Source organism: Actinomycetospora flava (genome assembly GCF_037400335.1).
In the GTDB taxonomy this organism is placed as follows: Bacteria; Actinomycetota; Actinomycetes; order Mycobacteriales; family Pseudonocardiaceae; genus Actinomycetospora; species Actinomycetospora flava.
Map to the genome: position 1 here is coordinate 113308 of NZ_JBBEGM010000008.1, position 113451 is coordinate 226758.

Sequence of the window (113451 nt, forward strand, 5' to 3'; positions counted from 1 at the left end):
CAGCGCCGCGATGATCACCACGATGAGCGCGGACTTGAGCGGCGTCGGCGTGTGGTCGAAGGCGTCGTCGAGCCGGAGCCGCACCGAGAGGTCGTCGGGGGTCGCGTCCGGCGAGGCGGGTGCCGAGGTCCGCAGCGCGTCCACCTCGGGCATGGGGCTGATCGGCTCGTGCTCGGGCTCGGAGTCGGGGAGCTCGTCCGGGTCGACCCGGTCCGGGCGGGGCTCCGCGGTGCCCACCACGGCGCCGTCGACCGCGGCGCTCACGGTCGCGCCGTCGCCGGAGACGAGGAACCCGCAGTCACCCGGGGGCAGCGGCCCGGAGAACACCTCGGCCCCGCCGCTGCGGACGGTCACCCCGTCGTCGCGCGCGACGACGGTCAGCGCCTCCGCCGCGACGTCCGGCGAGTCCGGGCCCATGGTGGAGAGCACGAGACCGTCCGGCGTGCCGGCGGCGGCGCGGGCGGTGGCGCAGCTGAACCGCGCCTCGAACGCGGCGGGCTCGTAGGCCGTCAGCATCAGCATGGTCGGCGCCGGGTCCCGGGGATCGGGCGGCCAGGAGACCTCGGGGGTGCTCACGGCGACGGGCGCGAAGGGCAGCAGCAGCGCACCGACGAGGGCGATCAGGCCGGCGACGACCGCGGTCAGCGCGGCCGCGGACCGCAGGGGCAGCACGCGACGACGGGGCGCTTCTCCTGCAGCCGCTCGGTCCTCGGGCCGGGCGTCGGTGCTCAAACCGTCCGTTCTCCTTGTCGCCGCGAGGGGAGATCACGCTAGTCGTCCCGCCCGCAGGACGTTCCGGGCGGTGCCCGGTTCCCTCCGCGGTGCAGCCTCCTCGGTCGTTTCGGGTAATCCACTCGCCACCGCTGCACGGGAGGTTCCATGCCGCACGGCGTCGCGCACCAGCTCATCGCCTCGCACCTGGTCGACGGGGAGATGACCCCGGGCGAGGAGATCGCCCTGCGGATCGACCAGACACTCACCCAGGACGCCACGGGCACCCTGGTCATGCAGGAGCTCGAAGCGCTCGGGCTCGACCGGGTGCAGACCGAGGTGTCGGTGCAGTACGTCGACCACAACCTCCTGCAGGCCGACGAGAAGAACGCCGAGGACCACGCCTACCTGCGCTCGGCGGCGCGCCGCTTCGGGCTCTGGTACTCGCAGCCGGGCAACGGCGTCTCCCACCCGACGCACATGCAGCGCTTCGGCGCGCCGGGCAGGACGATGATCGGCTCGGACTCGCACACGCCCGCCTGCGGGTCGCTGGGCATGCTCGCGATCGGCGTCGGCGGCCTCGAGGTGGCGATGGCGATCGCGGGGCAGCCGCTGAGCATCCGGATGCCCGAGATCTGGGGCGTCGAGCTCACCGGCGAGCTGCCGCCGTGGTGCTCGGCCAAGGACGTCGTGCTCGAGATGCTGCGCCGCCACGGCACCAAGGGCGGCACCAACCGCATCATCGAGTACCACGGTGCCGGCCTCGCGGGCCTGACCGCGATGGACCGCCACGTCGTCGCCAACATGGGCGCGGAGCTCGGGGCGACGACCACGGTCTTCCCCGCCGACGAGGAGGTCCGCCGCTTCCTCGCCGCCGAGGGCCGCGAGGACGACTACACCGAGCTCCTCGCCGAGGACGGCACGGAGTACGACGTCACCGAGCACATCGAGCTCTCCGAACTCGAGCCGCTGATCGCGCAGCCGGGCTCGCCGGCCGACGTGGTGCCGGTCCGCGAGGTCGCCGGCACCCCGGTCGGCCAGGTGGTCATCGGGTCGTCGGCGAACCCGGGCCTGCGCGACTTCGCGATCGCCGCGCGGATGGTCGACGGCCGCCAGACCCATCCGGGCGTCAGCTTCGACGTCAACCCGACCTCGCGGCCGATCCTCGTCGACCTCACGCGGTGGGGCGGGACGACCTCGCTCATCGCGGCCGGCGCCCGCATCCACCAGTCCGGCTGCCTCGGCTGCATCGGTATGGGCCAGGCGCCCGCCCCCGGCACCAACTCGCTGCGCACGATGCCCCGCAACTTCCCGGGGCGCTCCGGGGCCGGCAAGGACGACCGGGTCTGGCTGTGCTCGCCCGAGACCGCCGCGGCGAGCGCGCTGCGCGGCGAGATCACCGACCCGCGGGCGCTCGCCGACGAGCTGGACCTCACGTGGGGCGACCTCGACCTGCCCGCACCGACGGTGATCCCGGGGATGATCGAGGAACCGCCGCCGCCCGAGGAGGCGCAGCGCGAGGAGCTGGTGAAGGGCCCGAACATCTCCGGGCTGCCCGAGCTCGACCCGTTCCCCGACGCGTTCGAGGTGCCCGTCCTGCTCGCCGTCGGCGACGACATCTCCACCGACGACATCTCGCCCGCGGGCGCCGACGCCCTGCCCTACCGCTCGAACATCCCGGCGCTCGCCCGCTTCGCCTTCACGCGGATCGACCCGGACTACCCGGAGAACGCCGAGAAGATCAAGGACTCGACGGGCCACGCGATCGTCGGCGGCGAGAACTACGGCCAGGGCTCGTCGCGCGAGCACGCGGCGATCTGCCCGCGCTACCTCGGCCTGCGCGTCGTCGTCGCGGCGTCGTTCGCCCGCATCCACTGGCAGAACCTGGCGAACTTCGGGATCCTCGCCCTCGAGTTCACCGGGGAGTCCGACCGCGACGCGGTGGGGCAGGGCTCGACGCTGTCCTTCGCGGACCTGCACGACCAGCTGACCGGTGGCGACGAGGTGGTCGGCCGGGTCGACGGCACCGAGTTCACGTTCCGCCACCGGCTCTCCGAGCGGCAGGTGCGGATGGTCCTCGACGGCGGGCTGATCCGGCAGCTGGCCGAGGGGAACGCCTGAGACCCTGCCGCCGCCGGGCGGGTGCGGCGGGGCGTCGCGAGGACCGGCCGCCACCCCGATACCCTGGACCCCATCGCAGCACCGAGTGAGGAGTCGCTCGCCGTGGGCGACCGGGCTCCCGGTCAGGTCGGGGCCAGGAGGCTGGTCGGCGCTGCCGGCCTCGGCGTCCTGGTCTCGGGCCTGATCGTCAACGTCTACCTGGCCGTCGTGGCGCGGGCCCTGCCGCCCGCCGAGTACGCCACGTTCGGTTCGTTCTGGGCGATCGCCCTCGTCCTCGGGTTCGGCGCGTTCCTCCCGCTCGAGCAGGAGCTCGCGCGGCGCCTCCCGTCCCCCGGAGACCGGCGCGCCCTGCTGCGGGCGGCGACCGGCGCGTCGGCGGTGCTCGCCGGCATCGCCCTCGCCGTGCTCGCGCTCGCGCTGCCGATCGTGTCCCGGTCCCTCGACGGCAACCTCTCGGCGATGCTGGCGCTCGTCGCGCTCTGCCTGGTCTCCGGCGGGCAGTTCCTGGTCCGCGGCACGCTGATCGGCACCGATCGCCTCGTGCGGCACGCGGCCGTGATGGTGCTCGACGCCGTGCTCCGGCTGGGCCTCGCCGTGATCGTGTTCTTCGTGGGCGGCGCGGACGCCGCCGCCTTCTGCTGGGCCCTGGTCGTCGCGATCGCGCTCGCCCACCTCCCCCAGCTGCCGGCCGCCTGGCGGCGCGCGGTGGCGTGGGGCCGGCCCGCCCCGGCGGACGCGCCGACGGTGTCGGTCCGCGGCCTCACCCGGGACGCGATGCCGCTGCTGGTCGGCTCGGTGTGCGCCCAGCTGCTGCTCAACGGCCTGCCCGTGCTGGTCGTGGCGCAGGCCTCCGACGCCGACGAGGCCGCCGCGGGCGTGTTCGTCGCGGCGTTCACGCTGGCGAAGGCGCCGCTGTCGATGGTGGTCCCCCTGCAGTCGGCGGTGGTGCCGACGCTCACCCGGCTCATCGCGGCGGACCGGCGGCGCGAGGTGCTGGTCCTGCTGCTCAAGGGCGTCGCCGCGCTCGGGGCCGTGGCCGCGATCGGGGTGCCGCTCGCGCTGCTGATCGGCCCGCCGCTGGTCTCGCTCGTCTTCGGCGCCGAGTACACGATCGGCGGCCTGGATCTCGCGATCATCCTGTGCGGCGTCCTCGCCCACATCGGCCTGGTCGTCGTCACCCAGGTCCACGTGGCCCGGGCCCGGCACCGGGACGTCGCGCTGAGCTGGACCGCCGGGCTCGTCACCGCCGGCGTGACCTTCTGGCTCGTGCCCGGTGTCGTGCTGTCGGGTGAGGTCGCCTTCGCCGTGGGCAGCGCGGTCGGCGCCCTGGTCAGTGGCCTGATCCTGGCGGTCTCGCGCCGCCGTCCGAACGAGGGGAACGACGCGTGACCAGCGAGGGCACCGAGTACGACGAGCAGTACTACCTGGCCAACGGGCAGGCCGACGACCGGCCCGCGCTGCGGTGGTACACCCAGCTGGTCGGCCGGTACACCGACGGCGGCCCCTACCTGGACTTCGGGTGCGGCACCGGGCACCTCGTGCGGCGGCTCTTCGCCCTCGGGCCCGCCGCGGGCCTCGAGATCTCCGAGTACTCGGCACGGACGGCGCGGCGCAACGCCCCGGGCGCGACGATCGCGACCGACCCCGCCGACCTCCCGGACGCGGGCTTCGGCGCGCTGACCGCGATCCACGTGCTCGAGCACCTCGACGACGCGGTGGCGACCGAGACGCTGGCGACCTGGCGGCGCATCCTGCGACCCGGGGGCCAGGCGCTGGTCGTCATGCCCGACCCGGCCGGCCGCGGGCGCCGTCTCGCGGGCGACGCCTGGATGGGCTTCGCCGACGAGACCCACATCAACCTCAAACCGCACGCGCAGTGGCGGGAGTTCCTCGTCGACCACGGTTTCCGGGTCGAGCGCGAGGGCACCGACGGCCTGTGGGACGTGCCGTACGGCCGGCTGCCGAAGCTGGTCGACGCCGCCCGGTACGCCGTGCCGGCGTTCGCGCAGTTCCTGTCCGGACGCCTCGTCCTGAAGCCGGGGACCGGCGAGTCGTCGGTCTTCCTGCTCCGGCGGGCCGAGGACCGGAGCGACTAGGGCTGCTCCACCGGCACCGACATCGTGGTGTTCGGCGCCGGCGACCAGCCGGCCACGACGACGCGGCGCGGGTCGACCGCGTAGGCCGGGATCAGGGGCACGAGCGGCGCGAGCCGGTAGACCTGGCCCGCCGTCGCGTCGGGGGCGACCTCCAGGCGGGTGACCAGCGAGGTGACCTCCGAGTCCCGCAGGCTCTGGACGAACAGCCCGCCGCGCCCGGTCTGCCAGATGTCCGCGGTGCGGAACGCCAGCGGCTCCTGGCCCCACACGAGGGCGAGGGTGGAGGGCTCGTTGATGCCCAGGGCCTGGACCGGCTTGCGCTGGCACGGGAACAGGAACGCGTACTGCCAGCTGACCGCGGTGGCCTCGCCCGGGTCGCTGTAGTCCGGCAGCGAGGTCCAGCGCTGCACGCTCGGGGCCGTCAGCGCGAGCCAGCCGCCGCGGTCCACCGAGGTGTCGGTAGCGGTGAGCCGCATGATCGTCGCGCCCGGGGGCGGCCCGTCCGGTCCCTCGAGCAGCACCGAGCGCCAGGTCGTGGAGTCGACGGGGCCGTCCTCCTCGGTGAGGCCGAGCTCCTGCTCACCGACCGGCACGACACCGCCGCCCACCACCCGGGCGTACTCGACCCGGAAGGTGTTGCCGTCCCCGGTCCGGCCGGACACCGACGTGGTCATCGCGGCGCCGGGGCGGTCGGCCGGGATCGCGTACCAGGGGGTGGAGAAGCCGCCCACGGTGCCGTCGGAGCCGTACGCGGCCCCCGGCCCGCCGGGGGGCGGGACGAAGCTGCCCCACGCCTCGGAGCCGGTGGGGGGCGGCGGGTGGGACGGGAACCATCCGCCCGGCACGAACGCGGCCGAGCCGCCGGCGCCGCCGGGCGGCGGGGCGGGCAGGTCCGGGCGGGGCGCCAGGGCGGTCGCCGTGGCCGGGTCGAGGACCTCGATCCAGGGGGCCGCCCCGCAGTCGCGGGCGAGCGGGTCGCGGAGGGAGTCGGCCCACGGGGAGTAGCCGTCGATCGTGCGGCCGGTGGCCAGCACGAAGCCGCCGACGAGGTAGGTGGTCGAGACCAGCAGCACCGCGGCCGCGGTGAGCGACACCGCGATCACCGGGACCTGGGGCCGCCAGGACGGCGCCCACCGGCGCACGGCCACGGCGGCCAGCCCGAACAGGACCAGCCCGCCGACGAGCCACCACACGGGCTGGTCGAACGAGAAGAAGGCGACCCGGGGCACCTCGTAGGCGTCCGGGAGGCTCAGCATCCAGGAGTACGGCCAGGCGTTCTTCCCGTGGCCGGCGAGGGCGGCGAGCACGACCACCGCGAGCCCCGCGCCCAGCGTCACCGCGAGGCGGGGCCGCGGCCGCCCGGGCTCGGCCGGCCAGAGCTCCCGGAGCAGGACCGGGATCCCGACCGCGGCGAGCGCGACGACCGCCGGGCCGACGGTCGCGAGCGTGCCGAAGTGGTGGGTCCACTTGCTCGGCGTGAGCCAGAGCAGGGCGAACGCCAGCAGCAGCGTCCAGCCGGCCGCGGTGAGCCGCGGCGGGAGGCGCAGGTCCCGCCCGCGGGCGGCGGCGACGAACGCGAGCAGGCAGACCAGCGCGAGGACGCCGAGCAGGACCGGGTAGCGCTTGGCGTACGTGCCCATGGCGCTGCCGTCCTCGAAGAGGAAGGTCCACCGGACGATCTCGGAGTACCAGGTCTCCTGGCTCTGCATCCCGAGGAAGATCTGCTGGGCGCGGGTGAAGTCGCGCAGTGACCCGTCGGCGAAGGCCCAGACACCCACGAGCGCGCCCGGCGAGGCCAGGGCGACGACGGTCGCGACCCGGCGCGGCAGGCCGAACCCACCGAGCCGGCGCCACACCGCGGGGAGCGACGCCAGCAGCGGGGCGAGCGCCACGAACCCGGTCGGCGCGGCGGTGGCGCCGAGGGTCGCGACCGCGACCGCCAGCCCGACGAGGAACCACCGGTCGCGCTCCAGGGCCACCCGCAGGCACAGCAGGCTGGCGATGACGCTCGTGGCGACCACGGCCTCGGCGCGCACGCCGACGTCGTAGGCCAGCCACCACCCGGTGAAGGCGATGGCCAGGACGGTGTGCAGGGCGACGGCCCGGAGGCGTCCCGGCCCGGCCGGGAGGGCGCGGGCGACGTACGCGCGCAGGAGTCCCCAGCTGAGCAGCCCCAGCAGCAGGGCGGGGATCCGCTGGGCCACCGGGCTGAACCCGAAGACGCCCTGCCACCAGGACAGCGCGTAGTACATCCACGTGAACGGGGTGAAGCCCTGGTTGTAGAGCTGGTAGTAGTTCGCGACGTAGCCGGTGTACGGGACGTTCGCGGCCATGGCGGCGTAGTAGCCGTCGTCGTCGGTCATCGGCCCGATGAACGTCCACAGCACGAGCAGCGCGGGCACCACGACGTCGGCGACGCGCAGGCGCGGCCAGCGCCGGTCGCGGTCCTCGACGTCCCACCGGGCCGCCCGTGCCGCGCGGTCGCGCGCCCCCAGCGCGACGAGGACCACGGCGACGGCGAGCAGCAGGAGCACCGTGACCGCGGTCTTGACCGGTGTCGGCGAGGTGGAGAACTGGTCGTCGACCGTGACGCGCACGCCGATGCCGGCGCCTCCCGCGGCCGGCGGCACCGAGGACACCAGCGCGTCGACGTCGGGCAGCGACTCCGGCCCGGCCCGGCCCACGACCCGGCCGTCCAGGGTCACCGCGGTGCCGGTGAGGTCGCCGGCGATCCCGATCGTGCAGGGTCCGGCAGGCAGCGCGACGTCGGCGAGGGGAACGCCCCGGGAGACCACCGTCAGGCGGTCGCCGCGCACGGTGGCCTGCAGGCCGACCCCGGCCGCCGAGGACAGCGGCGGCAGGGTGGCGAGCAGCAACCCGTCCCCCCGGGCGCCGAGCGCCGGGCCGCTGCCGTCGCCGCCCGCCCCGCGCGCCGCGCGGCAGTCGGCGCGGACGTCGAGGGCGAGCGGGCGCTGGGTGGTCAGCTGCAGCGCCGTCGGCCGCGGGTCGGCGGGATCGAGCGGCCAGCTCACCTCGGGCTGCGACACGCTGACCGGCAGCAACGGCAGCAGGACCGCGCACAGGAGCGCGATCACGCCGGCGACGGTGGCCACCGTGGGCCACGACGGTCTCCAGGCCGTGCCACGTCTGATCACGCCGCCCGCGGGCTGCGAGGTCGCGGTCACCGGTGCTCCGGGGTGGGGGAGGGGATGGGAGGCACGCTAGCAACCACGGTGCGTGAGCGATTGCTCCGGTGGGTCAGCGGCGGAAGACCCACACGCCGTCGCGGACCTCGCCGGGCACGCCCGTGACCTGTCGCGTCCACCGCACGGCGGCGGGGACGTCGACGTCGGGCTGGGGCACCACGAGCACGACGGTGACGCCGAGCCGGTCGAGGTCGCGACGGGCGGCGGCGGGATCGCCTCCGAGGGTGTCGAACGCCGAGGCCTCGGCCTCGAGCAGGACGGGCCGTCCCGGCGCCGAGCCGATGAAATAGCCGCCGACCTGCCGATACGCCATGCCGGCGTCCGCCTGCCACAGCATCGGGCGCGCGCCGCCGACCCACGCGACCGTGGCCCGCGGCACCGTGGCGACGACGTCGGCGGTCGACAGCCCGGGCGCGCCGGCGGCGAAGAACGCCGGCGAGCTCGCGTCCGTGGCCTCCAGTGCGTCCGCCGGGATCCAGGTGGCCGCGGCGGCCAGGAGGCCCATGACGAGGGGGATGCGCACGCGAGGCGGTGCGCGCAGGGCGCGGTCGACCGCCACCGCCACCAGCACGGCCACCGCGAGGGCCACGAACACCCCGTAGCGGACCGGTTCGGCCTGCCCGACCAGCGGCACGGCGTGGAGCCACGTGCCGGGCAGGGGGACCCCGGTGTCGGTCCCCGCGAGGCGCAGACGCGGTCCCAGGGAGACGACGAGGGCGACGAGGCCGCCGACGGCGACGACGCGGACCGGGGGCGACCGGACGAGCAGGACCGTCGCGACGCACACCACGAGGAGCGGGATCCCGAGGTACGCCGACGCCTCGGACGGCAGCACGGCCGCGAGCCGGGCGCCGAGGTCCTCCCACCCGAGGGGGAGCGCGAGCGACGGGGGCGGGGCGACGAGGGCCGCCAGGTCGGTGCTCGCCGTCTCGGGGGCCCGGATCTGTCCCTGGGGGCGCGACGGCCCGGCGAGCAGGAGCCAGAGGGGGTAGGCGCAGATCGCGCCAACCATCGCGAGGGTGGCCAGCAGCGACCGGCCCAGCGCCGGCAGCCGCGGCAGGACCTGACCGGGCCACCGCACCGCCAGCACGACCGCGACGACCAGGACGACCACGGCGCCGAGGGCGACGGTCTGCGTGTAGAGCCCCATCTGCAGCGCGATCGCCAGGCCGAGCAGGGCCCCGTCGCGCCAGGGGTGGCGCTGCTCGACGAGGATCGCCCGCACCGCCCAGAGCAGGACGGGCGGCAGCACGGCCCAGACGAGGTTCAGGTGGCCGACGGCGCCGTGGGCCACCACGAACGGCCCGAACCCGTACAGGGCGCCGCCGAGCGTGCGGGCCGGCCGGCTGCGCACCCACGCGCCCAGGGCGAGGTAGCAGGCCAGGGCGGACGCGACCGGGCCCAGCATCATCCCGACGTTGAACGCCGCCGTCGGCCCCGCCGTGAGCGTGATCGGGGCCAGCAGCGCGCCGAGCACCGGGACGCTGGTGTTCCACAGGGCGTTGACGCCCGCCGGGGCGCCGATCCACGTGGTGAGCAGCGGGTCCTGGCCGTGGCCCACGGCGAAGGGCGTCCAGCGCAGCCACCACGTGAACAGGCTGCTGTCGGCGGACACCCACCCGGTCGCGCGGTGGTCGAGGTCCGCCAGCACCCGGTGGTGGAGCGCCACGGACGCCACCGCGTAGAGCGCGGCGGCGAACGGCCACCCCGGGAGGCGGACGCGCGCCCGGCGGGGACCGTCGTCGGCCGTGGGCCGGGCGACGGGTTCCGCCAGGGTCATGGACGAAGCGTGCCGCATCGGCACCCTTCGGAACGACGGAACGCGCCCGATTCCCGGGCCGTGTCCGGTCCGCCGGTCACGCGACACGGCGACGGCCCGTGATCGGTGGTCCGCGTCGTCCCCTCTACAGTGACGTCGATGCCGAGGGACGGGACGGAGGGGGCGATGGACGACAGACGGCATCACGACCTCTGCATCGTCCTGACCTACTACAGCCCCTACGTCTCGGGCCTGACCAACGTGGCGCGCGACCTCGCGGAGGGCTTCGCCGCCCGCGGCAAGCGGGTCTGCGTGGTGGCGTCCAAGCACGATCCCGACCTGCCGACCTACGAGACGGTCAACGGGGTGCAGGTCGTGCGTGCCCCGGTGCTCGCGAAGGTGGGCAAGGGGACGATCGGGCTCAACCTGACCCGCCTCGCCCTGCGCGAGATGGCGCGGTCGACCGTGGTGAACCTGCACCTGCCGCTCGTGGAGGGCGGCCTCCTGGCGCGGCTCTCGCCCGCGCCCGTGGTGTCGACCTACCACTGCGACGTCTCGCTGCCCACGGGCGACGGCCCCCTCGCGCTGCGGCTCGTCAACGCCGCCCAGCACCGGGCGATCGACTTCTCCAGCCGGGTCGCGCTGCGCCGGTCGGCGGCGGCGGTCGTGTCCAGCGAGGACTACGCCCGGCACAGCCGCATGTGGCCGTCGATCCGCGGCGGCATGGTGGCGATCCCGCCGCCGTGCCCGCCCCGCGGCGCGGGCCGGCCGACCTATCGCCGGACCGACGGCCTGCACGTCGGGTTCCTCGGGCGGATCGTCGAGGAGAAGGGCGTCGAGCACCTCGTCGACGCGTTCCTCGCCCTGGACGACCCGGACGCGCGCCTGCTCATCGGCGGCGACTACGTCGACGTCGCGGGCGGCAGCGTCGTCCAGCGGGTCCGCCGGCACATCGGCGACGACCCGCGGGTCGAGATGCTCGGCTTCATCCCCGAGGACGACCTCGACGACTTCTACGCCTCGCTCGACGTCTTCGCGCTGCCCTCGGTGAACGCCTTCGAGGCGTTCGGCATCGTGCAGGTGGTCGCGATGATGGCCGGGGTGCCCGCGCTGGTCAGCGACCTGCCGGGGGTGCGCACGGTCGTCGAGAACACCGGGTTCGGCGCCGTCGTGACGCCCCGCGACGTCCCCGGGCTCACCGCCGCTCTCGCGCGCCTGCGCGACGAGCCCGAGGACCCGGCGGCCGGCGCGGCCGCCGCGTCCTCGCTCTACAGCGTCGACGCCGTGCTCGACGCCTACGACGCCGTTTTCACGAAGGCCACCGGGCGCTGAGCCCCGCCGACCCTCCGGAGGATCCGTTGAGCACCGAACCCGACGCCGGGATCGACGAGGTCTCGCGGACCTGGACCCGGCTGGGCCGCGAGGACCCGCTCTGGGCGGTCCTCACCGACAAGGACAAGGAGGGCGGGGGCTGGGCGCCCGCCGACTTCCTCGCCACCGGTGCCACGGAGATCGCGACGCTGCTCGCCCGCCTCGGCGAGCTCGGCGCCGACCCGGCCCGCGGGCGCGCGGTGGACTTCGGCTGCGGCGCCGGGCGGCTCTCGCACGGCCTGGCGACGGCCGGGTTCGGCGAGGTGATCGGCCTCGACATCTCGCCGACCATGCTGGAGAAGGCCCGCGAGATCGTCGAGGCGCCCGCCTGCGACTTCCGGCTCGCGACCGGGCCCGACCTCGCCGTCGTCGAGCCCGGCTCGGCCGACCTCGTCTACACCTGCCGGGTGCTCCAGCACATGCCGAGCGAGCTGGCCCACCGCTACGTCCGCGCGTTCTACCGGATCGCCAAGCCGGGCGGGCTGGTCGTGTTCCAGTTGCCCACGGCGCCCCGATGGAACGCCGCGGGCGTCGCCCTGCGGGTCCTGCCGCGCCCGGTCCTGCGGCGCCTGCGCCGCGGGATGGAGATGCACGGGACCACCGAGGCCGACGTGCGGGCGCTCGTGCGCTCCGCCGGCGGCGAGGTCCTCGCCGCCGACCCGGACACCAGCGCCGGCGACCGCTGGGACTCCCGGCTGTACGTCACGCGGGCCGCGGCCCAGTAGTAGCCGCGCGGCCCGGCGCCGGGTCAGCGGCCGATCAGCGCCGCGATCCGGTTGCCGACGACCGGCGCCAGCGAGGCCGTGAACGTCCCGGTCAGGTGGTTGTCGTCGAGGTACACCATGACCCGGCCGATCTCGGGCGGGCAGGTCGTCGACAGGCAGATCGAGTCGCTGAGGTCGAGGAACGACACCGTCGAGGGCGTCCCGGCCGGCAGCGAGGAGACCCTCGGGTAGAGGTCCGAGCGCGGGACGTCGCACTCCGGCGCCGACCGCCCGTAGGTGTCCACGCAGCTCGGGGGCGCGTGGTCGAACCGGGGGTTGTCGCGGACGCCCAGCACGGGCACGCCGGCGTCGGCGAGACGGTTCCAGGCCTCGACCATCCCGGGCGGGGTGGCCTCGGTGCGCCCCGCCCGGACGTTGTGGGTGGCCTGCGCGACGACGAGCGCGGGGCTCAGCCGGCTCAGCGCGTCCAGGGTCTGCTGGTTCCAGGTGATGCAGTCGACCTCGCCGATGTTGGACTCGGACGTGGTCGAGAGCGGGCAGCCGGGCCGGATGAGCGTCTGCACCCGCCAGCCGCGCTCCTGGGCGATCGGACCGACGGCCGGGAGGAACTGCGCCATGTGGGAGTCGCCGACGACGACGACGGTCGGCGCGGCCGGGTCCGGTGCCGGCACGTAGGTGCAGAGCTGGAGCGCCGCGTGCTCGGGGAGGTCGTGGCAGCCGTTCTCGGGCTCCTCGTACTTCACCCAGTCCTCGTTGGCGGAGACCGCCGGGGGGATCGGCTCGGCGTCCGGCGAGCCGCGGTCGACGAATCCCGGCTGCAGGGCCATCGCGCCCGGGTGGTTCGCGTCCCCGGCGACACCGGACGGTGCTGCGCGCGCCGTGGTCACCGCGTGCCAGGCGAGGGCGAGCACCAGCACGGGGACGAGCGCGAGCACGGCCACGCGGTGGTCGCGCAGCGGGCCGGACCGGCGGCGCGCGCGGCGCAGCAGCGGGTCCTCGACGAAGTGGCGGGTGGCGGCGGCCAGGAGCAGCGACGTGCCGATGATCGCCAGACCGAGGCGGAGGCCGGGCTCCTCGGTGTGGAAGGTGACCAGGGCGAGGGTGAGGACCGGCCAGTGCCAGAGGTAGAGCGGGAAGCTGATGCTGCCCAGGTACTGCATCGGTCGCGACGAGAGGAACCGCGCGCTGCCGAGGTGGTGCGTCGTGTCGCCCGCGACGATGACCGCCGCGGCGCACAGGACCGGCCACAGGGCGAGGTAGCCGGGGAAGCCGGCCTCGACGTCCAGCATCATCCCGCAGGCCGCCAGCCCCGCGAGCCCGCCCCAGCCGAGGACGAGCCCGGCCCAGGACGGGAGGCGCAGGCGGTGGATCCCGAGGGCGAGGAGCCCGCCGAGCGTGAACTCCCAGACGCGGGTGAGCGAGTCGAAGTAGGCGTAGGTCTGGTCCGTCGCCGTGCTGACGACCGACCACACCAGCGAGATCGCGGTGGCCGACACGAGGAGCGCGACGACGGCGGGGCGCCCCGCGATCCCGGCCCGGCGGGCGGCCAGGGTCGCGACGATGACGACCACGGGGAAGACGATGGCGAACTGGCCCTGGATCGACAGCGACCAGAAGTGCTGGACCACGCTCGCGGTGTTGTGGGCCGCGTAATAGTCGACCGAGTCGGCGGCCAGCTGCCAGTTCTCGACGAAGAACGCCGACGTCACGACCTCGCGGACCGTCTGCGGCCACCGCGACTCGGGCAGGAGGAGCAGGCTCGCGACGATCGTGCCGATCAGCACCACCGCGGCCGGCGGGACCAGGCGGCGCAGGGTCCGGCCCCACTGCCGGAAGAGATCGATGCCGCCCCGCTCGGCGGCGCGGACGAGCTGGCCCGCCGCGAGGAACCCCGTGAGCGCGAAGAACACGTCGACGCCGCCGGAGACCCGGCCGATCCAGACGTGGTAGACGACCACGAGGAGCGACGCCACGGCCCGCAGGCCCTCGATCTCGGGGCGGAACCGCGAGCCGTCACTGGGCTGGCGGGTGGTCCCCGACTCCGCGGCGACGGGCCGTCGGCCGGCCACGAGGCGGTCCGTCGGGACGTCGCCCCCTGCCCGCGCCGACCCGTGAGCCGTGGAAGTCATCGCGTTCGACTGTGCCCTTCCCGTTCGATGCACCGCACACCGGGGTCCACTCGGAGCAACGACGCGGACACGGTCTGCGTCGACGGACGGGGCGGACATCGCCGTCCACGGCGCGCGGACCAGCACCAACGGTCGTGTCGATCTCCTACCCGGGCGATGGTCGATCTACGCCGGGAAGAGGCCCACACCACCCCGTCCGGGGGTCAACCCTCCGGGACGAGCCGGGCCACCTGGTGCACGCCGGGGGCCCGGGTGATCGGCCAGTCCCCGGGGCGGGGCTCGGCCGGGCCCATCTCGAGGCGCCACCGCGCCGGGATCGGTGCCGGCGGCCGGTAGTGGCGGTAGTTCAGCGCGGTCCACGGCCGCTCGGCCCGCCAGGGCGCCACCCACCGCTGATCGACCCGGCCAGGATCAGCCAGGACCCCGTCGACCACCGTGCACCCCCGGTCCTGGCAGTAGAACGCCAGCGCCCCGATCTCGGTGCTCGAGTAGACGACGCCGTCGGTGGGCAGGTCGCGGGCGATCGCCTCGTACTCGGGGTTCGTGGCCCAGTTCTGCCGCACCGGGGCGAGCCCGTCGGCCCAGCCGGGGCCGTGGAGCACCGACACCGCCACCCCGGCCGCGACCAGCCCCGCGGGCACGATCCACCCCCAGCGCACGGTGTCGGCGGCCAGCACCAGCGCCACCGCCAGCGCGCCGATCGGGGGGCCCGCGTAGTACATCATCGGCGGCGCATGGCTCAGACCGAGCGCGGCGAAGTGCACGACGGCGCCCGCGGCCAGCGCCACCGGCACCCACCGGCGGGTCCACAGCGACCACGCCGCGCCGGCGAGCCCGCCGGCGGCCGTCGCCAGCGCCACCACCGTGACCCCGGTGAACGAGACGAGGAAGAAGTCCGGCCACGAGTTCCAGAGATAGAAGGAGCCGTCGAACCACCCGCGGCCGTTGCCCTTGATCGGGACGGTGTGGGGCCAGGCCGAGCCGAAGCGCCACCACGCGAACAGGTGCCAGGGAAGGGCGACGGCGAGCCCCACCGGCAGCGCCCGCCACAGCCGCGGTGCCCCGGGGAGCAGCACCAGGAGGGCGACCAGCGCCGCCGCCAGCAGGTCCGGTCGGGTCAGGACCGCGGCGCCGAGGAGCACCCCGGCCGGGAGCCAGCGGCCGTCGGCGGCGTAGCGGACCAGGCCGACGAGCACGGCGACAGCCAGGTAGGTCTCCAGCCCGACCGCGGACCCGAGCAACGGGGAGCTCGCCAGCAGCGCGGTGCCGAGCAGCGCGACCCGGTCACCGCCGAGGTCCCGCAGCCACAGGGCGGTCGCGGCGAGGGTGATCGCCAGCAGGGCCCCGGCCGCGAGGAAGGCGTGCCCGCCGGTGAGGAGGTGGAGCGCGGCGAGCAGCCAGATGTTGAGCGGCGACGTCGCGGTGTGGACCTCGATGCCGGTCGTCAGCGCCCACTGCCCGTGCTCGGCGAGGTTGCGGGCGAACGAGAGCGAGATCAGCGCGTCGTCGGGCATCGCGCGGTGCGCGACGGCGAACAGCACGGCCCCGAGCACCGCGCCCCACGCGGCCGGCCACCACCGGCGGGCCCGCGCCCGCCAGGCGCCGCCGTCCACCGCGCCCCGTCGGTCCGGAGTGCGCCGTTCGTCCGCCGTCCGCGGTTCCCCCAGCACGGTCACACCCGAAGGATGCCGCACCGTGACCGGATCACTGCGCGGGGTGACGTCAGCGGCTGTCGGCGTCGTCGAGCCCGAAGAACCGGCCCCAGCTCTCCGCCGTGGTCAGGGCGGGCCGTGCCGCGCGCCACCGCTCGGCGGCGGCGGAGCCCTCGCGAGCGAACCGCCACAGCACCCGGGCGCTCTCGCGGGTCAGGTCCCGGAGGTGCTCGGCGTCGCGGCGGCGGAGCCGTACGCCGTTCTCCCCGGCGTCCACCACGGCCACGCGGTCGAAGAGGGAGACGTGCCACCAGTGGGCCTCGCCGGCGCCGATGAGGCCGCCGTGCCGGGGCACGCGCCCGGTCGCCTGCTGCACGGCGCGCTTGAGCTTCACCAGCCCCGGGCGGGACGGCTCGAAGCCGGCGCGGGCGATCGGCATCTCGACGCTCGCGAGGCCGGGCACGTCGTGCACGCCGTGGAGCGTGGTCTCGGTGTAGCGCCGGCGCTCCTCCTGGATGCTGAACGCGGCGCTGACCCCGCCGTCGGCGAGGACGTCGGGGCCGGCGAGGAAGTCGTCCACGGCCTTGATCAGGGTGGCGGCGAGGCCGTAGTTCATGGCGAGGACGTACCGGACGAGGTGGTCGTACAGGGTGCGGCCGATCGCGCGCACGGGGAAGTCCGAGTGCAGGGCCGCCGTGATCATGGCGTTGCGGTGGTTGAAGTACCGGCGCCAGTCGTCCCAGTCCTTCCACTGGAAGTCGGCGTGCCAGAGGCCGGCGCCCGGCAGCGTGACGGTCGGGTAGCCGTGGGCGCGGGCACGGTAGCCGTACTCGACGTCGTCCCACTGGAAGAAGAAGGGCAGCGGGTAGCCGATCGCGCGAGTGACCTCGGCGGGGATGAGGCAGGCCCACCAGCCGTTGTAGTCGGCGTCGACGCGGCGGTCCTGGACGTTCTTGGTGCCGTCCGGGAAGTAGCCGGTGACGTCCGACTCGCCCACGGCCCCCTCGGGCCGGCGCCCGCACGCGAGCTCGATGAAGTCCGCGCACTCCGCCCCGGCGATGACCTGGGTCGGGTGCAGCAGGTTGAGCATCTGCGCCCCGACGATGGTCGGTACCGCCGTGTGCCGGGCGAACGCGGTGAGCCGCACGACGACCTCGGGCTCGCACCGCACGTCGTCGTCCATGAGCAGCACGTCGGTGTCCGGGTCCGTGCCCCGCTCGACGAGCTCGTAGAGACCGCGGGTGAAGCCGCCGGCGCCGCCGAGGTTGCTCTGGGTGATGTAGCGGAGCCGGTCGCCCAGCTCCTCGGCGACGGCCGCGTACCCGGGCTGGTCCTCGACCCGGTCGGAGCCCTGGTCGACGACGAGGACGCGGTCGAGGACCGCGAGGGCGTCCTGGTCCTCGACGACCGTGCGCAGGGTGGTCAGGCAGTCGACGGGGCGGTTGTGCGTGCAGATCACCATCGAGGCGTGCCGGTGCGTCGCCGGGGCCGCGACCGTCCAGCGGGCGTCGGAGAGCTCGACCTCGGCGTCGTCGGTCGTGATCTCGATCCAGAGCCCGCCGCCGTCGAGGAACCGGTCGAGGGTCGCCGACAGGGCGAGGTCCTCGGCCTCGGTGTCGTGCACGGCCAGGGTGCGCGGGACGCCGTTCGTGTCGGAGGCGCGCAGCATGACCCGGCCACGACCGCGGAACCGGCCCTCGAACCGCACCTCCGTGGCGGTGGCCCAGCGCTGCCAGTAGCTCGCGGGGAAGCGCCCGAAGTAGGTGTTGGTGCTGACGTGGCTGAACTCGCCGACGCGCATCCGGTCCCGGCGACGCTCGGCGCGACCGCGCACGATCTCCACGTACATGTCGTCCGGGGTGTCGGCGGTCGGCCCGGCGTACAGCCCGCGCGCGACCACGGCGCGTCCGGAGCGCGTCGTGCCCTCGGCGGTGCGGGCGGTCTCGACGTCGGTCATCGGTGCGTGCTCCCCGGCGGTGCGTGGTCGGGCGGTCACCCGTCGGCCACGTCTCAGCGTAGGAGACGCCTCCCGCGCTGCTCCGGGTGCGCCGGGGCGACGCGCCGGGGTCAGCTGTGGACGCCCGGCGACGCCGACCGCTGGGTGGGCGTCACCGGCGACGGCGTCGAGGTGATGACCACGACGACCTGCTCGTTGTCGTGGGTGAACGCCTCGTACCGGAAGTCGAGTCCGGTGGCGGCGACGTACTCCGTCCACGCCCGGTGCTCGCCGTCCTCCCACCCCGCGTGGTTGAGGTACTCGTCGAAGACCACGACCGAGCCCGGACGCAGGCGCGGGCCGACCTGCTCGAGCACGGTGGCCGTCGACGAGTAGAGGTCGGCGTCGAGGTGCAGGAGGTCGACCGGGTCCGGGTGCTCGGCGAGGAACCCGGGCAGCGTGTCGGTGAACCAGCCGACGACGAGCTCGGCGCCGGGGACCTCCGGCGGCTCGGCGACGGCGAACGTGCCGGCCCCGAACCCGGCGCGCCAGTCCTCGGGCAGGCCCTGGAACGAGTCGAAGCCGTAGACGCGGCCGTCGCCGCGCGCCGCGGCGATCGCCCGCAGGGTGGTCCCGGAGTAGACGCCGAACTCCAGCGCCAGCCCGCCGCGCCGGGGCGCGAGCTCGAGGGCGTGCGCGAGCGTCGCGAGCGGGTTCGGCAGGGTGCGGGCGCCGGGCATGGCCTCGCGGACGAAGCGGGCGCTGCTGTCGACGGCCTCGCGCTCGCCGGCGGCGATCATGTCGCGGCGGTCGCGGATCTCGCGCTGCACCAGGTCGTGGCGCAGCGCCCCGATCTCGCCGCGGGCGGCGTCGAGCTCGGCGCGCTGCTGGGCCACCCGGGCCTCGAGTGCCTCCAGCCGCGGCAGCACACGGTGCTCGACGACGGTCGTGACGCCGCGCTCGACGGCACCGACCAGTCGGACGTTGAGGGCGTGGCGCAGGCGGGCGAGGCGGGGGAGCACCCCGCCATGGAATCGGACACGGAGGGACCGCGTCGAGGTGAGGTCGGGGACCGGTCGGCCGGGGCCGACGAGGGGTCACCCGATCCAGCTACTGCTGCGTAGCGGGAGTCCGGTCCGGCTCGCCGTGCGGCGCACGGCGAGCGGTCGGGCGGGTGCGCCGGGTCGCCGCGAGCGCCATGGCCGTGTGCCCGATCGCGAGCATGACCATCGTCGCGACGCCGTAGGGCCAGTAGATGTGGCTGGTCAGGAACGACCAGGCGCCGACGACGGCGAACAGCGCGCCGGCCCCGGCGAGCACGCGCCACGCCCCGGGCGCGGCGACGAGCGCGAGCATCGCGGCGAGCACGGTGGCCGCGAGGTAGGCGTACGCGCCCTGGATGCCGAGCGCGTCGGCGATCTCGAACAGCGCCGCCACCCAGGGGCCCGGGCCGACGCGCATCGTCTCGTGGCCGCCGCCGATGCCGGCGAGGGCGTCGAGCGCACCGTAGAAGGCCGCGTAGACGAGGCCGAGCACGACGGCGAGACCTTCGAGCACCCAGCCGACCGGGCCGGCGGGCCGCGCGGCGCGCACGACCGCCCACGGTCCGAGCGCGAGCAGCGGGAAGAGCACGAGCCCGATGACGTGGAGGTCGCGCCACCACGGCGCCGACTCCGGGGTGAGCACCGCGGGGTGGGAGCTGCCGAGGACCGCGAGGGCCAGGGCCGGAAGGGCGGTGGCCAGGACAGCGGTGGTCGGGCGCATCGGGCACATCCTCGCAAACACGGCACGGCCCGCTCGCTGATCCACGTCGTGTCACCCGCGCGACAGACGCGCCGTCCCATGATCGACCAATAGGGTGACGACGCGAAGATCCTGTCGCTTTGCGTGCCCGACCGGTGCTCCACTAGGCGGGTGACAGGGGTCGATCGGGAGGCGAGGTGACGCTCCTCGCGGGCGCGCTCGCGGTCCTGGCCGCCCTGCTCTTCGCGATCGCCTCCGTGGCCCAGCGCGGCGCCGCCGCGGACGTCCCCGACGACGAGGCCCGCGGCGGGCGGCTGATCCTGCGTCTCGTGCGCTCCCCGCGCTGGTGGGCGGGCACGGTCGGCGACACCGGCGGCTTCGTCGTCCAGGCCGCGGCGCTCGGCGTGGGGTCGTTGCTGCTGGTCCAGCCGCTGCTCGTCACCACCGTGCTGTTCGCGCTCCCGCTCGAGGCGCGCCTGACCGGGCGGCGCATCGGGCGCAGCGAGGTGCGGTGGGCGCTCGTACTCGTCGCGGCGCTGGCGCTGTTCGTCGTCGTCGGGGAGCCGACGGCGGGCCGCGACCGCGCGCCGCTGCACCACTGGCTGCCCGCGCTGGTGGTCCTGCTCGCCGTGCTCGCCGGGTGCGTGCTGCTGGCCGGGCGCAAGCGTGGTCCGCGCCGCGCCGCGCTGCTCGCGGTGGCCACGGGGCTGGCCTACGGCCTGGTCGCGGCGCTGACCAAGTCCGTCGTGGACGCCCTCGGCGACGGCCCCGTCGAGCTGCTGACGTCCTGGGAGACCTGGGCGCTGGTCGCCGCCGTGCTCGGCGGCACGCTGCTGCAGCAGGCGGCGTTCGGTGCCGGCCCGCTCGCGGCGTCGCTGCCTGCGGTGACCGTCGGGGAGCCGATCGTCGCCGCGGTGCTCGGCGTCGTCGTGCTCTTCGAGCAGGTCCGCGCCGACGGGCCCGAGTGGTTCCTCATCGGCCTGCTGGTGGTGCTCATGGTCGTGGCCACCGCGGCCCTCTCGCGCTCGTCGGCCGCGGCCGCGGCGACGCCGGAACCCGCCGATCGTGAGGTGGCGACCCCGTGACCCTTGACCTGTCGCTCGACATCGAGGCCCGGGCCGGCGCGGCCTGGATGCTCGGCTCCTTCGTCGTCGTCTTCCTCGCCACGCGCGTGATCGTCCGGATGATCCGCGCCGGGAAGGGGCCGTTCCGCAACCAGGCGGTGGGCGGTGTCCACCTGCACCACCTGGTGCACGGCATCTTCCTCATGCTGCTCGCGGGCATCGGCGAGTTCACCTACCAGCCCGATCCGCCGTGGCTCTACGTCCTCGCCGCCGCGTTCGGGGCGGGCGCCGCGCTGACCCTCGACGAGTTCGCGCTCTGGCTGCACCTCTCCGACGTCTACTGGGAGCGCGAGGGGCGCATCTCCGTCGACGCCGTCCTCGTCGTCGGCGCGCTGATGGCCCTCCTGGTGGTCGGCGCCAACCCGTTCGACTCCAGCACCGCCGACGGGGTCGAGGCCCTCGTCACGACGATCGTGGTCAACGGCCTGCTCGCCGTCATCGCCCTGTTCAAGGGCCGCCCGCTGCTCGGCCTGCTCGGGGTGCTCGTGCCCGTCGTCGCGCTGGTCGGTGCGGTGCGCCTGGCCCGCCCGACCTCTCCCTGGGCGCGCTGGCGCTACCCCGAGGGATCGAAGAAGGCCGCGCGCAGCCGCAAGCGCTTCCCCGAGCGCGAGCGGCGGCGCTGGAACGCCCTGGTGGAGGCGGTGGCCGGCAAGCCGAACCCCGACGAGCCGCACCAGGACGAGCCGAACCCCGACGCTCCGGAGGGCCCGACGCCGGAAGTCGACACGAGGGAGCAGGAGGGGGCTCGCTGAGATGGACGGGCACACCGACACCGAGGCGCCGGCCGAGCACACCGACGACGACGGTGCCGACCACGGCGTGCACCTCGGCCAGCAGGACATCCGGTCGGCCAAGCTCGCCGCCCGCCGCGCCGCGGGGGAGACCGAGCCGTACCGCTGGCCGGTCGACCACGCGCTCGCCGATCTCCGTGCCGCCCACGCCGACCTCGCGCCGGACACGGTCACCGACGAGGAGGTGTGGGTCGCCGGGCGCCTCACCGGCCTGCGGCGCCAGGGCGGCCTGAGCTTCGGCACGCTGCGCGACCGCACCGGCAGCATGCAGCTGTTCGTCGACACCGCGGTGGTCGGGCACGACGCCCACGTCGCGATCGACGACCTCGACCGCGGCGACTGGGTCGGCGTCCGGGGCCGGGTCATGACCACGAAGCGCGGCGAGCTCTCGATCCGCGTCGAGCAGTGCGCCCTGCTGGCGAAGGCCCTGCGCCCGCCCGCCGGCGGGCACCACGGCCTCGCCGACGTCGAGACGCGCTACCGCCAGCGCTACGCCGACCTGCAGGTCAACGAGCGCACCCGCGAGATCTTCCGCATCCGCCACGCCGCCGTGCGCGCCATCCGCAACCACCTCGCCGAGCAGGGCTTCACCGAGGTCGAGGGCCCGGTGCTGCAGAGCATCCAGGGCGGGGCGTCGGCGCGGCCGTTCGTGACCCACCACAACGCGCTCGACCTCGACATGTATCTGCGCATCGCGCTCGAGCTGCACCTCAAGCGCCTGATCGTCGGCGGGATGGAGCGCGTCTTCGAGCTCGGGCGGGTGTTCCGCAACGAGGGCGTCGACACCCGGCACAACCCCGAGTTCACGATGCTCGAGGCCTACCAGGCGTTCGCCGACTACCACGACATGATGGACCTGACCGAGGGCATGGTCGTCGCCGCCGCGCACGCCGCCCTCGGCGACGACCTCACCGTCCGGTACCAGGGCCAGGAGATCGACGTCCGGCCGCCGTGGCCGCGCAGGCGCTTCGCCGACATGATCAGCGAGAAGACCGGCGAGACCATGCACCCGACGATGCCGGTCGAGGACGCGCGGGCCGCGCTCGACCGCCTCGGCATCGCCTGGGAGCAGGGCTGGGGCGCGGGCCGGATGATGAAGGAGGTCTACGACGAGCGCGTCCAGCACGACGTCGTCGGCCCCGTCTTCTGCATCGACTACCCGCGCGAGGTCTCCCCGCTGGCGCGCGCCCACCGCGAGGACCCGGCGTACAGCGAGCGCTTCGAGCTGATCGTCGCCGGCTTCGAGCTGTGCAACGCCTACTCCGAGCAGAACGACCCGGTCGAGCAGATGGCGGCCTTCTCCGACGAGGCGCAGGCCAAGCGCAACGGCGACCCCGAGGCCGGCGACATCGACCTCGACTACGTCCGCGCCCTCGAGTACGGCATGCCGCCCACCGGCGGGCTCGGCATCGGCATCGACCGGCTGGTGATGCTGCTGGCCAGCGTCGACTCGATCCGCGAGGTCATCCTCTTCCCGACCCTGCGCCCCGAGTTCGCCCCGCCGCCCGGCGGCGGTCCCGGCGGCGCCCACCGCCCGGTGCTGCCGCCGACGCCCCTGCCGGCCGCGGCGCTCGCACCCCCGGCCCCGTCGAGCCCGGTGGCGGTCGCCTCGGCGACGCCCGACGAGGGCCCGCCGAAGCGGCCGTGGACGGTCACCCTCATCGCCGGGCTCACCGCGCTCGCCGGACTGCTGCACCTGCTGGTGCACATGCCGATCGTCCACGAGCGCCTCGGCGACCGGGTGAACCTCGACCTCGTCCCGCCGTGGTTCGCGGTCACCGGCCACGTGCTCTCCGCCGCGATCGGGCTGCTGCTGATCCTGCTCGCCGACCAGCTCGCCAAGCGCAAGCGGGCCGCCTGGCGGGTGGCCGTCGCGCTCTCCGCGCTGGCGGTGCTCGCCCACGTGCTCAAGGGGCCGCACCAGGTCGGCCTCGCGATCAGCGTCGCGCTGCTGGTGCTGCTCGTGGTCGCGCGCGGGCAGTTCCGGGCGCCGGGCGACCCGCCGTCGCTGCTGCGGCTGGTGCGGTTCGTGCCGATCTACCTCGCCTGCGTGCTGGCGTTCGGCTTCGTCTCGCTCGGCCTGCAGAGCGGGCGGATGACGCCGTCGCTGACCCTCGGCGGCGGCCTGGAGACGATCGTCGGCGGGCTGGTCGGGGTCGACGGGCCCTACACGTTCGACCGCCGGGTGTTCGCCGAGACGTTCCCCGCCGCGCTGCTCGCGCTCGGCGTCGTCGGGCTCGTCGTGTTCCTGGTGCTGGTGTTCCGCCCGCTGACGGCGCGCGACCCGCACACCCGCGACGACTGGACCCGCGCCGAGACGCTGGTGCACACCTACGGCTGGGACACCCTCGCCGCCTTCGCCCTGCGCGACGACAAGAGCTTCTTCTTCGGCTCCGACGGCCGCGCCATGATCGCCTACACCTACCTCGGCGGGTACGCGCTCGCGGCCGGCGACCCGATCGGCGACGAGGCCTCGCTGCCCGCCGTCGTCGACGAGTTCCTCGCCATGTGCGCCCAGCGCGCCTGGACCCCGGCGTTCCTGGCCGCCCGCGAGGAGGACACCCGCGAGGGCGGCCTGCTCGCCTCGCGGGGGTTCCGGTCGTTCTACCTGGGCGACGAGGCGATCATCGACTGCCCGTCGTTCACGCTGGAGGGCCGCGAGCGCAAGAGTGTCCGCGCCGCGGTGCGCCGGGTCGAGCGCACGCACCGGTTCCAGCTGATCGCCGAGTCGGCGGCGTCGCCGAAGCTGGTGGAGGCCCTGAACGCGATCTCGGAGAAGTGGCGCGGGAAGAACCCCGAGCGCGGGTTCACGATGTCGCTGTCGCAGGACATCACCGGCTCCGCGGCCAACAGCGACTTCCTGCTCTGCGTCGCGCTCGACGCCGACGGGGTGCCGGGCGGCTTCCTGCGGCTCGTGCCGGCCTACGGCGGGCCCGCCACCGGCACGACGTTCGGCTACACGCTCGACCTCATGCGCCACGACCCGGGCGCACCCAACGGCATGACCGAGTTCCTCATCGCGAAGAGCGCCCTGGCGCTGGCCGAGCGGGGCGTGACGCGGCTGTCGATGAACTTCGCGATGTGGGGACGGCTGTTCGCCGAGGACGTGCCGTTCACCGCGACGCAGAAGCTCGCGCGGCGCGCGGTGGGCGTGCTGAACCCGTTCTTCCAGGTCCGCTCGCTGCACGACTTCAACGAGAAGTTCGGCCCTCAGTGGCTGCCCCGGGTGCTCGCCTATCGCAGCCCGGCCGACCTGCCGCGCGTCGGCCTGCTCTACGCGGGCGCCGAGGGCTTCCTCGCCGTGCCGGGACTCGGCCCGATGTTCGTGCCGGCCGCCGTCGGGGGCGCGCCCTCGCCGTCGGGTGAGACACCCGCAGCGACCGCGGCATGAAGCGCAGCGGAACTGCCGCCATGTGGACCGCGGCATGAAGCGCAGCGGAACTGCCGCCATGTGGGCCGCGGCATGAAGCGCAGCGGAACTGTCGCCATGTGGACCGCGGCATGAAGCGCAGCGGAACTGCCGCCATGTGGACAGCGGCATGAGCGTCATCGAGCGCCACCCCCGGCGCACGCGGGGCAACGGGTTCGGCGACGTCGTGCTCGTCGTGGTGCTCGTCGCGATGGCGCTGGCGGTGGTCGTGACCGTCGTGGTCCTCGCCGACGCGAGCGGGAAGAGGACGCCGGCCGGGCCGCGCGGGGCGGGCGCGCTCGACGCGCTGCAGGCCGACATCACCGCCGCCGGGCTCGTCGTCTGCTCCCGCACCGACCTGCCCGACCCCCTCGCGACCGACGCCGTCGCCGCGCGCACCCTGGTCGTCGCGGTGCAGTGCCGCGACGGCGAGACCGCGACCGTGCAGGCCGACGCCTTCGCCGACGACGGCGACCGCGACGCGGCGGCGCGCAGCATCTCCGGGGTCGGGCGCCCGCGGGCGTCGTCCACGGTGCGCACCTACGGCGACCTGGTCGTGGTGGTGCAGGGCGGCGCGGAGGACGTGGTCGCCGACCGGATCGACGCGATGCTGCTCGCGAAAGGCGCTGCGTGAACGTCAAGCTCGGCGTGCTGGCCCTGGCGATGATCAACATCGCGGCGATCGTCAGCGTGCGCAACCTGCCCGTCATGGCCGAGTACGGCTGGTCGATGCTGGCGCTGTTCGCGCTCTCGATCGTCGTGTTCCTCGTGCCGATCGCGATGGTCGCCGCCGAGCTCGGCACCGGGTGGCCGCGCGACGGCGGGGTCTACGCCTGGGTCAAGGAGGCCTTCGGCGAGCGCGCGGGCTTCCTCGCGGTCTGGTGCGACTACGCCGAGAACGTCGCCTGGTTCCCCACGGTCCTGTCGTTCATGGCCGCGAGCCTCGCCTACGCCCTCGACCCGTCGCTGGCCACCGACAAGGTGTTCCTCGTCGTGGTGATGCTCGCCTTCTTCTGGGCCACGACGATCGTGAGCCTGCGCGGGGTGGGCACGTCGTCCTGGATCGGCTCGGTGGGCACGGTGGCGGGCTCGATCGTGCCGGCGATCGGCGTCGTGGTGCTCGCCGCGGCGTACCTGGCGCAGGGCAACCCCAGCGAGATCCCGTTCTCGGCCGGCGCACTCGTGCCCGACGTGGAGCTGAACAACCTCGCGTTCCTCGGCGGGATCATCCTGCTGTTCACCGGCATGGAGATGGCAGGCTTCCACGCGCGCGACACCCGCGACCCGGGACGCACGGTGCCGCGGGCGATCGCCCTGTGCGTCGGGGTGGTCGTGGTGTTCTCGGTGCTGGGCTCGCTCTTCCTCGCGATGGTCGTGCCCGCGAGCGAGATCAGCCTGGTCAGCGGGACCATGGAGCTGTTCTCCCGTGTGCTCGACCGCCTCGGGCTCGGGTGGGCCGTCGCGCCGCTCGCGCTGGTCGTCGCCTTCGGGGGCATCGCCCACCTCGCGCCGTGGATCCTCGGGCCCGCCAACGGCGTCGCCGCCGTCGCCGCGCAGGGCTCGGTCCCGCCGCGGCTGGGCCGGCTCAACGCCCACGGGGTGCCGGTCGCGCTGCTGCTCATCCAGGGCGCGGCGGGCACCGTGTTCACGCTGCTGTTCCTCCTGGTGCCGAGCGTCAGCACCTCGTACTGGATGCTCTCCGCGGTGACCGCGCAGATCGTGATCATCATGTACGCGCTGATGTTCGCGGCCGTCGTGCGCCTGCGGCACGTCCAGCCCGACACGCCCCGGCCGTACCGGATCCCCGGCGGCCTGCCCGGCGTCTACGCCGTCGGCGGCATCGGACTGGTCGGCTGCCTGGTCGCGTTCGTGCTCGGGTTCGTGCCGCCCGGCCAGCTCGCCACGGGCAGCACGGTCACCTACGTCGGCCTGCTCGCCGTCGCGGTCGTGGTGCTGTCCGCGCCGCCGTTCGTGTTCGCGGCGATGGCCCGCCGGCGGGCGCGGCGCGACTCCGGCTCCGGCTCCGGCTCCGGCTCCGGCGACGAGGTCTCGGTGCCGGCGTGACCGTCGACAGCATCGGCGAGATCGACATCACGACCGACTCGTTCCTCGGCGCGGGCGCGATCATCGCGCTGTTCGTGGTCGTCGGGCTGGTGCTGGTCATGCGCAACCGGCTGGGCCGGATCAGCCGGTTCGGCAAGGTCGCGCTCGTGTCGGTGACGACGGTGCTGGTGCTGCTCGGGTCCGGCGCGGGGATCAACGCGCACTTCGACTACTTCCGCACGCTCGGCGACGTGATCGGCCTGCCGCCGTCCGACGAGGTGGAGCTCGCGGCGCTGCTGGCACGGACCTCGCGGCCCGACCGCGGGGTCGTCACGTCGATGGAGATCCCCGGCAAGGTGTCGGGCTTCACCGGCCGGCCGGCGACGGTGTGGGTGCCGCCGGCGTGGTTCGCGCGCCCGCGCCCGACGCTGCCGGTGGTGATGCTGCTGCACGGCACCCCCGGCACGCCGCAGGACTGGCTGGACGGTGGCCAGGCCGGGGCGACCGCCGACGAGTACGCGGCCGCGCACGGCGGCACCGCGCCGATCCTCGTCATGCCCGACGTCAACGGCACCATCGACGGCGACAGCGAGTGCGTCGACGGCCCCGGCGGGCGGGTCGAGACCTACCTGACCGCCGACGTCCCGCGCTTCGTCCAGGACGTCTTCCACGCCGCGGCGCCCGGGCGGACCTGGGCGGTGGCGGGCCTGTCCGAGGGCGGGTCGTGCTCGCTGATGCTCGCCCTGCGCCACCCGGACCTGTTCGCGACGTTCGGCGACTACGCCGGTCTGGCCGGCCCCCGGGCCGGCGACACGAACGCCGACACCGCCTCGGCGGTCGCCCAGCTCTTCGGGGGCTCGCAGCAGGCCTTCCTCGCCCACGAGCCCGCGGCGCTGCTCGCCGGGCGCCGGTACGACGGGCTCGGCGGCTGGTTCGAGGTGGGCGACGCCGACCCCGAGCCGTCCGCGGCGCTCGACACGGTCGTGCCCGCGGCGCGGCGGGCGGGGATCGCGACGTGCGAGGTGGTCGTCCCCGGCGGCGGGCACACGTTCGCGCTGTTCTCCCAGGCGTTCTCCGATTCCCTGCCGTGGATGGCCGGGCGCCTCGGCGTGGGGCCCGCGGTGCCGAGCTGCCCCTAGCCGGTCACCAGGCCCCAGCGCGCGGCGCACCGGGCCGCGGCCGCCCGGTTGCGCGCGCCGGTCTTGGCCAGCACGTGCTCGACGTGGGTGGCGACGGTGCGCGGCCGGATCCCGAGCCGGGCGCCGATCTCCGGGTTGCTCAGGCCGTGGCCGACGCCGTCGAGCACCTCGAGCTCGCGCACGGTCAGGCCGGCGGGCGGGGCGGCGGCGCGGTGCAGGACGAGGACCCCGCGGGCCGTGGCGTGCAGCTCCACGCCGACGACCTCGCCCGAGCCCGTGACGAGCAGGAGGGGGCCGGGGGCGGGCGCACCGGCGCGGAGCGCGTCGACGAGACCCGCGAGCCGCGCCCGGACCAGCTCCGGGCGCGCCCCCGCCGAGAGCGCGACCACGCGGCCGCCGGGCTCGACGAGCAGCCCGTCCGTGCCGTCGGCGCCGAGGGTCCCGGTCCGCGCGCGGGGCGCCGGCACGGGGTCGAGGGCGGCGGCGAGGTCGGGGGCCAGCAGCTCGAGCAGCGCGACCGTGTCGTCGTCGGGGTGCCGCGCGTCGAGGGTGCTGGCGTTGAGCATGCCGACGTAGCGGTCGTCGGCGGCGAAGAGGCAGAGCGTCAGGCCGTCGCGGAAGCCGTGCGGGAGGATGATCCGCTCGAAGATCTCGCCGCGGCGCCGGGACGGGGCGAGGTCGCGGACCCGCACGGCCTGCCCGCCGTCCCGCACGACCGTGAAGAGGCGGTCGGTGTGCATCCGCGTGTCGATGACGTCGGTGATCGTGGCCGGGTAGGACGAGGCGAGCGTGCGGTGGCCGCCGGTCACCGGGTCGGCGACGGACAGGGCGGCGCAGTCGGCGGGCACGACGTCGGCGAGCCCGTCGAGCACGGCGCGGGCGGCGCCCGGCGAACGGCTCCCGTGGCGCCGGAGGAACGCCCGCAGCTCGCGGGCGGCCGCGACCGCGGACATGCTTCGGAAGCTACGCGGACCGGGGCCCGCGTGACCAGCGGATCCGTCAATCGACCGATGCGCGCGGGCCCCCTACGACGCAGCATCTGCGGCCATGACACCCGAGGAGTACGCCGAGCTGGACGCCACCGGCCTGGCCGAGCTGCTGAGCAAGGGCGAGGTCGGCGCCGACGAGGCGCGCGACGCCGCGACCGCCGCGATCGACGCCGTGAACCCCCACCTCAACGCGCTGGTCGGCGAGCGCTTCGAGGCGCCGCTGGAGCACGCCGCGGACGGGCCGTTCGCCGGGGTGCCGTTCGTGATCAAGGACCTGATCGTCCACGCGGCCGGCGTGCCGCAGCGGGCCGGGACGCGCCTGCTCGGCGACGGGGTGCCGATGCCGGCGGACACCCACCTCATGGCCCGCTTCCGCCGCGCCGGCCTCGCGACCCTCGGGCTCACCGCCACCCCGGAGCTGGGCTTCAACGCGACCACCGAGTCGGTCGCGAACGGTCCGACCCGCAACCCCTGGGACACCACCCGCAGCCCCGGCGGGTCGTCGGGCGGCTCCGCGGCGCTCGTGGCCGCGCGGGCGCTGCCGGTCGGGCACGCCAACGACGGCGGCGGCTCCATCCGCATCCCCGCGGCGGCCTGCGGGCTGGTCGGCCTGAAGCCCAGCCAGGGCCGCACCTCGCCGGGTCCCGACTACTCCGACCCCCTCCTCGGCATGGGCGTCGAGTTCGCCGTGACCCGCACCGTCCGCGACACCGCCGGCCTCCTCGACGCCGTCCACGGCGCCGAGCCCGGCGACCGCTACCTGCTGCCCGACCCGGCACGCCCCTACGCCGACGAGGTGGGCGCGGGGAGCCGTCCGCTGCGCGTGGCGTTGTGGACCACGCCGTTCTCCGGCCACGGGTCGGTCGACCCGCGCTGCGTCGAGGCGACGGAGGCGGCCGCGCGCACGCTCGAGGGCCTGGGCCACACCGTCGAGATCGCCGGCCCGGAGCTGGACGCGGCGGCCTTCGACGACGCCAACCTGGTCGGCTGGACGAGCTTCCTCGCCGACGGCGTCGACGTGCTCGCCGGCGCGCTCGGCGTCACCCCGGGGCCCGACACCCTCGAGGCGGCGACGCTCGCGTGCGCCGAGCACGGCCGCACCCTGCGGGCCGGCGACCTGTACGCCGCCGACCGCGTCTTCAACGCGACCCGCCGCGCCGTCGCCGCCTTCCACCAGCGCTACGACGTGATCCTCACGCCGACGATGAACGTGCCGAACACGCCGCTGGGGTACCTCGACCAGAACGACCCCTCGCGGGACGCGCGCGGCTGGTACGACCACATCTTCTCGACGGCCGGCTTCACGGCGCTGTCGAACGTCACCGGCAATCCGGCGATCTCGCTGCCGCTGGGACGGACCGAGGAGGGCTGGCCGATCGGGGTCCAGATCGTGGCCCCGTACGCCGGGGAGTCGAGGCTGATCGCGCTGGCCGCCGACCTCGAGCGCGCGACGCCGTGGGCGGGGCACCGCCCGACGATCCCTTCCTGACCGAGGCGCCGGTGCCGGTCCGGTCCGCGAGTTCGTCGATCCCGGTCCTCAGAAGGGCGGCGGGTCGTCGGGGTCGTGGGTGACGGGCGGCGGGGTGCTCGCGGTCGTGGTGTCGCGGGGGCCGCCGAATTTGGCGGCGAAGCGTCGGCGCCAGTCGTCGAGGTGCTCGGTGTCCTGGTCCGGGCAGCCGTCGTCGGGGAGTGGTCGCGGGCGCTGCGCCGGGTTGGGTGTTGGGAGTGGTCGCAGGATGCGTGGTGGTCGGGTGGTGTGGGTGATCCCGGCGCGGGTGCGGATGATGAACCAGCCGGGTAGGGGTTGGCGGACGTGCCAGCCGGCGTGGTGTTTGGCGCGGTGGTCGTGGCTGCACCAGGCGCCGAGGTTCCAGGTGACGGTGGGGCCGCTGTGGGCGTGGTCGCGGGTGTGGTCGATCTCGGCGCGGTGCGCGGGGCGGCGGCACCAGGGGACGATGCAGTGCCGGTCGCGGGCGCGGGTCCAGCGTTCGGCTTCGGCCCCGGGCCGGCGGCGCCGCCACTGGTCGGGCCCTGAGTCGGCGTCGGGGGGTAGCCCGAGCCGCCCGGTGTGCTGGAGGTCGGTGAGCCGGGCGTGGAGCTCGGCGAGTAGCCCGGCCCATTCGGGGTGATCGTCGGGGTCCAGGGCGGCGACGAGTGTCGTCGGAACGTGGAGTTCGACGATGGCGCCGGTCCGGGTCGCGCCCGGTGCCCGCCCCCGCACCCGAGTCTGGTTGCGGGGGCGGGTGGGTCGGCTGCGGGCGAGCAGGACGTGCTGGAGGTGCCCGTCGTCGTCGACGAGCACGACCCGCCACTCCCCGCGGTGGCGGTGGGCGATCAGGTCGCGGGCGACGGGGGCGGTGACCGCCCCGAAACCAGGCACGGTGGCGGGGTGTTGGTCGAGTCCGAGCGCGGTCGTGAGCCGCAGGCGGACTTCGACGGTGCCGTGGCGCACCCGCCCGGACCGCCGCTCCACCGGCTCGGGCTCGACCACCGGCTCGGACTCGCCCAGCGGGCAGGGCCGGCCGGGCCGGCCGGACTGATGGGGGAGGTCGGGGAGGTCCAGGACGCCCTGGCCGGAGGACCGCGGCGCCACGACGAGGGCGAGGGCGTGGCGACCACTGGCCGGCCCGTCGCCGGGGCCCTCGTCCACCGGCCCGCCGTCGGGCTCGCTATCCGGTCCGCCGTCACGGCCCTCGGGCTCGCCGCCCGGCCCGCCGTCGCCGCTATCCGGTCCGCTGTCCGGCGCGCTGTCCTCGGGCCCGCCCTCGTCGGGCCCGCCCTCGTCGGGCCCGCCCTCGTCGGGCCCGCCCTCGTCGGGCCCGCCCTCGTCGGGCCCGCCCTCGTCGGGGCCGTCGTCGTCGGGGCCGTCGTCGTCGGGGTCGGGATCGGCGGGGCCGCCGGTCCCGTCACCGTCGGGCCCATCGTCGGGGTCGTCGGGGTCGTTCGCGGCGTGGTACTCCGCGGTCAGCAGGGCGACCACTTCCGGGTCGGTCATCCCGGCGGTGGACCCGTTGAGCAACCGCATCCCGACCTGCATGCGCAGCCGGTTGATCGGGGTCAGCACCCCCGCCGCCCGAAGCTGCGCCGCCACCGCCTCGACCCGCGAGGTCGACGCGATCCCCTCCGGGGACGGGGCGTCGACGAACGACAGCGTCGCCGTCCCCGACGGGTTCGCCCGCAGCTCCAACCGCCCGCGCGCCTCCGCCCGTCGGCGGCGGCGCTCGGCCCAGTCCGGGTCGAGCGCCAGCGCGATCTCGGTGACCCGTTCGCGCAGCGCCATCACCGGCAGTTCGGCGGCCTCGTCGAGGACCTCGGCCACCGCCAGCCGGGCGTGGTCGGCGGACAGGTCGGCGACACACTCGCTGATCGCCCGGACCTTGGACTCGTCCAACACGCCGCGCCACAACGCCGCGCCCAGCGCCGGCAACCGCGAGAACAGGTCCTCGGCCAGGGCCAGGCGACGGGCCGCCATGGTGCGTGAGCAGCCCAGCACGCCGGCGACCTCGTCGCCGGAGAACTCGTCCGAGCTCGGCAACCGCCGCGGGCGCCCGTCGGCGTCCTCCACCGCCAGCCCGAGCTCGCGCAGCCCGGCCAGCAGTTGGGCCTCGGCGCGGTTGTGCACCGCGAACCGCGCCCGCACATAAGCGGCCAGCTCCGGGCCGTCCAACCCGGCCGGGTCGACGGTGTCGAGCAGCGCGTGCAGACCAGCGTCCGGGGCATGACCAGCAAGCCGGGCCGCCAGCCCAGGCCGCTGATCCTGCTCCACGCTCACGGGAAGAACGCTAGAACCGACCCCCGACAGTCCCGCCCGGGAAACCCCAGGTCGGAGAACCAGCAGAGGTCACAGAACGGTAACGATCCCCTGCTCAGCCGGTCCGGTCGGCTGCCGCCGCGGCCACGGGCACCGGGGCAGAGACGGGCGCGGGCAGGACCACCGGCCGGACCGTCCGGCGGTCGAACGCCGCCATGAGCTGCCGGTGCGCGGGCCGCTCGACCAGCCGGGTCAGCAGCCATCCGACGAGGACGGCCTGGAGCAGCATCGCGACGGTCTGCAGCGTGGGACCGACGCCGATCATCTGCAGGCGGCGCATGAGCACCATGCCGAGCGTCTGGTGGACGAGGAAGACGCCGTAGGAGATCCCCGCCAACCACGTCACGACGGGCCGGACGGCGGACGGCACGAGCCAGTCCCAGTCGGGGCCGCTGGCCGCGAGCAGCATGGCCGCCATCCCGACCCCGACGCCCGCCACCGCGATGCGGTCGCCGATCAGCGCGCCGGAGGCGTCGATGCCGCCGTGCACGAACTGCGCCGCGGTGCACGTCCCCAGCAGCGCGGCGGCGTGCGGGACCCCCAGCCGCCACCGGGCGCACAGGAAGATCGCGACGCCGGCGACGAACAGGTGCATCCGGTGGAAGCCGAGACCGTCGACGAGCACGCCGTAGACCGGTGGCGCGATCGCCTTGAGCGGCAGCTGCGCCATCGGGAGGAGGGCGGCGACCCAGAGCACGACCCGCAGGCGGACCCCGCTGCCCCAGCGGCGGCGCCACAGCAGCGCCGCGGCCGTGAACGCCAGCAGCTGCAGCGGGATCGTCCAGTAGGAGCCGTCCAGGTAGCCCCAGGTGCGGTCCCAGTTCCACAGCATCAGCAGGTTCGCCGCGAGGTCGCGCAGCGTCGGCTCCGGCCCGCCGGGGGTGAGGACGTCGGCCGCGACGTAGGCGAGCAGCGTGGCCGCGACGAAGCCGGGCAGCAGCCGGGCGAGCCGCCCGACCCACCAGCGCGCCACGCCGTGGCGGCGCAGCGACGCGCAGACGAAGTAGGCGGAGACCACCAGCAGCAGGCTCGCGCCGATCTGGTGCGGGAAGACGAACCGCCGGTCGACGAGGTCGGGATAGTTGTCCGGCACCACCTGCGTCGAGTGGTACAGGACGACCATCAGGACGCAGGCGACGCGGATGAGGTCCCAGCTGAACCGGCGCATCGCCCGCTGAAGGTAACAACGAGGTCACGGCGCGCCGGCGGGCCCTCCTCCTCGTCCTAGGTCACCGGGAGCTTCTCCAGCGCTGCCTGCAGGGTCCGCTGCGCCTCGTCGCCGAGGCTCCCCAGCGCCGGCACGAGCAGCGGGGTGGCGAGCTTGGCGAGGCCGTGGAAGGTGAACGTCGCGGTGTAGGTCAGCGTGGTCCCGGGGCCGTCGGCGGTGAGGACCAGGTCGTCCTCGCTGGTCACCGTCTTGTTGCGCCCCACGATGCGCAGGTGGCCGGGGTCGTCGCGCTCGAGTGTGTAGATCAGCGTGGTCTCGCGCCCGCGGAACTCCGAGACGTTGCGCCACTGCTTGCCCACGCCGAGCGGGGTGTCGTCGACCGGCGTGCAGGAGATCGTCCCGGCGTCCCACTCCTCGGCGTTCGTGAAGTCGCGCAGGTAGGCCTGCACGGTGCCGACGGGCGCGGGGGAGTGCACGGTGCGGGTGACGGTGGGCATGTCGCCGGATACCCGCGCCCGGCCTGACCCACCGCCCCGGCTACCGTCGGTCGCATGGCTGTGGAACCGGACCTCGTCGTCGTCGGCTCGGGCTTCTTCGGCCTGACCGTGGCCGAGCGGGCCGCGACCGAGCTCGACAAGCGCGTCCTGGTGGTCGAGCGTCGGTCCCACCTCGGCGGCAACGCCTACTCCGAGCCCGACCCCGAGACCGGGATCGAGGTCCACCGCTACGGAGCGCACCTGTTCCACACCTCGAACAAGCGGGTGTGGGACTACGTCAACCGCTTCACGGACTTCACCGGCTACCAGCACCGCGTCTTCACGATCTACGAGGGCCGCGTCTACCCGATGCCGGTGAACCTCGCGACGATCTGCGAGTACGCGGGCCGCGCGATGACGCCCGACGAGGCGCGCGCCTGGGTGGCCGAGCACGCCGCCGAGATCGACGTCGCGGACGCGCAGAACTTCGAGGAGAAGGGCGTCGCGCTCGTCGGTCGGCCGCTCTACGAGGCCTTCTTCGAGGGCTACACGGCCAAGCAGTGGCAGACCGACCCGAAGAACCTGCCGGCGTCGATCGTCTCGCGCCTGCCGGTGCGCTACACCTTCGACAACCGGTACTTCTCCGACACCTACGAGGGCCTCCCGGTCGACGGCTACACGGCGTGGCTCGAGCGGATGGCCGACCACCCGAACATCGAGGTCCTCCTCGACACCGACTGGTTCGACCTGCGCGACCGCCTGCCGGCCGACGTCCCGACGGTCTACACCGGCCCGCTCGACCGCTACTTCGACTACAGCGAGGGCGAGCTCGGCTGGCGGACGCTCGACTTCGAGCCCGAGGTCCTCACCACCACCGGCGACTACCAGGGCACGCCGGTCATGAACTACGCCGACCGGGACGTGCCGTTCACGCGCATCCACGAGTTCCGGCACTTTCACCCCGAGCGGACGTCCTACCCGAAGGACAAGACGGTCATCGTCCGGGAGTACTCGCGCTTCGCCCAGCACGGCGACGAGCCGTACTACCCGATCAACACCCCCGAGGACCGTGCCAAGCTCGAGCGCTACCGCGAGCTCGCCCGGAAGGAGGCGACCAACCGGCGCGTGCTCTTCGGCGGACGCCTCGGGACGTACAAGTACCTGGACATGCACATGGCGATCGGGTCGGCGCTCACCCTGTTCGACAACCGCATCGCCCCGTGGTTCACCGAGGGTGCGTCGTTCGACGGCGCGGACCTCGCCGAAGCCTGATCTGCTCACTCGTTCGGCCGCTTCGTCCGGTGTGACGATTGCGTAGCGTCACGGCGTCGACGTCGATGATCACCGGAGGCCGCCGTGTCCGCTCCCCCGTCCTCCGCCCGGCGGCGCTCCGCCGCGGGCCTCCTGGCGATGCTCTCGTGCGCCGCGGTGCTGACGCTCTCGGCCTGTGACACCAGCAGCGAGTCGGCGCCGTCCGGCGGGTCCGGCGGCGGCACGAGCCACGAGGGCGGGCACCCCACGGAGCACAGCGGCACCCACCCCTCGTCGACCCACCACACGACGGCGCCGACGTCGCGGCCCTCGGAGTACAACCCGGCCAACTGCCCGACGGGTCTGGTCTGCTCGACGCCGACGCCCTAGCCGAAGTCGATCTCTCCGCTGCGGGTGCGCTTGAGCTCGGTGAACCCGGGCACGCCGGCCAGCAGCACGGCGCCGTCGAAGGCGTCGAGCGCCTCCTGCCCGCGCAGGGCGCGCTCGAGGACCGGGCCGAAGAACGCGACGGCGCCGCGGGCGGTCGTGACGTGCAGGGTGGGCGTGCCGACGTCGAGGCCGACCGGTGCCATGCCCTCGTCGTGGCGGGCGCGGACGTCGTCGTCGAGGTCGGTGCGGTCGGCGGCGGCGTAGAGGTCGGGGTCGCCGAGCTCGTCGCACACCTCGCGGAGCACCCGGTCGCGCCCGCGCAGCCCCTGGTCGTGGAAGCGGGTGCCGAACGCCTCGACGAACCCCGCCCAGGCGTCCTCCCCGCGCTCCGCGACGAGCCGCGCGCCGACCCGGGCGGGCCGCCAGGCGCTGTCCTCGCCGCGCGCCGGGGCGACCGGGTCCTCGCCGTTGAGGACCGCCAGGCTCATCCGCCGCACCTCGAGGTCGAGCGGGCGCTGCCGGGCGACCTCGCGCAGCCAGCCCAGCGCGAGCCACGCGAAGGGGCAGACGGGGTCGACGTACACCGCCACGTGATCGGGCTCGCTCACGCTCCGCACCGTAGGTCGCGCCCCGTCGGGGTGGTCGGTCGGGCGACCCGCCGGGGGGCTCCCGGGCCGCCGACGAGCGCGCCGTTACCGTCGTCGGTGTGACGAGCACGGTCGGCGGGACGGTGGAGATGACGGCACGACCGGCGGGTGCTGCGGGTGGTGCGGGCGCCGCGCTGCTGCAGCGCATCATCCTGCCCCGGCCCGCCGACCCGACGTCGGTGCGCTCGCTCTACCTCGACGAGGGCACCGCGACGTCGGTGGAGACCACGTCGCCGACCGCCCACCGCCCGGGCACCTACGACGACACGGCCGACGAGTACGTCATGCACGTGCGGCGCTCCGGCGGCCGGGTGGCCGAGGTCGTCTCCCGCACCGGCGTGCGCCTGCCCGAGCGCAGCGAGGTCTCGTTCGCCGCCTACTTCAACGCCTTCCCCGCGTCCTACTGGCGACGCTGGTCGGTGCTCGACGCGGTCACGCTGCGCCTGCGGATGCGCGGGCAGGGCCGGGTCGACGTGTACCGGTCGACGGCGAAGGGCGTGCCGGTGCACGTCGCGGGCGAGCTCGTCGACACCGCCCCCGACGGCGGCACCGACGTCGTCGTCCCGGTCTCGCTGACGCCGTTCACCGACGGCGGCTGGGTGTGGTTCGACCTCACCAGCGACAACGACGACCTCGAGCTCGTCTCCGGCGGCTGGTTCGCCGACCGGGAGGCCCCGGGCCGGGCCGCGATCACCGTCGGGATGCCGACGTTCAACCGCCCGTCCGACTGCGTGGCCACCCTCAAGGCCCTCGGCGACGACCCGCTGGTCAGCGAGACCCTCACCGCGGTGATCATCCCCGACCAGGGCACCTCGAAGGTGCGCGACCAGCCCGGCTTCGACGAGGCCGCCGCGGCCCTCGGCGACCGGCTGCGGATCATCGACCAGCCCAACCTCGGCGGGTCCGGCGGCTACGCGCGGATCATGTACGAGGCGCTCGAGAACACCGACTGCGAGCAGATCCTGTTCATGGACGACGACGTCGTCCTCGAGCCGGACTCCGTGCTGCGCGCGCTCGCGTTCTCGCGCTTCTCCCGCGAGGACATGCTGGTCGGCGGCCAGATGCTCTCCCTGCAGGCGCGCTCGCACCTGCACGTGATGGGCGAGGTCGTCGACCGCGGCCAGTTCTTCTGGCAGCTCGCCCCGCACACCGAGGACGACCACGACTTCGCCGTCGACTCGCTGCGCGAGACGCTGTGGATGCACCGGCGCACCGACGTCGACTACAACGCCTGGTGGATGTGCCTGATCCCACGCACGGTGGCCGAGCGGATCGGGCTGCCGCTGCCGCTGTTCATCAAGTGGGACGACTGCGAGTACGGCCTGCGCGCCGGCAGCCACGGCATCCCGACCGCCACCGTGCCCGGCGTCGCCATCTGGCACATGTCGTTCGTGGAGAAGGACGACACCTCGGATTGGCAGGCGTACTTCCACGTCCGCAACCGCCTGGTGGTCGGCGCGCTCCACGGGCCGGAGAACCCGCGGGCGATGCTCACCGACTCCCTCAAGCGCACCCTGCGCCACCTCTTCCTGCTCGAGTACTCGACGATCGCGCTGCACCACATGGCGATGCGCGACTTCCTCTCCGGGCCCAAGGCGCTGTTCGGGGCGCTGCCGACCGCCCTCGGCGCCGTCCGCGCCACGCGCGCCGAGTTCCCCGACGGCACCGTGCACAAGGACGCCGCCGACGTGCCGCGCCCGGCCCTCGGCGCCCGCGAGGCTCAGCTGTGGCCCAAGCCGCCGGTCGGCCGGGTCGCCCAGGTGGCGGCGCTGGCCCGGGGCCTCGTGCACCAGCTGCGCCCCGTGGACCCGACCGCCCACGAGCGCCCGCAGCGCGACGTGCCCGCCGAGCACGGCCAGTGGTTCCTGCTCTCGGTGCTCGACGGGGCCGCGGTGACGACCTCCGACGGCTCCGGCGTCACCTTCCGCAAGCGCGACCGCGAGATGTTCTGGGCGATGCTGCGCGAGTCGGTGCGCCTGCACGGCGAGATCGCCAAGGCCTGGCCGGCCCTGCGCCGCCGGTACCAGGAGGACATGCCGGAACTGATCAGCCGTCAGGCCTGGCGCGAGCAGGTCTTCGACCGCTTCCGCTGAGGGCCCTCGTGGTCCGGGGTGTTGCAGCCTGGCGGCCATGCTGACGTTGGACGTCAGGAAATCCGCCGGCTCGATCTCGCAGGTAGGCCGGGAAGTAGGACCAAAGCTGTCCGCCTCCCTCCGTAGCTTTCTGGTCATCAGGGACGACGAGGAAGGCAGACCCCGATGACCACGATCGCTGCGCAGGAGGCCCACATGACTGCTACCGACGCCGACGAGCGCGCCGACCTCCTCGCCGAGCTGGCCGCGGCCCGGCACTGGCTCGTCTTCCCCACCCGCGACCTCACCGACGAGCAGGCCGCCTCCCGGCCGACGGCCTCGCAGCTCACCCTCGGCGGGCTGATCAAGCACGTCACGAAGGTCGAGGAGGGCTGGATGCGCTTCGCGGTCGAGGGCGACAACGGCGAGGAGGACTTCGAGCTCCCCGAGGGCATGACGATCGACGATTTCGAGGGCTGGATCGCGAGCCTCGACGAGAAGCCGGAGTGGCTCGTCGAGCGGGAGAACGAGTTCAAGCTGCTGCCGGGCGAGACGCTCGCCGAGGTCGTCGCGAAGTACCACGAGACCGCGGCCCGCACCGAGAAGACGCTGGCGTCGCTCCCGGACCTCAACGTGCGCCACCCGCTGCCCAAGGCGCCGTGGCACGAGCCGGGCACGACGTGGTCGGTGCGCCGGGTGCTGATCCACATCATCGCCGAGACGACCCAGCACGCCGGCCACGCGGACATGCTGCGCGAGCACATCGACGGCGCCACGTCCATGTGACCCGGCGGCACCCGATCTGCTCCGTCACGGCGCCGGTGCCAAGATGCCGGGCGTGACGGAGCAGGCGGGCGCGCAGCGCACCGAGGGCGGGACCGACAACGGCGAGCCGGCGGAGGCGGGCCCCGAGAACAAGGACGCGGCGACGGAGTCGAGCGGGAGCGGCGAGCAGTCGTCGGGCTCCTCGTCGGAGTCCGGGTCGAGCGGCGCGTCGGGGACCTCCGGGTCGACCTCCGGGTCGTCCGGGGAGTCGTCGGAGCCGTCCGGGTCCTCCGAGTCGGCCACGACGTCCACCACGAGCACGGCAACGGCGTCGCGCCCCTCCGACGACCCGCCCCCGAGCGAGGCGCCGACGACCCAGCACCGCACGCCGGACACGTCCGACACCTCCGGCCCGCGCGGCCGCGAGCAGCGGGCCCCGCTGGACGTCGGCGAGCTCGTCTGGAAGATCGCCAAGGTCGTGGCATCGGTGATCCGCATCGTCGCCTACGTGATCGCCGTGGTGCTGGTGGCCTACGTCCTGCTGACGCTCGTCGGGGTGAACCCGCTGAACGCCGTCGCGCAGGTCGTCGGCGGGATCGCGGACGCGACCGTGCTGGCGTTCCGCGACCTGTTCCTCGTCGCCGACCCGACGTTCGCGGTCGTCGTCAACTACGGCCTGGCGGCGGTGTTCTGGGTGCTCGTCGCCGAGTTCGGGTCGCGGATCGTCCGCTGGGTGGGCGCGCGGTTCTCCTGAGCCGGCGTCAGGTGCGGACCGCCGCCTGGCCGGCGGCCGCGCCGCCGGCCACCGCCCGGACCGGGATCAGCGTCAGGAACCCGAGCAGGAGCACCAGCCCGATCCCCAGGATCCCCCAGCGCTGGGCGCCGAACACGGCGATGAACAGCGCGAACATCGCCGGCGCCAGGAAGCTGACCGCGCGGCCGGTCGTCGCGTAGAGCCCGAACAGCTCGCCCTCGCGCCCCGGCGGCACGATCCGCGCGAGGTAGCTGCGCGAGCAGGCCTGCGCGGGGCCGACGAACAGCGACAGGAACGTGCCGCCGATCCAGAACGCCGTCGGTCCCGAGGCGAACAGCATGATCCCCGCGGTGACGACGAGCGCCCCCAGGCACACGAGGATCACGATCTTCGGGCCGATCCGGTCGTCGAGCCAGCCCCCGACGACGGCCCCGAGCGCGGAGACGACGTTGGCGACGATGGCGAAGATGATGACGTCGCCCGGGCTGAGCCCGAACGTCCCGGCGGCGAGCACGCCGCCGAACGTGAACACCGCGGTCAGGCCGTCGCGGTAGATCGCGCTCGAGACGAGGAAGCCGAGCAGGTGCCGGTCGTCGCGGTAGAGGCGCGCGAGCCGGCGGAACAGCAGCTTGTACGACGCGGCCCACCCGACCGCGGCCTCGGTGTCGCCGGGCGGCGGGGGGAACGGGAACCGCATCCGCAGCACCGGGATCGTCGACACCGCGAACCACACCGCCGCGACGAGGACGACGACGCGCACGGCCGTGCCCTCGCCCTCGAACGGGACCACCGGTGAGTCCGCGAGGAACAGGACGAAGCAGATCAGCAGCAGGACGATGCCACCGACGTAGCCGGCCGCCCACCCGATGCCCGAGACCCGCCCCGTTCGCCCCGGCGGCGCGAGGCGGTAGATCATCGCGTTGTACTCGACCTGGGCGAGCTCGTAGGCGAAGGTGCCGATCCCGAGCAGCAGCAGGCCCCACCACAGGTACGACGGCTGGGGCGCGATCAGGGCCATGAGCGCCGTGCACGCGATGATCACGGCGGTCAGCCAGCCGAGCCGACGCTGGCGACCGGTCTCGGCGCCGGCCGCGTCGCTGCGCTGCCCGTAGACGGGCGCGACGAGGGCGACCAGCACCCCGGACACGCTGATGGCGGTGGCGAGCGCCGACGAGCCCGAAGCCTCGTCCGCGGCGACCGAGCCGGTCAGGTAGACGGTGAAGACGAACGTGGTGACGATGTGGTTGAAGGCGGCGGAGCCCCAGTCCCACGCGGCCCAGGCCGCGAGCGGGCGCCCGATGCGGGCCGTCGGCGCGGACGGCGCAGTCGAGGACGACACGCGCGAACGGTAGCGACACCGGCGGTCCCGCGCGCGCCCCCGGACGGGCGGGTCAGCGGTCCGGGCGTGTGAAGGCGACACCACCCGGTGCCACCGAGCGCTGCCGACGCACCGTTCGGCGTTCGCCCACTCGGCCGCAGGGTGACCTGGCCGGTGACGCCGCGTGCGACGGTGCGCCACTCGGTCGTGGACTACTGGACGGTCTGTTTCACGGGCTGTCGGTGAAGTGATGGTGTGCCTGACTAATGATCACCTTCTCAGGGTCGACGGCGCGTTCCCGACCGGGTGACGGGGGCCCATTCCGACACCGGATCTCCATGGCCGACTCGTGCGCAACCGGTCGCTACTGTCCGCCGCGCGGCATTCCGGTGTCGCCGGTGAAGGCTCCCCGTTGTTCGTCCCGACGCGGGGAGGACCATGCGAAAGGACATCACTGTGGGGATTCTCCGTAAGTCCGTGCTGGCCGCGACGCTGATCGGTGCCGGTCTGGCGAGCACGACCGGTTCGGCTCTCGCGCACGAGAGCGGCGGCCAGGAAGGCATCGCGAACATCGACTCGGTGCAGCCGGTCGTTCCCGTCGACGCCTGCAACAACGACGTCCCGGTGAACGTGCTCGGCGTCCAGGTGCCGGTCGAGGACGTCTCCGGTGCGGTGCCGATCCTCTCCGACGCCGACGGCGCCGCCGGGCAGCCGGAGTCGCAGTCCTGCAGCACGGACATCGACGCCGACGCCAACTGAGGCCCGTCCTCGATCGTCACCGCCCGGTCTGCCGGACCCCGAAAAGCCGGTGGACGGGTCGGCTCCCCAACCCCTCCGTGAAGGAGAAGACATGAGCTTCCTGCGACGCGCCGCGCTCGCCGGTGTCCTGGCCGGGACCGCCCTGGCCTCCACCACGGGCTCGGCGTTCGCGTCCGAGGCCCCCGCGGACCGCGGGTCCGACGGTGACCAGCACGGAGTCGTCAACATCGACGACGTGCAGCCGGTCGTGCCGCTGACCGCGTGCAACAACGACGTCCCGGTGAACGCCCTCGGCGTGCAGGTCCCGGTCGAGGACGTGTCGGGCGCCCTCGGCCTCGGTCTGCTCGGCAACGAGGACAGCGACGGGGCTGCGGCGCAGCCCGAGTCGCAGTCGTGCGGCACCGGGATCGACGCGGACGCCTGAGAGCGCGCGTCGATGTCCGGGCCCCGGTCCCTCCCCGAGGGGACCGGGGCCCGGATGTGCGTGACGGGTGGTCCTATCCTCGGCGCCGACAATCGGATCGCGAGCATCGAGGAAGTGGACGTGCTCAAGGGTTTCAAGGACTTCCTGCTCCGCGGGAACATCGTCGACCTCGCCGTCGCCGTCGTCGTCGGCGCGGCGTTCACCGCGCTCGTCACGGCGTTCACCAATGCATTCCTGAAGCCGCTGATCCAGCTGTTCTCGGGCGGCGGCGAGTTCGCGGGCACGTTCATCGTCAACGATGTCGTGTTCGACTACGCGAGCTTCATCAATGCGCTCATCACGTTCGTTCTCACGGCCGCGGTCATCTACTTCCTGGTGGTCATGCCGCTGAAGTACGTCGAGGAGCGCCGGCGCCGGGGCGAGGAGGAGGGTCCGGCCGACCCCACCGACGTCGAGCTCCTCACCGAGATCCGCGACCTCCTGCGCGAGCAGTCCGGCCGCGCCGGCGGCGCCGGCACCGACCGCATCCCCCAGCAGGACCGCTGACGCGCCCCGCACCCGCGCCCGCACCCGTGCGAGCGATGCGGCATCGCTGGCATCTTGCGCCAGGATCGCCACAGCCTCGCCGTCGCGACACGTCGCGGAGACGCCCGACGCACGGGGCGTCAGGAGCCCCACGATCGTCGTGACGCCGTGATCGGCCCGTCGGCGCCGAGCCGGCGGAGTTGCTGACGTCCAACGTCAGCGTGGCCGCCAGGCTGGAACACCCTCAGGCGCCGAGCGCTGCCGGGTCGATCTCGAAGTGCACCGTCGACCACGGGTCCGGGCGCGCGTCGTGGATCAGCGTCGCGCCGGGGAAGCTCGTCCAGAACGCGAGCGCCCCGGGCACCGAGGCGTTGGTGTGCAGGCAGATCGGGTCGTAGCCGTCCGCGAGCGCCCAGCGCGCCGCCTCGACGGCGAGCATCCGCCCGACGCCGAGGCGCCGGTGCGCGGGGTCGACCCACACGCGGCAGATCTGCCCGACGCGCCGCCCGGCGTAGCGCCCGGTGAGCCACGGGGGGACGAACTGCGGCTTCGGCCCGCCGGCCCGCACCGACGCGGTCCCGGCGAGCGCCGGTCCGTCGGGTCCCTCGACGCGGCAGACGAACAGCCGCGTGCCCGCCGCGCCCAGGTAGGTGCCGGCGAGGTCGTCGACGTCGGCGTGCAGCCGCGCGTCGTAGCCGCCGAGCTCGCGCTCGAGCATCCCGCGCATGTGCAGCGCGACGGCGGGGAGGTCCTCGCGCCGGGCGGCGCGGACGACGGGCGGCGCGACGGCCAAGGTCATGTCCGCACTGTTGCACAGAAGTGGCAACGGACAAACATCCGGTACGGCGAGACTCTCCGACCGGGCAGGTGCTGGCATCACGGCGGCTTCACGAGATCGCCGAGGTGTCGCCGGACCTCTCCCGTCGCAGACCCTCGACCCGGTGTCACCGCCACCCGCCGGTGATTGCTCCGATCGTGGAACGGTGACGGAGAGCGAGCGCGCCCACCGCCGTCACTCCCGGATCGAACGGCACCCCTCCCCAATCCACCGATCGGAGTATCAACACGCCGCCACTCGGCGCCGTTGACCGGATCGAGGGTTGGCATCCGCCAATCTGTCGGCGACGTCGGGGAGGCGCGGTGCGAACGGTGGTGGGGCAGGACCACGGCGGGCCGGACGACCGCGGCGACCGCATCCGGGCGAGCCTGCCGGGCATCCGGCCGATCCCCGTCCCGCGCGGCGCCGCCGCGCCCCGCCCGGCGGCGCCGATCCGGACCGTGGAGGAGGCCGCCCGCACGGTCGAGCACCCGGCCACGCCGACCGGGATCCCGGCGGGCGCGCGGACGCCGTCCCGTCCCGCGACCGTCGAGATCCCGGCCCTCACCGGGCTGCGGGCCGTGGCGGCGGTGTGGGTGCTGCTGCACCACGTCAGCTACCTGCCCGTCACCGGCTATGCGGAGTGGTTCGCCCCGATCGCGCCGCTCGTGGCAGCGGGCCCGCTCGGCGTCGACCTCTTCTTCGCCCTCTCCGGTTTCCTGCTCGCCCGGTCCTACCTGGACCGCTGGCGGGGAGCGCCGGGCCCGCGCCAGGCGTTGGGGTTCGTCTGGGCGCGACTGGCCCGGGTGTGGCCGCTCTATGCGGTCGTGGTGGTCCTGGCCGGGCTGTGGTGCGCCGCGCGCGCCGTCCTGGGGAGCGACGGCGTGATCACGTGGCAGGGCACCCAGCCCGGCCTGGACCCCCTGAGCTGGCTGCGCCAGCTGACCATGACGCAGATGTGGGACTCCGAGGGCATCGACGGCGTCTCGTTCGTCCTGCCGGCGTGGTCGATCAGCGCCGAGTGGGCCGCCTACCTCGCCTTCCCGCTGCTCGCCGGCGGTGCCTGGCTGCTGCGCGGCAAGCCGCGGGCGGTGCTGGCCGCCCTCGCCGTGCTCGCCGCGACCCCCACGGCCGCGTTCGCCGTGCACGGCGCCCTGCACGGCGCGTGGGAGGGCTTCTGGGCCGTGCGGCTGGCTGCGGGCTTCACCGCCGGGGTGCTGACGTGGCTGGTCGTGCGTCGCGTGCCCCGCACGCGCACGGTCTCCCGCTGGGCGCACCGGGTGCTGCTGCTCGCGATCGGCGAGGTGCTCCTCGTCGTCTACTGGGCCGCCACCGCGCCGCCCACCGCCGCCTTCGGCGCCGACGCCCGCGTCTACCTCGCCGCGCCGCTGCTGCCCGTGCTTCTCGGCGCGCTGGCGCTCACCGACGGCCCGATCGCCCGCGCGCTCGGCACCCCGCGCCTGCGCCAGGGCGGGCGCATCTCCTACGCGCTCTACCTCGTGCACTTCCCGCTGATCGAGATCGCGCTCGTCGCCATGACCCGCATCCCCGCACTCGCCCCCGACACGGCGGCGGCCGCGCTGCTCGTGCCGCACCTCGTCGTGGCGTCGCTGGTGCTCGCGCACCTCGCGTACCGCTACGTGGAGGAGCCGGGGCAGGCGTGGATGAAGGACCGGGACCCGTCGCGGCGCCGGGGCAGCGCGCGCCGCGACACCGCGGAGACCCGCCGTCCGGAGGTCGCCCCGCCCTCCGGTCGTCGGGCGGTCGGGCGGCGTGGGGGTAGCCACGCCGCCCGACCGGCCCCGGTCGCCGCCTGAGCCCTCGAGACGTCAGCGGTGGGCCACCGCTGACACCGGGCGTCCGAAACGCCACACGCTGGCCGACGCGACACGCCGGGTCACGAGACACGAACGGCGCCCTCGCTGCTCCCGACGCAGCGAGGGCGCCGTTCGTTCGTTCGCAGCGGACCGCCGGCGCCGACCTGGCGACCGCACCGGCCGGCGCGCCTCCCCGCATTCCGGCCGAGGGTGCCCCTCGCCCATCTATCCGACCGACGGTGCCCTTCGGTCAGAACCTCCGGGGCGGCCCGGCCCTCAGACCGGCAGGCGCCGGAAGATCGGGCGCGGGATGTGCCGGAGCACCGACATGACGAGCCGCAGCGGCGCCGGCGCCCAGGCCTGCTCCTTGCCGGAGCCCACCGCCGACACGATCACGTCGGCGACCGCCTCCGGCGTCGTCGACAGCGGGGCGGCGTCCATGCCCTCGGTCATCTTCGTGTGCACGAAACCGGGCCGGACGACGGTGACGCCGATGCCGTCGCCGCGCAGCGCCTCGGTCAGGCCCGTGTAGAACGCGTCGAGCCCGGCCTTCGTGGAGCCGTAGACGAAGTTCGACCGGCGTGCCCGCTCGGCGGCGACCGACGACAGGGCGACGAGGTGCCCGTGCCCCTGGCGCCGGAACTCAGCGGACAGCGCCACGCCCACCGAGACGGCGGCGACGTAGTTGACCTCGGCGAGCTCGACGGCGGCGTCGATGTCCTGCCAGGCCTTCTCCTGGTCGCCGAGCACGCCGAAGGCGACGAGGGCGATGTCGATGTCGCCACCCGCGAACGCCTTGCGCACGGCCTCGGTGTGCACGGCGGCGTCGCGCGCGTCGAACTCGACGGTCTCGACGGTCGCGCCGGCCCGGGTGAGGCGGGCGGCGGCGTCGGCGAGGCGCGGCGACTGGCGCCCGGCGAGCACGACCCGCACCGGGCCGCCCTCGAGGTAGCGCTCGGCGGTCGCGAGACCGATCTCCGAGGTGCCGCCCAGCAGCAGCAGGGACGACGGGTGGCCGACGGCGTCGATCATGGAACTCCTCAGGGGGTGAGCCGGAGGCGGCGCGACATGTCGGACGCGAACACCCCGTCGGGGTCGGCGGCGTCGCGGACCTTGCGCCACTCGTCCAGCCGCGGGTACATGGCGGCGAAGGTGTCGGGGTCGGTGCGCGAGTCCTTGGCGGTGTACAGACGCCCGCCCATGGCCAGCACGCGCTCGTCGAGGGACCGGCAGAACGCCCCGAGCCCGTCGACGATGGGGAAGTCGACGCAGATGTTCCAGCCCGGCATCGGGAAGGACAGCGGCGCGCGGTTGCCCTCGCCGAACTTCTTGAAGACGTTGAGGAACGAGACGTGCCCGGACTCCGCGATGTCGCGGATGATCGCCCGGAACTCGGCCTCGGCGTCGAGCGGGACGATGAACTGGTACTGCAGGAAGCCCTTGGTGCCGTAGGCCCGGTTCCAGTCCCCGAACAGGTCCAGCGGGTGGTAGAAGGCGGTCAGGTTCTGGATCTGGCCGCGCTTGTTCTTGGTCTTGCGGTAGTACAGCTCGCCGATCGCCGAGAACGTCAGCTTGTTGGCCAGCCCGTTCGGGAAGACGTCGGGCAGCGTCGCGAGCGTCGGCGCGTCGAACTTCAGCGGGTCCCGGCGCAGCTTGGCGGGCAGCTCGTCGAGCCGGGCCAGCGAGCCGCGGCCGAGGGCGGCGCGGCCCAGCTTCGACCCCGTGGAGATCGAGTCGAACCACGCCGACGAGTAGTCGTACGCCTCGTCGGAGCCGTCGGAGAAGCGCTCGATGGTCTCGTCGAGGTTCGCGGTGCGCTCGGTGTCGGCGACGAAGTACGCCGTCTCGGTGGGCGTCATCCGGATCGTCGCGCGCAGGATGACCCCGGTCAGCCCGATGCCGCCGACGGTGGCCCAGAACAGCTCGGACTCCGGGCCCTCGGGCTCGAGCCGGCGCACCTCGCCGGAGGCGAGCAGCAGGTCCATCGACACGACGTGGTCGCCGAAGCTGCCCGCCGAGTGGTGGTTCTTGCCGTGGATGTCGTTGGCGATGGCGCCGCCGATGGTGACCTGGCGCGTGCCCGGCAGCACCGGCACCCACAGGCCGAAGGGCAGCGCCACGCGCATGAGCCGGTCGAGGGAGACCCCCGCGTCGAGGTCGACGAGCCCGGTGGCCGCGTCGACGGAGTGCACGCGGTCGCGGGCGGTTATGTCGATGACGAGGCCGCCCGCGTTCTGGGCGGTGTCGCCGTAGGAGCGTCCGAGTCCGCGGGCGACGACGCCGCGCTCGCCCGCCCCGGCGATCGCCTCGGCGAGCCGGTCGGTGGAGACGACCTCGTCGCCGGTGAGCACGGTGGACCGCGACGGGGCGGTGCGGGCCCACCCGGCGAGCGTCTTCTGGGTGCGCGACATCCCGGGCGAGTCTAGGGGGTGTCCAGAACGGGGACGCTCGCGCGTCCCGTGCTGCTCCAGCCCGCGACCGTCTCCTCGCCCACCTGCGGCGACAGGGTCGACAGCGGAAGGCGCGGCACCCACCGCGCGAGGCCCACGGCGTCACGGGTCGGGTCGCCGTCGAGGTACACCGGCAGGCGGACCTCGTCGACGAGCAGGCGCGGGGTGAGGAACGGGCCGCCGGTGGTCGGGGCGACCGCGATCTCGCCCGCGTCGGAGAGCCCGGGCGGGGTGACACGCCACGGCGGCACGCCCGCGGTGCCGCCGGTGAGCGGCGGCGGGCGCAGGCAGCTGAAGGCGAACGCGACCGGCCAGTCGACGAGCGCGGTGCTGCCGGGCGGGACGACGTCGTCGAACGGGACCGTGCGCGGGACGCGCGGGACGCTCACCGCGAGCGGCAGGTCCGGTGACGCGCCCGCCGGCGAGGCGACCCGGGCCTCGTCGGCGTCGCGGGCCGCGCTCGTCGCCAGCACCCGCACGACCGTCGACCCCTCCGGCGCGAGCGCCCGCAGGTCGCGCGGCGCGGTCCCGGCCAGGGAGCCGGCGGGGGTCTCGGTGACGGTCGCATCGCCCGATCCCGCGAACTCCAGGGCGACGGATCCGCGCTCGAGGCTCCCGCTCGCCGCCACGACGACCGGTGCCTCGCGGCGCTGTGCCTCGGGGGGCAGTGCGAACCACTCCGAGCGCAGCTCCGCCGGCCCGTCGGCGATCCCCGCCGGCGCCGCCCACCCGGGCAGGTCGACGCCGCCGACGGTCAGCGGCACCACCGGTCGGGCCGGCGTGAACCGGGGTCCCGATGTCAGCGGCGTGGCGTCGCTGTCATCCAGTGTCCGTAGCGCCACGCCGTCGACGTCCAGGAGACCGGCGCGCGGATCGGTCTCGACGGCGAGGTCCGAGGTCATCCCGCACGGGTCGCCGCGCAGGGCGGCCAGGGAGTCCGAGCCGTAGCTGTAGGTCCCGAGACGGTCGGCGGTGACCTTGAGGAACGAGCCGCCCTGCAGCGCCACGACCGCCACGACCAGCACGAGCGCCAACGCGCCCGGCGCCAGGACACGGGCGGCGCGACGAGGCACACGCCCCCGCACGCCCACGAGCACGGCCAGGACGAGCGTGCCGACGATCGTGACCGGCCAGACGACGTCGCCCAGCGGGGTGCGGGCGACCTGCGGCGGGATGTCGTTCCAGAACACGCCCCACGCCGAGGCGTACGCCCACTGGTTGTAGCCGATGAGCACCAGCGTCGTGACCAGCCCGAACCCCCCGAGCACGACGACGAGCGCCGGCCCGCGCAGCCGCGCCCACAGCGCCACCACCCGCGGCGACCACAGCAGCACGAACACCGTCAGCAGCACGGTGCCGACGCCCACGAGCTCGCCGAAGTGCAGCGTCCACTTCGTGGGGCTGACGATCAGCAGCACCGGGGCCAGCGCCACCACGGCCAGCAGGCGCCGCGCCGGCCCGACGGCGATCCCGGCGCGCACCCGGGCCACGAGCAGCGACCAGGCCACCGCGGCGAGCGCGAGCAGCGTGAGCAGCACCGCCAGCCGCGCCCCGAGCCCGCCCTGCACGTCGCCCGGCGCGACGAGGTGGGTGTAGCGCTCGAGCTCCTCCCACCACGGCTGCCCGCCGCCGATGAGCTGGCGCACCCGCGTCGCCTCGAGCAGCCCGGCGAGCGACTGGTCGGCGGCCATCGGCAGCACCGCCACCGCGAGCCCGGCCACGACGACCAGTGCGCGCGTCCAGCCCTCCCGAGCACTGAAGCGCGACAGCGCGGGCAGCGCCACGAGCAGCGGCGCCAGCCCCAGCAGCGCGCCCGGCGTCAGCGCCACGGTGAACCCGGCGAGCACGCCCGCCGCGAGCAGCGGCAGCAGTGCGCGCGTCGCGACGGCCCGTTCCGTGCACACCCACACCGCGAGCACGCCGAGCGCGAGCCACGGCTCGGGGCGCAGCGAGAGCCCGAACGGCGCCCACCACGCGAAGAACGCCGCGGCCGCGATCCACGTCGCCGCCGGCCGGCGCAGCGCCGGGCCGAGGCGGGGCAGGGCGTGGCGGCGCAGGAGCACCCAGAGCAGCAGGCCCAGGACGGTGGCGGGCACCCGCAGCCACAGGACCGACGCCGCCGGCCCCGGCGCCAGCGACGCCCACGCCCGCGTCGCCTCGTAGAACCAGCTGAACGGCGCCTCGGGGGCGTTGAGCCAGCGGTAGACGTTGCCGGTGAACCCGCTCTCGCCGCGGTTGCGCAGGATGCCGGCGATGTAGCCGTCGTCGACCGTGGCGGGACCGACCACCGCCCAGCCGGCGAGGCCGAGGGCGACGACACCGTCGACGGCCCGCAGCCGTGGACGGCGGAAGCCACCGAAGCGGCGCCCGTCCCGCCGCCACACCGCCACGACCATCCCGGCGAGCCCCAGCAGGACCCCGATCCCGAGCAGGACCTTCACCACGCCCGGCGTCGTCTGGAACCGCGTGTCGGTCCGCAGCGACAGGGACAGGCCGTCGGTACCCGGCGTGCCGGCGATCAGCGCCGCGACGACCGGCCGCACGTCACCCTCGCGCTCGCCCACGACCCGGCCGTCGAGCGCCACCGACGTCCGCGACGGGTCCGACGCCACGGTCAGCGTGCAGGGACCCGGCGGCGGAGCGACCACGGCGAGCGGCGTGCCGTTGCTGCTCACGACGACGCCGTCGGGCCCGGGCCGGACCGTCAGCCCGCCGACCGGGACGGGCGGCGTGCCGGGCGGGGTGGTGGCGAGCGTGGCCGCGCCGGGCGGCGTCGCGGCCAGCGCCGCGCAGCTCACCGAGGCGTCGAGGCGCACCGGCTGGTAGGGCATCAGCGGCAGCGAGGAGGCGGGTGCCCCCTGCGGCCACGTGAAGGTCACCACCGGCTGGACGACCGGGGCGAGCGGGAAGGCGATCGCGCACAGCAGCGTCAGGACCGCCGAGGCCAGCAGCAGGGTGGGGCGCGGGGTGGCAGGACGAGGAGCCGGCGCCCCCGGCTCAGCCGAGATACTCACGTCCGGAGTAGGCCTCCGAGGCGAGCGTCGCGAACCGCTCGAGGCCGCCGCGCGTCACCTGGTCGACGCGCAGGTCGTAGCCGTCGGTGGGGTGGTCGTAGACGATCCGGTCGACGTTGCCCCAGGCCAGGGCGGGCACGCCGCCGTCCGGGAGCGCCGAGTACGGGCGGACCGTGGCCCAGGTCCGCTCGGACTGGACCATCGTGCCGCCCCAGGACTCGTAGGTCGGATTCGTCAGGATGAACTCCGGGGTGTTCTCGGCGGCGATGAGGCGCAGGGTCGGGGTCGGCGCGATGCCGTGCTTGACGGCGACCTGGTCGACGCAGGGCCAGAGCACGGCCGAGAGCTGGTCGGCGAAGGCCCCGCCCGCCACCTGCTCGGACGGCCGGTCCTCGGTGGTCGCGAGGTTCATGACGGGCTGCATCCGGGCCAGGTGCGGCGCCGCGACGGCCAGCGAGCTGTCGGGGCCGGCGACCCGGTCCTCGACGACCAGCCGCACCGCGGTGGGCCGGCTGCCCGGCAGCTGCACCGGGATCTCCTGCCACTGCCGCGCGGTGAAGCCCGGGGCGGGCGTGACGGCGACCGACTCCGCCTCGACCGGCGCGCGCGGGTCGCCCGAGGCGAACTCGACGACGATCCGCTGGCGGTTCGGCTCGTTGCCGGCGACCGGGACGATGACGTGTGAGGGGGCCCCGGGGTCGGCCGGGTCGACCGACGGCAGCGGGTACCAGCCGGTGGTCAGCGACCCGAGGCCTGTGACGCCGCCCGGCGAGCTGGTCGGGTCGGCACCCGGCGGGAGCTCGACCTCGTCGTGCCACAGAGCTTCCGGTCCTGCGCCCGGACCGGGCGCGGGCACCGGGGACGGGTCGTCGGCGGCGAGCGCGAAGTCCCCGGTGCGGGTCTCCGGCGTCGTCGGCGCCCCGACGTCGGACCCGGTCCGCGCCATCACCGTCGCGGCCTCGCCCAGCCCGCACCCGCGCCCGGTGAGGGCCTGCATCTGGCTGCCGGCGATCGTCCACCCCGCGCCCTGGTTGATCGGCGCGACGAGCATGACCCCGACCATGAGCCCGACGAGCGCGCCGGTCGCGACGACGAGCACAGCGCGCTCCGGGGTCACCCCGAACGTGCGGCCCCCACTGCGCCGCCGCCACGCCAGCCACAGCCCGGCGAGGGCGGCGAGGATGAGCCACCACCACACGTCGCGCAGGTAGAAGTCGCCCCAGTGCGGCGCGAAGCTCTCGAGGTCGAGCATCGAGATGTCGGTGTCGAGGTGGTCCCCGAACGGCTGGCCGCGGTCGCTGTAGGGCTTCCAGGTGTTGGGCCCGGCGAACCCCAGCACGGTCGCGCCGCTGATGAGGACGACTGACGCGCCGGTCGCCAGCGCCCCGGCGCTGCGGGGCAGCGGCGAGCGCAGCAGGGTCAGGGCCAGCAGGATCGTGGCCGGCGCCTCGATGGCCCCGAAGTGGTTGACCCACTTCGTCGGGCCCAGCGCGAGCAGGCCGAGCGCGACGGCGACGGTGACGGCCGCCCCGAGCGTCGCGTCGCGCACCCGCCCGGCGGCGGGGCCGCGCCCGCCCCGGCCGCTGCCGATCGAGACGACGACCAGCAGCACCACGGTGATCAGCACCGGCAGGCGGCGTCCCCACGTCCCGGTCTCGATGAGGGTCCGGTAGTGGGCCCACTCCTCGTACCAGGGGAAGGTCAGGTAGTACCAGCTGTGGACGTCGGTGGCCTCGATGACGTCGCCGAGGGTCGCGTCGCCGAAGCCGACCGGGATGGCGATCGTCCCGGCGGCGATCACCGCGCCCGCCGCGCCGAGGCGCGAGCGCCACCCGCGGGCCGCGAGCCAGCGCCACAGCCACGGCAGCGCGACCACCACCGGCGCGGCCGCCACGAGGCCCGACGGCGAGACGGTGACCGCCAGCGCGGCCAGCGCCGTCGCGGGGACCAGCGGGCCGACCGCCTCGCGGCGTCGGGCGACCTCGGCGAGGACGAGCACGGCCGCGGAGATCGGGACGATGACGGTCTCCGGGCGCAGCGCCATCCCGTAGGGCAGCCACCAGGCCAGATGCGCGACCAGCAGCGCCCACGCCACCCCGGGCAGGCGCCCGCCGCGGCCGAGGATCGTCGACAGCAGGACCCGCAGCAGCACCCACGTCAGCAGCCCGAGCAGCAGCGGGAGCAGGCGCATCCAGAGCAGACCCCACCCCGGGAGCCCGAGCGCCGTGCCCAGCTGGCCCCACAGGGCGAAGAGGTACTGCGAGAACACGAACGGGTTCTCCGTCGTGTTGAACATGTAGATCTGGTTGCCGATGTAGCCCGTCGGCCCCGCGTTGCGGGCCATCAGCAGGTACCACGAGTCGTCGTTCTGCAGCGGCCCGAGCACCACCCAGACCGCCGACACGAGCCCGACGACGGCGTCGGCCGGACGGAACCGTGGCCACTCCAGGCCGGGACCACGCCCGCGCCACCGCCGCGTCGCCATCCAGATCGTCGCGACGAGCGCGAGGGCGTGGAGCACGAGCAGCGTCGTCTTCAGCCCGCTCGGCACCGACGAGTAGCGGTCGTCGGTGTGCACGGTCGCGGCCAGGCCCGGAGTGCCCGGCGCGTCCGTGGCGAGCTCGGCGACCTGCGGGACGAGGGCGCCCGGCCGCTCGGCGAGGACCTCCCCGTCGCGCTCGACCCGCGTGCCCTGCTGGTCGGCGACGACCCGGTAGGTGCAGTCGCCGAGGGGCAGGAGCTCGGAGACCAGGGTGTCGCCGGAGCTCGTGACGACGACCCGCCCGCCGCTCGTGGCCACGGTCAGTCCCCGGCCGGGCGCGCCCGCCGACTCCGGCTGGGTGCGCAGGGCGTCGCCACCCGGACGCAGTGCCGCGCACGGGACGTCGGCGGACAGCGACAGCGGGCGGTAGGGCGTCAGCGGCAGGCTCGTCGACGAGGCCGGCTGCCCGGCCTTCGGCCAGGTGACGACGGGGTCGTCGGCGACGACCGGGGCCAGCGGGATCGCGAGCCCCAGCAGCACCGTGAGCGCCCCGAGCGCCGCGAGCCACCAGCCCGCGGCGCGCGACCCCCCGCGCCGGGGCGGGTCGCCCGACTCGTGGTGCGCCTCGCCGGGGGCCGGGTCGGCCCGGCCCTCCTGCGCTGCGACCACGGCCATGAGTGGCGACGATATCGACGCCGCTCGGTGACACCCCGAGGAGGTCGCCGGGTGCGTGCTCGTACCCTCGACCCATGACCGAGACGGACGAGCGTCCCGCACGCCTCGGCCTCAAGGCCCAGATCGTCCGTTTCGTCGCGATCGGCGCCGTGGCCGCGGGCGTGGACCTCGGCGTCTACGCCGCCCTGCTGGCGCTCGACGTGTGGGCGCCGCTGGCCAAGGCCGTGTCGTTCATCCTCGGCACCACGACGGCCTACCTGCTCAACCGCCGCTTCACCTTCGCGTCCTCGTCCGGGGGCGCCGGGAAGTTCCTGGGCTTCGTGCTGCTCTACGGCTCGACGTTCGCGGTCAACGTCGGCGTCGCCGCGCTCGTGCTGCACGTCATGGACGCACCGTCGATCAACCCGGGCGTCCTCGCCGGGTTCCTCTCCTGGTTCATCGCCCAGGCCTGCGCCACGACGATCAACTTCGTCGTCATGCGCACCGTGATCTTCCGCGACTGACCCCTGCACACCCTGCGGATCGTCCCGGACCTCCGGAGCTCGGTCGTCGAGGCGATGCCGCCGGGGCAGGAGCTGCTGCACACCGCCCGCCGCGACGACGCGGACGCCGCCCTGCTCGCGACGCCGGGCGTGGCGCCCTTCTCCTGGCGGCGGCTCCTCCGCGCGCTGCGCGACCCCGACCTGGAGATCCTCGAGGTCGCCGAGCCGCTCTGGGTCGGCGAGTGGGTGCGGGCACTGCGCTACATCGCGCTGGCGAAGGCGATGCGTGTGGTGCGCCGGCGGCGGGTGGCGGTCGCGACCTACGCCATCGAGAACCTCGACGTCCGCGACCGCCTGCGCCGTCCCGCCCGCCTGGCCCTCGGCGTGTCGTTGCTGGCGCTGGACGCGGTGGTCTTCGGGACCACCGGCGCCGCCGAGAACTACCGGCGCACGTTCCCCCGGTCGCTGCGCCGCACGCGCCACACCGTCCTGACCCCGCGCCTCGACGAGTGCCCCGTGTGCCCGCCGCGCGAGGCGCCTCGCGAGCCGACGGTGCTGTTCCTCGGCACGCCGAGCGAGCGCAAGGGGTTCGGCGTGCTGATGCGCGCCTGGGAGCTGTCCGGGGCGGTGTCCCGCGGCTGGCGCCTCGTGGTGGCCGACCCGAGCGGGTCGGGGGAGCGCGAGCCGCTGCCGCCGGGGGTCTCGGTGACCGTGGACCCGCCCCGCTCGGCGGTGCACGAGATGCTGTGCGCGGGCGCGGTGGTCGCCATGCCCTCGGTGCGGCAGCCGGGGTGGCGCGAGCAGATCGGGCTGCCGCTGGTGGAGGGCCTGACGCACGGCTGCCGCGTGGTGACGACCACCGAGACCGGCCTCGCCGACGACCTGCGCGAACACCCGCTCGTCGAGCTCACGACCCCCGGCGACGCGGCGAGCCTCGCCGACGGCCTGCGCCGCGCGATGGAGAGCACGGCGACCGCCGTGCCGGGGCGGCGCGGGCACACCAAGAGCGACGTCGTGGCCTGGTGGCGCGCGGCGTGCGCCCTCGCCCGCTAGCTAGCGCGACGGCGACGGCGTGCCGGGCGGCGGGTCGCCGATGGGGCCCGGGGTGAACGTCCCCCACACCGTGCGCTGGCCGTGGGTGACGGTCGGCGCGGCGGCGTCCGGGACGTAGGGGTCGAGGCGTTCGACGATGCCCCAGTCGCGCCAGGGCTGGCCCTGCAGATAGGTCGGCAGCTCGGTCCGCCGCTCCAGGATCTCGATCCACCCGAGCGGCCCGCCGGCGTTGGCCGACGACCAGTTCACGCCGCCGGGACGCAGCTGGCTCGCGTCGGCGATGAGCCGGTAGCGCGCGACCTCGGCGATGCCGTCGCGCACGTCGAACGGCCGCAGGCACGGGCTCGCGAACTGCACGGGCCACTCGAGGTAGCCGGGGTTCTCAGGGCCGAGGATCTCGGTCAGCGGCACGAGCTGCGGGCCGCGCATGGGCGCGAGGGCGAGCCAGCCGTCGGGTCCGAGCGCGCGGTCCTGGGCGATGAGGCGCACCTCGTCGGCCCGGGCGCCGAGCCCGCCCGCGAGGTTCAGCCGGATCTCCCGCCACCCCGGCTCGCCGAAGCGCCCGTCGTCGATCGGCTGCTGGCCGAGCACCTGCACGCGGCCGTCGGGCAGGCGGTCGGCGTACTGGAGGGTGAGGAAGTTGCCGCCGTTGAGTCGCCCCGCGACCGTGAGGACCAGCGGCGTCGTGCCGCTGCGCAGGTCGTCGTTCAGCGAGTACCAGTCAGTGCGCAGGACACCCGTGCCGGTGCCGTTGGCGTCGTAGGAGCCGAGCGCCTCGTCGGCGAGGCCGTTGCGCAGCGAGTACTCGTAGCCCGACACCCCGGTGCCGCCGCCGACCGGCGGGCTGGCCCCGGCGCGCGAGAAGCCGCTGTTGAACGGCTGCGGCTCGACGAGCTGGGCGTCGGGCGCGGACGCCGGGATGGTGTTCGCGGGCAGCGGGGCGGGCGTCTGGCTGGTCGACGCCCCGCTCCCCGGTGTCGTGGAGGTGGTCGGCGGGGTCGTGGTGGTGGTCCCGCCGCCGTCGGTGCCGGCGCTCGCGTCGCTGCCCGAGGAGCCCGTGGCGCCGTCGGTGGTGCCCGCGCCGGGCGCGGTGCTCGGGGCCGGGGGCGCGACGGTGGGCAGCACCCCGGGCGCGGACGGCGCCAGCCCGGTCGGGGCGGGCGCGGCGGGCAGCACCCCGGCGAGCGTGGAGCCCTCGACGCGGACGGCGTCGGCGAGGCCGCAGGAGTTGCCGGTGGGGTGCTCGAGGACGTCGCCGCCGAGCGAGAAGCTGCCCTCCTGGGCCTCGATGCCGTCGGTCATCGAGATCATCTCGAACGCCAGGAGCCCGGCACAGATCAGCGCGATCGGCGCCGACCCCACGCGGAGCGCCCGGGCCCGGCGCTCCACGGTCGAGCCGCCGCGGGTCCGGCGGAGCTTGCCGATCGCCTCCCGCGGCCGGGCGAGCGCGGCGCCGACCGCGGCGGAGGCGGCCGACGGCTGCTCCGAGATCGGTCCGGGCGGCTCCTGCCCGGGCGGCGCGCCCCGGACGTGCACGATCCCCGCGACGATCAGCAGGATCACCGAGACGCCGAGGCACAGCGAGTACACCGGCAGCGGCTCGGCGAGGAACGGCTCGAGCGGCCAGCCGTTCCAGTCCGGCGGGCCGGCGTTGAACGGCACGCCCCAGTTGTTCGTGTACCACCAGGTGTTCGGGCCGGTGGCCGCGAGCGCGAGCGTCGCGAACAGCGCGGCCAGGAACAGCAGGCGGTTGCGGCGCGAGCGCAGGACGTCCGCCGACGTCGCCAGTGCCGTCAGCGCGGCCATGCCGGCCCCGAGCGCCGCGAACGCGCCGAAGTGGTGGGTCCACTTCGTCGGCGTCAGCGCGAGCACCATGAACGCGATCACCGACGAGCCGATGAGCCGCTGCGACGGGCCCAGCGCGGCGCCGGCGATCTTGTCGCGGCGCAGCAGGACCACGATGCACACGACGATCCCGAGGATCAGCAGCAGCACCGGGAAGCGGCGCGCCATCGAGCCGTCGGCCGCCGTGCCGAACAGCGACTGGTAGCGCACGACCTCCTGGAACCAGCTCCAGTTCGGGCCGAGCAGCGTGCGCAGGCGGGTCGCCTCCCACACCGCGGACCAGGTCTGGTCGGCGTAGATCGCGACGAGCACGAGCAGCCCGGCCGCCGTGACGGGCGCGAGCACGGCGAGCCAGCCGCTGAACCGCACCCGCTCGACGACCAGGCGCCACAGCGGGCGCGCCGCGGCGAGGAACGGGGCGACGGCGATGAACCCGGTCGGCGTCGCGGCCACGGCGAACGCCGCGGTGAGCAGGCCGAGCGCGACGGGGGCGAGCCGCCGGGTCGCGACGCCGCGCTCGACCGCGCAGAACGCCAGCAGCGCCGAGATGACCACGACGGGCTCGGGGCGCAGGCCGTTGTTGTAGGGCAGCCAGAACGCGAGGAACACCATCGCCGCGGCCCACGCCGCCGCCTTCGACCGGCGGACCTGCTGGCCCAGGCGCGGCAGCATCTCGCGGCTGATGAGGATCCAGGACACGATCCCCATCGCCAGCGAGGGCACGCGCAACCAGAGCACCGAGTCGTCGATGCGGATCCACTGCGCGTAGAGCTCGTAGAACCAGCCGAACGGCGCCTCGGGGACGTTGAACCAGCGGTAGTAGTTGCCGATGTAGCCGGCCGACTCCCGGGCCCGCGCGATGCCGAGGATGTAGCCGTCGTCGGAGGTCTGACTGCCGATGACGGCCCACACCGCGAGCACGGCGGTGACCACCAGGTCGCGCCCGGTGGGCCACCACCAGCGCTTCGGCGCGAGGCGCGGTGCGCGGCGCCCGGCACGGACGTCGAGGGCGTGCAGCGCCCAGACCCCACCCGCGACAGCGAGCACGGCGAGGACACCGGCGAGCACCTTGAGGGTCGTCGGCGAGGTCTCGAAGCGCGTGTCCGGCGTGACCGACACCGACACGCCCGCGACGTCGTCCTGGGCGTCGTCGAGGTCGGAGTAGATGCCGACGACCTGCGGGCGCGCGTCGAACGGCAGCCGGATCTCCTGGCCGATGCCGAGGTCGACGAGCGTCGAAGCGGCGTCCGACACGATCCGCACCGTGCAGTCGCCGGGCGGCACCGTCGCGTTGGCCATCTGCTGGCCGCGGTCGTTGAGGACGAGCTGGCCGTTCTCGACGGTCAGGCGCATGCCGACCTGCGCGCCCGGCTCCGAGAGCGGCGGGTACGTCGAGAGCACCGTCGCGGCCGGGCCGGTGCGCGCGTCGAGGTCCTGGATCGCCCGGCACGGCACCGTGACGCTCATGGTCTCGGGGCGGTAGGCCACCAACGGGGCGTCCACCGGACGGGTGCCGGTGGTCGCGCTGGGCCACGTGATCGTCGAGGTGTCCTGCACGACCGGCAGGAACGGGAACAGCAGTGCCAGCCCGGTCCCGAGCAGCCCGAGACCGACCGCGAGCAGGCGGAGCCACCGGGGACCACGGGACGGGCGTCCCCCGTCCGGGGTCTCGGACACCCCCGCGCCCGGATGGTCCGGGCTGACGGACTGTTCCGAGGTCAGCACGCCGGGAGAGGCTAGTCGGGATGTCGGAGGCCGCCGTGAGGTGGATCCGGTTAGCGACGCAGGAAGCGCTCCCGACGACCGAGCCGGACCAGCGTCAGCCACTCGCGCAGCGCGGCCGGGTCGCGGCGGGAGACGAGGAAGTACCAGGCGAAGCGCAGGTGCTCGATCGCCCCGAACTTCCGCAGGCCCGGCTGCGCGAGCAGGTAGCCGCGGTTGCGGTAGGTGTAGTAGCGCTTGGCCGCGTCGCCCGGGTCCTGGGCGTGCAGGCGCCCGCCGAGCATCGGCTTGAACTCCGCCGAGCCGTCCGGGTGCAGGTACGCGGTGGTCAGGCAGATGCCGTAGGGCAGCCCGGAGCGGGCCAGCCTGCGGTGCACCTCGACCTCGTCGCCGCGCACGAACAGCCGCAGGTCCGGGACGCCGATGACGTCGAGGGTGTCGGCGCGGAACAGCGCGCCGTTGAACAGGTGGGCGATCCCGGGCATGAGCTCGTCATCCCCATAGGCGGCGAGCTCGCTGCGCCGCCGCATCCAGCGCAGGCCCTGGCGCAGCGGGAACGCGAGCCGGTCCGGGTCGGCGATGTCGGCGATCACCGGCGAGACCTCGGCGAGGCCCCGGCGCTGCGCGACGTCGAGCAGCGTCGCCAGCACGTGCTCGTCGGCCGGGCGCCCGTCGTCGTCGGCGAGCCAGAGCCAGTCGGTGCCGCGGGCCAGCGCGGTGAGCATGCCGAGCGCGTAGCCGCCGGCGCCGCCGAGGTTGTGGTGCGAGGGCAGGTAGGTGACGGGGAGCCCACAGTTCTCGACGACCGCGCGGGTCTCGTCGTCGGGGCCGTTGTCGACGACGACCAGGTGGTCGGGCCGGCGGGTCTGCTTGGCGATCACCGCGAGCCCGTCGACCAGCAGGTCGGCCCGGTGGCGGGTGACGACGACCGCGGTGACGGTCCCGGTCTCGCTCATCCGGCCGCGTCGGCCCGGTCGAGGCGCTCGAGGGTCTCCTGGCTGAGGTTCTCGAACACGTCGCGGCCCTTGTAGTGGCTGACGACGTCGCGCAGCGAGCCCTGCTCGCGGATCACGCCGCCGTCCATCCAGATCGCGGTGTCGCACAGCTCGACGAGGAACTCGTCGGAGTGCGACGCGAACACGAGCATCCCGGAGCGCCCGACGAGGTCGCGCAGGCGGTCGCGGGCCTTCTCGAGGAAGGCCGCGTCGACGGCGCCGATGCCCTCGTCGAGGATGAGGATCTCGGGGTCGATCGAGGTGACGACGCCCAGCGCGAGACGCACGCGCATGCCGGTGGAGTAGGTGCGCAGCGGCATGTTCAGGTAGTCGCCGAGCTCGGTGAACTCGGCGATCTCGTCGACCCGGCGCTCCATCTCGCGGCGGTTCATGCCGAGGAACAGGCCCCGGATGATGATGTTCTCGTAACCGGAGATCTCGGGGTCCATGCCGACGGCGAGGTCGAACACGGGCGCCACGCGGCCCTTGATGCTCGCCCGCCCGCGCGTCGGCTCGTAGATGCCGGCGAGCAGGCGCAGCAGCGTCGACTTGCCGGCCCCGTTGTGCCCGACGAGTCCGACGCGCGCGCCCTCGCCCAGGGAGAGGTCGACGTCGCGCAGGGCCTCCACGACGGGGACCTTCTGCTCGCTGATCCGCCCGCCGGCGCGGCCCAGGACGGACTTCTTCAGGGACCGGTTCTTGGCGTCGAAGATCGGGAACTCGACGCAGGCCCCGCGGACCTCGATGCTGACCATCAGATTTCTCTCTCGGGCATGCTCACACCCAGTACGCCACACGGGAGCGGTAGTTGCGCAGGGCGATCAGCGCGAGCGTCCAGCCGATGACGGTGATCCCGCCGGCGACAGCCCAGTGCGTCCAGCTCTGCACCTGGCCCACGAGCGGGGCCCGGAAGATCTCGATGAAGTGGTAGAAGGGGTTCAGCTTCGCGAGGATCGCGATGATCGCCCGGGGGCTGCCGTCGTCGGGGCCGGCCAGCAGGTCGGTGGTCCAGATGATCGGCGTCATCGTGAAGAACAGCTGCATGAAGCTGCCGACCACCGGCGGGATGTCGCGGAAGCGCGCCGAGATGATGCCGAACAGCAGCGTCACCCACAGGCCGTTGACGACGATCAGCACGAACGCCGGGATCGCCATCAGCGCCCACCAGCTCAGGCCGGGGTGCGTGATCGCGTGCGGGTTGTTGCGGACCATCGTGTACGGCTGGTCGAGCTGCTGGAAGAAGATCGCCAGCACGATGACGTAGACGACGACGTTGTGGGCGAAGAACAGGATCTGGCGCCACACCGTGCGGAACACGTAGATCATCAGCGGCGCGGGCAGGAAGCGGATGAGCCCCTCGTTCGAGATGAAGGTCTCGGTGCCCTCCAGCACGCAGGCGCTGATGAAGTACCAGATCATGAAGCCGACGGTCACGTACGGCATGAACGTGCCGATGGGCTGGCCGAACAGCTGCGAGTACAGGCCGCCGAGCGCCGCCGCGGTGACGGCCATGCTGATCGTGATCCAGAGCGGCCCGATCACCGAGCGGCGGTAGCGCTGCTTGATGTCCTGCCAGCCGAGGTGGCCCCACAGCTCGCGCTGCGCGATCCCGGCCCGGATGTCCCCGAACGCGCGCCCCCAGCTGCGCGGGGAGGGCGCGTTCTCGACGGGCGCCGGGTCCTCGGCGTCCTGGCGCGCGAGTGCTGGGACGGCCACGACCGGTGAGCCTACCTGCGCGTGGGGTCGCTCCTCGCGGACCGGCTCGCCCCTCCGGCCGACCCGTCCGGCGCCGCCGTCCCGTGTCTCGGTCAGAGGTACTGGCCGGTCGTGTCGTGGCCGCTGCCGGCCCCGCCGGACCCCGCCGGCAGCCCCCGGCGCATCTGCTCGAGCTGCACCTTCGCCGCCATCTGCTGGGCCACGAGCGCGGTCTGGATGCCGTGGAACAGGCCCTCGAGCCAGCCCACGAGCTGCGCCTGGGCGATCCGCAGCTCGCCCGCCGACGGGGGCTCGTCGGCGGAGAACGGCTCGACGAGACGCTCCAGCTCCTCGCGCAGGTCGGGCGAGAGCGCGGACTCGAGCTCGCGCAGCGACGAGGCGTGGATCTCGCGCAGCCGGCCGCGGCTCGCGTCGTCGAGGTCGGTGCCGCGGACCTCCTCGAGCAGCTGCTTGATCATCATGCCGATGCGCATGACCTTCGCCGGCTCCTCGACGCCGGTGGAGGGGTCGTCGCCGGCCTCCTCGCCGGTGGTGGCGGGGGCCTCGGCGTCGCTCGTCCCGTCGCCGGGGACCCGGACCGTGCCGACCGGTTGGCCGTCGGGCCCGACGATCATGACCTGGTCACCGGGGCTGGGCGTCTCGCTCATGTCCTCCATCCTCCACCCGGCGGTACGGCGCGCCCGTCCGGCGCCCGCCCACCGCCTGCCGCCGTCACCTGAGCTGACCGCCGTCGCTGCCCGGCGTGTCGCTCCGTACCCTCGCGGGCATGGCGTTCGACGTCGCTAGGGTCCGCGGCCTGGTGCCCGCCCTGGGTGACGGGTGGGCGCACCTCGACGGGCCGACGGGCATGCAGGTGCCCGAGCAGGTCGCCACGGCGGTCTCCTCGGCGCTGCGCGCGCCGGTCTCGCGCCCGGGCGGGGTCTTCCCGGCCTCGCAGCGCGGCGGCGCCATCATCGAGGCCGCGCGGCGCGCGGTCGCCGACCTCGTGGGCGCCGACCCCAAGGGCGTCGTGCTCGGCCCCGGCCCCGCACCGCTGCTCGAGCGTCTCGCCGACGCCCTGAGCGCCGACTGGGCTCTCGGCGACGAGGTCGTCGTGTCCCGCCTGGACGACTCCGCGAACGTCGCGCCGTGGGGGCGCGCCGCCCAGCGCTCCGGCGGGCGGCTGGTCACCGCCGAGATCGACGTCGAGACCTGCGAGCTGCCCAGCTGGCAGTTCGACGAGCTGCTCGGCGACCGCACCCGCGTCGTCACCGTCACCGCCGCGTGCCCGGCGATCGGCACGCGCACCGAGGTCGCGGCCATCGCCCGCAAGGTGCACGCGCTGCCGCAGTACGGCGCGGGCATCGAGCCGCTGATGGTCGTCGACGCCACCGCCGCCGCGCCCTTCCTGCCGCTCGACCTCGACACCATGGGCGCCGACATCATGGTGCTCTCCGCGAGCGCCTGGGGCGGGCCGCCGGTCGGGGCGCTGGTGTTCCGCAACCCCGAGCTGCTCGACCGCCTGCCCGCGGCCTCCCTCGACGCGTCGGCGAAGGGGCCCGAGCGCCTGGAGATCGGCGACGCCCCGTACGCCCTGCTCGCCGGGCTCGTCGCGTCGATCGACTACCTCGCCGACCTCGACGACAACGCCGACGGCCCCCGCCGGGACCGCGTGCTCACCTCGATGAGCTCGGTCCGCAGCCACCAGGACGAGCTCACCGCGTACCTCGTCTCGGAGCTGCGCTTCCTGCCCGGCGTCATGGTCATCGGCGAGCCCCCGCGCCGGATCCCCGTCGTCGCCTTCACGGTCGCCGGGCGCACCGCCCGCGAGGTCGCCGAACGCGTCGCCGAGCACGGCGTCTGCGTCGTCACCGACACCGGCGACAGCGGCGCGCTCGAAGTCCTCGGCGGGGCGGAGGTCGGCGGCGTCGTGCGCGTGGGTCTCGCGCACTACACGACACGCCAGGAGATCGACACGCTCGTCAGCGCCCTCGCCCGCCTCTGACCTCCCCGTGTCAGCGTGGCGGCCACGCTGACGTTGAACGTCAGGATCGCCACCACCTCGATGCGCGACACGCCGTGGCCGGCGCACACGGGGACGCGCGCAGGACGCCCGGGGCGGCAGTTGGAGATCACGAGCGACGTCATGCACCTCCGAGATGCTCCGAGGTGGATGAGGACGCCCGTGATCTCGCGCGACACCCGCCACCGGAAATCACCAGGCCGAAAAGCACCCGCAGGGGCACCGCAAAGGTGCCTATCGGCCTGCTGATCTCGCGCGGACCGCTCAGCCGCCCAGCACCCCGTCCTCGTCGCGCACGACGAGCACGAGCTTCCCGACGACGCCGCCCTCGTCGAGCGCCGCGTGCGCACGGGACGCCTCGGCGACCGGGACGTACCGGTCCACCACGGGCCGGACCGCGCCCTGTTCGACGAGCGGCCACAGGTCCTCGCGCACCGCGGCGACGATCGCGCCCTTGCCGTCGGGACCCTCGACCGGACGCCCGCGCAGGTTCGTGGCGCCGACGCTGAGGCGCCGGGTGAGCAGCGTGGCCAGGTTGATCTCGGTCTTCGGCCCGCCCATGAGGCCGATGATCACGAGCCGGCCGCCCATCGCCAGCGACGCGAGGTTCGCCTTGAGCGTCGAGCCGCCCATGTTGTCGAGGATGACGTCGACGCCCCGGTCGTCCGTGGCGCTCGCGACCTCGGTGGGCAGGTCGTCGTGGTAGTCGATGGCGACGTCGGCGCCGAGGTCGAGGCAGGTCTGCAGGCGCTCGGGCGAGCCCGCCGTCGCCAGCACGCGCGCGCCCATCGCCTTGCCGACCTGGATCGCGTGGGTCCCGATCCCCCCGGACCCGCCGTGCACGAGCACCGTCTCGCCGGCGCCGAGGTGCCCGGTCATCGCGAGGTTCGACCACACCGTGCACGCGACCTCGGGCAGCCCGCCCGCGTCGACCAGCGAGACGCCCGCCGGCACCGGCAGGAGCTGGGGTGCCGGGACGACGACCTTCTCGGCGTAGCCGCCACCGGCCAGCAGCGCGCACACCTCGTCACCGACGGACCACCCGGAGACGTCGGGCCCGAGCGCCGCGATCCGTCCCGAGCACTCCAGCCCCGGCACGTCCGACGCGCCAGGCGGCGGCGGGTACATGCCCTGGCGCTGCATCACGTCGGCGCGGTTCACCGCCGTCGCGACGACGTCGACGACGACCTCACCGGGCCCGGGCTCCGGGTCGGGATGCTCGACCCACTCGAGGACCTCGGGGCCGCCGGACTCGCGGATGCTGATGGCGTACACGGCGCCGCACGGTATCGGCGGCGGCCGGCGCCCGCGCGTTTCGTACCGCGAGTACGTGATGCGGCACTATCGTGGGGTGATGGCCGAGCAGGAGCCGCGCTGGCTCGACCCCGTCGAGTGGCACGCGTGGCGGAACTACATCGCGGGTCAGGCCCTTCTCGCGGGCCGGCTCAACCGCGAGCTGTCCGACACCCACGGTCTCTCGCTGGCCGACTACGAGATCCTCGTGCGCCTCTCCGAGCAGGACGATCACCGGATGCGGATGAGCCTGCTCGCCGAGGAGGTCGTCGCCTCCAAGTCGCGGCTCTCGCACCAGGTGTCCCGCCTCGAGGTGAACGATCTCGTGCGCCGCGAGCTCTGCCCCTCCGACGGGCGGGGTGTCTTCGCGGTCCTCACCGACCACGGCTTCGACGTGCTCCAGCGCGCAGCGCCCGACCACCTCGAGGGCGTGCGTGCCCACTTCGTCGACCTGCTCGACGAGCACGAGCGCAAGGTCATCGGCGACGTGTTCGAGCGCGTCGCGACCAAGCTGCGCGCCGACTCCTGACCGGCGCCTACCCTGACGCGCGGAAGCGTGGCAGAGCGGCCGATTGCATCCGCCTTGAAAGCGGACGTCACGAGAGTGACCGGGGGTTCGAATCCCCCCGCTTCCGCAGGTGAGAGCCGGTGCGGAGGAAATGCACGGCACGCCCCGGCGGACGTGAGGGCGCTCGTCGGCAGCAGCCGCGCGCGACCCGGCAGCCCACCGCGCCGGCCGTCGACCACACGCCCGTGGCCAGGAACGCGGCGACACCGGTCCGAAATGCTTGACCGGAGACCCCGCCGCGGAGGACAGTGAAGTCATCGCTGTTCGGACAAAGTGTTCGTCAGTGGTCCACAGCAATCCCTCGGTGAGGCGCACGGAGAATCGGGATCGGCGCCTCGACAGATCGTTTCCTCATGTGCGTCCTCGATCGCCGGGCCACGGCGAGAGGCAGAACGCAGCGCATGTCGCCTCGCTTCTGCCCCGGACGCGCGTCCCCATGACGCGTCCTCCACCGCTCCCGCGGACGGAGACGGTCGCACCATGACCGCTGACACCCTCGTCGCACACCTGCGCCACATCCACGCCGACCTCCACGATCGCGACGCCGTCCGCGATCACGGCACCGCCCTCGCGCGCATCGTGTCGACCGCCCTCGCGGCGACACCCGCCGCCGGCCGCGCCGGGCTGACCCTGGCCGACGACCGCTACCGCGCCGCGGTGGCCGCGGCCCCTGCGCCCCTTGTCGGCCCCCTCGACGCACGGCAGGCCGAGCTCGACCGGTCACCGGCGCGCGCGGTCCTGTCCCGCGAGTCCGCCGACGGCGTCGTCGTGGTCGCCGACTTCGCCGGGCGGGACCGCGCCCGGTGGCCGGAGTTCTCGGGCCACGCCCTCGACGCCGGCTGGCGGGCGATGCTCTCGCTGGGCATGGAGGTCGGGGGCGTCCCGCGGGCGGCCCTCAACCTGTACAGCCAGGCGCCCGGCGCCTTCGGGCCCGACGAGCGTCGCGTCGGCGGGCTGCTCGCCCTCGGCATGGGCATGCTGCTCCTGGCCGCCGACCACGCCGAGCAGCTCACCGCGGCGCTCGCCCGCCGCGACGTCATCGGGCGCGCCAAGGGCGTGCTCATGGAGCGCTTCCAGCTCGACCAAGGCGCGGCGTTCGCCCGCCTCGTCAGCGCCTCCCAGGAGACCAACCTCCGGCTCGCCGACGTCGCCCGCTGGGTCGACGAGCAGTGCGGCGTCACCGACGCCCCGCCTGTCCGGCGCACCGTCACCGATGTGGACGTCGTCACCGTGCCCCGGCCACGCCCCCACGCCGACCCGACGACCTGGCCGGTGCCGTGAGCCGCGGGGAGGAGACACACCGATGAACACCGACTCCTCGAGCAGGAACGCCCACCGCATCGACGAGGCCGCCGGCCTCCTCATGGCCCGCCACGCCGTCAGCGCCCACGACGCCTACGGCCTGGTGATGGACGAGGCGTGCGTGCTCGACCAGCCGGTCGCGGTGGTCGTCGACGGCATCCTCGGCGAGATCCGTGACGAGGACGCCACGAAGCGCTGACGCGGAAGTGCGTCCCTCGAACAGTGCGATCGCTACTCGTCCGCGTGCCGCGAATTCGTCGTCGAATCCCGGACCGATCCGTTGACCAGGCCGAATCGTCGGGTGGACCATCGCCTCGGTCCTGTTCGGTCTGATTGACAGAACAGTCGGCTGTCGGGGCTGAGAGGGGCGTGTGCCGTCGGCGCACGCCCCTCACCTCGACGTTGCAGGCATCCGGTCGTCCGTGGAGATCCGAGTGGGGGACAGCGAGGACGGGGGTGATCCACCCCCGGGGTCGCAGAATGCGGTGCGGCGCGGCTGCCGGTGCTCCGTTCTCGCCAATGCGGCGTACCGCACCGGTGCGGCGGACGTCGCATTCGTCGAACCCGATTGCCCGCTCCACGCAGAAAGACCGGAACTGCCCGCCTCGATCGCCCGGTGAATGACGCGGAGCACGCCCTCCGTCGTCCCCTTACTGCTGCGGCGGCTCGTCCTCGTCGTCCGGGCGCGGGTGCTGCTCGCGGATGCTGTCGAGGATGTCGTCGATCTCGGTGCGGTCGCGCGGGGGCTGCAGGCGCCGGCTCTCGAAGGTGAGGTGCTGGAACTGCGGCGCGAGCGCGCGCCACACCTCCTTCTTCATGGCGTCGTCGACCGCCTCGCCGAGCCGGCCCTCGTCGCCCGCCTCGTCACCGTCGTCCGCGGACATCCGCGCCTCCCTCCGGGGGTGCAGGCTGAGTGCCCGCAACCGGACCTCACGACACCGCGGCGGTCCGCTCCACCCGTCGGGACGCGAGCGCGAGGAACGTGGTGACGCCCGCGGCGAGCACGAGGCCCATGAGCAGCACCGACACCCCGACGCCGACGACGCCGGCGAGGAAGCCGCACCCGAGCAGCAGCACGACCAGCGTCGCGATCAGCGGCCAGTTGCGGGTCTCGCGCGACCACACCAGCGCCCGCAGGGTCGCGAGCGCGAGGAGCACGATCGCGACCGGGATCGCCACCGACAGCGACGCCGCGATCTCGCCGACGTGCGCGACGTGCTCCGCGGCGTCGACGGCGACCTCGAGCCCCGCGCCGAGGGCCGCGATCGCGCCGAACACGAAGTAGTGGCCGTAGCCCCAGGTCAGGGCGACGCGCAGGCCGCTGAAGCCGGCGCTGTCGCCGCCCAGGAAGTACGTCCACCAGAGGCCGAACACCAGCAGGAGCCCGCCCACCGCGAGCGCGAGCAGCGACAGCGAGAACCCGGTGAGAACGCGCCCGCGATCGCGTTGGTGACCCCGAGGATGACCTCGCCGAGCACGATGAGCGTCAGCAGGCCGTAGCGCTCCTCGATGTGCTCGGCGTGCCAGGTCGTCGGCAGGCCGCGGGACTCGGCGTAGATCGGGATCGCGAGCTCCGCGGCGACGAGGACCGCCAGCCCGGCGAACACCCAGGGCACCGGCACGAAGACCAGCCCGATCCACAGGATCTGCACGACGGTGATGCCGAGCGCGTAGGTGCGGCACGTGGCGGACCGCTCCGGGTCCTCGCGCGCGGCGCGCAGCCACTGGAGGACCAGCGGCACACGCATGATCACGTAGCCGACGACGACGAGCGTGATGTCGAAGTCGCGGAACACCGCCGGGATGCCGACGGCGAGCACCAGGACGCCGGCCATCTGCACGATCGTCAGCACGCGGTAGAGCACGTCGTCGCAGTCGTACGCCGACGCGAACCACGTGAAGTTCATCCACGCCCACCAGATGGCGAAGAACACCACCAGGTACGTGAGGATGCCCTGGGCGACGTGGTCCTCGGCGATCGCGTGGTGCATCTCGACCGCGGCGCGGGCGATGGCCACCACGAACGCCAGGTCGAACAGCAGCTCGAGGGGTGTCGCCGACCGGTGGTGCTGCTCGGGGTCGTGCGGCCTCATCAGCCGGTGCCACGGCCGGCGCGCCACCGGCGAGCTCGTCTCGCTCATCTCTCCCCCAGCCCGTGGATCAGCGGGGTCAGAGTGGCCGAGACTTCACACGGAGGCAACGCAATGCTCAGCGCGGTTCGGTGTCCTTGAGGAGACCGAGGGCCGACAAGAGCCCGAGGGTCACGGCAACCGAGCCCGCGAACGTCGCCGCTCCTGCCACGAAGGCTTGAGCAACGGTAGAACCAGTCGCGGCGGCCAGGATGCCACCGACCATCCCCGCAATGATCGAGAAAAGGACGCTGATCAGCACCCAGAGGCGTCGGATGACAACCTTGTCGGGGTTCATATGGCCTCGCGCTCTGCGGCGGGGCCGCCGCAGGCGAAATGGTCGAACTCGCCCTTCTTGACGCCGTCAAGGAAAGCTTCCCACTCGCGAGGAGTGTAGGTCAGGGCTGGTCCGTCGGGCTCTTTGGAGTCGTGGACGGCGATAAACTCTCCGACACTCGCTACCTCGACGCAGGCGCCATTGTTCGCGCTCGATCGGGCCTTGACCCAAGAGATTCCCTGAATCTGTGCTGGTGTCAGAGACATGTCAGATCACTCCTGTCTTGAAACGGTTGTGATGGCTCTCCAGTCGATTCCTGGACTCTTTCGGGGAGAGTCCAACCGACCGAAGGGAGTTCAGTACTCGCCGGAATCGAGCGATGTCTTCGCGGCGCTCCAGGTAGAGGTCGCCTTCGTGTTGCTCCAGGTAGGCCACCGGAGGGATCTCGTCATTGGGAAACTCGAGAAGCGCGAACGTGAAAGGGTAGCCTGGATAGGCGCCCGCCGAGGTCGGAATGATCTGGATGTGCACAGCAGGTGAGCGGGACGCCTCCACGAGGGCCTCGGTCTGCTCTGCCATCACCTCGGGGCTACCGATCACTCTTCCGAACGCGAGCTCGTCGATGAAGAGATGAACCTCGGGTGGGTCGTCGCGCTTGAGAATGCCTTGCCGGCCCATGCGTGCGTCGACGCGCTCTTCGAGCACCGCGGCCGGGAGTTCAGGTACCAGGGCTTCGATCAACGCTGTCGCATACTCTCGGGTCTGCATCAGTCCCGGAACGAGCAACGGCTGAAACTCGCTGATCGTTGCTGCCGATTGCTCAAGGCCGATGTAGGTACCGTAATCGACGTCCAAGGACTGATACCAAGAACTCTGCTTGCTGTCACGTACGAGCTCTTCGAGGCGCGCCCTGGCCTCGGGCTCTACCTCGTACAAATCGCAGAGCAGTCTGACGTCTCGGATGTTGACCGCCCGAGCACCGCTCTCGATCCGGCTGACTTTGGCCGGCGAGCACTCGAGGAACGTCGCCACGTCCTGTGCGGCGAGGTTCTTCTGGACTCGTAGCGCACGCAGCCGTCGGCCCAGCTCTTTGCGACGCAGCGTCGCGGAGGCTCGCTCGGGCACGGTAGGCCGTCCGTCAGTGGGTCTGGCACGTGCCTCCGGCACGTGCCGAAGGTGCGCGGAGTGTGACAGATGACTCGGAGCCCTGCCATCAGCGGGTACGTCTCGGCGCGTCGCTGCTGGTCAGTAGCCGGACTAGTTGGGAGCGCGCTCCTGAATCGGTGCAACTGCGTTCGGAGGCAATTGCCGCGCTCGGTCACTTGCCCAGACGACGACTTCACACGATGCTGGAAGCGCGGATGACTCTACCGAGTCATACGACGCCTCTCTGTGACGGGCGCGCCGCGGAGGGGAGGCCCATCGTCGAATCGAGGGGTTCGTCGTCGCCGCGTGGTACGGGCGAACTCGTTCACTACGGAGCGCCGCGACCGCTGCCTGCATGCATCGGCCGCGGCACTCCGCATCCGCGTTGAAGGTCTGCTCAGCACACCGTCACGCGGTGAGGCCGGCGTCTCGCGACGCCAGCCGTGCCCCGGCGTGGAGACCCAGGGAACACCGCAGAGACGGTAGTACTCCATACGTGCTCGGTCGAGTAGTCGGATTCGTTCCAGAACCCTCGACGGACTGCGTCAGCTGGGCGGACCTCGGACGGCTGGTCCGTCCTCTCCCCGGGGTCGTCGGGATCCCGGGGCTGGTTCGCATGCCGTGGAGTGCGCCGTGTCAGCTGGAGCTGAGTTCGCCCGTGCCGTTCAACAGGACCCGGGGGCCGCTGCGGCGGTCGTAGGGATCCTCGCCCTGATGATGTGGCGGTTGATCCTCCCCGTCCTCGTGGCCGCTGTGGTCGCGTTGTTCGTGGTGGGTCTGATCGTCGTCGTCGGAGCACTGTGAGTGGCCGGGGTCGGAACAGCGTCGTTCCGACCCCGGTGCCGTCGACGCACTCAGTCCGTGGGCGCGATCACGATGTCGCCGGGACCGATCCGCCGCGGTTCGGGGCGTTTCCGCTGGCCCGCGGACACCTCGGCGACGAGGCGGGCCAGGCGCTTGCCTGCGGCACGGTAGAAGCGGGTCTGGGTCCAGCGCCCGAACACCCCGAAGCCCATGGCGATGACCGGGTTGGGGATGCGGGCGCGGCTGGAGACGCCGGTGATGACGAACTCGACACGGCCGGTGTCGAGGTTCTTGACCACCTCGTAGAGCAGCCGCCCGCGCTCCAGGTGGTGCTCGAGGGTGCGGTAGCTCCAGCCCCAGGAGCGCTCGCGGGTGCGGTCGGCGCGCTCGCGGACCTCGTCGACCTCGACGTCCACCCGCACGCCCATGGGGAAGCGCAGGACGAGGAAGCGGCCCTCGAGCAGCATGTCCCGCCCGACGAGCGGGGCGTCGCCGTGGAAGTAGGCGCGCATGATCGACGGGTCGGCGAACTCGTAGTCGTGCACCATCCGGCACGCCAGCTCGAAGGGGCCGCCGGGCACGGGCTCGCCCGGCTCCTCCTCCCCGAGGAGCTGACGCACGCGGTCGTGGTGCCAGCCGCGGCCCTCGGTCTGCGCGGGGTCGTAGTTGATCCCGTACGAGGCCATCTCGCCCAGAAAGCCCTCCGGGTCGGGGTGGGCCGTGAACCTCACGCGGTGCCTCTCGGTCGTCGGGACGGTGGGCATGCTGTCATCGCCGGGCGGCTACCCGCTCCACCATGTCGCCACGTCCTCTCTTCACCCGCCGCCCACCGCTCGGACGCCTGCGGCGCGGCTGGGGCGCCCTGATCATGGCCGGGCGGCACCTGCGGAGCCTGCCGATCCTCGACCGCCACCACGAGGACGGCGACGGCACCGACCTCCCCGCCCCCTGGCCGCTGGCGCTGGTCGACGAGCGCACCAAGACGATCGCGCACGGCCACGGGCCGCTGTTCCACCGGACGTTCACGGTGCGCGCCGCCGACACGCGCCGGGGTGCCGCCGACGTGATCGGGGTCCTGTCCCGCGACCTCGACCGCGGTGCCCCGCCGCACGTCGTGACCTTCGCGCGCGAGCGCGGCGAGCCCGGGCGGATGCTCGTCGGCGACGAGTACCGCGTGTACATGCCGGCGCCGTGGGACGGGCCGGTGCGCGTGCTGGTCCGCACCGAGACGTCGTTCCGCCTCGGCACCCTCGACGGCCACCTCGAGGCCGGGGAGATCGAGTTCCGGGCCGTCGACGCGGGGGAGGGGGTCGTCGACTTCACGATCGAGGTGTGGTCCCGTGCGGGGGACCGCGCGGCGGAGCTCCTCTACGGGCGGCTGGGCGTCGGCCGGGAGGTCCAGGCGGGCCTGTGGGTGCAGTTCTGCCTCGGCGCCGTGGCCCTGCTCGAGGGCCGCCGGGAGGGTCACGTGCGGGAGATCACCCGCCGGGTACCGGCGCGTGAGCTGGACGGCCGATGAGCTCAGGCCCGCCGTGGCCTCGTCTCAGCCTCCTCACAGGAACCGTTCGTAGCTTCCGCGGCCGGTGAACAGAACACGGCAGCTGAGCTGGGACGTCGTCCGTGTGGTCGCGGTCGCCAGCGTGGTCCTCCAGCACGCCACCTACTCGGTGATCGGCGTGATGCCGTGGATGCCGCGGATGCCGTTCGTCTGGCCGATCCAGGCCGGGGCGAACACGCTGATGGTCATCTCGGCGTTCTTCGTCTGCCGGACCCTCGCGACGCGCCCTTCCGGGCGCTGGTGGGTCGACCGCCTCGCCCGGCTGCTGCCCGCGTACGTCGTCGCGGTGCTCGTGACCTACCTGCTGACGCTCTACGCCTCGCAGTACGGCTACTGGCGGCCCAGCGGCGTCGACCTCATCGGCAACCTCCTGCTCGTGCAGGGCTGGGACTCCCGCGTCACGTACATCGACCACTCCTACTGGACGCTGCCCGCCCAGCTGGCGATGTTCACCCTCGCCGCCGTGGCCGCCGCGTGGCTGGGTCGCGGGTTCTGGCGCCGGAGCTGGACGCTGCCCGCGCTGGCCTGGGGGATCATCGTCACCCCGGCGCTGATCCTGCTGCTCGGCGAGGCCGACGGCGTGCTCAGCCAGGCCTTCCACGGCCTCGTGATGTTCCGCTGGCAGATGTTCGGGATCGGGCTCGCGGTGTGGCTGTGGTCCCGCGGGCGCATCCACGTCGTCCACCTCGCCGCGCTCGTGCTCGCGGGCCTGGCCGCCGAGGACCTGCACACCCCGGACCTGCCCTCGGTGCTCGTCCTGGCGCTCGCCGTGCTCGGGATCGCGGCTGCGGCGGCCGGCCGCGACTGGAGCGTGCTGCGGGTCGGCCCGCTGCCGCGCGTGATCACATGGCTGGCCGGGATCTCCTACGGCATCTACCTGATGAACCAGCAGATCGGCTACTTCGTCGCCTGGGGCCTGCTGCACCGCTTCGGGATCGACGGCTGGCCGCGGCTCGTCGCCGTCGTCGCCGCGGCGGTGCTGCTCGGGTGGCTGCTGACGGTGGCGGTCGAGCGCCCGGCGCACCGGTGGCTGGTGCGCCGGCCGAGCCAGAACCAGCAGGGTCAGCGCGAGAACGAGCCCGCCGCCGCGAGGAAGAGGTCGACCTCCTCGGGCGTGCCGGCGCTCACCCGCACGCCGTCGCCGGCGAACGCGCGCACGACGACCTTGTTCTCGAGTGCGTGCTCGGAGAACTCCAGCGCCCGCTCCCCCAGCGGGAGCCAGACGAAGTTGGTCTGCGACGGCGGCACCTCGTACCCCATGGCGCGCAGCTCGGAGGCCATCCGCGCGACCTCGGAGACCGCGCCCGCGCAGTCGGCGAGCAGCTCGTCGAGGTGGTCGAGCGCGGCGAGCGCGCCCGCCTGCGCCGCCGACGAGACCCCGAACGGCACCGCGACCCCGCGCAGCGCGGCGGCGAGCTCGGCCGGTCCGACGGCGTAGCCGACGCGCAGCCCGGCGAGCCGGTGGGCCTTCGAGAAGGTCCGGAGCACGCAGATGTTGTCGTACTCCTCGGCGAGGGCGAGCCCGTCGGGCACGGCCGGGTCGGTGACGAACTCGCGGTAGGCCTCGTCGAGCACCACGAGGACGTCGCCCGGGACGCGCTCGAGGAAGGCGCGCAGCGCGGTCTCGTCGACGGCGGTGCCGGTCGGGTTGTTCGGGTTGCAGACGAACACCAGGCGCGTCCGCTCGGTGATCGCGTCCGCCATCGCGTCGAGGTCGTGGACGTGGCCCGCGGTGAGCGGCACCCGCACGGCCTGCGCGTGGCCCGCGAGCGCGACGATCGGGTAGGCCTCGAACGACCGCCACGCGAAGACGACCTCGTCGCCGGGCGCGCAGACCGACTGCACCAGCTGCCCGCACAGGGCCACCGACCCGGTGCCGACGGCGATGCGCGACGGGTCGACGCCGTGGTGCTCGGCCAGGCGTGCGGTGAGCGTCGTCACGGCGATGTCGGGGTAGCGGTTGCCCGCCTCGACGGCCCGCTGGATCGCGGAGAGCACCGCGGGCAGGGGCGGCAGCGGCATCTCGTTGCTCGCGAGCTTCACGGCCCCCGGCACGGTGCGACCGGCGACGTAGGTGGGGAGGGCGGCGAGGTCGTCACGCAGGCGCACGGGCACGGTCACCACGGTAAACGCCTGGTGTCGTGCCTCGTCCCGACGGCCGTGATCGCCCGGGCGCCGGGCACGTCCGGCCTCCGACGTGGAAGGCTGAACGCATGACGGGGACCCACACCGAGACCATCCCTCTGGTCGACGAGACCCAACTGCGGGTGACGATCGCCGAGCCGGACGGGGCGGTGCGCGGTGGCGTCGTGGTCCTCCACGAGTCGCGGGGTGTCACGTCCCGCACCCAGGCCATCGTCCAGGCCCTCGCGGGGGAGGGATGGCTCGCCGTCGCGCCCCACCTCTACCACCGCGACGACCCCGGCATCGACGAGCAGACCGGCGACGAGGAGGCCGTCGACCGCGCCGTCGCCAAGATCTCCGGTGAGTCGGTGCTCGCGGACTCCGACGCCGCGTTCGGGATGCTCGCCGACCGCGGCGTCAGCTCCGACCGCATGGGCGTCGTCGGGTTCGACCTCGGCGCCACCGCCGCGCTCGTGGTCGCCGCCCAGCGCTCCCTCGGCGCCGTCGTGACGGTGTCCGCGGCCGGCGTCTCCCGGTCGCTGTCGGCGGGGCTGCCGGCGCTGGTCGACGTCGTCGGCGAGCTCACCTGCCCGTGGCTCGGGCTCTACGGCGAGCGCGGCGACCCGGTCGACCCCGCGGACGTCGATCGCCTCCGCGAGGCCGCCCACGCCTCGGGCCGGGTGGTCGACGTCGTCGTCTACCCCTCGCGCGAGCACCGGTTCGACGCCGACGAGCGCGCCGCGGACCAGCCGGATCCCCTGGACGAGGGGAACTCCGACGAGGCGACCAAGATGGAGGCGCGCAGCAGGGTACTCAACTGGTTGGATACCCATCTGCGCTGACGCGCGGACGCTGCCGGAGGACACATGACCGCGGGGGTGCGGGCGGATCGCCCCACGACGGCCGCCGTCGAGGGTCGCTTCGCCCGGTTCCGGGGCCGGCGTGTCGCCCGGGTGCTGACGTGGGCCGCGCGCGTCGCCGGCCTGCTGACCGTCCTCTCGCTCCTCACGCCGCTGCTGCGCCGGCGGCTCCAGCCGGCGACGTGGTTCGGGCTGCCACCCGAGGCCACGCTGGTCGGCGCGGTCGTCGTCGCGACCCTCGGCGTCGGGCTGATGATGCTGGCCACCGGCCTGCGGCGGCGCAAACGGCGGGCGTGGCAGCTCGCCGTCGTCGCGTGCGTGCTGCTGATCGTCTCGCACATCGTCGGGCGGCACGCCCTGGTGCCGACGATCGTCGTCGCGGTCCTGCTCGCCGGCCTGCTGCTCACGCGCCGCGAGTTCACCGCGCTGCCCGACCCCGTCGGGCGCCTGGCCGCCGTGCGCGTCGTGGTCCAGATGCTGCTCGGCGGCTTCGTCACCGTCTCCCTGCTGCTGCTCGTGCGCCCGTCGCTGCTGGCGGGGAGCCCGAGCGTGGAGGACAAGCTCCTCCAGGCGCTGCTCTCGCTCGTCGGCGTGAGCGGACCCGTGCAGTTCCGGGCCGGGTGGTTCGACGACCTGACCGCCGTCCTCGGCCTGTCCTTCGGCATCGCCGCGCTCGTGCTCGGCGGCTACTTCCTGCTGCGCTCCGCGGAACCGCGCCCGATGCTCAGCGAGTCCGACGGGGAATCGATCCGGGAGCTGCTCGCCCGTCACGGCAAGGCCGACTCCCTCGGGTACTTCGCGCTGCGCCGGGACAAGTCGGTGGTGTTCTCGTCGTCGGGCAAGGCGGCGGTGGCCTACCGCGTCGTGGCCGGGGTGGCGCTGGCGTCGGGCGACCCGCTCGGCGACCTCGAGGCCTGGCCCGGGGCGATCACCGAGTTCCTCGGCGAGTGCCGCCGCCACGGCTGGGTGCCCGCGGTGCTCGGGTGCTCGGAGGCCGGCGCCCGCGTCTGGCTGCGCGAGGGCGGGCTGGACGCGCTGGAGCTGGGCGACGAGGCCGTCGTCGACGTCGCCACCTTCTCGCTGCAGGGGCGCTCGATGCGCACCGTGCGCCAGGCCGTCTCGCGGATCAAGCGGGCGGGCTACGAGACGACCGTGCGGCGCGTGCGCGATGTGCCCGCCGAGGAGCTCGCGTCGCTGCGTGATCTCGTTTCGCGCTGGCGGGGCGGGCCCGCCGAGCGCGGGTTCTCGATGGCGCTCTCGCGGGTCGCGGACGGCGAGTCCGATCCCGAGGGCGTGCTCGTGGTCGCCACCGCCGAGGAGCAGGTGCGCGGACTGCTGCAGTTCGTACCGTGGGGCACCGACGGGCTGTCGCTGGACCTCATGATCCGCGACCCCGCGGTGCCCGACAACGGGCTCAACGAGCTCCTCATCGCGGACCTCCTCGGCGCCTGCCGGGGCCTCGGCGTCGACCGGGTGTCGCTCAACTTCGCGGTGTTCCGCTCGGCGTTGGAACGCGGCGAGAAGATCGGCGCGGGCCCGGTGGCGCGGCTGTGGGCGCGCCTGCTGCGCACGGCGTCGCGGTGGTGGCAGATCGAGACGCTCTACCGGTTCAACGCCCGCTTCGGCCCGGCCTGGGTGCCGCGGTACCTCGTCTTCGACGCCGTCCGCGACCTGCCCCGCATCGCGGTCGCCGCCTTCGAGGCCGAAGGCTACGGCGGCCGCCCGCCGGCGCTGCTGCGGTTCCTGCGCCGGACCTGAGGTCGGGCGAGGGACTCCCTCGCTGCGTCAGGAGCAGCCAGGGCGTCCCTCGCACCGTGCGCTCAGGGCCGCACGAGCACCTTGAGGGCGTCGCGGTCGTTCATCGCCTGGTAGCCGCTCGGGGTCTCCGCGAGCGGGATCTCGCGGTCGAAGACCTTGCCCGGCTCGATCTGGCCGTCGAGCACGTCGGGCAGCAGCTCGTACATGTTCGCCTGGGTCGGGGCGATGCCGCCGGCGACGGTGACGTTCTTGAAGAACTTCTGGGCCAGGTTCGGCAGCTCGCCGCTCTGGGGCACGCCGACGATCCCGACGTGGCCGCCGGGCTTGGTGAGGTTGATCGCCGAGGTCAGCGACTGCTCGTAGCCCACGGCCTCGATCGCCGAGTGCACGCCGTCGGTGCCGAGGAGGTCGCGGACCTTCTGCTCGCCCTCCTCGCCGCGCTCGGAGACCACGTCGGTGGCGCCGAACTCGCGTCCGAGGTCGGTGCGGTCCTTGTGCCGGCCCATGAGCACGATCCGCTCGGCGCCGAGCCGCTTGGCGGCCAGCACGGCGAGCAGCCCGACGGCGCCGTCGCCGATCACCGCGACGTCCTTGCCCGGCCCGACCTGCGCGGACACGGCGGCGTGGTGGCCGGTGCCGAACACGTCGGACAGGGTCAGCAGGCTCGGCATGAGCGCGGAGTCGTGCGGCACCGTGAGCTTCATCAGCACGGCGTCCGCGAACGGCACGCGCGCGGCCTCGCCCTGGCCGCCGTCGGTCTCGGCGCCCCAGGCGCTGCCGTTCGGGCAGGCGCTGGTCAGGCCGGCCCGGCAGTACTCGCACGTGCCGTCGGCGTAGAAGAACGGGGCGACGACCAGGTCGCCCTTCTGGATGCGGCCGACGTCCGAGCCGGTCTCCTCGACCACGCCGATGAACTCGTGGCCGATGCGGTCGCCCTGCTCGGTCTGCTCGCGGCTCTTGTAGGGCCACAGGTCGCTGCCGCAGATGCAGGAGTGCGTGATCCGCACGATGGCGTCGGTGGAGCTCTGCAGCGTCGGGTCCGGGACGTCCTCGACGCGGATGTCTCCGGCTCCGTAGATCAGGGTCGCCTTCACGGCGGGTGTCCTCCTCGTGGCGGGTTCGGTCATGGGCTACCCGTGGCCCGGGCACGCATGCGCCGACGTGCACACGTCACGCGGAGGCGGGGGTGGTCGGGAACCGGCTCGGCGGCGTTGTGTACTGTTTCCCGACGGAGGCCCCAGGGGGACCTCGGGAGGCTTCGCCTAGTCTGGTCTATGGCGCCGCACTGCTAATGCGGTTGGGAGTTCGGCTCCCTCCCGGGTTCAAATCCCGGAGCCTCCGCGGCCGCGGTCCGGACAGGGTCGAGGCTTGGACAACCACAGACTGCGCCCGTAGCTCAACGGATAGAGCATCTGACTACGGATCAGAAGGTTAGGGGTTCGAATCCCTTCGGGCGCGCGCCGGTCGAGGCAGCTCAGAGGGGTCGCAGCGTTCGCTGCGGCCCCTTTGTCTCGGGTCCGTGTGGCAGCTCAGGCGCTGACGGGCCCCGCGGCCGCGGTGAGCTGGAGCTCGTGTGTCCAGCACGACCGGTCCTGCCGGTGCAGGTAGTGGAACGCGTCGGCGATGCTCACCGGGTCGATCAGCAGCTCCGGACGCTCCTGCAGGGCGGGGAGCGCCCGCGTTCCGGGTGAGTCGATGAAGCCGTCCACGACGACGTTGGCGACGTGGATGCCGTGCTCGGAGTACTCCTCGGTGAGGGCCTGGGCGAGCGCCCGCATCATCGTTCGCGGGTAGTAGAGCGACTGGCCGGTCGACCGCTTGCGCCCCCGCAGCGAGTACTGGTTGTTGGAGAACAGGATCGAGCCCGACCCCCGCTGCCGCATCGCGGGCAGGACCTCCTTGACCGCCAGGAAGGGACCGCGGCACGCGGTCGCCACGGCCTCCTCGAAGAGCTCGTTCGGGAAGTGCTCGAGGAGCTCCCGGTCCTCGGGCAGGTCGCGGCCCGCCATGTAGCCGGCGTTGTAGATCAGCACCTCCGGATCGCCCGCCCGCGTGCGGATCGCGGCGAACGCGTCGGCGACCGACTCCGTCGACCCGAGGTCCAGTTCGACGACCGAGCAGGAACCGCCGTCGTGGTCGATGGTCGCGGCGAGCGCCTCGGCGTTGGCGCGCCGACGGGTCGTCAGGACGACGTGGTGGCCCTCGCGCGCGAACCGCTGGGCCAGCGCCCCGCCGAGCCCCCATCGACTCCCGGTCGGCAGGTCCTCCCCCAGGTCGCGGCCGTGGACCAGCCGCGTGTTCGGCCCGTCGGGCTGCCACTTCGAGGTCGCGCCGACGATCACGGCGACGGGCAGGGCGCGGGGGTTGTCCGCCGGCGAATCCACGCGATCTCCTAGCGCAGCAGCTTCGCCGCGCGTTCGGCGACGAGGATCGTGGTCGGGTTGGTCGGCACACGGGGGATCGTCGGCATCACCGAGGCGTCGACGACCGCGAGCCCGCTCGTCCCGTGCACCCGGCAGTCGCTGCCGACCACGGCCTGCGGGTCGGTCGCCGGGCCCATCCGGGCGGTCCCGCAGGCGTGGTTGTAGTGCGACGGCGCGCGGCGCACCGCGTCGGCGAGGTCGTCGTCGCCGACGTCCGGGCCGGGCGCACGCTCCCCGACGAGCAGCTCGGACAGCGGCGGGGTCGCGGCGAGTCGGCGCGCGATCCGGACCGCCTCGGCGACCCGCGGCGCGTCATCCGGGTGCGTGTAGAGACCCAGGTCGATGATCGGCGCATCGGCCGGGTCCGTCGAGCGCAGGCGCACGGTCCCGCGCGAGCGCGGCTGCACGCAGGCCACGAAGAAGATCATGTCCCAGCCGGTCGGGTGCTCGCTGACCGGCGGGACGAACGCCTCCGGCAGCGCCGCGGTCGGTACCGCCGCGGTCGGCAGCACGTGCAGGTCGTAGTCCGGGTCGGCCGGGTCGTGGCGGACGCTGAGCGCCGTCTGGAACATCGCCGCGCCCGCGGTGTCCGGCGGGCGCGCGGCGTGGATGTTCCACATCACGGGGTGCTCGGTGAGGTTCTGCCCGACGCCGGGCAGGTCGCGGACCACGTCGATGCCGAGCGCGGCCAGGTGGCCCGCCGGTCCGATCCCGGAGCGCATCAGGATCGCCGGGGTGTTGTAGGTCCCGGCCGCGAGGACCACGGCGCGGGCCGCGATCTCCTCGCCGGACCGGAGCCGGACACCGACCGCGCGGTCGCCGTCGACGAGGACCCGATCCACCTCCTCGCCGCCGCGGACCTGCAGGTTCCCGCGATCCCGGACCGGGTTGAGGTAGGCCAGCGCCGTGCTCTGGCGGATGCCGTCCACGGCGCTGAGCGGGGCCAGGCTGAAGCCGGGCGGGCCCGGCGCGTTGACGTCGTCCACCTCCGGATAGCCGAGTGCGGCCGCGGCCTTCGCGCTCGCCGCCGCCGTCGGGGCGAGGTCCGGCCAGCTGTCGCGGGTGATCCGGTAGACGCCGGTGCGGCCGTGGAACTCGTCGGCGCCGTGGGCGAAGCGCTCCATCGCGCGGTAGTCCGGCAGGACGTCGTCGTAGCCCCAGCCGGGGTTCCCGCGGTCGACCCACGCCGCGTGGTCGGCCGGACGCGCGCGCATGGCGAAGCAGTAGTTCGTCGACGACGAACCGCCGATCACCTTGCCGCGGGGCACGGCGACCGCGTTGCCGAACGCGTCCGGCTCGGCGGTGTAGCCCCAGTCGTGGGTCTGCGGTGCGTAGGCGGCGCCCGCGATGTCCTCGGGGAGCTCCGCCTGCGAGAGGTAGTCCGGCCCGGCCTCGATCACCAGCACCGACCGGTCCCCGTCGGCGCTGAGGCGGTTCGCCAGCACGCAGCCGGCCGAGCCACCACCGACGATCACGAGGTCGTACGTCATCTCCGGCCTCCCGCCGCCACGGTCAGGTGACGGCGACGTTAGCTCCCGGACGCCGGTGGTCAAGGCACGAACGCCCGCTCCCGCCCGAGGTCGACGATTCCCCCGGGGCTGATCCCGGGCGTACTCTCCGGGGTTCCGCGGAAAGTGGCCGCGGTCCCGATCGCCGGGGGTGATCGCGTGAGCCGCTCGGGCGTCGCGGAGCTTCCCGTCGAGGGCGTGCTGCCCGCCCTCGACGGCGCCACCGGCTGGCTGCACTCCCCGCCGCTGACCGCCGAGGACCTGCGCGGGAAGGTCGTGCTCGTCGAGTTCTGGACCTACACCTGCATCAACTGGCTCCGCACGCTCTCCTACGTGCGCGCCTGGGCCCGGCGCTACCGCGACCACGGGCTCGTGGTGATCGGCGTCCACACCCCCGAGTTCCCGTTCGAGGTCGAGCCCGCGAACGTGGCGCGGGCGGCGGCGGCGCTCGACGTCGACCACCCGATCGCCCTCGACGACCGCTACGCGGTGTGGCGCGCGTTCGCCAACCACTACTGGCCCGCGATCTACATCGCCGACGCCGAGGGACGGCTGCGCCACCACCAGTTCGGCGAGGGCGACTACGAGCGGACCGAGCGTGTCGTGCGGCACCTGCTCGAGGAGGCCGGTCACCCGCTGCCGGGCGACGACCTGACCGCGGTCACCCCGGCCGGTCTCGAGGTCCAGGCCGACTGGGACCACCTGGAGTCGCCGGAGACCTACCTCGGTGCCGAGCGCACCGAACGGTTCGCCTCGCCCGGCGGCGTCGCCATGGACCGGGTCCGCCACTACATCCTCCCCGAGTACCTGCGCCGCCGGCACTGGGCGCTGGTGGGGCCATGGATCGTCGAGCGCCGCGCCAGCGTCCTCGACGGCGCGCAGGGCCGCCTCGTCGTGCGCTTCCAGGCCCGCGACGTCCACCTGGTGATGGCGCCGCGCGGAGCTCCGGTCCCCTTCCGCGTCCTGCTGGACGGCGAGCCGCCCGGCGACGCCCACGGTCTGGACGTCGACGCCGACGGGCGCGGCGTGCTGGCCGAGCCCCGGCTCCACCAGCTGATCCGGGTGCCGGGCGCGGTCGCCGACCGCGTCGTCGAGGTCGTCTTCCTCGCCCCCGGCGCCGAGGCCTACGTCCTCACCTTCGGCTAGGAGCGCGGTGGGCGGACCCGCTGCCCGCCCTCCACCAGCCCAGCCGGGCACCGGCGAGCCATCGCGTTGACGCGTGATCGGACATCCGCGACACTCCGCCCACTGATCCTGGAATGCAAGCACTTGCGGACGACGGAGGCGGCGCGTGGGACGTCTGATCTTCTCGGCCATCGGCTCGCTCGACGGCTACATGGCCGACGCCGACGGCGACTTCAGCTGGGCGGTGCCGGACGAGGAGGTGCTGGCCGACATCAACGCCGAGTCGCGGACCGTCGGCACCTACCTCTACGGGCGCCGGATCTACGAGATGATGGTCGGCTGGGAGAACGACCCCGAGGCCGCCGCGCAGTCACCGGAGTCGGCGGAGTTCGCGAAGGTCTGGCAGTCGGCGGACAAGGTCGTCTACTCGTCCACGCTCGCGGAGGTGAGCACCCGGCGCACCCGCCTCGAGCGCCGCTTCGAGGCCCCGGACGTCGAGGAGATCAAGCGCGGTACCGACGCCGACCTCTACGTCGACGGTCCGACGCTCGCGGGCCACGCGATGCGCGTCGGCGTCGTCGACCGGCTGCACCTCCTCCTGTGCCCGGTGGTGATCGGCGGCGGCCTCGCGATCCTGCCGCCCGACCTGCGCCTCGACCTGCGTCTGGACGCCGAGCGCCGCTACGGCAACGGGATGGTCGCGTTGCAGTACGAGATCGTGCGCTGACCGTCCCCTTGCGCTACTGAGTAGTCCTGAAACAGAATCGGCGGATGACACGTCCGGCAGCCTGGGTCGACATCACCGCCACCGACGCCGCGCGGTCGCGGGCGTTCTACGGTGAGCTCTTCGGGTGGCCCTTCGACGTCGTCGAGGAGATCGACTACGGCGTCGTCGCGCCGGGGCCGGAGCGGCTGCCGGGCGGCGTCGGCCAGGCCGGGGACGGCAACCGGCACCCGGTCGGCATGGTCACCTACTTCATCGTCGACGACGTGCCGACCGCCCTCGCGCGGGCTCTCGGGCTCGGCGCGACGACGGCCGTCGAGCCGTGGGACGTCCCGGGCATGGGCACGATGGCCGTGGTCCTCGACCCCGACGGCACCCGCGTCGGGCTCTGGGCGCCGGCGTCGTGAGCGGGCCGGAGCTGTTCGCCGGGCTCTTCGTCGGCGACTACGAGGCGTCGCGGGCCTGGTACGGGCGCCTGCTCGGCGCCGAGCCCGCCTTCCTCGCCTCCGACACCGAGGCCGTCTGGCAGCTCGGTGAGCAGCGGTGGCTCTACATCAAGCAGCACCCGGAACACGCCGGCCACGGCGAGGTGACCCTGTTCCCGGAGGACCTCGACGCGACGGTGGCGGGCGCCGCCGGCCGGGGCGTCGATCCGCAGCGTCACGAGGACTACCCGGGCGGCGTCCGCAAGGTCGTCTACCGCGACCCCGACGGCAACGAGATCGGGTTCGGCGGGGCGACCGCGTAGTCAGCCGGCGCGACGCACCGGGGCGAGGCGGGCGCGGCGCAGGCGCACGGCGGCGTTCTCGGCGAGCAGGGAGTTGCGGCGGCGCACGATGGCCGTCGCGAGATCGCGGGTGGCCTCGAGAATCTCCTCGGGATCGTCGTCCTCGGCGAGCGAGCGGGCGGTGCTGCGCTCCACGATCTCGCCGATCGTGACGACCGCGCGGGCCAGCTCGTCGAGGGCGTCGCTGGACCAGTCGAACCGGTCCGGGCCCGTCGGGTGGGCACGGTTGTGCTCGAGCAGCTCGGCGAGCGCCTCCGACGCCTGCCGCGCGAGCCTCGCCGCCGCCTCGTCCTTGTGCACGTCCGCTCTCATCGTCGATCGGAACCCTGAAGACAGTGTGTCCGCTGCGGCACCGACCCAATCGTCATCGGGACGGTGCGAGAGGGGGAGGACCCGGCCGGCGGGGGGACACCGACCGGGTCCGGTGCCGATCACGGGGGGCATGACCGGCGGCGATCATCCTTGCATGTGCAAGTACAGCTGCAAAGAGCGGGCCCGGACGATCCGCTCATCCGAGCGCGACGTGTCACGATGATCCCGGCCCTGCCGACGAGACGAGGGGAGAACCCGGTGCGCATCCGGCTCGCCGACGGCCCCTGCCGGGGCGACCACGACCTGGCGATCATCGAGGGCGCCACGCTGCCCGAGGAGTACCTGGTGCTCGTCGAGGCCGGCCCGCGCCAGCAGGTCACCGAGATCTTCGGCGGGTCGATCCCCGGGGTCAACGTCTTCGCCGTGCACCGGCTCGACCGGCGCGACGCGGACGGCACGCCCGTCTACGCGTTCGCCGGCCGTCGGGAGTCGCGGGGGTACTAGCCGCACGGCTCCGGACACACAGCGACCCCGAGGACCTCTGGGATCCCCGGGGTCGCTTCCGCGCGGCTGACGATCGTCAGGACTTGAACGCGTCCTTGATCTTCTCGCCCGCCTGCTTGATGTCGCCCTTGGTCTGGTCGGCCTTGCCCTCGTGGCGCAGTTCCTCGTCGCCCTGCGCCGTGCCGGCGGCCTCCTTGACCTTGCCCTTGAGCTTGTCGGTCTTGTTGTCGATCTTGTCGTCGGCACCCATGTCCGGGGCCTACCCGATCAGGGGCCGTCTTCAACCGTCGGTCGGCACGAGCAGCACCCACACCGGTCCGGGGGCGAACGCCACGGGCAGCCGGTCCGCGCCGAGGACGGCGGTCGGGTCGGCCGGCGTCGGACGTGACCAGCGGGCGGGGTAGGCGCGGCCGTCGCGCAGGACCTCGGCCTCGCCCTCGCCGGTGGTCACCGCGTACGGCGAGACGGCGCCCGCGGCGTCCCGGATCGCCGACGGGCGCGTCGTCACCCGCTGGACCAGGACGGTGGCCGCGCCGATCGGCTCGCCGCCGGTCGCCGGCACGGCGGCGTCGCCGCCGCCGGGCTCGACGAGCCAGCGCCCGCGCACCGCGTCCCAGGTCAGCCCGAGCTCCGCCGTCCCGAACGTGACGTCGCGGTGCCGCACCACCTCGCCGCCCGACGGCGTTGCGCCGAACCGGAAGCCGATGTCGCGCGGCGGGGAGACGCCCCCGCCGGCGGCCGAGAGCAGCTCGGCGGGGTCGGCGTACAGGTTGACCGGGGCGCGGCGGGCGCCGTCGCGACGGAAGGCGGCGCCGGCGGACTGCGGGGTCAGCGGCACGAGCGACGCCCCGGCGAGGGTGCCGGCCAGTTCGGGCGCCGAGCCGGAGAACGCGAGCCCGGGGCGTCCGTACGCGCCGAGCACGGTCACGTCGGACTCGCGGGCGCTGCGCACCGGGCCGACCGACGGCGGCAGCCGCGAGGAGAAGACGGCGAGCAGGCGGGTCGTGCCGCCCTCGACGGGCTCGACGTAGACGACGTCCGCGTCCTCGACGCCGGTCCAGGGCCGCCCGGCCGGGGAGTTGTCGACCTTCACGGCCAGCACCGGGGCGCCGGCGGGCGCGGGCGTGCCGGTCAGCGGGGAGGTGCGGGCGCCCGCACCGGCGCAGCCGGCGGCCATGGCGGCCAGGGCTGCCAGGACGACGGTCGCGAGCACGACGAGCAGGCCTCGCGGCACCGCTCACCTCCCCTGTCTCGTCCGTCCCGACCCCGGCGGCGCCCTATCCTTACCGTGTGACGTCCGCGAGCCCGGAGCCCGGTGATCCCGCGGCGCTGCGTGTCTCGGACGTGGAGCGCGAGCAGGTGCAGCAGTTCCTCGCCCGGGCGATGGTGGCCGGGCAGATCACGCCCGGGGAGTACAGCGACCGGTCCGCGGCGGCGCTCGCGGCGCGGGTCCGGCGCGACCTCGAGGGCCTGCTCGACGACCTGCCCGGCGCGGACCTGCACGCCTCGCGGTCGGTCGACGTCCTCGACCTGCAGGCCGGCGTGGGCGGCGCGATCAGCCGGCGCGGGTACTGGCGGGTGCCGCCGCTGGTGCGCGTCCACAGTTGGGTCGGCGGGGTGACGCTCGACTTCAGCGGCGCGGAGTTCACGACCCCCGTGGTGGCCGTGGAGCTCGCGACGGGGATGTGCTCGCCGCTGCTCGTGCTGCCCGAGCACGCCACCGCCGACGTCGACGACCTGCGGATCTCGGCGGGGAAGGTCCGCGACGACATCCACCACCGGCGCGAGCGCGGCGTGCCGCACCTGGTGGTGCGCGGGCGGCACAGCCTGGGTGACGTCATCCTGCGTCACCCCCGCAAACCACGGTGGCGCCCGGGGCGCAGGAAAACCACCGTGACGCGTGAGGGTGACGGCGCGCCGGGACGAGGCAACCGGGACTGATCGGGGACCCCGGTACGGTCGCGGAAGGCGCCGGTGTCGGGATCCGGTGGCGGTGGAGGGAGGCGGACTCGTGGGGCTGGCGGAGCTGGGCCCGGGCATGCCCGTCCTCGTCGTGGTGGTCGCGGGCGTCCTCACGGCCCTCGCGATGGCCCCGCTGCACCGTCGTGCCGCCCGCCAGCGACGCACCGCGATGCTCGTCGACCGCGTCGTCACCGACCGCATCGCCCGCCTCACCGGCGCCGAGCGCCGCCGCGCCCGTCGCCACCTCCACCGCGCCGCCGACCTGCCCGTGCCCCGTGCGGTGGGGCTGACGCTGCTCACCGCCGTCGTCACCACGGCGGTCGGGGCGCTCACGGTCTCGCTGGTCGCCGACGAGCTCGGGTCGGGCCGCCGGCTCGCGGTGCGCGGGCTCATCGCGCGGCTGGGCGATCTCGGGTTCCCGGCGCCGACGGCGTCCGGCCCCACGATCACCGTCGTCGGCCTCGTGCTGCTCGCGGTGCTGTGCCTCGCGGTCGCCGGGCTCTACGTCGGGGGCCTGGACGTCGAGCGGCGCCGGGCGATGCCGGTGACGCGCCCGTGGCCCGCGAGCCGCGGCAAGGCGACCCTGGTGCTCGGCCTGCTGCTGGGGCTCGCGCTGGTGCTCGCGGGCGGGTCCCTGGCCGTGCCGGGCGTCGGGCTGGGCGCGGCGCTGTTCCTGCTCGCGCACGGGGTCGTGACGCGGATCCAGCGCCCCCGCGCGTGTCGCGAGGCGCCGGTGGTGCCCGAGGCGCTGCGCGCCGCGCGCCTGCCGGCGGTCAAGGAGCGCCGCCTGCTGCGCGCCCGCCGCAACAAGGAGGAGCAGCCGGAGCTCCCGGCGTCGCCCCCGTCCGCCCCGGCGCCGGTCCCCGCCGCGCCGGCGCCCCGCGTCGGGCGCTCGGTGCCGTCGCGCTCCGCGCCGTTGCCGCCCGCGGTCGGTCCCTCGACCCGCCTGGTCGACATGGCCGCGCCCGAGCAGCCGCTCACCCCGCACGACCCCCGCTCGGTCGGCGACTACGCGCTCACCGGCCGCCTCGGCTCGGGCGGCATGGGCACCGTCTACCTGGGGCACCGGGCCGGCACCCACGGCGTCGTCGCGATCAAGGTGCTCGCGCCGCACCTGCTCGACGACGTCGACGCCCGCACCCGCTTCCTGCGCGAGGGCCAGACGCTGCAGAAGGTCACCGGCGACTACACGGCGCGCGTCTACAGCGTCGGCTTCGACGGCTCGATGCCCTACATCGTCATGGAGCGCCTCGACGGCCCGTCGCTGCACGCCTTCGTCGCCGCGTCGGGCGCGGTCACCGACGGCGAGATGCTGACCCGCACCGCGATCGCGCTGGCCCGGGCGCTCGCCGCCCTGCACGCCGACGGCATCACCCACCGGGACCTCAAGCCCGGCAACGTGCTCCTCACGTCGGCCGGGCCCAAGGTCGTCGACTTCGGCATCGCCCGCGTCGTCGGGCAGACCCACCACACCCCGGCCGGGAACATGGTCGGGACACCCGGGTACATGGCGCCCGAGCAGGTCACCGGCAACGGCGCCGGCCCGGCCACCGACGTCTGGGCCTGGGCCTGCTGTGTCGTCTTCGCCGCGCGCGGCGACCATCTCTTCGACGGGGACAACATCCTGGACATCGCCCGCCGGATCCTCGACGGACCCGGCCCCGAGGCCTTCGCCGCCGTCCACCGGCTCTCGCCGCGGCTGGTGCCGGTGCTGCGCCGCGCGACCGCCCAGGAGGTCGGCGACCGACCCCGCGACGGCGCCGCCCTGCTGCGCCTGCTCGACCGCAGCGGCGCCACCGCGGTCGCCAGCCCGACCGGGTGGGACCGCCTGGTCGGCGGGGGTGTCCGGTGACCGAGCGCGGCGAACCGGGGCGCCACAAGCGCGCTGCTACGGTGCGGTCGCTCCGCCCGTCGGCGCGCCGCCCGGGGCGCTCCGGCAACGGGACGTCGAGCCCTCGTGAGGACGGTGAGTGGTCGGTGGCGTCGTGGGACGACCTCGTGCTGTGGGTGCGGGTGCGCTACGAGGTGATGGCGCAGGACCAGCACAGCCTGACGTTCCGGCTGCCCACGTCGGAGGACCGCACCCAGCTGGTGTACGTGCACCACAAGGGCGTCGTCGACGGGCACGACTGGTTGCAGATCGAGTCGCCGATCGGCCGCCTCGACGAGATCGACGCCCGCCGGCTGCTCGAGCTCGCCGAGGACGCCGTGGTCGGCGGCGCGGCGGCCGTGGGCGGTGTCGCGGTGTTCCGTCACGCGACCCCGCTCGAGGACCTCTCCTTCGCCGAGTTCGACGGGCCCTTCCGGCTCGTGACCCGCATCGCCGACCAGCTCGAGCACGCCCTCACGGGCACCGACCGCTACTAGGCTCCGCGGCGTGGACGTCGTCGAGTTCCGCCCCGAACCGTCGCAGTACGCCTACACGTTCGGCGGCGTCGCCCCGATCCGCGAGGTCGAGCCGGGCAGCGTGCTGCGCCTGTGGTGCGACGACGCCTTCGGCGGCACCATCCGGTCGACCTCCGACCTGGCGAGCGCGAACCTGCGGATGGGCTTCCTCAACCCGCAGACCGGCCCGTTCTCGGTGCGCGGCGCCGAGCCGGGCGACACGCTCGTGCTGCACCTCGTCGACCTCACCCCGGCCCGCGACTGGGGCGCCTCGACGCTCGTGCCGTTCTTCGGCGGCCTCACCGGCACCGACCGCACGGCGCTGCTCAACGACCCGCTCGCGGAGCGCACCTGGATCTACGAGGTCGACCGGGCACGGCAGACGGTCACCTTCGTCGCGGCGCGCTCCGACCTGACGATCGATCTCCCGCTCGCGCCGATGCTCGGGACGGTCGGCGTGGCGCCCGCGCTGGGCGAGGTGCGCTCGTCGCTCACCCCGGACGCCTTCGGCGGCAACATGGACACCCCGGAGATGCGGGCCGGCGCCACCTGCTACCTGCCGGTGAACACGCCGGGCGCGATCTTCTCGGTCGGCGATGGGCACTACCGCCAGGGCGAGGGCGAGTCCTGCGGCACCGCGGTCGAGGGCGCCATGGACGTCACCCTGATCGTCGACCTGGTGAAGGCCTCGCAGGCGACGGCGCCGCTGTGGCCGCGGATCGAGAACGACGACGAGATCGTCGTGGTCGGCTCGTCGCGGCCGCTCGAGGACGCCTGGCGGATCGGCCAGGTCGAGATGATCACCTGGCTCACCGAGCTGCTCGGCCTCGACCGGCTCGACGCCTACCAGCTGCTCACCCAGACCTCGCTGGCCCCGCTCGCCAACGTGGTCGACACCAACTACAGCGCCGTGACGAAGGTGTCCAAGACCCTCGTGCCCGGGCTGCGTCCCCTCGACGGCCTGCACGCCGACCTGCGTGCCCGTGCCACGTCCTTGACCTGACAGGGAGCTCGCCATGGACCTCCAGCTCACCGGCCGCACCGCGCTCGTCACCGGCGGCAGCCGCGGCATCGGGCGTGCGATCGTCGAGGGCCTCGCCGCCGAGGGGGCCACGGTGGCCTTCTGCGCGCGCTCGGCCGACGGCGTCCGCGACGCCGAGAAGGAGCTGCGCGACGCCGGGCACGACGTGCACGGCACGGCGGTGGACATCGCCGACGGGGACGCGCTGGCGACGTGGGTGCGGGCGAGCGCGTCGGCGCACGGCGGCATCGACGCGGTGGTGGCGAACGTCTCGGCGCTCGCGATCCCGTCGACCGAGGAGAACTGGGCGGCGAGCTTCACCACCGACATGCTCGGCACCGTGCGCCTCGTCGAGGCCGCGCTGCCGTCGCTGGAGGCCAGCGACGCGGGCGCGATCGTGACGATCTCGAGCGTGTCCGGCCGGGAGATCGACTTCGCGGCGGGCCCCTACGGGACGTTCAAGGGCGCGATCGTCCACTACACCCAGGGCCTGGCCCACCAGCTCGCCGGACGCGTGCGCGCCAACACCGTGTCCCCCGGCAACGTGTACTTCGCGGGCGGGGTGTGGGAGTCGATCGAGGAGAACAACCCCGACCTCTACGCGCACGCCCTCGGCCTCAACCCCACCGGGCGCATGGCGACGCCGGAGGAGATCGCGCGGGCCGTGGTCTTCCTCGCCAGCCCGGCGGCGACGTTCATCAGCGGCACGAACCTGCTGGTCGACGGCGCACTGACGCGCGGGGTGCAGCTCTAGCGGGACGCGGGGGCCGCGGCGAGCAGCGCAACCAGCGAGCGGACGCCGTCGACGGTGACGTGCACGGCGCGGGCGACGGCCCGGGCGCACGCCCGCAGGAACCCGGGCTCCTCGGTCTCACGCACGACCAGGGCCGCGGAATGCCGGGGCACGGGGACGAGCGCGGCGGAGGGCACCGTCGCGGGCAGCCGCTCCACGGCCGGGGCGACGCGCGGGAACGGGACCGTCGGGCTCCACGGATCCCCGCCGGCGCGGACGTCCGCACGGTCACGGTCGCGGGGCGCCGGAACCCAGGGGTCCTGATGGCCGTCCATGCCTCGTGTGTCCTCTCGCCGGGGCGTCCTCGCCCTGGTCATCGGTCGCGGCGGCGGTGTCGTTAGCGGTGTCGTCAGCGCCGTCACCGGCCCGGTCGCTCGCGCTCGGTGACCGCTTTCGCCACTGAGCGCATCGGTCCGGGACCAGCGGGACCGCCGCCACGACAGAGTGACACCGCACCACCACTCACCGCATCGGGCGCGCCGGTCATGGACAGGCCCCCCTCCGGAGCGCGACCTGGGCGTCACCGGCGCGTTGCCTTCGTGCGGGTCCGGACACTTCCGTCGGGCCGGACGATCACCGTCGACGCACCGGCGGGGTCGTGACCACAGGCTGTGACTGCGAGCGACACGGGGAGGTGGTTGCTCGGTGGCGGGCACGCATGCTCGCTCGTCGGGACGGCGACGCGCTGTCGACGTCGACCACGCCGACGAGGGCGACCGGGGCACCCGCGCCCCGGCCCGAGGGGCACACGCCGGCGAGGACCGTGACCGGTCCGATCGGCGGCACCTCGACAGCGACTACGGCGACGTGAGCGCGCGCATCACCTCGACGCCCGCGCCCGCCTCGCCGCCGGTCGGGTTCCCGTCCGCGTTCTCCACCGGGTCCTTCCGCTCCGCGACGAGCACGAACGGCGGCTCGTCCGCGTCTGCTGCGGGTGCCACGGGCACCGCCGTCGCCGCGCGCCCCGCGACCCGGCGGAACGACCGCCCGGACATGAAGCCCGATCGCGCCGAGCCCGCCTCCGAGCCCGCGCAGCCCTCGCGTCCCGAGCCCGCCCGACCGGCCGGGCCCCCCGCCGGTGCGGCGAGCGCGCCAGTTGCCCCGGGTCACCCCGGTGGCCGCCCCACACCGCCCGCGGCCCGCCCGAACAGCGCCCCGGCCGGCCCGGCGCCGCGCGGCGCGGCTCCGCACGCTGCGGCCCCCACCGGGCTGACCGCGCCGCCCGCCGTGCCGCCGCCCCCGCCGGCGGCGCCCGCCGGCTCGCCGCCCCCGGGTGCGCCGAGCGCGCCCGGTGCGCCCGGTGCGCCCGCCCGGCCGTCCGGGCCCCGCTCGCCGTCCGGCCCGGCCGCGCGCCCGACGCCCCCGCCGACGACCCCGCCGACGAACGCGCCGGCGGGTCCCACCGCGCGGCCGACGCCGCCGCCCGCGGGCCCCGCCGCCCGGCCCACGCCGCCCCCCGCGGGTCCCGCCGGTCCGCGCGGAGGCCCGCCCTCCGCTCCCGCGGGCCCGGCCCCCACCCGCGGCGGACCGGCCGCGCCGGCTCCGGCCGGACCGCGCGGCACCGCCCCGGCCGGTCCCCCCGGCCGCCCCGCCGGACCGCCACCCGGACGCCCCGGGACCGGCACCGCGACCGGCACCGCGAACGGCACCCCGAACGCCCCGGGCCGCCCGGCCCCGGCGGGCGCCACGTCGTCCACGGCGACGTCCGCCCCCGCGGCGCCGGCCCCGGACGACCCGGCGACCCGGCAGTCGGGCCCCGAGGGGAGCTCCCCGCGCCGCTCGAGCCCGACCGGCACCGCCGCGATGCCGGTCGTCGACGCGCCGTCGCTCCGCGGCCCCGGATCCGGGCCGCTGCCGAAGGACCGCCGGAAGGACGCCGACGAGGATCCCCTCGACGACCCGGCCGAGGACCGCGACGACGACCTCGACGACGAGCCCGCGGACCGCGCCACCCGCGCGAACCGCACCGGTGCCGGGCGCACGGCCGCCACCCGCCGGGCCGCGCCGCGCACGACGACCCGGTCGCGCACCGGCAGGCCCCGCACGACGAGCACGCGCACGACCGCGCACCGCTCGCCGGGCCGCAGCAGGGACGCCAGGGACAGCAGGGACGCCGACACCCCCCGCGTGCCGCGCGGGCGCGTCGCCACCGCGGTCGCGGCCGTGCTCGGCATCGTCGCCGCGCGCATCGTCGGCCTGCCCGGCGGTGAGCGGCTGGTGGCGTTCGGCCGGCGGGTGCGCTCGCGGGTCGTGCTGTACCTCGACGGACCGCACCCCGAGCAGCTCGCGCCCGCGACGCTGCGCTGGCGCCGCCTGCGCCGCACCGCCTACGCCGCGATCGGCGCGATGGTCGCGACGCCGGCGCTGGCGATGGTCGTCGGCTTCCTGTTCATCCCGGTGCCCAACGCCGACGACGCGGTCGAGAGCCAGCTCAACACGGTGTCGTTCTCCGACGGCACGGTGCTCGCGCGCATCGCGCCGGGCGAGCAGGGCAACCGGCAGAAGGTCGACCTCGAGCAGGTGCCGCCGCCCGTGCGGTTCGCGGTGCTGTCCGCGGAGGACCGCTCCTTCTACTCCAACAGCGGCTTCGACGTCGTCGGCTTCGGCCGCGCCGTGTGGAAGAACCTCACCGGCGGGTCCGGCGGCGGGTCGACCATCACGCAGCAGTACGTCAAGAACGCGATGGTGGGCGACGAGTACTCGCTGATGCGCAAGTACAAGGAGCTCATCATCTCCTTGAAGATCTCGCAGGAGCGCTCGAAGGACGAGATCCTCGCCGACTACCTGAACAGCATCTACTTCGGCCGCGGCGCCTACGGCATCCAGGCGGCGTCGCAGGCGTACTTCAACCGGCCCGTGGAGACGCTGACGCCGGCCGACGGCGCGCTGCTCGCGGGCGTGATCCAGGCCCCGTCGAAGTGGGACCCGGCGCAGAACCCCGACGACGCGGTGCGCCGCTGGAACTACGTCATGGACGGGATGGTTGCCCAGAACTGGTTGTCCGCCCCGGAGCGTGCGGCCGCGCAGTTCCCGGCGACCGTGCCGCCGCGCCGCGTCACCGGCGGTGTCCCCGACGACGACCGCGGCCACATCTACAGCGCCGTCCGCGACGAGCTGCGCAGCCTCGGCATCGACCAGGACGCGCTGGTCACCCAGGGTCTGCAGATCCAGACGACGATCAACCCGGAGTCACAGCGGGAGGCCGTCGACGCGAGCCGGCGCAAGATGCAGGGTCAGCCGGACAACCTGCGCAGCGCGACCGTGTCGATCGACCCGCGCACCGGCGCGATCCTCGCCTACTACGGCGGTGCCAACGGCTCGGGGCTGGACTACGCCCGCGTCGAGAAGCAGGCGGGCTCGACGTTCAAGCCGTTCGTCCTGCTCGCGGCGCTCCAGCAAGACCCGCCGATCGGCATCTCCACGGAGTTCGACGGCCGCGCGATCCCCGGGCAGACCGTTCGGAACGTCGACGGCGCCGACTGCGACAACTGCAGCCTCAAGCGCGCCATGACGCTGTCCAACAACGTCGTGTTCACCGCGCTCGGCAACCGCGTCGGCCCCCAGGCCGTGGCCGCGGCGGCCCGGCAGGCCGGCATCTCGCAGCCGATGAACGACCCGAACAGCGGCATCTCGCTGGGCAACCAGGAGACGAGCGCCGTCGACCTCGCGTCGGCGTACGCGACGTTCTCCAACGAGGGCGTCTACCACCGTCCGCACCTCGTGCAGCGCGTCACGACGGCCAGCGGCGAGGTCCTCTACGACGACGAGACCAGCCAGGGCGAGCAGCGCATCGACCCGCGGGTGGCCCGCAACGTCACCGAGGCGATGCGCGACGTCCCCGAGTACGACGGGGTCTCGCTGCAGGGCGGACGACAGTCGGCCGGCAAGACCGGCACGGTGCAGTCGCACGTGGAGAGCCAGAACAACGACGCGTGGTTCGCGGGCTACACCCCGGCGGCGTCGACGGTCGTGTGGGTCGGCACCGACGACAACTCCCCGATCAAGACCGCCGACGGACGCCCGGTGTACGGGCACGGTCTGCCCAGCGAGATCTGGAAGGCCTTCATGGACGACGCGCTGGAGGACTCGCCGAAGCAGACCTTCGGCGCGTTCACCCCCGTCGCCGGCACCGACCCGGGCGACACGGCCGCGTCCGAGTCCTCGTCGCCGACGCCGTCGAGCACGTCCGCGCCCCGGTCGTCGACGGCGCCCACGACGACCACCCCGCCCGCGGAGGCCCCGGCCCAGGAGGGCGAGGACGCGCCGCCGGGCGGGGCCGAGCCGCCCGCCGGCGACCCGGCCGCCGCGGCGGCTCCCGAGGCGGGCGAGGGCGCCGCCGGCGGCGACCCGGCCGGCGCCGAGCCGGAGAACTAGGCGAGCGAGAAGTCGGCGTCGTCGAAGCCCGGGCTGACGACGCAGGTGACGAGCACCTCGGCGGTCGCGCCAGGGGCCGGGGCGGCGCGCTGCCACACCCCGCCGGGCACGAGCGCCTGGGCGGCGTGGCCGTCCTCGAGGCGGTCGCCGAGGACGATCTCCCGCGCCGCGGTGTCGTCGGGGGCCTCGCCGTCGCCGCCGAGCCACAGCGACAGCGCCGGTCCGCGGTGCCAGCACCACAGCTCGTCGGAGCGGACCCGGTGCCAGCGCGACTCCTCGCCGGGCGCGAGGACGTAGTGGATGGCGGTGGCGCTCGCCCGCTCCCCGGGATAGCCGGCGGGGTGCAGCGTCAGCCCCGCGGTCCAGGTGCGGCGGAACCAGCCGCCCTCGGGGTGGGGCGCGAGGCCGAGCACCCGGGCCAGCGGCGGCGAGGTCATCCCGAGACGTCCAGCGTCGCGATCACCTTGGACGGGTGCAGGCGCACGACGAGCTCGCCGGGGACGCCGTTGCGGGCGCCGAACTCCTCGGCGCGGTCCGCGCCCATGTAGCGGGCACCGAGCGCGGTGGCGGTGCGCGTCAGCTCGTCCGGGTCCTCCGAGAGCGTCACCGAGCCCTGGACCTGGACGAACGCGTACGGCGGCTCCTGGAGGTCGACGCAGAGCACGGCGCGCGGGTCGCGGGCGAAGGCGCGGCCCTTGGCGGTGTCGGCGCCGGTGTTGAAGACGATCGTGCCGTCCTCGACGAGGAACCAGATCGGCGCCACGAGCGGGCGCCCGTCCTGCGCCGTCCAGCCGATCTTGCCGGTGCGGGTGCCGTGGGCGAGGAAGGCGAGGACGTCGGGATCGCTGAGATCGGCCATGCCACGAGCCTAGGTCGGTCGCCCGGGTCGCTCCCGGCGCGCGCGCTCCCACTCCTCGGGCGTGTTGACGCCCCGCGCGCCGAGGAGCTCCGGGTCGCGCGCGGCGAGACGGGGGTCGGCGAGCAGCGTCGGCGCGTCGAGCTCGCGGACCCGGCTCGCGGCGATGAGCGCGCCGACGCTGCGCTCGCCGCGGTCGAGGAGGTCGGCGGCGCGGCCGGCGAGGTCGGTGGCGTAGGCGGCGAGCAGGTGCTGGCGGTGCCCGTCGAGCACCGGCAGCGCCACCTCCACCGGCGCGACGCGGTGGGCGAGGACGGCGCGCACGAGGTCGGCGTGCAGGTGGGGCAGGTCGACGGCGGCGACGAAGGCGGTCTCCGACCCCCCGACGGCGGCGAGCCCGGTGGCGAGCCCCTGCAGGGGCCCGCGGTCGGCCACGGTGTCGTGCACCACGGTGGCGCGCGGCCGCCACGGGGTGTCGGGCAGCTCACGGGGCGCGTCGGCCGCCGTGACCACCACCAGCGGGCCGTCGATCGCCTCGGCGAGCACCCCGAGGACGTACGTGAGCAGCGTGGACCCGTCCTGTCGCAGCTCCGCCTTGTCCGTGCCCATCCGCCGCGACCGCCCGCCGGCGAGCACGACCGCGGCGATCCCGCTCATGAGGGTGACCCACCTGACCGGTTGCGTCCCACCGTGCGCGGGGACTCAGGCCGGGACACGACGACGTGCGACCGGAGGTGTGCACGATGAACGGCAGTGTCGACGAGCGCCGCTCCAGCGAGCCCGAAGATGCCCACCGCGGCTGGGTCGCGCCGACCCCGTCGGACGCCGAGGAGGCCGCGATCGACCGCGCCATGGCAGCGGCCGAGCGCGCGGTCGCGGAGGGTTCGGCCACGGACGACCAGCGCGCGCGGGTCGGCCGCATGGGACAGGCGCGGACCCACGAGCAGCGCCGGGCCGCGTTCCGCCAGGGCGACTGAGCCGGTCACGGGAGCACCAGCACCACGAGCGGCAGCGTCACCAGCGAGAGCACCGTGGTGATCACCACCACCGCGGTGCTCTCGCGGTACCAGGCCCGGTACTGCGCGGTCAGCACGAACACCGTGGCCGCGTCGGGCAGCGCCGCCATCAGCACCAGCACCGCGCCCCACGGCGCGGGGATGCCGAACAGCGTCACCGCCCCGAGCGCCAGCGCCGGCATGACCAGCAGCTTCACGGCGACCGCGGCGCCGATCGGTACCCACTGCGCCCGGGACTCCCGCAGCGCGCCCACCGCGCCACGCAGCAGGATGCCGAGCGCGAACAGGCCGCCCGGCGCCGCGAGGTCGCCGAGCATCGTGATCGTCGTCGCGACCGGCGCGGGCAGCCGCAGGCCGATCAGCGCGACGGCGACGCCGGCCGCGATGCCGAGGACCACCGGGTTGCCCAGCACCCGGCGGACCAGCAGCGCGGGCAGCGCGACCGCGCCGTCCTCCCCGCGTCCGCGCCCGTCGAGCGTCACGGCGACGAGGAACACCGAGATCGCGAGCGCGGTGTGCAGCGTCGAGGTCAGCGACGCCGCGAACGCCGTCGCGGGGCCGAGGACGGCGACGGTCAGCGGGATGCCGAGGTAGCCGACGTTGCCCCAGCCCGCGACGAGCCCGACGGCGTGCGCCTCGCGCCGCGGACGCCGCACGAGGCGGGCAGCTGCCCAGCCGAGCGCGTAGGCGACGACCACCACGGTCGCCGAGGCGAGCAGCGCCGAGCCCGGCACGCCGGCCGACAGGTCCGCCTCGGCCACCGAGATGAAGATCAGCGCGGGCAGGGCGATCCAGTAGACGAGGTCGTTGAGCACCGCCGCCGTGCGCTCGCCGAAGCGCTCGAAGCGCCCGGCCACCGCCCCGACGGCGATCACGGCGAAGACAGGGAGGATGCGGCTGAGCAGCTCACCCACGGTCGCGACGCCTCACCGTGCGGAGCGTACGAGCTGTATCCGCCTCCGGCGCGGCAGCTCCGCTGCGCTTCGTGCCGCCTCAGCCGCTCGCGGCCGCGACGGGCGACATCGTGGCCCGTGCCACCACCGCGTCGACCGCCCGCTCGAGCACCGTGAACAGCGGCGTGCCGGCGGGCCCGACCCGCACGGCGGGGTAGCTGCGGTGCGCCCCGGACGACCAGCCCTCGCGGAAGACGGTGACGTCGAGGTTCTCGGTGGCGCAGATCGGGTCGCCGGGCGCGCACACCTCGTAGACCCGCCCGTCGTAGACCGACAGCTCGCGGGTCGGGCGGGGCCCGAGGACGCCGCGGCCCGGGGTGTCGAGGAGGTTGGGCGCCCGCGGGTCGCGCCGGGGGCTGCCGAGCATGATCGCACCGGCGATGCGGTCGGCGGGCAGGTCGACGGTGCCGTTGGCGGCGCGGTGCACGACGTCGGAGACGACGTCGCCGCCCTGGCTGAAGCCGAGCAGCAGGATGGTGGTGTCCGGGCAGCGGGCGGCGACGTCGTCCGCGTCCCGGGCGAGGCGCTCGGCGCCGCGGCCCTCGCTGGTGAAGTAGAAGGGCCGGTCCAGGGTCGCGGGATAGGGGACGTAGCGCACCGCGAGGTCGTCGCCCCAGCGGCGCGCGAGCGGGTCGGTGAGGCCCGCGAGGAGCCCGATCGAGCGGCCGGGGTCCGCGGCCTCGGAGGTCTCGCCCGTGCCGGGCACCGCGAAGAGCGTGACCGGGGGACATGCCGGGGCGGCCGTCGCCGCGGGGGCCGCGACGAGACCGGCGCCGAGCAGGAGCACCACGACGAGCAGCGCCCGCCGCACCACCCCGCCCGTCACACGGTCATGGTGGCGGAGATCCGACACGCGGACCACCACGAACCGTGACACCTCGGGCTGACAGATCGGCGCGGCTCTGCGAACGTGCCCCGTCAAGAGTCCCCCGGCGGCGCTGCCGGCGCCGGGGTGGCAGGCCCCGAGACAGGAGGACTCGCGTGAGCATCCCGTCGGACCTCGACATCGCCCAGGCGGCGACGCTGAAGCCCATGGACGACGTGGCGGCGCAGATGGACCTGCCGCCCGAGTACCTGGAGCGGCACGGCACCGACGTCGCCAAGATCGAGCTCGACGCGATCGAGGCGATGAAGGACCGCCCGCGGGCCAAGTACGTCGTCGTCACCGCGATCACCCCGACGCCGCTGGGCGAGGGCAAGACCACGACGACGGTCGGGCTCGGGCAGGCCTTCTCGCACATCGGCAAGCGCGGGGTCGTCGCGATCCGCCAGCCGAGCATGGGCCCGACGTTCGGCATCAAGGGCGGCGCGGCCGGCGGCGGCTACTCGCAGGTCGTGCCGATGGAGAAGTTCAACCTCCACCTCACCGGCGACTTCCACGCCGTGACGAGCGCGCACAACATGCTCTCCGCGGTGCTCGACAACCACCTCTACCAGGGCAACGAGGCGGGCCTCGACCCGTACCGCGTCACCTGGCGCCGGGTGCTCGACGTCAACGAGCGCGCGCTGCGCAACGTCGTCACCGGGCTCGGCGGGCGCATGGACGGGGTGCCGCGCGAGTCCGGGTTCGACATCACCTCCGCCTCCGAGGTGATGGCCGTGCTCGCGCTGTCCAACGACCTCGGCGAGCTGCGCCAGCGCCTCGGCCGGATCGTCGTCGGCTACACCAAGGACGGCGACGCGGTCACCGCCGAGGACATCCACGGCGCCGGCTCGATGGCCGCGCTCATGCGCGACGCCCTCAAGCCGAACCTCATGCAGACGCTGGAGAACACGCCGGTGCTCGTGCACGCCGGCCCGTTCGGCAACATCGCGCACGGCAACTCCTCGATCGTCGCCGACCGCATCGGCATCCACGGCGGCGACTTCCTCGTCACCGAGGCCGGGTTCGGCGCCGACATGGGCGCCGAGCGCTTCTTCAACATCAAGTGCCGGGCGTCGGGGATGGTCCCGGACGCCGCGGTCGTCGTCGCCACCGTGCGGGCGCTCAAGGCCCACTCCGGCAACCACAAGATCGTCGCCGGCAAGGACCTGCCGCCCGCGCTGCTCGAGGAGAACCCCGAGGAGGTGCACGCCGGCGGGGCGAACCTGCGCAAGCAGATCGAGAACATGCGCCTGCACGGCGTCTCGCCGGTGGTCTGCATCAACGCGTTCCCGACCGACCACCCCTCCGAGCACCAGGCGATCCGGGAGATCGCGGAGTCGCTGGGCGCGCGGGCCGCGGTGTCGACGCACTTCGCCGACGGCGGGCGCGGTGCCGCGGAGCTCGCCGAGGCCGTCGCGGAGGCCGCGAACGAGGAGAGCCACTTCCAGCTGCTCTACCCCGACGACGCCCCGCTGCGCGAGAAGATCGAGACGGTGGCGACCAAGGTCTACGGCGCCGACGGCGTCGACTACGCGCCCGCCGCGAACACCTCGATCGACCTGTACGAGCGCAACGGTTTCGGGAACCTCCCGGTGTGCATCGCGAAGACCCACCTCTCGATCTCCTCGGACCCGAAGCTGCTCGGCGCCCCGACGGGCTGGCGGATGCCGGTCCGCGAGGTCCGCGCGTCGGTCGGCGCCGGGTTCATCTACCCGATCTGCGGCGACATGCGGACGATGCCGGGCCTGGGCAAGAACCCGGCCGCCCACCACATCGACGTCAAGCCCGACGGCACGATCGTGGGGCTCTTCTGACGTCCGCTCGGCACGTGAGCACTTTCCGGGCCTCTAGGCCCGGAAAGTGCTCACGAGGGAGCGCGAGGTGAGCCGGCCGCTGGGGGAGCTGGGGCTCGCGCGGTTCGGGGAGGTCCTGGCGGGTCGCGGGCCCGGGCCGGCGGCGGGGTCCACGGCCGCCGTGACGGTGTCGCTCGCCGCGGGCCTCGCCACCAAGGTCGCCAAGGCCGCCGCCGACCGCGAGGCCGCTGAGGAGCTCGACCGCCTGCGCGCGAAGGCCCTGCGCCTCGCCGACGACGACGTCGAGGCCTACGCCGGCTTCCTCGAGGAGCGGCGCAAGCCCGGCGGCGGGCCGGCCGCGGCGGAGGCGATCGTCCAGGTGCCCGCGGACGTCGTCACCGTCGCCGTGCGCGTCGCCGAGCTCGCCGCCCTGCTCGCCGAGGAGGGCCCTGACGCGCTCACCGGCGACGCGGTGACCGCCGCCTTCCTCGCCGCCGCGGCCGCCGAGTCCGCGGCGATGCTGGTCGGCACGAACATCGCCGATGCCGGGGAACTCGCCGACCCGCGCGTCGAGCACGTCGAGGAACGCGCCGGGCACGCGCGCACGCTGGCCGAGCGGCTCGTCTAGATCTTCTACCGAAGAGCGTGTACGCCCGCAGCGACGATCAAGACGGTCCGCCGGGACTTACTCGCGGTCTATCCGAGGACCGGATGGACCGCCACAGCCCGGTGTGACGAGAGCTGCCGCACGTCGAGATCGCAAGGAGCGATCCAGAACGGGATCGCACATGAGGAGCTTCTGCCGGGAGGCCGTCCCCCAGCGACAACGGTCGCTCGCGTAGCTAGAGGCAGTACTGAGCGTAGTAGCGGGTAACTCCGCCGGGCGCCTGTTGGGCCACCGCCATTGCGCTCGCGGCGCGAGTGACCTGCGCGGCGATAAGCCAGTTGTACGGCCCTGCTGGCAGGTTGAAGCGGGGAATTGCGGGGTGGAACTCGACGGGGAGCTGCCGATAAATTCGCCACTCCCAGCTCTGCTGGAGCGGCGAGTCCGTGCTCGCTGGGCCCTGCGACATGGCGTAGCACGCGAGCCGGGCGACAGTCCTATCAGCCTGCTCTCCCTCGCGAAGCCCGATCATCGTCTCGTAAGCGAGCTCGATCTCACGAGGAAAAACTCGCGGAGGAAGGGTCCGGGGAAGCCGCGTTCCCGGTGCGGACTCCCGGACCGCCCACGCGACACCTCGACCGATGTCGTCGAATATTCCAGGAGGTGGAAAGCCTTGCCTAGGGCTCGCGAGGTCTGCGGAGGCGAGGCGTGGGTCGGTGCTCCCACATCCGCCCACAAGGACCCCCGCTACCGCTATCAAGGTAATGATCACGCAGATTCTCGATCGCATGTTTCCCCCCGGTTCTTGCTCCGCAGAGTGACGGAAGGGGGCCTGGAAGACCAACGTTGCCACCTGATTGGCGCATTAGGAGTACTCAGACGACCTACTGGGCTCACAGTCGCGTGGCCCGAAGCCTCGCTGATGGCGGACAGCCCCTAGCTACGGCAGTGGCCGCATTCCACGCTGCCGGCGCTCGTCGGCGTCCTCAGTGGGCGATGAGAGGGAGCGGGCCCTCGCGGGACAGTTGCGACTCCGCTCAGATGGTGTGATGGAGGACGCGGGGATGGGCCACTGGACAGTGCAGGTCACCCGCGGCGACGTGGTCGAGTCCGAGCACCGGGTGTCGCTCGTCGTGCTCGAGCCGGACGGGGGCATCGAGCTGAGCGCCGGCCTCGTTGACGCGCCGGTGCTCGCCCGCTCGGCGCTCAAGCCCGCGCAGGCCGTCGCCTGCCTCGAGCTCGGCGCCGACCTCGACGACCGCGAGCTCGCCCTCGCCGCCGGCTCGCACTCCGGCGAGCCCGAGCACCTCGCGCTCGCCGCCGGGATGCTCGCGCGCCTCGGGCTCGGCGCGGACGCGCTGGGCTGCCCGCCGGGGCGCCCGCTCGGCCTCGCCGCCGACCGCGCCTGGGGCACCCGCGACCCGGACCGCCTCGCGATGAACTGCTCGGGCAAGCACGCGGCGATGCTCGCGGCGTGCCGGGCGCAGGGCTGGCGCGAGGAGGGCTACCTCGACCCGGACCACCCGCTCCAGCGCCACGTGCGCGCGACCCTCGAGCGGCTCGCGGGCCCCGTCCACGGCGTCACCGTCGACGGGTGCGGCGCGCCCGCGTTCGCGACCGACCTCGTGGCGGTGGCGCGCCTCGGCCAGCACCTCGCCGACCACCGCGTCGCCGCCGCGATGCGCGCCCACCCCCACCTCGTCGCCGGCACCGACCGCCTCGACACGGCGCTGATGACCCTGCTGCCCGGCGCGCTGTCGAAGGTCGGCGCCGAGGGCGTCCTGCTCACGGTGCTGCCCGACGGCGCCGCGCTCGCGCTGAAGGTCGTCGACGGCGGCGGCCGGGCGGTCGGGCCGGTGCTGCTGGAGATCCTGGAGCGCCGCGGGGTCGCTCACCCCGCCGAGCTGCGCGAGCTCGCTGCGCCACACGTCCGAGGAGGGGGTCACCCGATCGGCGTTCACCGTGTGCGAGTGTGTGCACACTCATCGGGGTGAGGAGGGCGTGAATGGGATCGTGCCTGGTGTTCGCCGGAGCCACGCCCGCGAGGGACCGCCTCGTCGGCCATCTCTCGTCGGTGTTCGACGACCTCCCGTGCGTGGACAACGTCCCTGACCTGGTCGCGCGCCTCACCCGGACTCCCTCGGCAGGCGGTGACGGCGCTGACGGGGCTGCTCCCGACGTCGTCCTCATCGGCGCCGACGAGGGCAGCGCGTGGATGGAGGCGGTCCGCCAGGTGCGCCGCCACACCCCCGAGACCCCGGTGCTCGTCGTGGGGGAACCCCCCGCCGGCGCCATGGATCCGCTCGGTGACCACCCGGCCCCCGATCCCGCCGGGATCGCCGAGGACGAGCGCGCCACCTACGCCCTGCGCCTCGGGGCCCGCGGGTTCCTGCGCGCGGGCGAGCTGGCCGACCCCTCGGTCCTCCCCGGCGCGCGCCCGGCCACGTCCGACCTCTCCGAGCGCGAGATGGACGTCCTGCTCGGCATGACCGAGGGCCTGTCGAACGCCGAGATCGCCGCCGAGCTCGTGCTCGCCGAGGACACGGTGAAGACCCACGCCCGGCGCCTGTTCCGCAAGCTCGGTGCGGGCGACCGCGCCGACGCCGTCGCCCGCGGCTTCCGCCAGGGCCTCCTGCGCTGACCCGAACAGGACACCCAGTGTCCGCAACGCCACGCGCTCGAAGCGCCCGGGTCCGTTGACGCGAGCCCGTCCGCGGGGTGGACTGGCCGCGGTCGACGGACGCGGAGGAAGCCGGTGTGAATCCGGCGCGGTCCCGCCACTGTCACCGGGGAGCAGACCCCACGCACGCCACTGCCGGACACACCGGCGGGAAGGCCGGGGCGAGCAGCGATCCGGGAGCCAGGAGACTCCGGCCGTCGAGGCAGGGCATTCGACCATCGGGCGAGGCACCCGAGGAAGGCCGGCAACGACATGCACGCTCCCGCGACCCCGCACGCACGCCCGCACCCGGTGGTGACGCGAAGCCGGCAGTCCGGATGGTCCAGCTCCGCTGCGCTCCGTGTCCGCCGCGAGGACCGGCTCCTCGCCGACCTGCGCCGGGTGCTCGCCGGCGCCGGCCAGCTGCCCCTCGACCTGCTCGGTGAGGGACCCGTCCGCGACCACGACGAGGCCGCCGAGCGGGTCGACGCCCTCGCCCGCGAGCTCCTCGACCGCATGCACGGCGCCGGCTGGCAGGAGGGCGCCGTCCCGTCGGCGGTGACCTCCGTGCTCGCCGCGTCCGTGCCCGAGGCCGAGACGGTCCTGCTCCGGGCTGCCCGCGCGCGACGGTGACGGCGACGCACCACGACCTCCACCACCACGGCGACACGGAGGTCGGCCCCGGTCTCGTCGACCTCGCCGTCAACGTCCGCACGGGCACGCCGCCGCGGTGGCTGCGCGACCGCCTCGCCGCGAGCCTCGACGACGTCGCCGCCTACCCGGACCCGCGGCGGGCGGTCGCCGCGCTCGCCGAGCGCCATGGCCGCCCGGGCGACGAGGTGGTCCCGACCGCGGGCGGCGCCGAGGCGTTCGTGCTGCTCGCGCGGGCTCTGCGACCCCGGCACGCGGTGGTCGTGCACCCCCAGTTCACCGAGCCCGAGGCCGCCCTGCGCGCCGCGGGGCACGAGGTCGACCGTGTCCTTCTCGACGGCGACTTCGTGCTCGACCCCGACGCCGTCCCCGACGACGCCGACCTCGTGGTCGTCGGCAACCCCACCAATCCGACCTCGGTGCGCCACCCCGCGGACGTCCTCGCGCGCCTCGCCCGCCCCGGGCGCACGCTCGTGGTGGACGAGGCGTTCATCGACACCGCGCCCGGCGAGCCCGACTCGCTGGCCGGGCGCCGCGACCTCCCCGGGCTCGTGGTGCTCCGCAGCCTGACCAAGACCTGGGGGCTCGCCGGGCTGCGCGTCGGCTACGCGCTCGCCCCCGCCGGGCTCGCCGCGGGCCTGCGCGCCGCCGCGCCGAAGTGGTCGGTGTCGACGCCGGCCCTCGTGGCGCTCGAGGTGTGCAGCAGCCCCGCCGCCCGCGCGGAGGCCGACGACGCCGCCCGCGCGCTCGCCGCCGACCGCGACCATCTCGTGGACGCGCTGCGGGGGATCGACGGCCTCGACGTCCGCGGCACCCCCGCCGCGAGCTTCGTGCTCGTGCGCACTCCGGGGCGGTCCGACGTCCACCGGCAGTTGCGCGACCGGGGGCTGGCCGTCCGCCGCGGGGACACCTTCCCCGGCCTCGACACCGAGCACGTCCGGATCGCGGTGCGGGACCGCGCCACCACGGACCGGCTGGTCGAGACCCTCACCGGAATCCTCCCGTGAGCGCCCTCCACGACGGCGACCGCGACGCCCTCCACCGCGTCCTGCGCGCCCGCCGCGATGTGCGCACCGGCTTCGTCGACATCCCCGTCGACGACGACCGCCTCCACCGCGTCCTCGAGGCCGCCCACGCCGCCCCGAGCGTCGGCTTCTCCCAGCCCTGGGACTTCCTCGTCCTGCGCTCGCCGGAGCTGCGCGACGAGCTGGCCACGCTCGCGCAGGAACAGCGCCGCGAGTTCGCGGAGAGTCTCCCGACAGCCCGCGCCCGCAAGTTCGCCGGGCTCAGGGTCGAAGCGATCCGCGAGGCCCCGCTCGGCGTCGTCGTCACCTGCGACCCGACCCGCGGCGGGCGCCACGTGCTGGGCCGGCACACCCAGCCCCGCATGGCCGCGCACTCGGTGGCCGGCGCCGTGCAGAACCTGTGGCTCGCCGCCCGCGCCGAGGACCTCGGCGTCGGCTGGGTGAGCTTCTTCCGCGAGCGGGAGCTCGCCGAGCTGCTCGGACGGCGGGTCGGGATGCCACAGCACCTCGAGGTCGTCGCCTACCTGTGTGTCGGGCACGTCGAGCGCTTCGCCGACGAGCCCGAGCTCGCCACCGCCGGATGGGCCCACCGCCGACCGCTGGCGTGGGCCGTGCACGAGGACACCTGGGGACACCACCGCATGGATCCGCTGGACGAGACGCTCGCGGCACTCGCCGACCTCGACCCCGGGGAGGGCGAGGCCGCCGCGCGCGAGCACCTGGCCCGCATGACCGTGCCGCCGGGCGCGCTCGGCGGGGTCGCCGAGGTCGGCGTCCGCCTGTCCGGCCTCGCCGGCTCCTGCCCGCCGCCGCTGCCCGAGCCGGCCGTGGTCGCGATCTTCGCGGGGGACCACGGCGTGCACGCCCGCGGCGTGACGCCGTGGCCGCAGGAGGTGACCGCGCAGATGGTCGCCAACTTCCTGGCCGGCGGCGCCGCGGTCAACGCGTTCGCGGCGACCGTGGGCGCGGAGGTGCAGGTCGTCGACGTCGGCGTGGCCGCCGAGCTCGGGTCGGCGCCGGGCCTGCTCCCGCGCAAGGTGCGCGCCGGCACCCGCGACATGACCGCCGGGCCCGCGATGACCCGCGACGAGGCCCGCGCCGCCCTGCGCGCCGGGATCGAGGCCGCCCGCGACCTCGTCACCGCCGGCAACCGCCTGCTCGTCACCGGCGACATGGGGATCGCCAACACGACGGCCGCGGCCGCGCTGGTGGCGGCGTTCACGGGTGCGACCGCCGAGCAGGTCACCGGCCGCGGCACCGGCATCGACGACGCCACCCACGCCCGCAAGGTCGCCGTCGTCGCCGAGGCGCTGGCGCTGCACCACCCCGATCCGGCCGACCCGATCGGGGTCCTCGCCGCGGTCGGCGGGCTGGAGCACGCGGGGCTCGCCGGCTTCCTGCTGGGCGCCGCGGCCCTGCGCACACCCGTGGTGCTCGACGGCGTCGTGTCCGGCGCGGCGGCCCTCGCGGCGCACGCGCTGGCCCCGACCGCGTCACACGCCTGGATCGCGGGGCACCGCTCGGTCGAACCGGCCCATACCCTGGCACTCGAGCACCTCGGCCTGGCGCCCACGCTGGACCTGGGGCTGCGGGTCGGCGAGGGCACCGGTGCCCTGCTGGCGGTGCCGGTGGTGACCGCGGCGGCCCGCGCGCTCGCCGACGTCGCGACCTTCGACGCGGCCGGGGTGACCGAGAAGGACGGGAGGGACGCGTGACCGAGTCGAGCACGCGCGTGTACCCGGTCGGCCTGCACCTGCACGGCCGGCGGGTCGTCGTGGTCGGCGGCGGGTCCGTGGCCCAGCGCCGCGTGGCCGGGCTGCACGAGGTCGGCGCGGACACGGTCGTCGTCAGCCCGACGCTGACCACCGCCCTGTCGGCGCTCGCGGACTCCCGCGAGATCACCTGGCACGCCCGCGCCTACGCCGAGGGCGACCTCGCCGAGGCCTGGTACGCGGTCGCGGCCACCGACGACCCCGCGGTCAACGCCGCCGTCGCCGCGGAGGCCGAGCGCCTGCGGGTGTTCTGTGTGCGCGCCGACGAGGCCGACGCCGGCACCGCCGTCACCCCGGCCGTCGGGCGTTACGACGACATCACCGTCGCCGTGCACGGCGGCGGCGACCCGCGGCGGGCCACGGGCGTGCGCGACAGCGCGGTCGAGGCGCTGCGCAGCGGCACCCTGGTCGACCGCCGCCACCGCGCGGTGCGCCCCGGCGTCACGCTGGTCGGGGGCGGCCCCGGCGACCCGGGGCTGATCACCGTGCGCGGGCGGCAGGCGCTGGCGCAGGCCGACGTCGTCGTCACCGACCGGCTCGCCCCGCAGCCGCTGCTCGACGAGCTGCCGCCCGACGTCACGATCATCGACGCCTCCAAGCTGCCCCGCGGGCGCTACATGAGCCAGGACACGATCAACGAGGTGCTCGTGTCGGAGGCGCTCGCCGGTCGGCGCGTGGTGCGGCTCAAGGGCGGCGACCCGTTCGTCTTCGGGCGCGGCCTCGAGGAGATCCAGGCCTGCGCCGCGGCCGGCGTCGAGGTCGAGGTCGTCCCGGGCATCACCAGCGCCATCGCGGTTCCGGCGCTCGCCGGCGTCCCCGTGACCCACCGCGGCGTCACCCACGAGTTCACCGTGGTCTCCGGGCACCTCCCGCCCGGGCACGCCCAGTCGCTCGTGGACTGGGACGCCCTCGGGCGCCTGCGCGGCACGATCGTGCTGCTCATGGCGGTCGAGAACATCGGCGCGATCACCGACGCGCTCGTCGCCGCCGGCCGCGACCCGCAGACCCCGGCCCTCGCCGTCCAGGAGGGCGGCCTGCCCGGGGAGGTCACGACGCGCGCGACGCTCGCGAAGCTGCCCCACGCGATCGCCGAGGCCGGGGTGCGCCCGCCCGCGGTGATCGTCATCGGGGCGGTCGCCGACCTGGGCTGAGTCGACGCGGCAGCTCCGCTGCGTGCCGTCAGGGCTCGAGCTCCACCACCAGCGCCCGGTGGTCCGACACCTTCGTCGGCACCGCGTACGCCGTGCGGACGGCCGGCGCGCCAGCACCGGCGAGCACGTGGTCGAACTGCACGCGCGGGCGTTCGGTGGGGAAGGTCGCCTCCCGTGCCAGCGACCGCCAGCGCCTCAGCACCGTTCCCGGCACCGGCCCGGGCAGGTTGAGGTCGCCGAGGATGACGACCGGGCCCGGCAGGTGCGCCACCGCCCGCGCCAGCCGCACGAGCTGCACGACGTTGTAGCCGGGCGTGAACGACAGGTGCGCGGCGACGACCGTCCCCACCGGAGCCGGTGCGGCGAGCTCGGCGGCGATCGCCACCCGCGGCTCGTCGCGGACCAGCGCGGGGCGCCGCGCGTCGACGAGCAGCGGCAGGACCGCGGGCGAGGTGCCGAGCGGGATGCGGTGCCACCGGACCACGGGGTGCCGGCTGACGAGGCCGACGCCGTAGGTCGGGTGCGCGCCGGGGGCGTCGTCCGGGCCGGCGGGGCGCCACGACTCGGCGGGGGTGCCGACGACGGCGGGCTCGAAGCGGGCGTCGCGCGCGCCGAGCGCCTCGGCGGCCAGCGCCGTCTGGTCGACGAGCCCGGAGCGCGGCTGGGCGTGGTCGACCTCCTGGAGCGCGAGGACGTCGGCGTCGAGGCCGGTGACGGCGTCGCGGAGGCGGTCGGGGCAGACCACGCCGTCGGCGGGGGAGCGCCCGTGCAGGAGGTTGAACGTGGCCAGTCGCATGATCACCGAGCGGGTGCCCCGGCCGGGGCCGGTTGACACGAGGGGCACCACCACACCTCGCGGCTGTACGGGGCGCCGGAGCCCGCGGCCGGCCGGAAGCGCACGAGCGTGCCGCAGCGCCGGCACGGGCGGTTCGAGCGCCCGGTGACCCAGTGGTTCTCGCCGCGGCGCTTGACGCCGGTGGTCGTCATGCCGGTGCCGTGGTCGAGGCTGTGGCGGATCATGCGGCGGGCCAGGGCGAGCAGCGGCTCGAGGTCGACGTCGCCGACCGGGGTCCACGGCCACAGCCCGCGCAGGAAGCACAGCTCGACCGCCCAGAGGTTGCCGAGCCCGGCGACGCCGCGCTGGTCGAGGAGGGCCTCGACGACCGGGCGCGCGGGGTCGCGGCGCAGGCGGTGCAGGGCGTCGTCGAGGTCGAACCGGTCCCGGGTCGCGGTGGGCACGCCCGCGAGGACGTCCGGGCCGAGGTGGCCGACGACGCGGTGCTCGTCGCGGGTGCGCAGGAGCTCGAGCACCGGCACGTCGACGCCGACCAGCGCGACGCCGGTGTCGAGCGTCAGCGCCGCGCGCACGCCCCGCGGCAGCGCCGGGCGCCCGTCGGCCCGCCGCTTGCGCACCACGGTCCACGAGCCGGTCATGCGCAGGTGGCTGTGCAGGGTCCAGCCGCCGGACAGGCGCGTGAGCAGGTGCTTGCCGTGGGCGCGGGTATCGGCGAGGGTCCGGCCGGCGAGGTCGGCGGTGGCGAGCGACGGCGTCCGGAAGTCGCTGCGGACGACGGTCGCGCCGGCGAGGGCGTCGAGGCGGGCGGCGCAGCGGTGGACGGCGTCACCCTCCACGCGATCCTCCCGTTCCGGAGAGTCAGTGCCGCCCCAGTCCCAGGCGCTCCGCGGCCCACGCCGCCGCCCCCGAGGCGGGCCCGAAGGCCGAGACCGCGCCCGGGTCCCCGCCGTGCGCCAGGCCGAACCCGGTGCGTTCGGCGAGCCACTCCCGCACCCGCGGCATCTCGGCGAGCCCGCCGCGCACCAGCATCGCCGGCCGTGGCCCGGACAGCGGGTCGACGAGGGCGCTGATGCCCTGCGCGATCTCCTCCAGGCCGGGGGCGAGCATGGCGCCCAGGTCGGCGTGGGTGAGCTGGACGACCCCCGGCACCGGGCTGTCGGGCGGCAGCGGGGGCAGGCCCACGGCGACCGTGCCGCTGGCCGCGAGGGCCTCCTTGCCGTCGCGGACGCTCGTGCGCAGCCCGAACCAGGCCCGGTAGGCCTCGAGGTCGCCGCCGAAGCGCACGCGGGCGCTGAAGGGCTGGGGCGCGCGGTCGAGCACGAGCTGGGCGAGCGCGTCGTCGAGCACCTCGGCGCCCACGTTGACCGACCGCAGCCCGGCGATCGAGCCGGTGCCGTCGCCGCCGCGGTCGACCACCGCGAGCTCGGTCGCGGCGCCGCCGATGTCGACGACGAGCAGCCGCCCCTGCCCGCCGAGCCGGTGGGCCGCGGCGCGCGGGGAGTCGAGCAGCTGGAGCTGGTCGGGCGAGGTGTAGGGGATCGCCGCGAGCGCCGCCCGCCCCGCCGAGCGCAGCGCCTCGCACGCCGCCGACGACCACGACGCCGGGTGCAGCAGCACCACCGTCGAGGGCAGCGTGGCGCGGCGGGCGGCCTCGGCCCGGATCACCTTCGCGACGAGCGCGGTGGCGACGTCGACCGCCGTGGTCGGGCGCGGGTACTGCGTGAGCAGCTCGGGCGGGCCGCCGGTGCTCGCCGCCAGGTGCGGGCGGGTGCGCAGCAGCGCCGCGGCCGGGTCGAGCGCGCCGGCCTCGATCGCGGGACGCCCGGCGAGGACCGCGCCGTCGGGGCGCGAGAGCACCGCCGAGGGCATCGTCGGGAAGCCGTCGATGCCGACCGGGCCCACGCGCACCCACCCGTCGCGCGGGTCGACGTCGGCCCACGCACCCACGGTCGTCGTGGTCCCGTGGTCGACCGCCAGGGTCCATCGGGCGTCGGAGGCGGTCATGCCGGTCATCCGCGGCAGGGTGTCACAGCGTCACGCCGACGGCGCGGTCCCCCGCTACCGCTCCCCGTCGAGCAGCACCGGCAGCCGGGCCCACGCGTTCACCAGCACGCTGCGGCGCCGCTCCACGGGCAGGTCGGTGCCCGCGGTGAGCGCGGGGAAGCGGTCGAGCAGGGTGCGCAGGGCCACCTCCGCCTCGAGACGCGCCAGCGACGCGCCGAGGCAGAAGTGCAGGCCGTGACCGAAGGCGAGGTGCCCGGTGGTGTCGCGGCCCTGCTCGTAGGTGTCGGGGTCCTCGAAGCGCGCCGGGTCGTGGTTGGCGGCCGCCAGGGACACCATCACCATCGCGCCGCGGGGCACGACGACCCCGTCGAAGTCGACGTCCTCGGACGCGAAGCGCAGGGGCGCCTGGGCGATCGGCGTGCCCCAGCGCAGGAACTCCTCGATGGCCGCGCGCAGCTCGTCGGAGTCGGCGGCGGCGAGCCGGTCGCGCAGCGCGGGGTCGCGCAGCATCCGCTCGACGGCGCTGGTGATGAGCGTCGCCGTCGTCTCGTGGCCGGCGATGAGCAGCAGCATCGCCATCGCGATGATCTCGTTGGTCGAGAGCTGCTCGCCCTCCTCGGACACCTCGATGAGCGCCGAGATGAGCGCGTCGTCGGGCTCGGCGCGCTTGCGCTCGACGAGCTCGGCCAGGTACGCGGACATGCTCGCGTTGGCCTGCATGCTCGCGGCCTCGCCGGTGTCGTCGATCATGACCCGCGACCACTCGCCGAACGCGTCCTGGTCCTCCACCGGCACGCCGAGCAGCTCGCAGATCACCGCCGTCGGCAGCGGGATCGCGTACGCCGCGACGAGGTCGACCGGCTCGTCACCGGGCAGGCCGGTCAGCAGCGAGGCGGCGATCGTCTCGATCCCGGGGCGCAGGGCGGCGACCCGGCGGACGGTGAACGCCTTGACCACGAGCTTGCGCAGGCGGGTGTGCACCGGCGGGTCGTTGAGCAGCATCATCTCGCCGCCCGGCGAGGGGATGCCGGGGACCGAGGCGCGCTGCTCCTCGGGCAGCGTGTTGCGGAAGTCCTTGACGAAGCGCGGGTCCGACATCACGGCGCGGGCGTCCGCGTACCGCGTCACCAGCCAGGTCCGGCCGCCCTCGGGCAGGTCGACCTCGTGCACCGGGCCCCGCTCGCGCAGCTCGCCG

Annotated in this window: 101 protein-coding genes, 3 tRNA genes, 1 pseudogene and 1 riboswitch (2 of these 106 cut by a window edge); of the genes and pseudogenes, 54 read left to right on the plus strand and 51 right to left on the minus strand. The window is 74.5% G+C overall.

What is annotated here, in order from left to right; all coding sequences use genetic code 11:
• Positions 1–672: the start of an arabinosyltransferase domain-containing protein gene (locus WCD58_RS19400; RefSeq protein WP_337704706.1), read on the minus strand. It extends 2598 nt beyond the left edge of the window; 672 of the gene's 3270 nt are visible here — the first part of the coding sequence; it begins with the start codon at positions 670–672; its stop codon lies beyond the left edge, outside the window.
• Between the two features lie 207 nt (positions 673–879).
• On the opposite strand from WCD58_RS19400, the gene WCD58_RS19405 reads away from it, so the two are divergent.
• From WCD58_RS19405 to WCD58_RS19415, 3 genes are all read left to right on the plus strand, one after another.
• Positions 880–2832, plus strand: a complete 1953-nt coding sequence (locus WCD58_RS19405; RefSeq protein WP_337704707.1) for an aconitate hydratase — start codon at positions 880–882, stop codon at positions 2830–2832.
• A gap of 102 nt (positions 2833–2934) precedes the next feature.
• A complete protein-coding gene (locus WCD58_RS19410) occupies positions 2935–4221 on the plus strand; it encodes a lipopolysaccharide biosynthesis protein (protein ID WP_337704708.1) in 1287 nt (428 codons plus the stop codon).
• The gene (locus WCD58_RS19415; protein WP_337704709.1) at positions 4218–4928 is read left to right on the plus strand and encodes a class I SAM-dependent methyltransferase; all 711 of its coding nucleotides are present in this window, start codon (positions 4218–4220) and stop codon (positions 4926–4928) included. The genes WCD58_RS19410 and WCD58_RS19415 overlap by 4 nt, the downstream gene beginning before the upstream one ends.
• Here the strand turns inward: WCD58_RS19415 and WCD58_RS19420 are convergent.
• Both WCD58_RS19420 and WCD58_RS19425 read right to left on the minus strand, forming a co-directional pair.
• Positions 4925–8023 (minus strand): arabinosyltransferase domain-containing protein, encoded by a 3099-nt coding sequence (locus WCD58_RS19420; RefSeq protein ID WP_337704710.1) that lies wholly within the window; start codon positions 8021–8023, stop codon positions 4925–4927. The genes WCD58_RS19415 and WCD58_RS19420 overlap by 4 nt on opposite strands.
• A gap of 163 nt (positions 8024–8186) precedes the next feature.
• Entirely contained in the window at positions 8187–9914 is a 1728-nt protein-coding gene (locus tag WCD58_RS19425) for a hypothetical protein (RefSeq protein WP_337704711.1), read from the minus strand.
• Between the two features lie 165 nt (positions 9915–10079).
• Between WCD58_RS19425 and WCD58_RS19430 the strand changes: the two genes are divergently transcribed.
• Entirely contained in the window at positions 10080–11225 is a 1146-nt protein-coding gene (locus WCD58_RS19430; RefSeq protein WP_337704712.1) for a glycosyltransferase family 4 protein, read from the plus strand.
• A 26-nt stretch (positions 11226–11251) separates the two neighbouring features.
• Positions 11252–11989 carry a class I SAM-dependent methyltransferase gene (locus WCD58_RS19435; protein ID WP_337704713.1) on the plus strand — a complete coding sequence of 246 codons (738 nt, stop codon included), beginning with the start codon at positions 11252–11254 and terminating at the stop codon, positions 11987–11989.
• A 23-nt stretch (positions 11990–12012) separates the two neighbouring features.
• On the opposite strand, the gene WCD58_RS19440 is transcribed toward WCD58_RS19435, so the two are convergent.
• The 5 genes from WCD58_RS19440 to WCD58_RS19460 all read right to left on the minus strand — a co-directional run bounded on the left by WCD58_RS19440 (position 12013) and on the right by WCD58_RS19460 (position 19470).
• Positions 12013–14118 (minus strand): acyltransferase family protein, encoded by a 2106-nt coding sequence (locus tag WCD58_RS19440; RefSeq protein ID WP_337704714.1) that lies wholly within the window; start codon positions 14116–14118, stop codon positions 12013–12015.
• 203 nt (positions 14119–14321) lie between these two features.
• Positions 14322–15794 carry a glycosyltransferase family protein gene (locus tag WCD58_RS19445; protein WP_337704715.1) on the minus strand — a complete coding sequence of 491 codons (1473 nt, stop codon included), beginning with the start codon at positions 15792–15794 and terminating at the stop codon, positions 14322–14324.
• Between the two features lie 46 nt (positions 15795–15840).
• Complete coding sequence (locus WCD58_RS19450; protein ID WP_337704716.1) at positions 15841–17727, minus strand: glycosyltransferase; 1887 nt, start codon at positions 17725–17727, stop codon at positions 15841–15843.
• A 110-nt stretch (positions 17728–17837) separates the two neighbouring features.
• Complete coding sequence (locus tag WCD58_RS19455; protein ID WP_337704717.1) at positions 17838–18728, minus strand: class I SAM-dependent methyltransferase; 891 nt, start codon at positions 18726–18728, stop codon at positions 17838–17840.
• An 88-nt stretch (positions 18729–18816) separates the two neighbouring features.
• Positions 18817–19470 carry a hypothetical protein gene (locus WCD58_RS19460; protein WP_337704718.1) on the minus strand — a complete coding sequence of 218 codons (654 nt, stop codon included), beginning with the start codon at positions 19468–19470 and terminating at the stop codon, positions 18817–18819.
• A gap of 176 nt (positions 19471–19646) precedes the next feature.
• On the opposite strand from WCD58_RS19460, the gene WCD58_RS19465 reads away from it, so the two are divergent.
• The 6 genes from WCD58_RS19465 (at position 19647) to WCD58_RS19490 (ending at position 27955) form a co-directional block, all read left to right on the plus strand.
• Positions 19647–20534: a DMT family transporter gene (locus tag WCD58_RS19465; protein ID WP_337704719.1), complete on the plus strand. Its 888-nt coding sequence runs from the start codon at positions 19647–19649 to the stop codon at positions 20532–20534.
• Positions 20531–21325 carry a hypothetical protein gene (locus WCD58_RS19470; RefSeq protein WP_337704720.1) on the plus strand — a complete coding sequence of 265 codons (795 nt, stop codon included), beginning with the start codon at positions 20531–20533 and terminating at the stop codon, positions 21323–21325. The genes WCD58_RS19465 and WCD58_RS19470 overlap by 4 nt, the downstream gene beginning before the upstream one ends.
• Position 21326: 1 nt before the next feature.
• Positions 21327–24755, plus strand: a complete 3429-nt coding sequence (gene lysS / locus WCD58_RS19475) for a lysine--tRNA ligase (RefSeq protein WP_337704721.1) — start codon at positions 21327–21329, stop codon at positions 24753–24755.
• Between the two features lie 148 nt (positions 24756–24903).
• Positions 24904–25407: a hypothetical protein gene (locus WCD58_RS19480; RefSeq protein ID WP_337704722.1), complete on the plus strand. Its 504-nt coding sequence runs from the start codon at positions 24904–24906 to the stop codon at positions 25405–25407.
• Entirely contained in the window at positions 25404–26837 is a 1434-nt protein-coding gene (locus WCD58_RS19485) for an APC family permease (protein WP_337704723.1), read from the plus strand. The genes WCD58_RS19480 and WCD58_RS19485 overlap by 4 nt, the downstream gene beginning before the upstream one ends.
• A complete protein-coding gene (locus WCD58_RS19490) occupies positions 26834–27955 on the plus strand; it encodes an alpha/beta hydrolase (RefSeq protein WP_337704724.1) in 1122 nt (373 codons plus the stop codon). The genes WCD58_RS19485 and WCD58_RS19490 overlap by 4 nt, the downstream gene beginning before the upstream one ends.
• Here WCD58_RS19490 and WCD58_RS19495 read toward each other — a convergent pair.
• Entirely contained in the window at positions 27952–28908 is a 957-nt protein-coding gene (locus WCD58_RS19495) for a helix-turn-helix transcriptional regulator (RefSeq protein WP_337704725.1), read from the minus strand. The two genes, WCD58_RS19490 and WCD58_RS19495, sit on opposite strands and share 4 nt — an antisense overlap.
• A 94-nt stretch (positions 28909–29002) precedes the next feature.
• Between WCD58_RS19495 and WCD58_RS19500 the strand changes: the two genes are divergently transcribed.
• Entirely contained in the window at positions 29003–30433 is a 1431-nt protein-coding gene (locus tag WCD58_RS19500; protein ID WP_337704726.1) for an amidase, read from the plus strand.
• A 48-nt stretch (positions 30434–30481) separates the two neighbouring features.
• Here WCD58_RS19500 and WCD58_RS19505 read toward each other — a convergent pair whose 3' ends face one another.
• The 3 genes from WCD58_RS19505 to WCD58_RS19515 form a co-directional block, all read right to left on the minus strand.
• The gene (locus tag WCD58_RS19505) at positions 30482–32716 is read right to left on the minus strand and encodes an HNH endonuclease signature motif containing protein (RefSeq protein ID WP_337704727.1); all 2235 of its coding nucleotides are present in this window, start codon (positions 32714–32716) and stop codon (positions 30482–30484) included.
• 94 nt (positions 32717–32810) lie between these two features.
• Positions 32811–33923: an acyltransferase family protein gene (locus WCD58_RS19510; protein ID WP_337704728.1), complete on the minus strand. Its 1113-nt coding sequence runs from the start codon at positions 33921–33923 to the stop codon at positions 32811–32813.
• A 56-nt stretch (positions 33924–33979) separates the two neighbouring features.
• Complete coding sequence (locus tag WCD58_RS19515; protein WP_337704729.1) at positions 33980–34420, minus strand: SRPBCC family protein; 441 nt, start codon at positions 34418–34420, stop codon at positions 33980–33982.
• A 54-nt stretch (positions 34421–34474) separates the two neighbouring features.
• Between WCD58_RS19515 and glf the strand changes: the two genes are divergently transcribed.
• Both glf and WCD58_RS19525 read left to right on the plus strand, forming a co-directional pair.
• Positions 34475–35671, plus strand: a complete 1197-nt coding sequence (gene glf / locus WCD58_RS19520) for a UDP-galactopyranose mutase (protein ID WP_337704730.1) — start codon at positions 34475–34477, stop codon at positions 35669–35671.
• A gap of 84 nt (positions 35672–35755) precedes the next feature.
• Positions 35756–36040, plus strand: a complete 285-nt coding sequence (locus tag WCD58_RS19525) for a hypothetical protein (RefSeq protein WP_337704731.1) — start codon at positions 35756–35758, stop codon at positions 36038–36040.
• Here WCD58_RS19525 and WCD58_RS19530 read toward each other — a convergent pair.
• On the minus strand, positions 36037–36648 hold the full coding sequence (locus WCD58_RS19530) for a mycothiol-dependent nitroreductase Rv2466c family protein (protein ID WP_337704732.1): 612 nt from the start codon (positions 36646–36648) through the stop codon (positions 36037–36039). The two genes, WCD58_RS19525 and WCD58_RS19530, sit on opposite strands and share 4 nt — an antisense overlap.
• A gap of 98 nt (positions 36649–36746) precedes the next feature.
• On the opposite strand from WCD58_RS19530, the gene WCD58_RS19535 reads away from it, so the two are divergent.
• The 3 genes from WCD58_RS19535 (at position 36747) to WCD58_RS19545 (ending at position 40278) form a co-directional block, all read left to right on the plus strand.
• Positions 36747–38780 carry a glycosyltransferase gene (locus WCD58_RS19535; RefSeq protein ID WP_337704733.1) on the plus strand — a complete coding sequence of 678 codons (2034 nt, stop codon included), beginning with the start codon at positions 36747–36749 and terminating at the stop codon, positions 38778–38780.
• A gap of 165 nt (positions 38781–38945) precedes the next feature.
• On the plus strand, positions 38946–39545 hold the full coding sequence (locus tag WCD58_RS19540; protein WP_373696252.1) for a DinB family protein: 600 nt from the start codon (positions 38946–38948) through the stop codon (positions 39543–39545).
• A 52-nt stretch (positions 39546–39597) separates the two neighbouring features.
• Complete coding sequence (locus WCD58_RS19545; RefSeq protein WP_337704734.1) at positions 39598–40278, plus strand: hypothetical protein; 681 nt, start codon at positions 39598–39600, stop codon at positions 40276–40278.
• A 7-nt stretch (positions 40279–40285) separates the two neighbouring features.
• On the opposite strand, the gene WCD58_RS19550 is transcribed toward WCD58_RS19545, so the two are convergent.
• The gene (locus tag WCD58_RS19550) at positions 40286–41617 is read right to left on the minus strand and encodes an MFS transporter (RefSeq protein ID WP_337704735.1); all 1332 of its coding nucleotides are present in this window, start codon (positions 41615–41617) and stop codon (positions 40286–40288) included.
• 435 nt (positions 41618–42052) lie between these two features.
• On the opposite strand from WCD58_RS19550, the gene WCD58_RS19555 reads away from it, so the two are divergent.
• The 3 genes from WCD58_RS19555 to mscL all read left to right on the plus strand — a co-directional run bounded on the left by WCD58_RS19555 (position 42053) and on the right by mscL (position 43325).
• Entirely contained in the window at positions 42053–42355 is a 303-nt protein-coding gene (locus WCD58_RS19555; protein WP_337704736.1) for a hypothetical protein, read from the plus strand.
• A gap of 91 nt (positions 42356–42446) precedes the next feature.
• Positions 42447–42779, plus strand: coding sequence for a hypothetical protein (locus WCD58_RS19560; RefSeq protein WP_337704737.1), 333 nt, complete (start codon positions 42447–42449; stop codon positions 42777–42779).
• 120 nt (positions 42780–42899) lie between these two features.
• The gene (mscL, locus tag WCD58_RS19565; protein WP_337704738.1) at positions 42900–43325 is read left to right on the plus strand and encodes a large conductance mechanosensitive channel protein MscL; all 426 of its coding nucleotides are present in this window, start codon (positions 42900–42902) and stop codon (positions 43323–43325) included.
• 223 nt (positions 43326–43548) lie between these two features.
• On the opposite strand, the gene WCD58_RS19570 is transcribed toward mscL, so the two are convergent.
• A complete protein-coding gene (locus tag WCD58_RS19570; protein WP_337704739.1) occupies positions 43549–44103 on the minus strand; it encodes a GNAT family N-acetyltransferase in 555 nt (184 codons plus the stop codon).
• 341 nt (positions 44104–44444) lie between these two features.
• Here WCD58_RS19570 and WCD58_RS19575 point away from each other — a divergent pair, with 341 nt between their 5' ends.
• Positions 44445–45938 (plus strand): acyltransferase family protein, encoded by a 1494-nt coding sequence (locus tag WCD58_RS19575; protein ID WP_337704740.1) that lies wholly within the window; start codon positions 44445–44447, stop codon positions 45936–45938.
• Between the two features lie 276 nt (positions 45939–46214).
• Here the strand turns inward: WCD58_RS19575 and dprE2 are convergent, their stop codons facing one another.
• The 4 genes from dprE2 to WCD58_RS19595 are packed head-to-tail and all read right to left on the minus strand — an operon-like array spanning position 46215 to position 54559.
• Complete coding sequence (gene dprE2 / locus WCD58_RS19580; RefSeq protein ID WP_337704741.1) at positions 46215–46970, minus strand: decaprenylphospho-beta-D-erythro-pentofuranosid-2-ulose 2-reductase; 756 nt, start codon at positions 46968–46970, stop codon at positions 46215–46217.
• 8 nt (positions 46971–46978) lie between these two features.
• A complete protein-coding gene (dprE1, locus tag WCD58_RS19585; protein ID WP_337704742.1) occupies positions 46979–48349 on the minus strand; it encodes a decaprenylphosphoryl-beta-D-ribose oxidase in 1371 nt (456 codons plus the stop codon).
• Positions 48350–48360: 11 nt separating this feature from the next.
• Positions 48361–51402: an arabinosyltransferase domain-containing protein gene (locus WCD58_RS19590; RefSeq protein ID WP_337704743.1), complete on the minus strand. Its 3042-nt coding sequence runs from the start codon at positions 51400–51402 to the stop codon at positions 48361–48363.
• Entirely contained in the window at positions 51386–54559 is a 3174-nt protein-coding gene (locus WCD58_RS19595) for an arabinosyltransferase domain-containing protein (protein WP_337704744.1), read from the minus strand. Before WCD58_RS19595 ends, WCD58_RS19590 begins: the two co-directional genes overlap by 17 nt.
• 74 nt (positions 54560–54633) lie before the next feature.
• On the opposite strand from WCD58_RS19595, the gene WCD58_RS19600 reads away from it, so the two are divergent.
• Both WCD58_RS19600 and WCD58_RS19605 read left to right on the plus strand, forming a co-directional pair.
• Positions 54634–55062 carry a GtrA family protein gene (locus WCD58_RS19600; protein WP_337704746.1) on the plus strand — a complete coding sequence of 143 codons (429 nt, stop codon included), beginning with the start codon at positions 54634–54636 and terminating at the stop codon, positions 55060–55062.
• Positions 55063–55116: 54 nt separating this feature from the next.
• Positions 55117–56094: a glycosyltransferase gene (locus WCD58_RS19605; protein WP_337704747.1), complete on the plus strand. Its 978-nt coding sequence runs from the start codon at positions 55117–55119 to the stop codon at positions 56092–56094.
• Here WCD58_RS19605 and WCD58_RS19610 read toward each other — a convergent pair whose 3' ends face one another.
• The 5 genes from WCD58_RS19610 to WCD58_RS19630 all read right to left on the minus strand — a co-directional run bounded on the left by WCD58_RS19610 (position 56095) and on the right by WCD58_RS19630 (position 63028).
• Positions 56095–59664: an arabinosyltransferase domain-containing protein gene (locus WCD58_RS19610; protein WP_337704748.1), complete on the minus strand. Its 3570-nt coding sequence runs from the start codon at positions 59662–59664 to the stop codon at positions 56095–56097.
• A gap of 50 nt (positions 59665–59714) precedes the next feature.
• Positions 59715–60617, minus strand: a complete 903-nt coding sequence (gene glfT1, locus WCD58_RS19615) for a galactofuranosyltransferase GlfT1 (protein ID WP_337704749.1) — start codon at positions 60615–60617, stop codon at positions 59715–59717.
• The gene (gene wzt / locus WCD58_RS19620; protein ID WP_337704750.1) at positions 60614–61411 is read right to left on the minus strand and encodes a galactan export ABC transporter ATP-binding subunit Wzt/RfbE; all 798 of its coding nucleotides are present in this window, start codon (positions 61409–61411) and stop codon (positions 60614–60616) included. Before wzt ends, glfT1 begins: the two co-directional genes overlap by 4 nt.
• 22 nt (positions 61412–61433) lie before the next feature.
• Positions 61434–62372: a galactan export ABC transporter permease subunit Wzm/RfbD gene (gene wzm / locus WCD58_RS19625; RefSeq protein WP_337704751.1), complete on the minus strand. Its 939-nt coding sequence runs from the start codon at positions 62370–62372 to the stop codon at positions 61434–61436.
• 92 nt (positions 62373–62464) lie between these two features.
• Positions 62465–63028, minus strand: a complete 564-nt coding sequence (locus tag WCD58_RS19630; RefSeq protein WP_337704752.1) for a bacterial proteasome activator family protein — start codon at positions 63026–63028, stop codon at positions 62465–62467.
• 110 nt (positions 63029–63138) lie between these two features.
• Between WCD58_RS19630 and WCD58_RS19635 the strand changes: the two genes are divergently transcribed.
• Positions 63139–64356: a cysteine desulfurase-like protein gene (locus tag WCD58_RS19635; protein ID WP_337704753.1), complete on the plus strand. Its 1218-nt coding sequence runs from the start codon at positions 63139–63141 to the stop codon at positions 64354–64356.
• A gap of 282 nt (positions 64357–64638) precedes the next feature.
• Here the strand turns inward: WCD58_RS19635 and WCD58_RS19640 are convergent, their stop codons facing one another.
• Entirely contained in the window at positions 64639–65649 is a 1011-nt protein-coding gene (locus WCD58_RS19640) for an NAD(P)H-quinone oxidoreductase (RefSeq protein WP_337704754.1), read from the minus strand.
• Between the two features lie 79 nt (positions 65650–65728).
• On the opposite strand from WCD58_RS19640, the gene WCD58_RS19645 reads away from it, so the two are divergent.
• From WCD58_RS19645 to WCD58_RS19660, 4 genes are all read left to right on the plus strand, one after another.
• A complete protein-coding gene (locus WCD58_RS19645) occupies positions 65729–66196 on the plus strand; it encodes a MarR family winged helix-turn-helix transcriptional regulator (protein WP_337704755.1) in 468 nt (155 codons plus the stop codon).
• 21 nt (positions 66197–66217) lie between these two features.
• Positions 66218–66302 (plus strand) — tRNA-Ser (locus WCD58_RS19650).
• 413 nt (positions 66303–66715) lie between these two features.
• Positions 66716–67516, plus strand: a complete 801-nt coding sequence (locus tag WCD58_RS19655; RefSeq protein ID WP_337704756.1) for an ANTAR domain-containing protein — start codon at positions 66716–66718, stop codon at positions 67514–67516.
• A gap of 22 nt (positions 67517–67538) precedes the next feature.
• Positions 67539–67736: a hypothetical protein gene (locus tag WCD58_RS19660; RefSeq protein ID WP_337704757.1), complete on the plus strand. Its 198-nt coding sequence runs from the start codon at positions 67539–67541 to the stop codon at positions 67734–67736.
• Positions 67737–68187: 451 nt separating this feature from the next.
• Here WCD58_RS19660 and WCD58_RS19665 read toward each other — a convergent pair whose 3' ends face one another.
• From WCD58_RS19665 to WCD58_RS19695, 7 genes are all read right to left on the minus strand, one after another.
• The gene (locus WCD58_RS19665; protein WP_337704758.1) at positions 68188–68421 is read right to left on the minus strand and encodes a hypothetical protein; all 234 of its coding nucleotides are present in this window, start codon (positions 68419–68421) and stop codon (positions 68188–68190) included.
• A 46-nt stretch (positions 68422–68467) separates the two neighbouring features.
• On the minus strand, positions 68468–68911 hold the full coding sequence (locus tag WCD58_RS19670) for a low temperature requirement protein A (protein WP_337704759.1): 444 nt from the start codon (positions 68909–68911) through the stop codon (positions 68468–68470).
• A complete protein-coding gene (locus WCD58_RS19675; RefSeq protein WP_337704760.1) occupies positions 68839–69678 on the minus strand; it encodes a low temperature requirement protein A in 840 nt (279 codons plus the stop codon). The genes WCD58_RS19670 and WCD58_RS19675 overlap by 73 nt, the downstream gene beginning before the upstream one ends.
• A 67-nt stretch (positions 69679–69745) precedes the next feature.
• Positions 69746–69964: a hypothetical protein gene (locus tag WCD58_RS19680; protein WP_337704761.1), complete on the minus strand. Its 219-nt coding sequence runs from the start codon at positions 69962–69964 to the stop codon at positions 69746–69748.
• The gene (locus WCD58_RS19685; RefSeq protein ID WP_337704762.1) at positions 69961–70209 is read right to left on the minus strand and encodes a DUF397 domain-containing protein; all 249 of its coding nucleotides are present in this window, start codon (positions 70207–70209) and stop codon (positions 69961–69963) included. Before WCD58_RS19685 ends, WCD58_RS19680 begins: the two co-directional genes overlap by 4 nt.
• Position 70210: 1 nt before the next feature.
• Positions 70211–71068: a helix-turn-helix domain-containing protein gene (locus WCD58_RS19690; protein ID WP_337704763.1), complete on the minus strand. Its 858-nt coding sequence runs from the start codon at positions 71066–71068 to the stop codon at positions 70211–70213.
• An 875-nt stretch (positions 71069–71943) separates the two neighbouring features.
• Complete coding sequence (locus tag WCD58_RS19695; RefSeq protein ID WP_337704764.1) at positions 71944–72624, minus strand: DUF1990 family protein; 681 nt, start codon at positions 72622–72624, stop codon at positions 71944–71946.
• 65 nt (positions 72625–72689) lie between these two features.
• Here WCD58_RS19695 and WCD58_RS19700 point away from each other — a divergent pair, with 65 nt between their 5' ends.
• Complete coding sequence (locus tag WCD58_RS19700; RefSeq protein WP_337704765.1) at positions 72690–73412, plus strand: DUF1990 family protein; 723 nt, start codon at positions 72690–72692, stop codon at positions 73410–73412.
• A 64-nt stretch (positions 73413–73476) separates the two neighbouring features.
• A pseudogene (locus WCD58_RS19705) lies at positions 73477–74439 on the plus strand (acyltransferase family protein); the annotation flags it as partial.
• Between the two features lie 74 nt (positions 74440–74513).
• Here WCD58_RS19705 and hisC read toward each other — a convergent pair.
• Complete coding sequence (gene hisC / locus WCD58_RS19710; RefSeq protein ID WP_337704766.1) at positions 74514–75566, minus strand: histidinol-phosphate transaminase; 1053 nt, start codon at positions 75564–75566, stop codon at positions 74514–74516.
• A 98-nt stretch (positions 75567–75664) separates the two neighbouring features.
• Between hisC and WCD58_RS19715 the strand changes: the two genes are divergently transcribed.
• Positions 75665–76417, plus strand: coding sequence for a dienelactone hydrolase family protein (locus WCD58_RS19715; RefSeq protein ID WP_337704767.1), 753 nt, complete (start codon positions 75665–75667; stop codon positions 76415–76417).
• Between the two features lie 24 nt (positions 76418–76441).
• Positions 76442–78193 carry a phosphatidylglycerol lysyltransferase domain-containing protein gene (locus WCD58_RS19720; RefSeq protein ID WP_337704768.1) on the plus strand — a complete coding sequence of 584 codons (1752 nt, stop codon included), beginning with the start codon at positions 76442–76444 and terminating at the stop codon, positions 78191–78193.
• A 62-nt stretch (positions 78194–78255) separates the two neighbouring features.
• Here WCD58_RS19720 and WCD58_RS19725 read toward each other — a convergent pair whose 3' ends face one another.
• A complete protein-coding gene (locus WCD58_RS19725; protein ID WP_337704769.1) occupies positions 78256–79287 on the minus strand; it encodes a zinc-dependent alcohol dehydrogenase family protein in 1032 nt (343 codons plus the stop codon).
• A gap of 157 nt (positions 79288–79444) precedes the next feature.
• Between WCD58_RS19725 and WCD58_RS19730 the strand changes: the two genes are divergently transcribed.
• A tRNA-Ser gene (locus WCD58_RS19730) sits at positions 79445–79534 on the plus strand.
• Positions 79535–79578: 44 nt separating this feature from the next.
• Positions 79579–79651: transfer RNA gene (locus tag WCD58_RS19735), tRNA-Arg, on the plus strand.
• A 71-nt stretch (positions 79652–79722) separates the two neighbouring features.
• Here WCD58_RS19735 and WCD58_RS19740 read toward each other — a convergent pair.
• On the minus strand, positions 79723–80577 hold the full coding sequence (locus WCD58_RS19740) for an SDR family NAD(P)-dependent oxidoreductase (protein ID WP_337704770.1): 855 nt from the start codon (positions 80575–80577) through the stop codon (positions 79723–79725).
• Positions 80578–80585: 8 nt separating this feature from the next.
• A complete protein-coding gene (locus WCD58_RS19745) occupies positions 80586–82106 on the minus strand; it encodes a GMC family oxidoreductase (RefSeq protein ID WP_337704771.1) in 1521 nt (506 codons plus the stop codon).
• 177 nt (positions 82107–82283) lie between these two features.
• Between WCD58_RS19745 and WCD58_RS19750 the strand changes: the two genes are divergently transcribed.
• The 4 genes from WCD58_RS19750 to WCD58_RS19765 all read left to right on the plus strand — a co-directional run bounded on the left by WCD58_RS19750 (position 82284) and on the right by WCD58_RS19765 (position 84721).
• Positions 82284–83270 (plus strand): redoxin family protein, encoded by a 987-nt coding sequence (locus WCD58_RS19750; protein WP_337704772.1) that lies wholly within the window; start codon positions 82284–82286, stop codon positions 83268–83270.
• Between the two features lie 145 nt (positions 83271–83415).
• Positions 83416–83976: a dihydrofolate reductase family protein gene (locus WCD58_RS19755; protein WP_337704773.1), complete on the plus strand. Its 561-nt coding sequence runs from the start codon at positions 83416–83418 to the stop codon at positions 83974–83976.
• Between the two features lie 44 nt (positions 83977–84020).
• On the plus strand, positions 84021–84380 hold the full coding sequence (locus tag WCD58_RS19760) for a VOC family protein (RefSeq protein ID WP_337704774.1): 360 nt from the start codon (positions 84021–84023) through the stop codon (positions 84378–84380).
• Complete coding sequence (locus tag WCD58_RS19765; protein WP_337704775.1) at positions 84377–84721, plus strand: VOC family protein; 345 nt, start codon at positions 84377–84379, stop codon at positions 84719–84721. The genes WCD58_RS19760 and WCD58_RS19765 overlap by 4 nt, the downstream gene beginning before the upstream one ends.
• On the opposite strand, the gene WCD58_RS19770 is transcribed toward WCD58_RS19765, so the two are convergent.
• Positions 84722–85060, minus strand: coding sequence for a hypothetical protein (locus WCD58_RS19770; RefSeq protein ID WP_337704776.1), 339 nt, complete (start codon positions 85058–85060; stop codon positions 84722–84724).
• 231 nt (positions 85061–85291) lie between these two features.
• Here WCD58_RS19770 and WCD58_RS19775 point away from each other — a divergent pair, with 231 nt between their 5' ends.
• A complete protein-coding gene (locus WCD58_RS19775; protein ID WP_337704777.1) occupies positions 85292–85576 on the plus strand; it encodes a hypothetical protein in 285 nt (94 codons plus the stop codon).
• Between the two features lie 76 nt (positions 85577–85652).
• On the opposite strand, the gene WCD58_RS19780 is transcribed toward WCD58_RS19775, so the two are convergent.
• Complete coding sequence (locus WCD58_RS19780; protein ID WP_337704778.1) at positions 85653–85826, minus strand: CsbD family protein; 174 nt, start codon at positions 85824–85826, stop codon at positions 85653–85655.
• Between the two features lie 30 nt (positions 85827–85856).
• Positions 85857–86810, minus strand: a complete 954-nt coding sequence (locus WCD58_RS19785) for a DUF3048 domain-containing protein (RefSeq protein WP_337704779.1) — start codon at positions 86808–86810, stop codon at positions 85857–85859.
• A gap of 56 nt (positions 86811–86866) precedes the next feature.
• Between WCD58_RS19785 and WCD58_RS19790 the strand changes: the two genes are divergently transcribed.
• The 5 genes from WCD58_RS19790 (at position 86867) to WCD58_RS19810 (ending at position 91698) form a co-directional block, all read left to right on the plus strand.
• Positions 86867–87517, plus strand: a complete 651-nt coding sequence (locus WCD58_RS19790) for a DUF1707 SHOCT-like domain-containing protein (RefSeq protein ID WP_337704780.1) — start codon at positions 86867–86869, stop codon at positions 87515–87517.
• Positions 87518–87587: 70 nt separating this feature from the next.
• On the plus strand, positions 87588–89390 hold the full coding sequence (locus WCD58_RS19795; RefSeq protein WP_337704781.1) for a serine/threonine-protein kinase: 1803 nt from the start codon (positions 87588–87590) through the stop codon (positions 89388–89390).
• A gap of 41 nt (positions 89391–89431) precedes the next feature.
• A complete protein-coding gene (locus WCD58_RS19800; protein ID WP_337704782.1) occupies positions 89432–89905 on the plus strand; it encodes a hypothetical protein in 474 nt (157 codons plus the stop codon).
• A 10-nt stretch (positions 89906–89915) separates the two neighbouring features.
• A complete protein-coding gene (locus tag WCD58_RS19805; protein ID WP_337704783.1) occupies positions 89916–90926 on the plus strand; it encodes an acetamidase/formamidase family protein in 1011 nt (336 codons plus the stop codon).
• A 13-nt stretch (positions 90927–90939) separates the two neighbouring features.
• Positions 90940–91698 carry an SDR family NAD(P)-dependent oxidoreductase gene (locus WCD58_RS19810; RefSeq protein WP_337704784.1) on the plus strand — a complete coding sequence of 253 codons (759 nt, stop codon included), beginning with the start codon at positions 90940–90942 and terminating at the stop codon, positions 91696–91698.
• On the opposite strand, the gene WCD58_RS19815 is transcribed toward WCD58_RS19810, so the two are convergent.
• The 3 genes from WCD58_RS19815 to WCD58_RS19825 form a co-directional block, all read right to left on the minus strand.
• Complete coding sequence (locus WCD58_RS19815; protein ID WP_337704785.1) at positions 91695–92012, minus strand: hypothetical protein; 318 nt, start codon at positions 92010–92012, stop codon at positions 91695–91697. The two genes, WCD58_RS19810 and WCD58_RS19815, sit on opposite strands and share 4 nt — an antisense overlap.
• Positions 92013–92534: 522 nt before the next feature.
• Positions 92535–92678 carry a hypothetical protein gene (locus WCD58_RS19820; protein WP_337704786.1) on the minus strand — a complete coding sequence of 48 codons (144 nt, stop codon included), beginning with the start codon at positions 92676–92678 and terminating at the stop codon, positions 92535–92537.
• Positions 92679–92843: 165 nt separating this feature from the next.
• Complete coding sequence (locus tag WCD58_RS19825; RefSeq protein ID WP_337704787.1) at positions 92844–93533, minus strand: hypothetical protein; 690 nt, start codon at positions 93531–93533, stop codon at positions 92844–92846.
• Positions 93534–93540: 7 nt separating this feature from the next.
• Between WCD58_RS19825 and WCD58_RS19830 the strand changes: the two genes are divergently transcribed.
• Positions 93541–96111 carry a transglycosylase domain-containing protein gene (locus WCD58_RS19830; protein WP_337704788.1) on the plus strand — a complete coding sequence of 857 codons (2571 nt, stop codon included), beginning with the start codon at positions 93541–93543 and terminating at the stop codon, positions 96109–96111.
• On the opposite strand, the gene WCD58_RS19835 is transcribed toward WCD58_RS19830, so the two are convergent.
• Genes WCD58_RS19835 through WCD58_RS19845 form a run of 3 tightly spaced genes read right to left on the minus strand, consistent with a single transcriptional unit; the run spans position 96108 to position 97624 of the window.
• Positions 96108–96548, minus strand: a complete 441-nt coding sequence (locus WCD58_RS19835) for a cupin domain-containing protein (protein ID WP_337704789.1) — start codon at positions 96546–96548, stop codon at positions 96108–96110. The genes WCD58_RS19830 and WCD58_RS19835 overlap by 4 nt on opposite strands.
• The gene (locus WCD58_RS19840) at positions 96545–96970 is read right to left on the minus strand and encodes a PPOX class F420-dependent oxidoreductase (RefSeq protein WP_337704790.1); all 426 of its coding nucleotides are present in this window, start codon (positions 96968–96970) and stop codon (positions 96545–96547) included. The genes WCD58_RS19835 and WCD58_RS19840 overlap by 4 nt, the downstream gene beginning before the upstream one ends.
• A 9-nt stretch (positions 96971–96979) precedes the next feature.
• Positions 96980–97624, minus strand: a complete 645-nt coding sequence (locus WCD58_RS19845; RefSeq protein WP_337704791.1) for a molybdenum cofactor guanylyltransferase — start codon at positions 97622–97624, stop codon at positions 96980–96982.
• A gap of 86 nt (positions 97625–97710) precedes the next feature.
• Between WCD58_RS19845 and WCD58_RS19850 the strand changes: the two genes are divergently transcribed.
• Complete coding sequence (locus tag WCD58_RS19850) at positions 97711–97944, plus strand: hypothetical protein (RefSeq protein WP_337704792.1); 234 nt, start codon at positions 97711–97713, stop codon at positions 97942–97944.
• Between the two features lie 5 nt (positions 97945–97949).
• On the opposite strand, the gene WCD58_RS19855 is transcribed toward WCD58_RS19850, so the two are convergent.
• Together WCD58_RS19855 and WCD58_RS19860 are read right to left on the minus strand one after the other, a co-directional pair.
• Positions 97950–98897 (minus strand): AEC family transporter, encoded by a 948-nt coding sequence (locus WCD58_RS19855; RefSeq protein ID WP_337704793.1) that lies wholly within the window; start codon positions 98895–98897, stop codon positions 97950–97952.
• A 79-nt stretch (positions 98898–98976) separates the two neighbouring features.
• Positions 98977–99762, minus strand: coding sequence for a cutinase family protein (locus tag WCD58_RS19860; protein ID WP_337704794.1), 786 nt, complete (start codon positions 99760–99762; stop codon positions 98977–98979).
• Between the two features lie 155 nt (positions 99763–99917).
• On the opposite strand from WCD58_RS19860, the gene WCD58_RS19865 reads away from it, so the two are divergent.
• From WCD58_RS19865 to cobA, 8 genes are all read left to right on the plus strand, one after another.
• Entirely contained in the window at positions 99918–101615 is a 1698-nt protein-coding gene (locus tag WCD58_RS19865) for a formate--tetrahydrofolate ligase (protein ID WP_337704795.1), read from the plus strand.
• Positions 101616–101682: 67 nt separating this feature from the next.
• Positions 101683–102222 (plus strand): cyclodeaminase/cyclohydrolase family protein, encoded by a 540-nt coding sequence (locus WCD58_RS19870; RefSeq protein ID WP_337704796.1) that lies wholly within the window; start codon positions 101683–101685, stop codon positions 102220–102222.
• 1040 nt (positions 102223–103262) lie between these two features.
• On the plus strand, positions 103263–104192 hold the full coding sequence (locus tag WCD58_RS19875) for an asparaginase (protein ID WP_337704797.1): 930 nt from the start codon (positions 103263–103265) through the stop codon (positions 104190–104192).
• Positions 104193–104203: 11 nt separating this feature from the next.
• Positions 104204–104839 carry a response regulator transcription factor gene (locus WCD58_RS19880; RefSeq protein WP_337704798.1) on the plus strand — a complete coding sequence of 212 codons (636 nt, stop codon included), beginning with the start codon at positions 104204–104206 and terminating at the stop codon, positions 104837–104839.
• A 105-nt stretch (positions 104840–104944) separates the two neighbouring features.
• A riboswitch (cobalamin riboswitch) is annotated at positions 104945–105068 on the plus strand.
• Between the two features lie 62 nt (positions 105069–105130).
• Positions 105131–105490 (plus strand): hypothetical protein, encoded by a 360-nt coding sequence (locus tag WCD58_RS19885; RefSeq protein ID WP_337704799.1) that lies wholly within the window; start codon positions 105131–105133, stop codon positions 105488–105490.
• Positions 105487–106515, plus strand: coding sequence for an Rv2231c family histidinol phosphate aminotransferase CobC (gene cobC / locus WCD58_RS19890; RefSeq protein WP_337704800.1), 1029 nt, complete (start codon positions 105487–105489; stop codon positions 106513–106515). The genes WCD58_RS19885 and cobC overlap by 4 nt, the downstream gene beginning before the upstream one ends.
• Complete coding sequence (cobT, locus tag WCD58_RS19895) at positions 106512–108248, plus strand: nicotinate-nucleotide--dimethylbenzimidazole phosphoribosyltransferase (protein WP_337704801.1); 1737 nt, start codon at positions 106512–106514, stop codon at positions 108246–108248. Before cobC ends, cobT begins: the two co-directional genes overlap by 4 nt.
• Positions 108245–109456 (plus strand): uroporphyrinogen-III C-methyltransferase, encoded by a 1212-nt coding sequence (gene cobA / locus WCD58_RS19900; protein ID WP_337704802.1) that lies wholly within the window; start codon positions 108245–108247, stop codon positions 109454–109456. The genes cobT and cobA overlap by 4 nt, the downstream gene beginning before the upstream one ends.
• Positions 109457–109484: 28 nt before the next feature.
• Here the strand turns inward: cobA and WCD58_RS19905 are convergent, their stop codons facing one another.
• The 4 genes in view from WCD58_RS19905 to WCD58_RS19920 are tightly spaced (at most 45 nt apart) and all read right to left on the minus strand, a layout consistent with a single transcriptional unit that may run on beyond the window.
• Positions 109485–110300, minus strand: a complete 816-nt coding sequence (locus tag WCD58_RS19905) for an endonuclease/exonuclease/phosphatase family protein (RefSeq protein ID WP_337704803.1) — start codon at positions 110298–110300, stop codon at positions 109485–109487.
• A complete protein-coding gene (locus WCD58_RS19910; protein ID WP_337704804.1) occupies positions 110255–111088 on the minus strand; it encodes a DNA-formamidopyrimidine glycosylase family protein in 834 nt (277 codons plus the stop codon). Before WCD58_RS19910 ends, WCD58_RS19905 begins: the two co-directional genes overlap by 46 nt.
• 22 nt (positions 111089–111110) lie before the next feature.
• The gene (locus tag WCD58_RS19915; protein ID WP_337704805.1) at positions 111111–112265 is read right to left on the minus strand and encodes an Hsp70 family protein; all 1155 of its coding nucleotides are present in this window, start codon (positions 112263–112265) and stop codon (positions 111111–111113) included.
• Positions 112266–112310: 45 nt separating this feature from the next.
• Positions 112311–113451, minus strand: the 3' portion of a protein-coding gene (locus WCD58_RS19920) for a cytochrome P450 family protein (RefSeq protein WP_337704806.1). The gene runs 65 nt beyond the window's last position; the window shows 1141 of its 1206 coding nt (coding positions 66–1206); its start codon lies off the right edge, out of view — the gene reads right to left on this strand; its stop codon occupies positions 112311–112313.

Excerpts from the sequence above, each read along its gene's own strand:
- WCD58_RS19405 (WP_337704707.1), top strand. The coding sequence starts at position 880 with ATGCCGCACGGCGTCGCGCACCAGCTCATCGCCTCGCACCTGGTCGAC.
- WCD58_RS19425 (WP_337704711.1), bottom strand. The coding sequence starts at position 9,914 with ATGACCCTGGCGGAACCCGTCGCCCGGCCCACGGCCGACGACGGTCCC.
- WCD58_RS19430 (WP_337704712.1), top strand. The coding sequence starts at position 10,080 with ATGGACGACAGACGGCATCACGACCTCTGCATCGTCCTGACCTACTAC.
- WCD58_RS19440 (WP_337704714.1), bottom strand. The coding sequence starts at position 14,118 with ATGACTTCCACGGCTCACGGGTCGGCGCGGGCAGGGGGCGACGTCCCG.
- WCD58_RS19450 (WP_337704716.1), bottom strand. The coding sequence starts at position 17,727 with ATGACCGACGTCGAGACCGCCCGCACCGCCGAGGGCACGACGCGCTCC.
- WCD58_RS19460 (WP_337704718.1), bottom strand. The coding sequence starts at position 19,470 with ATGCGCCCGACCACCGCTGTCCTGGCCACCGCCCTTCCGGCCCTGGCC.
- lysS (WP_337704721.1), top strand. The coding sequence starts at position 21,327 with ATGGACGGGCACACCGACACCGAGGCGCCGGCCGAGCACACCGACGAC.
- WCD58_RS19480 (WP_337704722.1), top strand. The coding sequence starts at position 24,904 with ATGAGCGTCATCGAGCGCCACCCCCGGCGCACGCGGGGCAACGGGTTC.
- WCD58_RS19495 (WP_337704725.1), bottom strand. The coding sequence starts at position 28,908 with ATGTCCGCGGTCGCGGCCGCCCGCGAGCTGCGGGCGTTCCTCCGGCGC.
- WCD58_RS19500 (WP_337704726.1), top strand. The coding sequence starts at position 29,003 with ATGACACCCGAGGAGTACGCCGAGCTGGACGCCACCGGCCTGGCCGAG.
- WCD58_RS19510 (WP_337704728.1), bottom strand. The coding sequence starts at position 33,923 with ATGCGCCGGTTCAGCTGGGACCTCATCCGCGTCGCCTGCGTCCTGATG.
- WCD58_RS19515 (WP_337704729.1), bottom strand. The coding sequence starts at position 34,420 with ATGCCCACCGTCACCCGCACCGTGCACTCCCCCGCGCCCGTCGGCACC.
- glf (WP_337704730.1), top strand. The coding sequence starts at position 34,475 with ATGGCTGTGGAACCGGACCTCGTCGTCGTCGGCTCGGGCTTCTTCGGC.
- WCD58_RS19540 (WP_373696252.1), top strand. The coding sequence starts at position 38,946 with ATGACCACGATCGCTGCGCAGGAGGCCCACATGACTGCTACCGACGCC.
- WCD58_RS19560 (WP_337704737.1), top strand. The coding sequence starts at position 42,447 with ATGAGCTTCCTGCGACGCGCCGCGCTCGCCGGTGTCCTGGCCGGGACC.
- WCD58_RS19570 (WP_337704739.1), bottom strand. The coding sequence starts at position 44,103 with ATGACCTTGGCCGTCGCGCCGCCCGTCGTCCGCGCCGCCCGGCGCGAG.
- dprE2 (WP_337704741.1), bottom strand. The coding sequence starts at position 46,970 with ATGATCGACGCCGTCGGCCACCCGTCGTCCCTGCTGCTGCTGGGCGGC.
- dprE1 (WP_337704742.1), bottom strand. The coding sequence starts at position 48,349 with ATGTCGCGCACCCAGAAGACGCTCGCCGGGTGGGCCCGCACCGCCCCG.
- WCD58_RS19595 (WP_337704744.1), bottom strand. The coding sequence starts at position 54,559 with ATGGCCGTGGTCGCAGCGCAGGAGGGCCGGGCCGACCCGGCCCCCGGC.
- WCD58_RS19600 (WP_337704746.1), top strand. The coding sequence starts at position 54,634 with ATGACCGAGACGGACGAGCGTCCCGCACGCCTCGGCCTCAAGGCCCAG.
- WCD58_RS19605 (WP_337704747.1), top strand. The coding sequence starts at position 55,117 with ATGCCGCCGGGGCAGGAGCTGCTGCACACCGCCCGCCGCGACGACGCG.
- glfT1 (WP_337704749.1), bottom strand. The coding sequence starts at position 60,617 with ATGAGCGAGACCGGGACCGTCACCGCGGTCGTCGTCACCCGCCACCGG.
- wzt (WP_337704750.1), bottom strand. The coding sequence starts at position 61,411 with ATGGTCAGCATCGAGGTCCGCGGGGCCTGCGTCGAGTTCCCGATCTTC.
- WCD58_RS19630 (WP_337704752.1), bottom strand. The coding sequence starts at position 63,028 with ATGGAGGACATGAGCGAGACGCCCAGCCCCGGTGACCAGGTCATGATC.
- WCD58_RS19635 (WP_337704753.1), top strand. The coding sequence starts at position 63,139 with ATGGCGTTCGACGTCGCTAGGGTCCGCGGCCTGGTGCCCGCCCTGGGT.
- WCD58_RS19645 (WP_337704755.1), top strand. The coding sequence starts at position 65,729 with ATGGCCGAGCAGGAGCCGCGCTGGCTCGACCCCGTCGAGTGGCACGCG.
- WCD58_RS19655 (WP_337704756.1), top strand. The coding sequence starts at position 66,716 with ATGACCGCTGACACCCTCGTCGCACACCTGCGCCACATCCACGCCGAC.
- WCD58_RS19660 (WP_337704757.1), top strand. The coding sequence starts at position 67,539 with ATGAACACCGACTCCTCGAGCAGGAACGCCCACCGCATCGACGAGGCC.
- WCD58_RS19665 (WP_337704758.1), bottom strand. The coding sequence starts at position 68,421 with ATGTCCGCGGACGACGGTGACGAGGCGGGCGACGAGGGCCGGCTCGGC.
- WCD58_RS19675 (WP_337704760.1), bottom strand. The coding sequence starts at position 69,678 with ATGAGCGAGACGAGCTCGCCGGTGGCGCGCCGGCCGTGGCACCGGCTG.
- WCD58_RS19680 (WP_337704761.1), bottom strand. The coding sequence starts at position 69,964 with ATGAACCCCGACAAGGTTGTCATCCGACGCCTCTGGGTGCTGATCAGC.
- WCD58_RS19685 (WP_337704762.1), bottom strand. The coding sequence starts at position 70,209 with ATGTCTCTGACACCAGCACAGATTCAGGGAATCTCTTGGGTCAAGGCC.
- WCD58_RS19700 (WP_337704765.1), top strand. The coding sequence starts at position 72,690 with ATGTCGCCACGTCCTCTCTTCACCCGCCGCCCACCGCTCGGACGCCTG.
- WCD58_RS19715 (WP_337704767.1), top strand. The coding sequence starts at position 75,665 with ATGACGGGGACCCACACCGAGACCATCCCTCTGGTCGACGAGACCCAA.
- WCD58_RS19720 (WP_337704768.1), top strand. The coding sequence starts at position 76,442 with ATGACCGCGGGGGTGCGGGCGGATCGCCCCACGACGGCCGCCGTCGAG.
- WCD58_RS19745 (WP_337704771.1), bottom strand. The coding sequence starts at position 82,106 with ATGACGTACGACCTCGTGATCGTCGGTGGTGGCTCGGCCGGCTGCGTG.
- WCD58_RS19760 (WP_337704774.1), top strand. The coding sequence starts at position 84,021 with ATGACACGTCCGGCAGCCTGGGTCGACATCACCGCCACCGACGCCGCG.
- WCD58_RS19775 (WP_337704777.1), top strand. The coding sequence starts at position 85,292 with ATGATCCCGGCCCTGCCGACGAGACGAGGGGAGAACCCGGTGCGCATC.
- WCD58_RS19780 (WP_337704778.1), bottom strand. The coding sequence starts at position 85,826 with ATGGGTGCCGACGACAAGATCGACAACAAGACCGACAAGCTCAAGGGC.
- WCD58_RS19810 (WP_337704784.1), top strand. The coding sequence starts at position 90,940 with ATGGACCTCCAGCTCACCGGCCGCACCGCGCTCGTCACCGGCGGCAGC.
- WCD58_RS19815 (WP_337704785.1), bottom strand. The coding sequence starts at position 92,012 with ATGGACGGCCATCAGGACCCCTGGGTTCCGGCGCCCCGCGACCGTGAC.
- WCD58_RS19830 (WP_337704788.1), top strand. The coding sequence starts at position 93,541 with ATGCCGGTCGTCGACGCGCCGTCGCTCCGCGGCCCCGGATCCGGGCCG.
- WCD58_RS19835 (WP_337704789.1), bottom strand. The coding sequence starts at position 96,548 with ATGACCTCGCCGCCGCTGGCCCGGGTGCTCGGCCTCGCGCCCCACCCC.
- WCD58_RS19840 (WP_337704790.1), bottom strand. The coding sequence starts at position 96,970 with ATGGCCGATCTCAGCGATCCCGACGTCCTCGCCTTCCTCGCCCACGGC.
- WCD58_RS19845 (WP_337704791.1), bottom strand. The coding sequence starts at position 97,624 with ATGAGCGGGATCGCCGCGGTCGTGCTCGCCGGCGGGCGGTCGCGGCGG.
- WCD58_RS19850 (WP_337704792.1), top strand. The coding sequence starts at position 97,711 with ATGAACGGCAGTGTCGACGAGCGCCGCTCCAGCGAGCCCGAAGATGCC.
- WCD58_RS19875 (WP_337704797.1), top strand. The coding sequence starts at position 103,263 with ATGGGCCACTGGACAGTGCAGGTCACCCGCGGCGACGTGGTCGAGTCC.
- WCD58_RS19880 (WP_337704798.1), top strand. The coding sequence starts at position 104,204 with ATGGGATCGTGCCTGGTGTTCGCCGGAGCCACGCCCGCGAGGGACCGC.
- WCD58_RS19885 (WP_337704799.1), top strand. The coding sequence starts at position 105,131 with ATGCACGCTCCCGCGACCCCGCACGCACGCCCGCACCCGGTGGTGACG.
- WCD58_RS19915 (WP_337704805.1), bottom strand. The coding sequence starts at position 112,265 with ATGACCGGCATGACCGCCTCCGACGCCCGATGGACCCTGGCGGTCGAC.